Annotated in this window: 102 protein-coding genes and 1 tRNA gene (2 of these 103 only partly in view); 59 read left to right on the top strand and 44 right to left on the bottom strand. The window is 64.1% G+C overall.

The features are described from left to right. Positions 1-335, bottom strand: partial view of a DUF1223 domain-containing protein gene (locus FJW04_RS01940; RefSeq protein ID WP_140712025.1) — the start only. It extends 370 nt beyond the left edge of the window; 335 of the gene's 705 nt are visible here — the first part of the coding sequence; its start codon is at positions 333-335; its stop codon lies beyond the left edge, outside the window. A gap of 181 nt (positions 336-516) precedes the next feature. Further along, positions 517-1,581, bottom strand: coding sequence for a TadE/TadG family type IV pilus assembly protein (locus FJW04_RS01935; protein WP_140661371.1), 1,065 nt, complete (start codon positions 1,579-1,581; stop codon positions 517-519). A gap of 207 nt (positions 1,582-1,788) precedes the next feature. Here FJW04_RS01935 and lepA point away from each other — a divergent pair, with 207 nt between their 5' ends. Further along, complete coding sequence (gene lepA / locus FJW04_RS01930; protein WP_140712023.1) at positions 1,789-3,594, top strand: translation elongation factor 4; 1,806 nt, start codon at positions 1,789-1,791, stop codon at positions 3,592-3,594. Positions 3,595-3,600: 6 nt separating this feature from the next. On the opposite strand, the gene FJW04_RS01925 is transcribed toward lepA, so the two are convergent. After that, on the bottom strand, positions 3,601-6,159 hold the full coding sequence (locus tag FJW04_RS01925) for an NB-ARC domain-containing protein (protein WP_140712021.1): 2,559 nt from the start codon (positions 6,157-6,159) through the stop codon (positions 3,601-3,603). Between the two features lie 172 nt (positions 6,160-6,331). Here FJW04_RS01925 and FJW04_RS29860 point away from each other — a divergent pair, with 172 nt between their 5' ends. Then, positions 6,332-6,850, top strand: coding sequence for a hypothetical protein (locus tag FJW04_RS29860; RefSeq protein ID WP_181172851.1), 519 nt, complete (start codon positions 6,332-6,334; stop codon positions 6,848-6,850). Between the two features lie 954 nt (positions 6,851-7,804). On the opposite strand, the gene FJW04_RS01910 is transcribed toward FJW04_RS29860, so the two are convergent. The 3 genes from FJW04_RS01910 to FJW04_RS01900 all read right to left on the bottom strand — a co-directional run bounded on the left by FJW04_RS01910 (position 7,805) and on the right by FJW04_RS01900 (position 11,303). Then, positions 7,805-9,445, bottom strand: coding sequence for an ABC transporter substrate-binding protein (locus FJW04_RS01910; protein WP_140712019.1), 1,641 nt, complete (start codon positions 9,443-9,445; stop codon positions 7,805-7,807). Between the two features lie 582 nt (positions 9,446-10,027). Continuing rightward, the gene (secB, locus tag FJW04_RS01905; RefSeq protein ID WP_015314738.1) at positions 10,028-10,528 is read right to left on the bottom strand and encodes a protein-export chaperone SecB; all 501 of its coding nucleotides are present in this window, start codon (positions 10,526-10,528) and stop codon (positions 10,028-10,030) included. A gap of 277 nt (positions 10,529-10,805) precedes the next feature. Then, positions 10,806-11,303: an FxsA family protein gene (locus tag FJW04_RS01900; RefSeq protein WP_140712474.1), complete on the bottom strand. Its 498-nt coding sequence runs from the start codon at positions 11,301-11,303 to the stop codon at positions 10,806-10,808. 200 nt (positions 11,304-11,503) lie between these two features. On the opposite strand from FJW04_RS01900, the gene FJW04_RS01895 reads away from it, so the two are divergent. Genes FJW04_RS01895 through FJW04_RS01880 form a run of 4 tightly spaced genes read left to right on the top strand, consistent with a single transcriptional unit; the run spans position 11,504 to position 14,225 of the window. Next, positions 11,504-12,211, top strand: coding sequence for a Tim44/TimA family putative adaptor protein (locus FJW04_RS01895; protein ID WP_015314736.1), 708 nt, complete (start codon positions 11,504-11,506; stop codon positions 12,209-12,211). 21 nt (positions 12,212-12,232) lie between these two features. Further along, on the top strand, positions 12,233-13,333 hold the full coding sequence (locus FJW04_RS01890) for a murein transglycosylase A (RefSeq protein ID WP_140712017.1): 1,101 nt from the start codon (positions 12,233-12,235) through the stop codon (positions 13,331-13,333). After that, positions 13,330-13,860 carry a Smr/MutS family protein gene (locus FJW04_RS01885; RefSeq protein ID WP_140619864.1) on the top strand — a complete coding sequence of 177 codons (531 nt, stop codon included), beginning with the start codon at positions 13,330-13,332 and terminating at the stop codon, positions 13,858-13,860. The genes FJW04_RS01890 and FJW04_RS01885 overlap by 4 nt, the downstream gene beginning before the upstream one ends. Then, positions 13,857-14,225 carry a helix-turn-helix transcriptional regulator gene (locus tag FJW04_RS01880; RefSeq protein ID WP_140712015.1) on the top strand — a complete coding sequence of 123 codons (369 nt, stop codon included), beginning with the start codon at positions 13,857-13,859 and terminating at the stop codon, positions 14,223-14,225. The genes FJW04_RS01885 and FJW04_RS01880 overlap by 4 nt, the downstream gene beginning before the upstream one ends. Positions 14,226-14,271: 46 nt before the next feature. On the opposite strand, the gene FJW04_RS01875 is transcribed toward FJW04_RS01880, so the two are convergent. The 4 genes from FJW04_RS01875 to FJW04_RS01860 all read right to left on the bottom strand — a co-directional run bounded on the left by FJW04_RS01875 (position 14,272) and on the right by FJW04_RS01860 (position 17,510). After that, on the bottom strand, positions 14,272-14,511 hold the full coding sequence (locus tag FJW04_RS01875) for a hypothetical protein (protein ID WP_140619862.1): 240 nt from the start codon (positions 14,509-14,511) through the stop codon (positions 14,272-14,274). Between the two features lie 315 nt (positions 14,512-14,826). Next, positions 14,827-15,441, bottom strand: coding sequence for a transglutaminase-like cysteine peptidase (locus tag FJW04_RS01870; protein WP_015314731.1), 615 nt, complete (start codon positions 15,439-15,441; stop codon positions 14,827-14,829). Between the two features lie 157 nt (positions 15,442-15,598). Continuing rightward, a complete protein-coding gene (locus FJW04_RS01865; protein WP_140712013.1) occupies positions 15,599-16,876 on the bottom strand; it encodes a polyhydroxyalkanoate depolymerase in 1,278 nt (425 codons plus the stop codon). 265 nt (positions 16,877-17,141) lie between these two features. Further along, positions 17,142-17,510 carry a septal ring lytic transglycosylase RlpA family protein gene (locus FJW04_RS01860; RefSeq protein WP_015314729.1) on the bottom strand — a complete coding sequence of 123 codons (369 nt, stop codon included), beginning with the start codon at positions 17,508-17,510 and terminating at the stop codon, positions 17,142-17,144. A 309-nt stretch (positions 17,511-17,819) separates the two neighbouring features. On the opposite strand from FJW04_RS01860, the gene FJW04_RS29855 reads away from it, so the two are divergent. Further along, the gene (locus FJW04_RS29855; RefSeq protein WP_015314728.1) at positions 17,820-18,005 is read left to right on the top strand and encodes a hypothetical protein; all 186 of its coding nucleotides are present in this window, start codon (positions 17,820-17,822) and stop codon (positions 18,003-18,005) included. Positions 18,006-18,083: 78 nt separating this feature from the next. On the opposite strand, the gene FJW04_RS29850 is transcribed toward FJW04_RS29855, so the two are convergent. The 4 genes from FJW04_RS29850 to tauA all read right to left on the bottom strand — a co-directional run bounded on the left by FJW04_RS29850 (position 18,084) and on the right by tauA (position 21,020). Further along, positions 18,084-18,245, bottom strand: coding sequence for a hypothetical protein (locus FJW04_RS29850; RefSeq protein ID WP_181172850.1), 162 nt, complete (start codon positions 18,243-18,245; stop codon positions 18,084-18,086). Positions 18,246-18,264: 19 nt separating this feature from the next. Beyond that, a complete protein-coding gene (locus tag FJW04_RS01850; RefSeq protein ID WP_140712011.1) occupies positions 18,265-19,125 on the bottom strand; it encodes an ABC transporter permease subunit in 861 nt (286 codons plus the stop codon). Then, positions 19,122-19,895 carry a taurine ABC transporter ATP-binding protein gene (locus tag FJW04_RS01845; RefSeq protein ID WP_140619854.1) on the bottom strand — a complete coding sequence of 258 codons (774 nt, stop codon included), beginning with the start codon at positions 19,893-19,895 and terminating at the stop codon, positions 19,122-19,124. Before FJW04_RS01845 ends, FJW04_RS01850 begins: the two co-directional genes overlap by 4 nt. Positions 19,896-20,006: 111 nt before the next feature. After that, complete coding sequence (gene tauA / locus FJW04_RS01840) at positions 20,007-21,020, bottom strand: taurine ABC transporter substrate-binding protein (protein ID WP_015314724.1); 1,014 nt, start codon at positions 21,018-21,020, stop codon at positions 20,007-20,009. A 632-nt stretch (positions 21,021-21,652) separates the two neighbouring features. On the opposite strand from tauA, the gene FJW04_RS01835 reads away from it, so the two are divergent. The 4 genes from FJW04_RS01835 (at position 21,653) to FJW04_RS01820 (ending at position 26,958) form a co-directional block, all read left to right on the top strand. Continuing rightward, the gene (locus FJW04_RS01835; protein ID WP_140619852.1) at positions 21,653-22,141 is read left to right on the top strand and encodes an Rrf2 family transcriptional regulator; all 489 of its coding nucleotides are present in this window, start codon (positions 21,653-21,655) and stop codon (positions 22,139-22,141) included. Positions 22,142-22,172: 31 nt separating this feature from the next. Further along, entirely contained in the window at positions 22,173-23,516 is a 1,344-nt protein-coding gene (locus FJW04_RS01830) for an FAD/NAD(P)-binding protein (RefSeq protein ID WP_140712009.1), read from the top strand. 836 nt (positions 23,517-24,352) lie between these two features. Next, on the top strand, positions 24,353-25,792 hold the full coding sequence (locus tag FJW04_RS01825) for a pyridoxal-phosphate dependent enzyme (protein WP_140712007.1): 1,440 nt from the start codon (positions 24,353-24,355) through the stop codon (positions 25,790-25,792). After that, positions 25,789-26,958, top strand: coding sequence for a PLP-dependent aspartate aminotransferase family protein (locus FJW04_RS01820; protein WP_140712005.1), 1,170 nt, complete (start codon positions 25,789-25,791; stop codon positions 26,956-26,958). The genes FJW04_RS01825 and FJW04_RS01820 overlap by 4 nt, the downstream gene beginning before the upstream one ends. Positions 26,959-27,062: 104 nt before the next feature. On the opposite strand, the gene FJW04_RS01815 is transcribed toward FJW04_RS01820, so the two are convergent. After that, the gene (locus FJW04_RS01815; protein ID WP_015314719.1) at positions 27,063-27,251 is read right to left on the bottom strand and encodes a hypothetical protein; all 189 of its coding nucleotides are present in this window, start codon (positions 27,249-27,251) and stop codon (positions 27,063-27,065) included. Between the two features lie 7 nt (positions 27,252-27,258). Then, positions 27,259-27,444 carry a hypothetical protein gene (locus FJW04_RS01810; protein WP_015314718.1) on the bottom strand — a complete coding sequence of 62 codons (186 nt, stop codon included), beginning with the start codon at positions 27,442-27,444 and terminating at the stop codon, positions 27,259-27,261. Between the two features lie 165 nt (positions 27,445-27,609). Between FJW04_RS01810 and rsmI the strand changes: the two genes are divergently transcribed. Both rsmI and FJW04_RS01800 read left to right on the top strand, forming a co-directional pair. Further along, positions 27,610-28,506 carry a 16S rRNA (cytidine(1402)-2'-O)-methyltransferase gene (gene rsmI, locus FJW04_RS01805; protein WP_140712003.1) on the top strand — a complete coding sequence of 299 codons (897 nt, stop codon included), beginning with the start codon at positions 27,610-27,612 and terminating at the stop codon, positions 28,504-28,506. An 81-nt stretch (positions 28,507-28,587) separates the two neighbouring features. Then, positions 28,588-28,965: a YraN family protein gene (locus FJW04_RS01800; RefSeq protein ID WP_015314716.1), complete on the top strand. Its 378-nt coding sequence runs from the start codon at positions 28,588-28,590 to the stop codon at positions 28,963-28,965. Between the two features lie 119 nt (positions 28,966-29,084). On the opposite strand, the gene FJW04_RS01795 is transcribed toward FJW04_RS01800, so the two are convergent. Next, complete coding sequence (locus FJW04_RS01795) at positions 29,085-29,891, bottom strand: undecaprenyl-diphosphate phosphatase (RefSeq protein ID WP_015314715.1); 807 nt, start codon at positions 29,889-29,891, stop codon at positions 29,085-29,087. A gap of 232 nt (positions 29,892-30,123) precedes the next feature. On the opposite strand from FJW04_RS01795, the gene FJW04_RS01790 reads away from it, so the two are divergent. The 9 genes from FJW04_RS01790 to FJW04_RS01750 all read left to right on the top strand — a co-directional run bounded on the left by FJW04_RS01790 (position 30,124) and on the right by FJW04_RS01750 (position 38,875). Then, positions 30,124-30,816 (top strand): glutathione S-transferase family protein, encoded by a 693-nt coding sequence (locus FJW04_RS01790; RefSeq protein ID WP_015314714.1) that lies wholly within the window; start codon positions 30,124-30,126, stop codon positions 30,814-30,816. Then, positions 30,797-31,951: a tRNA epoxyqueuosine(34) reductase QueG gene (gene queG, locus FJW04_RS01785; RefSeq protein WP_140712001.1), complete on the top strand. Its 1,155-nt coding sequence runs from the start codon at positions 30,797-30,799 to the stop codon at positions 31,949-31,951. Before FJW04_RS01790 ends, queG begins: the two co-directional genes overlap by 20 nt. After that, positions 31,948-32,856 carry an SDR family oxidoreductase gene (locus tag FJW04_RS01780; RefSeq protein WP_140711999.1) on the top strand — a complete coding sequence of 303 codons (909 nt, stop codon included), beginning with the start codon at positions 31,948-31,950 and terminating at the stop codon, positions 32,854-32,856. The genes queG and FJW04_RS01780 overlap by 4 nt, the downstream gene beginning before the upstream one ends. A gap of 64 nt (positions 32,857-32,920) precedes the next feature. After that, positions 32,921-34,006 carry a penicillin-insensitive murein endopeptidase gene (mepA, locus tag FJW04_RS01775; protein WP_140711997.1) on the top strand — a complete coding sequence of 362 codons (1,086 nt, stop codon included), beginning with the start codon at positions 32,921-32,923 and terminating at the stop codon, positions 34,004-34,006. A gap of 183 nt (positions 34,007-34,189) precedes the next feature. Next, the gene (locus tag FJW04_RS01770) at positions 34,190-35,236 is read left to right on the top strand and encodes a glucokinase (RefSeq protein WP_140711995.1); all 1,047 of its coding nucleotides are present in this window, start codon (positions 34,190-34,192) and stop codon (positions 35,234-35,236) included. A 77-nt stretch (positions 35,237-35,313) separates the two neighbouring features. Continuing rightward, positions 35,314-37,173 carry an ABC transporter ATP-binding protein gene (locus FJW04_RS01765; RefSeq protein ID WP_140711993.1) on the top strand — a complete coding sequence of 620 codons (1,860 nt, stop codon included), beginning with the start codon at positions 35,314-35,316 and terminating at the stop codon, positions 37,171-37,173. Next, the gene (gene dapB / locus FJW04_RS01760; RefSeq protein ID WP_140711991.1) at positions 37,170-38,009 is read left to right on the top strand and encodes a 4-hydroxy-tetrahydrodipicolinate reductase; all 840 of its coding nucleotides are present in this window, start codon (positions 37,170-37,172) and stop codon (positions 38,007-38,009) included. Before FJW04_RS01765 ends, dapB begins: the two co-directional genes overlap by 4 nt. Positions 38,010-38,096: 87 nt before the next feature. Continuing rightward, entirely contained in the window at positions 38,097-38,717 is a 621-nt protein-coding gene (locus FJW04_RS01755) for a 2,3-bisphosphoglycerate-dependent phosphoglycerate mutase (RefSeq protein WP_140711989.1), read from the top strand. 73 nt (positions 38,718-38,790) lie between these two features. Next, positions 38,791-38,875: transfer RNA gene (locus FJW04_RS01750), tRNA-Leu, on the top strand. Between the two features lie 152 nt (positions 38,876-39,027). Here FJW04_RS01750 and FJW04_RS01745 read toward each other — a convergent pair. Then, a complete protein-coding gene (locus FJW04_RS01745) occupies positions 39,028-39,972 on the bottom strand; it encodes an HNH endonuclease (RefSeq protein ID WP_140711987.1) in 945 nt (314 codons plus the stop codon). A 170-nt stretch (positions 39,973-40,142) separates the two neighbouring features. Here FJW04_RS01745 and FJW04_RS01740 point away from each other — a divergent pair, with 170 nt between their 5' ends. Genes FJW04_RS01740 through FJW04_RS01730 form a run of 3 tightly spaced genes read left to right on the top strand, consistent with a single transcriptional unit; the run spans position 40,143 to position 42,426 of the window. Next, positions 40,143-41,501, top strand: coding sequence for a hypothetical protein (locus tag FJW04_RS01740; protein ID WP_140711985.1), 1,359 nt, complete (start codon positions 40,143-40,145; stop codon positions 41,499-41,501). Continuing rightward, the gene (locus FJW04_RS01735; RefSeq protein ID WP_140711983.1) at positions 41,498-41,848 is read left to right on the top strand and encodes an antitoxin Xre/MbcA/ParS toxin-binding domain-containing protein; all 351 of its coding nucleotides are present in this window, start codon (positions 41,498-41,500) and stop codon (positions 41,846-41,848) included. Before FJW04_RS01740 ends, FJW04_RS01735 begins: the two co-directional genes overlap by 4 nt. A gap of 2 nt (positions 41,849-41,850) precedes the next feature. After that, positions 41,851-42,426: an RES family NAD+ phosphorylase gene (locus FJW04_RS01730; protein WP_140711981.1), complete on the top strand. Its 576-nt coding sequence runs from the start codon at positions 41,851-41,853 to the stop codon at positions 42,424-42,426. Between the two features lie 102 nt (positions 42,427-42,528). Here FJW04_RS01730 and FJW04_RS01725 read toward each other — a convergent pair whose 3' ends face one another. After that, positions 42,529-43,350 carry a hypothetical protein gene (locus FJW04_RS01725; RefSeq protein WP_140711979.1) on the bottom strand — a complete coding sequence of 274 codons (822 nt, stop codon included), beginning with the start codon at positions 43,348-43,350 and terminating at the stop codon, positions 42,529-42,531. A gap of 158 nt (positions 43,351-43,508) precedes the next feature. Here FJW04_RS01725 and FJW04_RS01720 point away from each other — a divergent pair, with 158 nt between their 5' ends. Next, positions 43,509-45,188, top strand: a complete 1,680-nt coding sequence (locus FJW04_RS01720; RefSeq protein WP_140711977.1) for an FAD-dependent oxidoreductase — start codon at positions 43,509-43,511, stop codon at positions 45,186-45,188. Between the two features lie 69 nt (positions 45,189-45,257). Beyond that, positions 45,258-45,566 (top strand): UBP-type zinc finger domain-containing protein, encoded by a 309-nt coding sequence (locus tag FJW04_RS01715; protein WP_095773379.1) that lies wholly within the window; start codon positions 45,258-45,260, stop codon positions 45,564-45,566. A 38-nt stretch (positions 45,567-45,604) separates the two neighbouring features. Here FJW04_RS01715 and FJW04_RS01710 read toward each other — a convergent pair whose 3' ends face one another. From FJW04_RS01710 to FJW04_RS29845, 3 genes are all read right to left on the bottom strand, one after another. Next, the gene (locus FJW04_RS01710; RefSeq protein WP_023772044.1) at positions 45,605-45,781 is read right to left on the bottom strand and encodes a hypothetical protein; all 177 of its coding nucleotides are present in this window, start codon (positions 45,779-45,781) and stop codon (positions 45,605-45,607) included. 99 nt (positions 45,782-45,880) lie between these two features. Next, entirely contained in the window at positions 45,881-47,884 is a 2,004-nt protein-coding gene (locus tag FJW04_RS01705; protein WP_181172849.1) for a BTAD domain-containing putative transcriptional regulator, read from the bottom strand. Positions 47,885-47,920: 36 nt separating this feature from the next. Continuing rightward, positions 47,921-48,139, bottom strand: a complete 219-nt coding sequence (locus FJW04_RS29845; protein ID WP_181172879.1) for a hypothetical protein — start codon at positions 48,137-48,139, stop codon at positions 47,921-47,923. On the opposite strand from FJW04_RS29845, the gene cysK reads away from it, so the two are divergent. Genes cysK through FJW04_RS01690 form a run of 3 tightly spaced genes read left to right on the top strand, consistent with a single transcriptional unit; the run spans position 48,081 to position 51,075 of the window. Continuing rightward, on the top strand, positions 48,081-49,169 hold the full coding sequence (cysK, locus tag FJW04_RS01700; RefSeq protein ID WP_140711975.1) for a cysteine synthase A: 1,089 nt from the start codon (positions 48,081-48,083) through the stop codon (positions 49,167-49,169). The two genes, FJW04_RS29845 and cysK, sit on opposite strands and share 59 nt — an antisense overlap. A gap of 12 nt (positions 49,170-49,181) precedes the next feature. After that, positions 49,182-50,669: an aspartate aminotransferase family protein gene (locus tag FJW04_RS01695; RefSeq protein WP_140711973.1), complete on the top strand. Its 1,488-nt coding sequence runs from the start codon at positions 49,182-49,184 to the stop codon at positions 50,667-50,669. Positions 50,670-50,718: 49 nt separating this feature from the next. Beyond that, on the top strand, positions 50,719-51,075 hold the full coding sequence (locus tag FJW04_RS01690; protein WP_015314700.1) for a hypothetical protein: 357 nt from the start codon (positions 50,719-50,721) through the stop codon (positions 51,073-51,075). Between the two features lie 32 nt (positions 51,076-51,107). On the opposite strand, the gene FJW04_RS01685 is transcribed toward FJW04_RS01690, so the two are convergent. After that, entirely contained in the window at positions 51,108-52,628 is a 1,521-nt protein-coding gene (locus FJW04_RS01685; protein WP_140711971.1) for a winged helix-turn-helix domain-containing tetratricopeptide repeat protein, read from the bottom strand. 232 nt (positions 52,629-52,860) lie between these two features. Here FJW04_RS01685 and FJW04_RS01680 point away from each other — a divergent pair, with 232 nt between their 5' ends. The 6 genes from FJW04_RS01680 (at position 52,861) to FJW04_RS01655 (ending at position 59,672) form a co-directional block, all read left to right on the top strand. Continuing rightward, entirely contained in the window at positions 52,861-53,097 is a 237-nt protein-coding gene (locus FJW04_RS01680) for a DUF1127 domain-containing protein (RefSeq protein WP_140711969.1), read from the top strand. A 117-nt stretch (positions 53,098-53,214) separates the two neighbouring features. Continuing rightward, the gene (locus tag FJW04_RS01675; RefSeq protein WP_140711967.1) at positions 53,215-53,586 is read left to right on the top strand and encodes a hypothetical protein; all 372 of its coding nucleotides are present in this window, start codon (positions 53,215-53,217) and stop codon (positions 53,584-53,586) included. A 173-nt stretch (positions 53,587-53,759) separates the two neighbouring features. After that, a complete protein-coding gene (locus tag FJW04_RS01670) occupies positions 53,760-54,386 on the top strand; it encodes a CDGSH iron-sulfur domain-containing protein (protein ID WP_015314696.1) in 627 nt (208 codons plus the stop codon). Between the two features lie 124 nt (positions 54,387-54,510). Further along, positions 54,511-56,553 (top strand): hydantoinase/oxoprolinase family protein, encoded by a 2,043-nt coding sequence (locus tag FJW04_RS01665; RefSeq protein ID WP_140711965.1) that lies wholly within the window; start codon positions 54,511-54,513, stop codon positions 56,551-56,553. Positions 56,554-56,689: 136 nt separating this feature from the next. Next, positions 56,690-58,858: a malate synthase G gene (locus FJW04_RS01660; RefSeq protein ID WP_140711963.1), complete on the top strand. Its 2,169-nt coding sequence runs from the start codon at positions 56,690-56,692 to the stop codon at positions 58,856-58,858. 193 nt (positions 58,859-59,051) lie between these two features. Next, positions 59,052-59,672 carry a class I SAM-dependent methyltransferase gene (locus FJW04_RS01655; protein ID WP_140619811.1) on the top strand — a complete coding sequence of 207 codons (621 nt, stop codon included), beginning with the start codon at positions 59,052-59,054 and terminating at the stop codon, positions 59,670-59,672. Positions 59,673-59,697: 25 nt separating this feature from the next. Here the strand turns inward: FJW04_RS01655 and FJW04_RS01650 are convergent, their stop codons facing one another. Then, positions 59,698-61,230, bottom strand: coding sequence for a YifB family Mg chelatase-like AAA ATPase (locus FJW04_RS01650; RefSeq protein WP_140711961.1), 1,533 nt, complete (start codon positions 61,228-61,230; stop codon positions 59,698-59,700). 355 nt (positions 61,231-61,585) lie between these two features. Continuing rightward, positions 61,586-62,527, bottom strand: a complete 942-nt coding sequence (gene gshB, locus FJW04_RS01645; protein ID WP_140711959.1) for a glutathione synthase — start codon at positions 62,525-62,527, stop codon at positions 61,586-61,588. Between the two features lie 219 nt (positions 62,528-62,746). Here gshB and FJW04_RS01640 point away from each other — a divergent pair, with 219 nt between their 5' ends. From FJW04_RS01640 to FJW04_RS01605, 8 genes are all read left to right on the top strand, one after another. After that, the gene (locus tag FJW04_RS01640) at positions 62,747-63,982 is read left to right on the top strand and encodes a glycosyltransferase family 2 protein (RefSeq protein WP_140660291.1); all 1,236 of its coding nucleotides are present in this window, start codon (positions 62,747-62,749) and stop codon (positions 63,980-63,982) included. After that, on the top strand, positions 63,979-66,210 hold the full coding sequence (locus tag FJW04_RS01635; RefSeq protein WP_140711957.1) for a GtrA family protein: 2,232 nt from the start codon (positions 63,979-63,981) through the stop codon (positions 66,208-66,210). Before FJW04_RS01640 ends, FJW04_RS01635 begins: the two co-directional genes overlap by 4 nt. A gap of 207 nt (positions 66,211-66,417) precedes the next feature. Continuing rightward, the gene (locus tag FJW04_RS01630; protein WP_140711955.1) at positions 66,418-67,767 is read left to right on the top strand and encodes an EAL domain-containing protein; all 1,350 of its coding nucleotides are present in this window, start codon (positions 66,418-66,420) and stop codon (positions 67,765-67,767) included. Positions 67,768-67,936: 169 nt separating this feature from the next. Beyond that, positions 67,937-68,704 carry an SDR family oxidoreductase gene (locus FJW04_RS01625; protein ID WP_015314674.1) on the top strand — a complete coding sequence of 256 codons (768 nt, stop codon included), beginning with the start codon at positions 67,937-67,939 and terminating at the stop codon, positions 68,702-68,704. Then, the gene (locus tag FJW04_RS01620) at positions 68,701-69,660 is read left to right on the top strand and encodes a 2-dehydro-3-deoxygalactonokinase (protein WP_140711953.1); all 960 of its coding nucleotides are present in this window, start codon (positions 68,701-68,703) and stop codon (positions 69,658-69,660) included. Before FJW04_RS01625 ends, FJW04_RS01620 begins: the two co-directional genes overlap by 4 nt. Next, positions 69,657-70,295 (top strand): 2-dehydro-3-deoxy-6-phosphogalactonate aldolase, encoded by a 639-nt coding sequence (locus tag FJW04_RS01615; protein ID WP_140711951.1) that lies wholly within the window; start codon positions 69,657-69,659, stop codon positions 70,293-70,295. Before FJW04_RS01620 ends, FJW04_RS01615 begins: the two co-directional genes overlap by 4 nt. Further along, the gene (locus FJW04_RS01610) at positions 70,295-71,176 is read left to right on the top strand and encodes an SMP-30/gluconolactonase/LRE family protein (RefSeq protein ID WP_140619798.1); all 882 of its coding nucleotides are present in this window, start codon (positions 70,295-70,297) and stop codon (positions 71,174-71,176) included. Before FJW04_RS01615 ends, FJW04_RS01610 begins: the two co-directional genes overlap by 1 nt. Before the next feature lie 140 nt (positions 71,177-71,316). After that, positions 71,317-72,381, top strand: a complete 1,065-nt coding sequence (locus FJW04_RS01605; protein WP_140711949.1) for a D-alanine:D-lactate ligase-like protein — start codon at positions 71,317-71,319, stop codon at positions 72,379-72,381. Here the strand turns inward: FJW04_RS01605 and FJW04_RS01600 are convergent. The 6 genes from FJW04_RS01600 to dnaK form a co-directional block, all read right to left on the bottom strand. Next, positions 72,378-72,665: a DUF1330 domain-containing protein gene (locus FJW04_RS01600; RefSeq protein ID WP_140711947.1), complete on the bottom strand. Its 288-nt coding sequence runs from the start codon at positions 72,663-72,665 to the stop codon at positions 72,378-72,380. The genes FJW04_RS01605 and FJW04_RS01600 overlap by 4 nt on opposite strands. Positions 72,666-72,681: 16 nt before the next feature. Then, on the bottom strand, positions 72,682-73,395 hold the full coding sequence (gene pyrF / locus FJW04_RS01595) for an orotidine-5'-phosphate decarboxylase (protein ID WP_181172848.1): 714 nt from the start codon (positions 73,393-73,395) through the stop codon (positions 72,682-72,684). Continuing rightward, positions 73,392-73,988: an NADPH-dependent FMN reductase gene (locus tag FJW04_RS01590; protein ID WP_140711945.1), complete on the bottom strand. Its 597-nt coding sequence runs from the start codon at positions 73,986-73,988 to the stop codon at positions 73,392-73,394. The genes pyrF and FJW04_RS01590 overlap by 4 nt, the downstream gene beginning before the upstream one ends. Positions 73,989-74,161: 173 nt before the next feature. Continuing rightward, entirely contained in the window at positions 74,162-74,767 is a 606-nt protein-coding gene (gene pmtA, locus FJW04_RS01585) for a phospholipid N-methyltransferase PmtA (RefSeq protein ID WP_140619794.1), read from the bottom strand. Positions 74,768-74,871: 104 nt separating this feature from the next. Then, the gene (dnaJ, locus tag FJW04_RS01580; RefSeq protein WP_015314665.1) at positions 74,872-75,999 is read right to left on the bottom strand and encodes a molecular chaperone DnaJ; all 1,128 of its coding nucleotides are present in this window, start codon (positions 75,997-75,999) and stop codon (positions 74,872-74,874) included. Between the two features lie 222 nt (positions 76,000-76,221). Beyond that, on the bottom strand, positions 76,222-78,138 hold the full coding sequence (gene dnaK, locus FJW04_RS01575; RefSeq protein ID WP_140619792.1) for a molecular chaperone DnaK: 1,917 nt from the start codon (positions 78,136-78,138) through the stop codon (positions 76,222-76,224). Between the two features lie 241 nt (positions 78,139-78,379). On the opposite strand from dnaK, the gene FJW04_RS01570 reads away from it, so the two are divergent. From FJW04_RS01570 to FJW04_RS01550, 5 genes are all read left to right on the top strand, one after another. Beyond that, a complete protein-coding gene (locus FJW04_RS01570; protein ID WP_181172847.1) occupies positions 78,380-80,593 on the top strand; it encodes a hypothetical protein in 2,214 nt (737 codons plus the stop codon). A 10-nt stretch (positions 80,594-80,603) separates the two neighbouring features. After that, positions 80,604-84,344: a hypothetical protein gene (locus tag FJW04_RS01565; protein ID WP_140711941.1), complete on the top strand. Its 3,741-nt coding sequence runs from the start codon at positions 80,604-80,606 to the stop codon at positions 84,342-84,344. 221 nt (positions 84,345-84,565) lie between these two features. Then, positions 84,566-85,243 (top strand): ribulose-phosphate 3-epimerase, encoded by a 678-nt coding sequence (gene rpe, locus FJW04_RS01560; RefSeq protein ID WP_015314661.1) that lies wholly within the window; start codon positions 84,566-84,568, stop codon positions 85,241-85,243. Positions 85,244-85,612: 369 nt separating this feature from the next. Continuing rightward, positions 85,613-86,350: a GntR family transcriptional regulator gene (locus tag FJW04_RS01555; RefSeq protein WP_015314660.1), complete on the top strand. Its 738-nt coding sequence runs from the start codon at positions 85,613-85,615 to the stop codon at positions 86,348-86,350. A 155-nt stretch (positions 86,351-86,505) separates the two neighbouring features. After that, complete coding sequence (locus tag FJW04_RS01550; RefSeq protein ID WP_140711939.1) at positions 86,506-88,029, top strand: malonyl-CoA synthase; 1,524 nt, start codon at positions 86,506-86,508, stop codon at positions 88,027-88,029. 33 nt (positions 88,030-88,062) lie between these two features. Here FJW04_RS01550 and FJW04_RS01545 read toward each other — a convergent pair whose 3' ends face one another. The 5 genes from FJW04_RS01545 to FJW04_RS01525 are packed head-to-tail and all read right to left on the bottom strand — an operon-like array spanning position 88,063 to position 93,046. Continuing rightward, positions 88,063-89,175 (bottom strand): NAD(P)/FAD-dependent oxidoreductase, encoded by a 1,113-nt coding sequence (locus FJW04_RS01545; RefSeq protein ID WP_140660279.1) that lies wholly within the window; start codon positions 89,173-89,175, stop codon positions 88,063-88,065. A gap of 10 nt (positions 89,176-89,185) precedes the next feature. Next, entirely contained in the window at positions 89,186-90,358 is a 1,173-nt protein-coding gene (nagA, locus tag FJW04_RS01540) for an N-acetylglucosamine-6-phosphate deacetylase (protein ID WP_140711937.1), read from the bottom strand. Beyond that, entirely contained in the window at positions 90,355-91,389 is a 1,035-nt protein-coding gene (locus tag FJW04_RS01535; RefSeq protein WP_140711935.1) for an SIS domain-containing protein, read from the bottom strand. The genes nagA and FJW04_RS01535 overlap by 4 nt, the downstream gene beginning before the upstream one ends. Then, a complete protein-coding gene (locus tag FJW04_RS01530) occupies positions 91,386-92,168 on the bottom strand; it encodes a GntR family transcriptional regulator (RefSeq protein WP_140619779.1) in 783 nt (260 codons plus the stop codon). Before FJW04_RS01530 ends, FJW04_RS01535 begins: the two co-directional genes overlap by 4 nt. Next, the gene (locus FJW04_RS01525; protein WP_140711933.1) at positions 92,165-93,046 is read right to left on the bottom strand and encodes an N-acetylglucosamine kinase; all 882 of its coding nucleotides are present in this window, start codon (positions 93,044-93,046) and stop codon (positions 92,165-92,167) included. The genes FJW04_RS01530 and FJW04_RS01525 overlap by 4 nt, the downstream gene beginning before the upstream one ends. A gap of 200 nt (positions 93,047-93,246) precedes the next feature. On the opposite strand from FJW04_RS01525, the gene FJW04_RS01520 reads away from it, so the two are divergent. The 6 genes from FJW04_RS01520 (at position 93,247) to FJW04_RS01495 (ending at position 99,711) form a co-directional block, all read left to right on the top strand. After that, positions 93,247-94,155, top strand: coding sequence for an N-acetylmuramic acid 6-phosphate etherase (locus FJW04_RS01520; protein ID WP_140711931.1), 909 nt, complete (start codon positions 93,247-93,249; stop codon positions 94,153-94,155). A 159-nt stretch (positions 94,156-94,314) separates the two neighbouring features. Continuing rightward, positions 94,315-95,574, top strand: a complete 1,260-nt coding sequence (locus FJW04_RS01515) for an ABC transporter substrate-binding protein (protein ID WP_140711929.1) — start codon at positions 94,315-94,317, stop codon at positions 95,572-95,574. A gap of 233 nt (positions 95,575-95,807) precedes the next feature. Beyond that, entirely contained in the window at positions 95,808-96,737 is a 930-nt protein-coding gene (locus FJW04_RS01510; protein WP_140711927.1) for a sugar ABC transporter permease, read from the top strand. A gap of 10 nt (positions 96,738-96,747) precedes the next feature. Continuing rightward, complete coding sequence (locus FJW04_RS01505; protein ID WP_140711925.1) at positions 96,748-97,587, top strand: carbohydrate ABC transporter permease; 840 nt, start codon at positions 96,748-96,750, stop codon at positions 97,585-97,587. Then, on the top strand, positions 97,584-98,645 hold the full coding sequence (locus FJW04_RS01500) for a Gfo/Idh/MocA family oxidoreductase (protein WP_140711923.1): 1,062 nt from the start codon (positions 97,584-97,586) through the stop codon (positions 98,643-98,645). Before FJW04_RS01505 ends, FJW04_RS01500 begins: the two co-directional genes overlap by 4 nt. A gap of 67 nt (positions 98,646-98,712) precedes the next feature. Continuing rightward, positions 98,713-99,711 (top strand): ABC transporter ATP-binding protein, encoded by a 999-nt coding sequence (locus FJW04_RS01495; RefSeq protein WP_140711921.1) that lies wholly within the window; start codon positions 98,713-98,715, stop codon positions 99,709-99,711. 155 nt (positions 99,712-99,866) lie between these two features. On the opposite strand, the gene FJW04_RS01490 is transcribed toward FJW04_RS01495, so the two are convergent. The 5 genes from FJW04_RS01490 to FJW04_RS01470 all read right to left on the bottom strand — a co-directional run bounded on the left by FJW04_RS01490 (position 99,867) and on the right by FJW04_RS01470 (position 106,427). Further along, positions 99,867-100,712, bottom strand: coding sequence for a fumarylacetoacetate hydrolase family protein (locus FJW04_RS01490; RefSeq protein WP_015314647.1), 846 nt, complete (start codon positions 100,710-100,712; stop codon positions 99,867-99,869). 164 nt (positions 100,713-100,876) lie between these two features. Next, positions 100,877-101,608, bottom strand: coding sequence for an SDR family oxidoreductase (locus FJW04_RS01485; protein ID WP_140660271.1), 732 nt, complete (start codon positions 101,606-101,608; stop codon positions 100,877-100,879). Positions 101,609-101,898: 290 nt separating this feature from the next. After that, on the bottom strand, positions 101,899-104,271 hold the full coding sequence (locus tag FJW04_RS01480; RefSeq protein WP_140711919.1) for an aldehyde dehydrogenase family protein: 2,373 nt from the start codon (positions 104,269-104,271) through the stop codon (positions 101,899-101,901). A gap of 68 nt (positions 104,272-104,339) precedes the next feature. Further along, positions 104,340-105,386: a deoxyribose-phosphate aldolase gene (gene deoC / locus FJW04_RS01475; RefSeq protein WP_140711917.1), complete on the bottom strand. Its 1,047-nt coding sequence runs from the start codon at positions 105,384-105,386 to the stop codon at positions 104,340-104,342. Positions 105,387-105,599: 213 nt separating this feature from the next. Beyond that, positions 105,600-106,427, bottom strand: coding sequence for a ferredoxin--NADP reductase (locus FJW04_RS01470; RefSeq protein WP_140711915.1), 828 nt, complete (start codon positions 106,425-106,427; stop codon positions 105,600-105,602). Positions 106,428-106,646: 219 nt separating this feature from the next. Here FJW04_RS01470 and FJW04_RS01465 point away from each other — a divergent pair, with 219 nt between their 5' ends. The 4 genes from FJW04_RS01465 (at position 106,647) to FJW04_RS01450 (ending at position 112,515) form a co-directional block, all read left to right on the top strand. Continuing rightward, the gene (locus tag FJW04_RS01465) at positions 106,647-108,731 is read left to right on the top strand and encodes a hydantoinase/oxoprolinase family protein (protein WP_140711913.1); all 2,085 of its coding nucleotides are present in this window, start codon (positions 106,647-106,649) and stop codon (positions 108,729-108,731) included. A gap of 1 nt (position 108,732) precedes the next feature. Beyond that, entirely contained in the window at positions 108,733-110,442 is a 1,710-nt protein-coding gene (locus FJW04_RS01460) for a hydantoinase B/oxoprolinase family protein (protein WP_140711911.1), read from the top strand. A 111-nt stretch (positions 110,443-110,553) separates the two neighbouring features. Then, positions 110,554-111,330, top strand: a complete 777-nt coding sequence (locus FJW04_RS01455) for an ABC transporter substrate-binding protein (RefSeq protein ID WP_140660265.1) — start codon at positions 110,554-110,556, stop codon at positions 111,328-111,330. 54 nt (positions 111,331-111,384) lie between these two features. After that, complete coding sequence (locus FJW04_RS01450; RefSeq protein ID WP_140711909.1) at positions 111,385-112,515, top strand: aminomethyltransferase family protein; 1,131 nt, start codon at positions 111,385-111,387, stop codon at positions 112,513-112,515. A 103-nt stretch (positions 112,516-112,618) separates the two neighbouring features. Here the strand turns inward: FJW04_RS01450 and FJW04_RS01445 are convergent, their stop codons facing one another. The 3 genes from FJW04_RS01445 to FJW04_RS01435 form a co-directional block, all read right to left on the bottom strand. After that, positions 112,619-113,275, bottom strand: a complete 657-nt coding sequence (locus FJW04_RS01445; RefSeq protein ID WP_140711907.1) for a methionine ABC transporter permease — start codon at positions 113,273-113,275, stop codon at positions 112,619-112,621. Beyond that, on the bottom strand, positions 113,256-114,338 hold the full coding sequence (locus tag FJW04_RS01440; protein ID WP_140711905.1) for a methionine ABC transporter ATP-binding protein: 1,083 nt from the start codon (positions 114,336-114,338) through the stop codon (positions 113,256-113,258). The genes FJW04_RS01445 and FJW04_RS01440 overlap by 20 nt, the downstream gene beginning before the upstream one ends. 82 nt (positions 114,339-114,420) lie before the next feature. After that, on the bottom strand, positions 114,421-114,450 hold the end of the coding sequence (locus tag FJW04_RS01435; RefSeq protein WP_140711903.1) for a MetQ/NlpA family lipoprotein. It continues 825 nt past the right edge of the window; 30 of the gene's 855 nt are visible here — the last part of the coding sequence; its start codon lies beyond the right edge, outside the window; it ends in the stop codon at positions 114,421-114,423.

Below are 114,450 nucleotides of genomic sequence, written 5' to 3'. Positions count from 1 at the left end.
TGGCCGTTGACCACCACTTGCGGCGTGAATGGCCCGTCATGGCCGAGCGGCGGCTCATAGGACACCTGGCGCTGCGTGAATTCCTGCTTGCCGAACGTGTCCTTCCAGCCGAGGTAATCCCAGTAGGTGACGTTGAACGACAGCGCCAGCACGCCGGGCCGGTCCTTGACCTTGATGAGGTTGGCGTTGGCCGGCGGGCAGGACGAGCAGCCCTGGCTGGTGAACAGCTCGACCACGGTGAGCGGCTGGGCGACGGCGCCGGCAAGCGATCCGGCGAGCGCCAGCGCGGCGAGGCCGGACAGTACGAAAAACCTGCTTGGTAGGACTGGCGACATCGGCTTGCTCCGTGGGGACGACGCCACGATGCGCCGCTCATATCCCCACTTCGCCGCCACGGACGGCTTCGTTACAACGCTCACCGGTTTGTGATTGAAGAGCGCTCTGCCCTGCGGGCGTCAGAGATTGGCGAACACGGTCGCCAGCTCCAATCTCACCCACGAGGGGAGATCGGCAGCGTCACTGTGTCAGCGCCGTCTCCGAGGGCCGCTTGTTGTAGTCGCATTTGCCGGTCACGTTGTAGAAGAAGTCGGCGTTGCTGACTGGCGCCGGGACCGAGTTGCCGCCATCTTCCCAAGCTTGGTAGGCTGTCGCGCCGCAAGGCACGACGCTGAAGATGTCGACAGGCTGACCGGTGGCCGTCTCGGTCAGGGTGGTCGCGCTCAAACCGCTATAGAGCCGGTTGGACGTCGTTGGATCGTTTGAGATCAGCTTTTTCGGGTTGCCCGACGGTACGTCCATCTGCAAATAGAGGCCGCCCATCGCGCTGACGTCGATCGCCGCGCCGGCGCTGTTGGCCGGATACATCGTATCGACGCAGTAGTATTTCGTGCCGCTCGCATCGGTCTTGAGGGTCACGCCGCTTGGCGGATTGTTGCCGACGGTGCAGACCTGCTTCTGGACCAGTGTGGTGACGGTCTTGCCGGCTGAATCGGTGGTGAGGACGTTGACATTGGTCGTGCCGTAACCCTTGGGATCCTTGGTGTTCCCATAGGTATAGTCGATCGTCATCAGCGGCTTGGCCACCGTCGCACCGAATTGCGTGCCGTAAAGCGTCATTGTCTTGTTCCAGTAACCCGAAACCCCGGAGACCTTGAAGGTAGCCGCAACCAGCGCGGGCGGCTTGCTGACCGCAGAGGCGACGGCGATCGGTACGGTGTTGATCCTGGCGATGCTCATGAAAACGGTCGGCATGGCGAAGCTCGCCGTGGCCTGCGCCGTGGTGGCGGTGGTGGTGTTGCCGGCCACGAAGTTGGTCAGCGTCGCGGTGCCTTGTCCACCGTTCGCGGCGAAGGAATCCTGCAGCAGCGTCTGGCGCTGCGCCAGCGTCGACGTGATGTCCATGGTCGTGATCGTCAGGATCGCGGCATCCAGCGCCTGTTGCTGGTTGGATTTGGTCTGGACCGCGCTTGTATAGTCGACCGAAAAGCCGATGACCGCGATCAGGGGCATCAGGCTCATCAGGAAGAGCGGCATCATCGACCCGCTGCGGGAGCGGGCAAAGCCGCGCAAAATCCTGAACATTTCAAACCCCCGACAGACATTAGCGAGCGTGCAATTACCACGAGCCGGCGAACCAAGCTCTAATGTGACCCATCAAAGTTTATGCATTCTTTGCCCGTAGGCCGGTTTTTTCGATTTTTTCGCTGATCTCACCGCTTTGTGAGCGGCAAGGCAGCCCTTGGGCGCCAAGCCTTGCCGCCGCTTGCCGCCCCTGCTAAAGCGCGCGGCATGAGCACGCCCCTCGACCACATCCGGAATTTTTCCATCGTCGCCCATATCGACCATGGCAAATCCACGCTTGCCGACCGCCTGATCCAGTCCACCGGCGGGCTGGAGCTGCGCGACATGAAGGAGCAGGTGCTGGACTCGATGGATATCGAGCGCGAGCGCGGCATCACCATCAAGGCGCAGACGGTGCGGCTGAAATACCGCGCCAACAATGGCGAGGACTATATCCTCAACCTCATCGACACGCCCGGCCATGTCGACTTCGCCTATGAAGTGTCGCGCTCGCTCGCCGCCTGCGAGGGTTCGCTGCTGGTGGTCGACGCTTCGCAAGGCGTCGAGGCGCAGACGCTGGCCAATGTCTACCAGGCCATCGACAACAACCACGAGATCGTCGTGGTGCTGAACAAGGTCGACCTGCCGGCCGCCGAGCCCGAGCGCATCCGCGAGCAGGTCGAGGAGGTGATCGGCATCGACGCCTCCAACGCCGTGCTGATCTCGGCCAAGACGGGCCTTGGCATTCCCGACGTGCTGGAAGCCATCGTCCACCAATTGCCGCCGCCGCGCGAGGGCGATGCCACGGCGCCGCTCAAAGCCATGCTGGTCGACAGCTGGTACGACGCCTATCTCGGCGTCATCGTGCTGGTGCGCGTCATCGATGGCGTGCTGAAGAAGGGCCAGACCATCCGCATGATGGGCACCGGCGCCAAGTACCTGGTCGAGCGCACCGGCGTGTTCACGCCCGCCCGCATCAATGTCGACGAGCTCGGCCCCGGCGAGTTCGGGTTCTTCACTGGCTCGATCAAGGAAGTGGCCGACACGCGCGTCGGCGACACCATCACCGAGGACAAGCGCCAGACCGCGCACGCGCTGCCCGGCTTCAAGCCGGCGCAGCCGGTGGTGTTCTGCGGCCTGTTCCCGGTCGACGCCGCCGATTTCGAGGATTTGCGCGCCGCCGTCGGCAAGCTGCGCCTCAACGACGCCTCCTTCTCTTATGAAATGGAAACCTCCGCCGCGCTCGGTTTCGGCTACCGCTGCGGCTTCCTTGGCCTGCTGCATCTCGAAATCATCCAGGAGCGGCTGGAGCGCGAGTTCAACCTCGACCTGATCGCCACCGCGCCCAGCGTCGTCTACCGGCTGCTCCTCAATGACGGCTCGATGAAGGAACTGCACAACCCGGCCGACATGCCCGACGTGGTGAAGATCTCTGCCATCGAGGAGCCGTGGATCCGCGCCACCATATTGACCCCCGACGACTATCTCGGCGGAATTCTAAAGCTCTGCCAGGACCGGCGCGGCATCCAGGCCGACCTCTCCTATGTCGGCAAACGCGCCATGCTGACCTACGACCTGCCGCTCAACGAAGTCGTCTTCGACTTCTACGACCGGCTGAAGTCGATCTCGAAAGGCTACGCCTCGTTCGACTATCACCTGACCGACTACCGCGAGGGCGACCTGGTGAAGATGTCGATCCTGGTCAATGAGGAGCCGGTCGACGCGCTGTCGATGCTGGTGCACCGCACGGCGGCGGAAAAGCGCGGCCGCCAGATGGTCGAGAAGCTCAAGGAGCTGATCCCGCACCACCTCTTCAAGATCCCGATCCAGGCCGCGATCGGCGGCAAGGTCATCGCCCGCGAAACCATCTCGGCGCTGCGCAAGGACGTCACCGCCAAGTGCTACGGCGGCGACGTCTCCCGCAAGCGCAAGCTGCTCGACAAGCAGAAAGAAGGCAAGAAGCGGATGCGCCAATTTGGGAAGGTGGATATCCCGCAGGAGGCGTTTATCCAGGCGCTGAAGATGGGGGATTGAGGACGCTCAACCCATTACGATCTTGGTGACTCGGTCGCACTCCGCCATGAGACGCGTCCGTTGGTAGGGCTGGGCAGCTAAATAACGTTTGATTTGCAGAAGCTCGTCGCTAACTGAATTTCGTTCGTGTTTCGCCCCAGCCTTCTTGGCCCAACTCTCGGCGGCTTTAAGCCCGATGCGCAAAAAGTACGACGGCGCAAACTGGTACTTCAGGCACTTTACCACGAGCCGGAACACATCGAGATCCTTCCGATCGGAGGACTCTTGCATCTGTAACGCGTTGACTGCTCCAGTAGCTGCCTCATGCATAAGACATCGCAAGTTATGGAAATAGCCCATCGCCTGCCTGTCCGTTATATAGCCGTCAGCCAACTGCAAGGCCTGGGTGTAGTACTTAATCGCGTCGTCCACCCCGCTCCCTTTCGAGGCCCTCTCAGTCTCCAAGGTCCGATCAGCAATCTTAACAGCGGCAAAGACATGACAGCAATTAAATATCGGAAAGAACTGCGCGGTATCCTTCTTCCGAACGTGTAGGTTAAATAATCCGCGCCAGTCTTTGTTTATGATCTTAAGCATATACCAGTACTTTAGCAGATCGAAGGCATTGCAACCATATTTGTCAGCTGACTCAAAATCTCTCTCTATTTCACTTGGTTTGCGCCCTCGAACCGACATGCGGGTTCGCCCCCTTAGGCAATAGAGATCGCCCGTTTTATTATACTTCGATATTTCCTTAGAAAGGTATGATTCAGCCACCTCATAATTTTGAGCTTTCCAGTGGCGGACTGTTTGAGAAACTATTAGAGCTATCCGCCTAGCCGGGTCTTCATTATTCTTCCGCGCAGATATGCACGCCCTCTCAATATGCTTCCTTCGCGCCTCCGGAAGTTTGTTCTGGGTGATGTCGTGCATAAGACGAATAGGTTCCGGCACCTCCAAAATAGTTCCCGCCACCGGATCGCCCTTGGTAGCGTACAGATGATAGTTCTTCAGGGTGGCGAGATCCTGCTCAAGCTCCACCGATGTTATTTCACAAATCTCTTTGACTTCATCAGTTCGCGCACGGGAAAGTAACTGCATAGCGAATAGTATTTCTTTCTGTGTAGCAGAAAGCTGGTCAATTTCCTTCTCAAATGCAAACGATCGTATTTGCTCACCATTCTTACCACGCCAATCACTCACCGCCCGACCAAGTTCATGCCCCAATGAGACTAGGCGAATAATCGAAGTTATAAAAATTGGTGATCCTGCAGATGCCGCCAGAAGTTTATCCCGATTAAGCCGTATCTGCTTCGCATGACCTGCGTCCTCAATTAGATAAGCCAGGTTCACTTCAAGATATTCTACGAAGTCCTCCCCCTCAAATCCTGACATCCCGATCCGCTGTTCTCTACCCGTTAACAGCTCTAGCCTCGATGTGAAAAGGACGCGGCTATTGTCGTTCTGCACGTTCGCCGAAATTATTATCTGAGAAATAACGGAATAGAGGTCGTTCTGCTCCTCCTTGGGAAGAGAATCGACGTCATCTATGATCAAAAGAATCGATATCGTGGAAAAAGCTTCTATACATTTTGAGATCTTCTCCTCCCGATCAGACGCTATGCGAACTTCGTCTTCCGTAAAGCCCACCTGAATCAAGAAATTATCAAGGAGGTCGTCGATGTTCTCGAAGTCACAGCGGGTGGTCGGAACGAGCTTGCCTAGCAGTGGGGCAAAGGTAATTTTCTTTCCAGACAGCCATACTATCTTTTCGAGCCCAGCTCCTGGCCGGTCCAGGAGTTGGGTCGCAAACTCGTAGGCCACAGTGGTCTTTCCAAGGCCACCTGCAGCAGTCAGTACCTTCATTGGGCGCCTAGCCTCGGTGATCCAATTCCACAAGGCTTCGAGATAACCCTTTCTGCCAACAAATTGGATGAGACTTGGATCTTTGGGCGGGAGGTTATTTTCCGTCTTTGCCCCGACTTGTAAGGCATTTGAGTTGTCTCTGTCAGAATATAGAAAGTTTAGTAATTCGATATCCTCGTTGGCTGGCTTGCACTCATGCTCATATCGGCAGTATAGCCCACCTTTTGCGAATACAAATTTGGGCTTGTCTGGCGCGCCGTAGTTGAAGCCGTTCTTGATGAACGGTCGCGGCTTCTCATTTATAGGCCGCTTTGGGACGAACGTCAGAATGATGTCGCGTTTGACGCTGTCGACAGCGCCGGCGGTTACAAAAATGCGAACGCCTATATTCTTGCCTATGAAACTTGACAGCCGTTGGTTCAGCTGATCGTTGTTCGATAGAAAGTTATATACCGAAGAATCTGTATGGTTTGTATCAAATAAAGAAATTATGTATCCGCCCATGGAGTTATAAAAGGCAGCGAAGTCTTTTATAAGGGAGTCCATGCGCGCGTCTGCATGCGATCCGCTGTCCTGACCGACAAAAGTCTTGTAGTCGTAGAGAAACGACTCGAAGTCGTGAGGCCGACCGTGAGGTATTAATACGTCGATTATAGATTGATCGAGGACACCCGCGCGATGCAACTCCGCGATCCGTCGATCAACGGATAGATGAAGCATATTTCCCCCCAGTACTCAGTCGCCAGGCGTCACTAGATTACTTCTACGGCTAAGGTGTCAAGCCCTCGACATCCGGGTCTAGGTAGACGGATCGGATAGCGAGATGCAGCCCAGTATCTTCACCATACGCCCGCCTTCGCGTATCCTCTTCCCCAGCTCGGGGACACACCACATGCGCACCACCTCTGACATCATCGCCTCTCTCGGCCTCGCCATCGGCGGCATCTTCGGCCTCGCTGGCACCTTCGTGGCGAGCGCTTCACTGCGCGAAACCCTCTGGGCGATAGACGGTGTGGCGCTGGTGGTGGCGACCGCTCTGCTCACCATGAAATACCAGCGGCTGGGCAATGATTACGTTGCCGCGGGCTTCCTGACCTTCCTCGCCGGCGAAAGCCTGCTTCTGGCCGGCAATGCGGCGGGGCTCGAGGCCAGCGTGCCTTCCTATGTCGGCGGCGTCTCGCTCTGGGCGGCCGCCCTCATCATGGTCAGTGTGCCCTCCACTTTCGCGCTGTGGATGCGGTTCACCGCATTCGTCGCCGCCGCGCTATTCTTCGCCTCTGTGGGCATGGTGCTGTGGGGCACGCCCTTGCTGCCAACCTCCTCGCCGCTGCCGGCGGCAGGCTATCCGTTCCTGGTGCTGACTTTTGTTGGGTGGATCTGGACTTTGCTAAGGGGTTCTCGGCACGTTTAGCGGCTCGGTTCCAGGCGCGGGCGCCGCCCCTCACCTGCCTGCCGGCATCCTCTCCCCGTATAGGGACGGGGAGAGGGGCGCTGTCATTGACACTTTCGCCAATCGCCATCGTTGCAAGAAAAGCACCGGCGTTGCGGCCTGCCCCTCTCGCCCCGTTTACGGGGAGTTGACAAGTGGTCCGCGCAGCGGACGAAAAGCCAATTGCTTGGCTTTTCGAACGACGAACGTCCGGCAGGACAGTGAGGGGCGGCGCCGACCTCGGCAATAGTAACGGTCCCCCCGAACCACGGCCGCCGTATTGACGTCAGCTCCACACATGCGTCATTGGAGGCGGGCAATTGGGGGACTATCCGTGAAAAAGATCTATGCAAAGCCGATGCTGAGCAAGCGCGAGAGGCTTTCGGCCGTGACGGCTGTCGCGTGTCCAGTGTCGGTCTGCCCGCGCTAGAACGTTCCCGGGAAAGGGCAGGCCTGCTGCCGCCCATCGCTCTCCCGCGACAAATCCCACGGCAGGGTTGGTACGAATTCATACCAAGCAGCCACCTCGGTTGATCGCGCGGCGCGGGGCCGGTACACAAATCGGGCGGCGGACCTTTGTAAGGTCGCTAGTGGCCGGCGCGGGGCTCAGGCAATTGTCTCACCGGCATGCGCGCCGGCCATCTTCCCTGAATGATTTGAGTGTGGGCCAAAGGCGCTCCGCCCCGCCCGGCGCGGACCTTCGCAGGTATCTCCCTCCGCCCGCGACGGGAAAGTCAGCGTCGGCGCTGCCCCTCACCTGCCTGCCGGCAGGACAGTGAGGGCGGTGCTGACCTGCGATAGGCGCACGCTGGACTAGCCGCTATCCCCAACCCCGACCCGATTTTGACTTTGCGGACGCCGTCCCCCACTCCGTCGCTGCTTCGCAGCGCCACCTCTCCCCCCTCCGGAGGGAGAGGAACCAAGACCGGCCAAACCTCAACTTTCAATCCAGACCTTCTCGAAGTGCTGCTCCAGCGCCTGGTGCTGTTCGCAGCCTTCGATGCCCTTGCGGTAGGTTCGGTAGACCGAACGCCAGTAGGGCTGGATGATGATGCCTGAATCGCGCAAATTCTGCTCGATCTTGGCCATGACCTCCTTGCGGGCCTTGGGGTCGGGCATGGCGAGCGCCTTGTCGAGCAGCGCGTCGAACTCCTTCGAGGCATAGGCGCTCTCGTTCCAGGCGGCGCCCGATTTATACGCCAGCGCCAGCACCTGGACGCCGAGCGGGCGGCCGAGCCATTCGGTGCAGGAATAGGGGAACTTGCTCCAGTCGTTCCAGAAGGTGGCGGCGGGCAGCACGGTGCGCTTGATCTTGAGGCCCGCCTCGCGCATCTGCGCGGCGATGGCGTCGCCGGTGCTCTTCTGCCATTCGATGTCGACCGAGATGAGGTCGTATTCGTGGTCCGCCTTGCCGCTCTCGGCGAGCAGCTTCTTGGCCGCCTCCACATCGCGCTTGGCGGGGCCGATATCGGCATATTCGGGATGCATGGGGCCGACATGGTGGTTGTCGGCGGGCTTGCCGCGGCCATCGAGGCCGAGCTTCAGCACGGCGGAATTGTCCACCGCGAGCTGGGCGGCGCGTCGTACCTTGACGTCGTCATAGGGCGCGTTGGCGACATTGAAGCGGGCGACGATGGTCGAGCCGGTGGCGATCTCGGAATTCTTCAGCCCCATCTTGTCGGTCTGCGAGACGGCGTCGGAGGCGGTTTCGTGATCGGTGTCGATCTCGCCGGATTCGAACGCCGACAGCATGGCGTTAGGGTCGGAGCCGTAGTCGATCCACTGGATGCCATCCAGGTAAAACTCGCCCTTCCACCAGGGCTTGTCCCTGCGCTTGACCTCCGCGGCCGTCTCGGCGTCCCATTTCACCAGCTCGCACGGTCCGGTGGTGATGGCGAGCGCCTTCATCGGGTCGCCGTCGCCGTCATAGGAGCGGTGCATGATCAACGCCGGATAGTCGGCCATGCCGGCGATCAGCGAAATGTCTGATTTCGGCAGGTTGAGCTTGATGGTGTAGTCGTCGACCTTCTCGATGCCGCCATCGACCACCTTCTTGGTGTCGGCATTGACCAGCGCGCCCATGCGCGCGGCGACCGAATTGCCGGCAACGCCGGCCTCGCACCAGCGGGTGAGGTTGTGGACGACGTCGTCGGCGTTGAAGGCGTCGCCGTTCGACCAGGTGATGCCCTTGCGCACATGCAGCGTCAGCGTCTTGGCGTCGTCGCTCATCTCCCATTTTTCGAGCAGCCAGGGCTCGAAGGTGAAGTCGGTGTTCCAGCGCACCAGATATTCGTTGCAGTGACGCGCGACATTGGACATTTCGACGCCGTCGAAGGTGCGCGGATCCTTGAATCCCTTGACGTTCATGGCGACGCGCAGCACGCCGCCCTTCTTCGGCTCGGCGGCTCGGGCGGGCGTCGGGGCGATGCCGCCCAGCGCAAAGGCGCCGGCGGCGCTGACGCCGAGGCCGGCCATCAGCGCCAGATATTCGCGGCGGCTGATGCCGCCCGTCCTGAAATCGTCGGCGACAGGTTTGGCGCGCGGGTGAAGTTTGCGGTCGGTCAGCATGAATTTCATCGTCGTTCCCTCTTTTGTTGGTGCATGCCCAAAATTGCCCAGCGGTTTTGGGACGACGGCCTGCACGGAAACAGGCTCGCCCCGGCGGACAAGCCGACGCGGCGCGGCTGCGACCGCCGGGGCGCCATTGCCTGAGAGGGAATGATAGGGCTGGGTGACGTGGCGGAATGTTCTGGAATCCGCAGGACTTGTGCGATGCTCCGCAGGGGGTGGACGGACCTGGGCGCTTGGGATGGCTGCCCCGTCGCATTGCTTCACCACCTCTTGTCTGCCAGACATCTTCCCGCAGGGGATCGGTCGGATTGCGAGCAAGAGCGAAGCGTTTGCCTGCGGCTTCGCGTTTCACCAGCGGCTTCCCCCACTCCGTCTCGGCTTCGCCGAGCCACCTCTCCCCCCTCCGGAGGGAGAGGAAGGAACGCGCTTGGCGAGGTCGCGCCTTTCCTCTACCCCGTCGATCGGGGGAGAGGTGTCGAGCGAAGCTCGACGGAGTGGGGGTCGACCCATGGCGCGATCGGTCAATCCACCAGAACAAAAAACCCGGCGCGAGGCCGGGTTTTTCAAGCGATCCCTGTCAGCCGAGGATCAGCTCACCTGGGTCTTGGAGGACGCGGCCTGGTCTTCGGCCAGCTTCTGCTGGAACATCTGCGCGAAGTCGATCGGGTCCAGCATCAGCGGCGGGAAGCCGCCATTGCGCGTCGCCTCGGCGATGATCTGGCGGGCGAAGGGGAACAGCAGGCGCGGGCATTCGATGAACAGGATCGGCAGCATGTGCTCCTGCGGAAAGCCCGAAATGGCGAAGACGCCGCCATAGACCAGCTCGACGTTGAACAGCACTTCCTGGTCGAAGGAGGCCTTGGCGTTCAGCGTCAGATTGACGTCGAACTGCTTGTCGGAGAGCGGGTTGGCGTTGACGTTGACGTTGATGGCGATGCCGGGCGCCTTGTCGCGGCCGCGCAGCGAGTTGGGCGCGCCGGGGCTTTCGAAGGACAGGTCCTTCACATACTGGGCCAGCACGTTGAGCGACGGCTGTGCCGCGTTGCCGTTGCCATTGGCGCCGACCGGCGCGTCATCATTGCTGGCCATGAGCCACTATCCTTTTCCCCTGGGCAGTCTCGCTCACCGAATTGAATCGGGGCTGACCGAATTGAAATCGGGCGTTCGCTACCATGGCCGGCATGACAAGACAAGGTTTGCCGCCGTGTGACCGGAGCGGACCCAGACTGCATCGAGATTCAGGTCAGGCCGAGGCGAAAAGGGTGGTTTCCGAGAACCGGAGCGGAGCGTACTTGAAGTACGTGAGCACCGGAAGCGCAGGAAGCCGCCCTTTGCAGACCGGCATCACCTGAATATCGATGCAGTCTCAATCGTCCTTCAGCCGCCGCCACGGCGAATTGTGGTCCGGGCCGCGCTTGAGGTCGTCCTCGCGCGAATAGTCGCCGTCGCCGAGGTCGATGACCTTGTCGCGCTGCCGGCGGAAGCCGCCGGTGGAGAAATTGCTGGCCACCACGATGCGGCCCTTCAGCCTGCTCCAGGCAAGGTCGCGCACCGGCGGCAGGAACAGCAGAAGGCCGACAATGTCCGTGATGAAACCGGGAATGATCAGCAGGATCGCCGCGACCACGATCATGGCGCCATGGGCGAGCTGGCCGCTGGGGTCGCGGCCGGCGGCCATCTCGGTGCGGATGCGGGTCATGACGCCGAAACCCTGGTGGCGCAGCAAAAGCACGCCGGCGAAGCTCGAGGCCAGCACCAGGCCGACTGTCGCCAGCGCGCCGACCTCACGGCCGACGACGACGAAACCGGCGATTTCCAGCAGCGGAAGCGCGAGGAGGAAGAGGGGAAGCAGCGAAATGCGCAAGTCTTTACCGATCATTCGATTGTTTTGTCCCGCTGGCGGCCAATCGCCGCTGGCACGGAGGCTGTTAGATAGGTATGCCTGCCTTTGATTTGAATGATTGCGCCTTGCGTTCTATATGCTTTGAATGGTGAACGCTATGCGACCGCGGCCTGCTGGGCTGGACGGTCCGGCCTAGAGGCAGGGATTGATTGGCGGAAAATATGGGCTTCTTCGACTTCGGCACGATTTTCTTCCTGATCGCGGCGGTGGTGATCTTCTTCCAGCTGCGCAACGTGCTGGGCCGCCGGACCGGTAGCGAGCGGCCGCCCTTTGACCCCTACACGGCGGCGCGCACCGACAAGGACGCCACGCAGAAGCCCGAGAACGTCGTTTCGCTGCCGCGCAAGCGGGCGCCCGGCGAGCCGGCGCCGGCCGACGCCTATACGGCCATCGACGCCTTCGCCAAGCCCGACACCGATCTCAACAAGGGCCTGCGCGCGATCAAGGACAACGACCCCTCCTTCGATCCCAAGGGGTTCGTCGACGGCGCCAAGATGGCTTACGAAATGATCGTCATGGCCTATGCCGACGGCGACCGCAAAACGCTGAAGAACCTTCTGTCGCGCGAGGTCTATGACGGCTTCGTCGCCGCGATCGGCGAGCGCGAGGCCAAGTCGGAAAAGATCCAGTCCTCCTTCGTCGGCATCGACAAGGCCGACATCGTCTCGGCCGAGATGAAGGGCGGCGAGGCGCATGTGACGCTGCGCATCATCAGCGAGCTGATCTCGGCGACGCGCGACCAGGCCGGTACGGTCATCGACGGCGATCCCGAGACGGTGGCCGAGGTCAAGGATGTCTGGACCTTCGCCCGCGACACACGCTCGCGCGATCCGAACTGGAAGCTCGTCGCCACCGAAGAAGAAGACTGAGTCCGGCAAAGGCAGGCTCCGGTGTCGCTGTCGCCTCTCCTTGTTGAAAGGTCCTTCGGCGACCTGCCCGGCTGGGGCGACGACGACCATCTGCCGGCTTTCGCCGCCTTTGCCCGGTCCGCCTTCCATGTGCCGGTAAAACCCTATCGCAGCGGCGCGCTGGGCGTCGATTTCAGCGGCTTCGCCGAGGCCTATGCGCAAGCACGTAAAGCCCCCGCCGCCAGTTCGTCCGAAGCGCGCGCCTTCTTCGAGCGCCATTTTGTCCCCATGCTGGTGCGGCCCGAAACTGGCGCCGGCCTCGTCACCGGTTTCTACGAACCGCAAGTCGAGGCATCGCCAGTACGGACGGAGCGTTTCCGCGTGCCGCTCTTGTCGCGGCCGGCCGATCTCGTCGATGTCGACGACGCCAACCGGCCCGCCGGGATGGATCCTTACCTCGCCTTCGCGCGCCGGACCGTCGATGGGCTGGCCGAATATCCCGACCGTGGCGCGATCGAGCGCGGCGCGCTCGCCGGCCAGGGGCTGGAGATCGCCTGGCTGGCCGACAAGGTCGATGCCTTCTTCATCCATGTCCAAGGCGCGGCCCGGCTTGTCATGACCGACGGGCGGCTTTGCCGCGTCACCTACGCCGCCAAGTCAGGCCAGCGCTTTACGGGTCCCGGCAAAATCCTGAGCGGGCTCGGCGAAATCCCGCTGGCCGACGTGACCATGCAGTCGATCCGCGCCTGGTTCAAGGCGCATCCTGGGCGGGTCGACGAGATCCTGTGGCAAAACCGCTCCTACATCTTCTTCCGCGAGGCTGCAGTGGATGATGCCGCGCTCGGTCCGATCGCGGCCGCCAAGGTGCCGCTGACGCCGGGCCGCTCGATGGCCGTCGACCGGCTGCTGCACACATTCGGCACGCCTTTTTACATCGACGCGCCGACGCTCACCGCCTTCGACAAAAACCCGTTCCGGCGGCTGATGATCGCGCAGGACACCGGCTCGGCCATAACAGGGCCGGCGCGGGGCGACCTGTTCGCCGGCTCGGGCGATGCCGCCGGCGAGATCGCCGGCGTGGTGCGCGACGCCGCCGATTTCTATGCGCTGGTGCCGCGCGCGCTGGCCGGGGGCGCGAGATGAGCAAGCGCGGGGATAAACTCAGCGACGACGACCGGGTGCTGTGGAACCTGGTGGCGCGCACCGCCAAGCCGCTCAAGGGCCGCGCCGCCGTCGACATTCCGGACATGGCCGTCGATGCCAGGCCGACACCGGCGCAGCCGGTCCAGCCCGCCGCCAATGCGCCGGGCGCGGCAAAACCGAAGGTCCAGCATGTCACGCACCGGCTCGACGAGCCGACGCTGGACAAGCTGCAAAAGGGCCGGCTGCCGATCGAGGGCCGCGTCGACTTGCACGGCATGACGCAGGACGAGGCCTATTCGCTGCTGTTCTCGTTCCTGCACCGGGCGCATGCCGGCGGCGTCCGCTATGTGCTGGTCATCACCGGCAAGGGGTCTTCCTCGGGCGGCGATGGCATCTTGCGTCGCGCCGTGCCGGCCTGGCTGTCGACACCGGCGTTCCGGCCGCTGGTCTCCAGCCACGACCATGCCGCCCGCAACCATGGCGGCTCGGGAGCGCTTTATATCAGGCTGCGGCGGGCGCGCTCGTGACGCCGTTCGGCGAGCGGCTGCGGGCGCTGCGGGCCGAGCGCGGCGTCAGCCAGAAGGACATGGCGGCGGCGATCGGCGTCAGCGCCGCCTATCTCTCGGCGCTCGAGCATGGCCGGCGCGGCGCGCCGACCTGGACGCTGATCCAGAAGATCATCGGTTATTTCAACATCATCTGGGACGATGCCGAGGAACTGGCGCGGCTGGCCGAAACCTCGCATCCGCGGGTGAAACTCGATACGTCAGGCCTGTCCCCCGCCGCCACCGAACTTGCCAATCTTCTGGCCGAGACCATCGAGAAACTCGACGAGGCCGAGCTTCTGCGCATCACCGCGTCGATCCGCACGGCATTGGGCCGGCGATCGTAGAAGACAGTGCCCGCCGGCGAGCAGCCAGCGGGCAGCCGTGGTGCGATCAATTCTTGCCGGCCGTGCTGCCGCCATTGCCGCCGCGACCATGGTCGCCATGGCCCTGGCCGCCATTGCCACCGCCCAGGCAGTCCGACGCGCCGGCCTCGCCGCAACAGCGGCCGGCCCACAAATCGTTGAGGTTGGTGTTGGCGCAGCTTGGAATGGTCTGCCCGGCCAGAGCTGATCCGGTCAGGGCCGAAACGGCGGCCGCGGCGAGAAGCGTGTTGCGCAGAAAAGCAGTCATTTGAAGTCTCCATGATTTGGGTTGGTTCGGTTCACGGCTGTGTGTCGCCGGGCGAACGGAAATGGTTCACGGAGGGATGCGGAAATTTTCTGGAGGGTCCCCAAAGGGAGCCGTGGGTCAAGGCAGTGCGGCAATGGCAGAGGCCCCAGGGATTGCGGAACCTCCACGGTTCATCATCCACGGGCGGAGCGGGAGCGAAGCGGACGCGCAGCCCCGAGGATCCATGCCGCGATCTGCGAGCTTCGCAACGTGCAGAATGTAACGGTATGGCAGCGCCGGGGTGGCGCCGCCTCAGGCAGGTGCCCCGCTATGGCCCTACTGCACCGAGCCGACCAGAACCTGCTGGCCGCCGCGGATCGAGACCCAGCGGCCGGTGTTGTCGATCGCCTGGCGCTTGAGGAAGCGGTAGCCGGTCTGGTCCCAGAACTTGACCTTGTCGGTCAGATTGTCCAGCACATAGTCGCCGCCGTCGGTGCGCACCGTCAGCACGGCGTGGCCTTCACCGTCGGGCTTGCGGACCACGGTTATCAGGAGATCGGCGAGCGACATGCCCATGTGGGACAGCTGGCGCCGCTTCTCCAGCACATAGTCCTCGCAGTCGCCGACGCCCTTGTCCGGATAGGCCCAGACCTCGTCCTTGCCGTAGATGTCCATGTCGCTCATCGGCTTGACGGCGGCATTGACCCTGGCGGTGACGTTGACCATCTTGCGCATCAACCCGTCGGTCAGCACCGCCGGCGCGAGATTGGCCGGGCGGATCGAACATTCGCCCGGACGCTGCTTGCAGAAATCGTAGTGGCCGATCGGCTGCGAGGTGAGGCCCCCGGTCGCCATGGCGCCCGAAGCCCAGGCCGGTGCCATCCAGCCCCCCGTTAACGCCAGCCCTGCTGCCGCGCATACGCGCAGCCTTCGCATGGTTGAGGAATTCATTGTCCCCGCTCGCCCTGTTGTTAACGAAACGTTAAGGGCGATTTACACTCCGTGTCAATTACGACGTCGGCCTGATTTGCAGCATGGTTACCCGCGGGGAGGCAGAGCGGCACTTGTGCAACAAATCGGACCGGCGGCCGGTTCCGTTTCAAACCGTCTACCGCTTGGCGGTGCGCACCAGCTTCGGCTTCACCGCGACGCGGTTCTGGCGGCCATAGCTGGTGATGAAGTCGACGATGCGCGGCACGATCTCGGAGCGGAAGCGCGAGCCGTTGAAGACGCCGTAATGGCCGACTGCCGGCTGCATGTAGTGGGCCTTCTTGTCGGCGGGGATGTTGACGCACAAATCCTGCGCCGCCTTGGTCTGGCCAAGACCCGAAATGTCGTCGTTCTCGCCCTCGACCGTGAACAGGGCAACGTTGCGTATGACGGACGGATCGATCCTGGTGCCGCGATGCGTCATCTCGCCCTTGGGCAGCGCATGGCGCACGAAGACCGTGTCGACCGTCTGCAGATAAAACTCCGCCGTCAGATCCATCACCGCCAGATATTCGTCATAGAAGTCGCGGTGTTTTTCGGCATTGTCGCCATCGTGCTTCACAAGGTTCATGAAGAATTCCTTGTGGGCGATGATGTGGCGGTCGAGGTTCATGCTCATGAAGCCCGAAAGCTGCAGGAAACCGGGATAGACCTCGCGGCCGAAGCCCGGCACTGGCCAGGGCGCGCGCATGACGACGTTGTCGCGGAACCAGTCGATGCCCTTTTCCTCGGCCAGCAGATTGACGGCGGTCGGGTTGCGGCGGGTGTCGATCGGCCCGCCCATCAGGGTCATCGTCGAAGGCACGAAGGGATCGCCCTTCGCCTCCATCAGCGCCACCGCCGCAAGCACCGGCACGGAAGGCTGGCACACGGCCATCACATGCGTGTCCGGACCCAGCGTGTGCAGCATGTCGATGACGTAGTCGATATAGTCGTCGAGATCGAAGCTGCCATCGGCCAGCGGCACCATGCGGGCGTCGACCCAGTCGGTGATATGGACATCGGCATAGGGCAGCATCGCCTCGACCGTGCCGCGCAGCAGCGTGGCATAATGGCCCGACATCGGCGCCACGATCAAAAGCTTCGGGTCGGCCTTGCGCCCGGGGGGAACGGCGCGCTCGAACCGGACGAGATTGCAGAACGGCTTCGACCAGACGGTCTTCTCGGTGACCGCGACGCTCTTCCAGTCGACCACCGTCTTGGCCAGGCCGAATCGCGGCTTGCCGTAGCGGCGCGTGGTGCGCTCGAACAGTTCGGCGCCGGCGGCGATCGAACGGCCCCAGGGCGTATGCGAAACGGGGTTGAGCGGGTTGGAGTAGAACAACCGGACCGCGTCGGCATAGACCCGCGCCGGCTGCAGGGCCGCGTGGTTCATTTCGTAGAGCTGGTAGAACATACGTTACCCCGCGACCGAAGGGACGACGATCAGCGCCGAGCCCTAGATGTCTCGCGGGGAAGTTAACAACTAATTGCTGCGATGCAATACGTCACGTGGCGTGACCAAATGCTTCTTTCGCCGAAAGCCTTGAAAACCCGGTACGGCCGGCCCAGCCGGCTCAATGTGCAGTGCCGAAATGTGTAGGATATGTGTCAGGCTTTCGCGGCGACCTGACCATGATGGTCCTGCGGTCGGAAGGGATCATGGTCAGGAGACGATCAGATCAGACGCGCGCCATGCAGACGGAGGTCTGCCCGGAGCCGATGAAGCCGAGCTGGCCGGCGGCGCCTTTCGACAGGTCGAGCACCCGGCCCTTGATGAAGGGACCGCGATCGTTGATGCGCACGACGACGCTGCGGCCGTTGTTCTTGTTGGTGACCCGCAATTTGGTGCCGAAAGGCAGCGTGCGGTGGGCGGCGGTCATCGCCGAGGGGTTCATACGCTCGCCCGATGCGGTCCTCGAGTGCAGCGCGTACCAGGAAGCGCGGCCACACTGACCGGCGGCGGCGGTTGCCGAAGTGGCGGAGGCGCCGACCATCAGGCCAGCAGCGATCGTTACCGCGACAAGCGCGGTCTGTTTCGTGGTCTTCATATTTGGGGGATGGCTCCGTTTTTGACAGACCCAAGCCGTTAGGTGGGAAATAAGGCAGGAAATGCGGCAGTGATCTGGCGGTTCCATGGCAAGATCACACGTTTGGAGTCAGGGGGTAACAGTTTGTCAGGGATTTTCGGACCAGATTTTATCAGTTATCGATGATGTTCGTGCCGATATCCGAGATCCGTTTGACAAGATCCGGGATTAATCTCCAAGTAGAAACCGCTGGGATCGAGCCACTTCCTTTGGCTCTTTCATCGCGGCTGTGGCGCCGCTCTCGATCGACTGGGAAAGCGAGATCCGACAATGAGACTGACCAAAAATCTGCTGGCGTTGATTGTGCTGGCGATCGGTGCGTTGTGGTCGCTGCAAGGGATCGGCGTGGTCGGCGGCAGCTTCATGACCGGCCAATCGCAATGGCTCTATATCGGCCTCGCCGCCATGCTGGTCGGCCTGGCCGGGCTGGTATGGGCGAACCGTGGGCATGGTTGATTTTCGCGCAAGCACGCCCGCTGCTGAGCGCGCCGGCCGATGCGACTGCGTTCACTGCGACCAGTACTGCCAGGCCCACTAAAAACTCTCGTCGCGCGGTGGCAGGCGATCGCGCCCGGCGCGGAGATGGACCGGCGCCGGCGAGCGCGGGCTGTCGTCTCTTGCCGCGTTCTCGTCGGAAGCAAGGCCGAGCAGCCAGGCGCCGACATGGGCAAACAACACGGCGGTGGAATGGGTCATCGTCATTCTCCTTTTCCGATCATTCCCGCCCCGCCCATGGGACCAGCACGCGCTCGATGCGGCGGATGGTGAATTCGAGCACGAAGGCGATGGCGGCGATCACCAATATGCCCATGATCACCACGTCGGTGACGAGGAACTGGGCCGCCGACTGGATCATGAAGCCAAGCCCGCGCGTTGCCGCCACCAGCTCGGCCGCGACCAGTGTCGACCAGCCGGCGCCGAGCGCGATGCGCAGGCCGGTCAGGATCGAGGGCAGGGCGCTGGGCAGGATCACGTGGCGGACCACTTGGCGTCGAGTCGCACCAAGCGAACGCGCGGCGTTGACGCGCTCCCGCGAGACGCCGCGGACGCCCGAGGCGGTCGACAGCGCGACCGGCGCCAGCATGGCGATGGCGATCACCAGGATTTTCGACGGCTCGCCGATGCCGAACCAGATGATGACCAGCGGCAGGTAGGCCAGCGGCGGGATCGGCCGCAGGAATTCGAGCAGCGGATCGAAGATGCCGCGCCCCACCGTGCTGATGCCTATGGCGAGCCCCACCGGCACGCCGACCAGGATGGCGGCGGCCAGCGCGGCAAAGACGCGGGCCAGACTGGCGACGACATGCTGCGGCAGCGTCGCGTCGACGAAGCCGTCGCTGATAACCACGATGAACTTGTTCCACACGGCAAGCGGCGAGGGCAGGAACACCGGCGACACCAGTTGCAGGCGGGCCGACAGTGTCCAGAGCGCCAGCACCGCCAGGATGGTGGCGGCGCTGACCATGCGGGCCGAAACGCCCGTCCGTTTCGCCCGTGGCCTCGACCAGGGCACCGACAGGCCGTCGGTTTCGTCTGTCCTTGAACCGGGCCGTTCGGTGTAGGAGGAAATCGTCATGCCGCCTCTCCCTCGAAGATCGCGTCGGTCAGTTCGCCGCGCGCCGCCGCGAAGGCCGGATCGGCCTTGATGGCGCGAATGGGCTCGCCCGCCGCGTAACGCCTGGAGAAGCCCGGCTCGAAGGTTCGCACCACGCGGCCCGGGCCGGGCGCCAGCACGACGATGCGGGTGGCGAGCACCAGCGCCTCCTCGATGCCGTGCGTCACCATCAGCACGCCGGCATGGCTTGCCGTCCAAAGGTCGAGCAGCGTCGTCTGCATGCGCTCGCGCGTCAGCGCGTCGAGCGCGCCGAGCGGCTCGTCGAGCAGCAGGAATTCGGGTTCGGCGGCGAGCGCCCGGGCAAGTCCGACACGCTGACGCATGCCGCCGGACAGCTCCCAGATGCGTTTGTCGCCGGCTTCAGCGAGCTTGACCAGCGCCAGCAGTTCATCGGCGCGGCGCGCCCGTTCGGCTGGCCTTACACCGCGCAGCCTGAGCGCGAAGGCGACGTTCTCGCGCGCCGTGAGCCACGGAAACAGCGCATCGTTCTGGAACACCACGGCCCGGTCCGAACCGGGCCCGGTGATCGGCTTGCCATTGACCGTGGCACTGCCGCGCGCCGGTATGACCAGGCCGGCGGCGACGTTGAGCAGCGAGGTCTTGCCGCAGCCGGAGCGGCCGACAAGGACGACGAAATCGTTCTTGGCAACGCCGATCGACACGTGCTCGACGGCGGGTGCCGGCTGGCCGTCATAGTGGATGGAGATCTTGTCGAGCACGAGATGCGGCATGGGCCCTCGCCGATTGGAAGAATATCCGCCGGCCCCAAAACCGCGCCTCGTCTGCGGCTTCGGGACAGGCAACACGCGGCGTCAGGGAAGGAGAGCCGCGTGTGCGAGGCGTCAGTTCGAGGCCAGCGCCTCGGTGACGTATTTCGAAGTGACGTATTTCGAATAGTCCGGCAGCACCGCGTCGACCTTGCCTTGCTCCTTGAGGAAGGCGGATGCCGCCGCGATCGCACTGACCGTACCGCCGCCGAGGAACTTCCCGGATGCCTGCTCTTCCAGGGTGGGGAAGACATAACCCTTGAGCAGCTCCGGCACCTCTTCCAGCTTGGCGCCGGTGAGCTTGGCGATCGCGGCGGCCTGCGGCGACGACACCGACCAGGCGTCGGGCTTGGCGAGATAGTCCGCATAGGCGGTGCCCGTCACCTTGACGAAGTCGCGCACGGCTTCCGGGTTCTTCTCGGCGAAGTCGGTGCGCACGATCCAGGCGTCGAAGGTTGGCGCGCCCCAGGCGGCGACCTGCGAGGAATCCAGCACCACCTTGCCGGATGTCTTGATCTGGCCCAGCGCTGGGTCCCAGACATAGGCGGCGTCGATGTCGCCGCGCGCGAAGGCGGCGGCGATTTCCGGCGGCCGCAGGTTGAGGATCTGGACCGATTTCGGATCGACATTCTCGTGCTTGAGCGCGGCAAGCAGGCTGTAATGCGTCGTCGACACGAACGGCACGGCGACCTTCTTGCCGGCGAGGTCTGCGACCTTCTCGATGCCGGCGCCGTTGCGGGCGACCAGCGCCTCGGATTGCCCGATCAGGCCGACGACGAAAATGGTCTGGATCGGCAGTTCGCGGCTGGCGGCGGCCGCCAGCGGGCTCGAGCCGACATAGCCGATATCGACCGAGCCGGAGGCGACCGCGGCGATGACATCGGCGCCGGAATCGAATTTGCGCCAGTCGATGCTGGCCTTGGTCGCCTTTTCATAGGCGCCATCGGCCTGCGGCACTTTCGAGGGTTCGACCACCGTCTGGTAGCCGATGGTGATCTTCAGGTCTTCGGCGAGCGCCGGGCTGAGGAAGGCGGCGCCGGCGAGGGCGGCCGACGACAGAAGGAGAATGCGTCGCGAAATGGTGGGCATCAAAGGGCTCCATGAAAAGGGAAAACCGGATTGCATGTCCATAGTTCGCTAATTCCATGGTTCTTGTAGAGTTAAATCCTTCCAAGGAAGGAGAGCTTGTTGGAAAAAAGCCACTGGCGGCGGGCCGCCACGGCGGAAGTGACGGTTGCCGTCGTCCAAGAGCGGCGGGCCCACCAACTTTGCCCGAGGGCTCGACCTCGACCGTTGCAGATACAGACAGGTTCAAACGAGAATTCCGGGTTTCCCCTGCCTCCAGCAACTGATGCTTCGAATGGCGCGGAATTTAGAATGAGGTTCCACGTGCCGGCACTTAAGTATAGTAACCTTATGGACATAGATGCGAGGTGCCGATGACAGGCCATCCCAAGCGTATCGTGGAGATCGCTGGCGTCGTCGGTTCCCAGCCGCGGGCCGTCATGCGAGCAAGCCTGGCGTCTGTGTCCTCGAAATCACAAGGCGGGCCTAAAATCGCCGCAACGAGTTGAAAATCCAACAAGATCAATCGCAATTGGCTTGTATATCATGTCACTGGAATTTATGTGTCGTGGAGGCTTCGGCGCGGCGGGGAGGCACGCGAGGCGTTTCGCAACGGATGGTCTAAGGCCATCGCACGACAGAGAAACGTTCGGTTCATGCTCACCAAAAAAGGCAAGTACGGCCTCAAGGCGCTCGTCCATCTCGCGCACATGCCGGCCGGACGGCTCGCCTTCGTCGGCGATATCGCGACCGGCAACAACATCCCGAAGAAATTCCTCGACGCTATACTGGGCGAGCTGCGCAATGCCGGCTTCGTCCAGAGCCGGAAGGGCAAGGAGGGCGGCTATCGCCTGGCCCGGCCCGCCGACGAGATCAAGGTCGGCCACGTCGTGCGCGTCCTCGACGGTCCGCTGGCTCCGATCCCCTGCGCCAGCCGCACACAGTATCAGCGCTGTGAAGACTGCAACGAGGCGACATGCCAAGTCCGACATCTGATGCTGGAAGTCCGGCAGGCGATCGCCGAGGTGCTCGACCAGCGCAGCCTCGCCGAGATGCGCGACATTGCCGACGACCTCCCGGTCGCGAGGGACGACCTGCCGGTGGTGCGGAACGACCTGTCGGTCGCGGTGAAGGTCCAGGCCTGAAGCCGGCACTTCGCATGGGGCTCGCTTGCGCATGACCGGGCGAACCAACCCGACCCGTTCCATCATCATCGTCGGCGGCGGCGCCAGCGGCGTCGTGCTGGCCGCGCATCTGCTCAAATCGCCCAATCCGGACCTGCGCGTCACGCTGATCGAAAAACGCCCGCATTTTGGCCAGGGCATTGCCTATTCGACGCTGCTGTCGGCGCATGTGCTGAATGTCAGCGCCGCAGGCATGAGCGCCTATGCCGACGATCCCGGCAATTTCTGGCGCTGGCTGCTGGAGCGGGGGCTTGCGACACCAGAGCAGGTTCCGGTCTATGCGCCGCGCAGCCTCTACGCGCGTTATCTCAAGGAATTGCTCGACGACCTGGAAACGCGCGAGCGCGAGAGCGGCCGGCTGCGCCTGATCCGTGAGGAGAGCCTGTCGATCACGCCGACGGCGTCCGGGGTCGAGGTGGCGCTGGCCAACGGCACCAGCGTGGTCGCCCATCTTGCCGTGCTCGCCACCGGCCATGACGAACAGCCGGCGCAGGGCCATGCGATCCGGATGGGCTCGGAAGCCGACACCGCGCTCGATCCAGATAGCCGCATCCTGGTGCTGGGCACGGGCTTGAGCATGGTCGATGCATTCCTTTCCCTGGAGCAGCGCGGCCATCGCGGCGACATCATCGCGGTGTCGCGGCGCGGCCTGCTGCCCTCGCCGCACCGCAAGGGCAATCCGATCAAGCTCGACGTCGCCGACATCCCGCTCGGTACCCAGCTCTCCTATTTCGTCGGCTGGTTCCGCGACCTTATCCGTCAGAACCAGAAGGCCGGCGTCGACTGGCGCGACGTGGTGGACGGCCTGCGCCCCTTCAATCAGAAGATCTGGCAGAACTGGCCGGCCTCGGCCAAGCGCCGCTTCGTCGAGCACACCAAGGCCTGGTGGGACATCCATCGCCACCGCATGGCACCCGAGGTCTACGCCAGGGTGACGGAGGCCGTGCAATCGGGCCGCATCCGGCCGCTCGCCGGGCGCGTCGTCGGCGTCATGCCGGGCGACGGCTTCGCGGTGGAGGTCCAGTCGCGCCACACCCAGCGCCTCGAAACATTCGGCGTCGCCCGCATCTATGATTGCTCCGGTATCGTGCGCGACATCTCGACCTCGTCGAACAGCGTGGTGCGCTCGCTGGTCGACCGCGGCCTTGCGCGGCCGGATCCGCTGCGCATCGGCCTCGACGTCTCGCCCAATTGCGAGATCATCGCCGCCGATGGCACCGTTTCGCGAAAAATCCTCGCCGTCGGCCCGCTGACGCGCGGCACCTTCTTCGAGATCGACGCCATTCCCGATATCCGAGTCCAGTGCGCCAGGCTGAGCAAGCGGTTGCTGGGGTAGACAACCCCAGGCGGCGATTGTCTTTGGCAAGCGGTGCCCGCCTTAAGCGGCGAGCGTCTTCCGTGATCGCACCATATTCGGCTGGGCGTAGTCTGGTATTCGTCCTGAGCGGCCCTATGTCGGTCTGAACAACTTCCGTTCTTAACTATAAAACGGCAGGACTAAAGTCTTGCGCGCTAGCAGGCCTTGGTCCGAGGGGTCTTCGAACGTTCCGTGCTTGTCCATTGGACGTTCCATTACTTTAGTCAATCGAGATATACGTGGTTTGATATGGGCCGCGGTAATGGGGGTGCGAAATCGGCCTGCCAAAAGGCGCGATCTTCCTTCCGTCGAGTGCCCCAATGCCTCCCCAGCCCGGTTTCGAGCCAGTGCTTTCCTATGCCCTCGGACCAAAAGAATGGCCGGTGCGGGGATGCTTGGGTTGGAAGCAGGTCGCACCGGCCATCGCGGGTTAGGCTTCGATTGGGATCGTCCCCCGCACGACCAAGCTACATATATATTAGCTGTTGCTCAACTAAGACTGAAGTCCCTCCAGCTACCAGCCGGAGGGATGGCGTTCAGCCCAATGCCTCACATACGGCGCGCGCGGTCTCGGCGCCGGAAAATTCTGCTGGCCGGTGATCAGGTTGCGACGCCTTCGCTGGACCGGATCATGCCGCCGTCCAGTCCCACGGCTTGGCGCTGTCTCGCTGGCGTTTCGGACGGCACCGCCTCGCCTGGATGACGGCCCCATGGAATTTCATTCCCCGTCTGGCCACCGGATTGGCACGATCTATCTTCTTTCCAACTGCGATCGGCTGGAAAAGACGGTAGGGTTGACCCATGGAGGCTCCGACATGAGTGAGCATAGAAAAACCACGGCCGACAGTGGCTCCTCGGATAGGGCGCTCTCGCGCCTCCGGCCGCCCTATGCGTCGTTGCTCGATCTGATCGGGCAGACGCCCATCGTCGAGCTGACCAAGTTCGACACCGGAAAATGCCGGCTGTTCATCAAGCTCGAGAGCCAGAACCCTGGCGGCTCGATCAAGGACCGTATCGCGCTGTCGATGATCGCGGCGGCCGAAAAACAGAGCAAGCTGAAGCCCGGCGGCACCATCGTCGAGGCGACAGCCGGCAATACCGGCCTTGGCCTCGCCCAGGTCGGCATTCCCAAGGGTTACCGCATCATCCTGGTCGTGCCCGACAAGATGTCGCGCGAGAAAATCCAGCATCTGCGCGCGCTCGGCGCGGAAGTGCGCATGACGCGTTCCGATGTCGGCAAGGGCCATGCCGAATATTACCAGGACATGGCGGAAAAAATCGCCGCCGAACTGCCCGGCGCCTTCTACGCCAACCAGTTCGCCAATCCGGCCAACCCGCTGGCGCATCAGACGACCACCGGCCCGGAGATTTTCTCGCAGCTAGACGGGGATGTCGACGCGGTGGTGGTCGGCGTCGGCTCGGGCGGCACGCTGACCGGACTTGGCCGCTACTTCGCCGAGGTGTCGCCGAAGACGGAGATGGTGTTGGCCGATCCGGTCGGCTCGGTGCTGGCGCCGCTGATCAAGACCGGCAAGATGGAAGAGGCGGGAAGCTGGACCGTGGAAGGTATCGGCGAGGATTTCGTGCCGCCCAATGCCGATCTGTCTTTGGTCAAGAAGGCCTATTCCATCACGGACAAGCAGAGCATGCTGGCGGTGCGGGATCTGTTGTCCCGGGAAGGCATCCTGGCCGGTTCTTCCTCCGGGACGCTGCTATCGGCGGCGTTGCGCTATTGCCGCGAGCAGACGGTGCCCAAGCGCGTCGTCACCTTCGTCTGCGACAGCGGCAACAAGTACCTGTCAAAAGTGTTCGACGATTTCTGGCTGGCGGAACAGGGACTGGCCGAACACGAACAGCATGGCGACCTGCGTGACCTCGTGATGCGCACTCACCGCACTGGCGACACCGTCTATGTCGGGCCGGACGAGAGCCTGCTCAACGCCTATGGACGCATGCGCCGCTCCGATGTCTCGCAACTGCCAGTGCTCGACAACGGCAAGCTCGTCGGCATCGTCGACGAGAGCGACATCCTTGCCCATGTCGACGGCCCCTATGACGGGCGCTGGGAGCGCTTCAACGGCCCGGTGCGCACAGCCATGACCTCGAACCTGCACACGCTGCAGGCCAGCCAGACGCTGGACGCGCTGCTGCCGGTGTTCGACCGCAACGAGGTTGCCATCATCTTCGACGGCGACGAGTTCGTCGGCCTGATTACCCGCATCGACCTGATCAACCATCTGAGGCGCGCACGATGACAACATCCGGAAAGAACCGCCTGGCGTTTTCGACGCGCACCATCCATGGCGGCCAGAGCCACGACCCGCTCACCGGTGCGGTGATGGTGCCGATCTACGCCACCTCGACCTATGGCCAGCAGTCGCCCGGCGTGCACAAGGGTTTCGAATATGCCCGCAGCCAGAACCCGACGCGATTCGCCTTCGAGCGCGCCGTGGCCGATCTCGAAAGCGGCTCGGCGGCTTTCGCATTCGCTTCCGGCCTGGCGTCGATCGCCACGGTGCTCGAATTGCTCGATGCCGGCGCGCATATCGTCGCCACCGACGACATTTATGGCGGCTCGTTCCGGCTGATGGAGCGGGTGCGCAAGCGCTCGGCCAATCTGCAAATTTCCTTCGTCGATTTCACCAATCTGGCCGCGGTTGAAGCCGCGATCCGGCCGGAAACAAAAATGCTTTGGGTCGAGACGCCGACCAATCCATTGCTGCGCATCGTCGATCTCGAAGGCGTCGCGGCGTTGGCGAAGCGCAAGGGGATCTTGTCCGTCGCCGACAACACCTTCTGCAGCCCCTACATCCAGCGGCCGCTGGAGCTCGGCATCGACATCGTGGTCCATTCGACGACGAAATATCTGAACGGCCATTCCGACATGGTCGGCGGCGTCGCAGTTGTCGGCGACAAAAAGGATTTGGCCGATCGCCTGAAATTCCTGCAGAACGCCATCGGAGCCATATCCGGCCCGTTTGATAGTTTCTTAGCGCTGCGCGGTTTGAAGACCCTGGCGCTCAGGATGGAGCGTCATTCCGCCAACGGCCTCAAAATCGCGCAATGGCTGGAAGCGCGAAAAGATGTGCGCCGCGTCATCTATCCCGGCCTCGCCAGCCATCCCCAGCACGCCATCGCGGTCCAGCAGATGCATGCCTTCGGCGGCATGATCACGGCTGTGCTCGATCGCGATTTTGCCGGCACCAAACGCTTTCTCGAACGCACGCAGCTGTTCACGCTGGCCGAAAGTCTTGGCGGGGTGGAGAGCCTGATCGAGCACCCGGCGTTGATGACGCATGGCTCCATTCCCGCCGAGAAGCGGGCGGAGATCGGCATATCGGATTCGCTGGTGCGGCTGTCGGCGGGGATCGAGGATGGCGACGATCTGATCGCCGATCTGGATCGGGCGCTGGGAGGCTGAGTGCCTTTCGGCTGACCGAGGCCCGTGTTGCTCGCGGGCATGCGCTGCGTCGCGCCTTGCTCCGCCCACGACGATGAACTGTCGTCTCGCCGATCTGAACCAGATCAGGCGTCGTGTTTGTGGCGATGCTTTCCGCGATCCTTCTCGGCGTGGGACTCTCCGGAGCGCACCGGCTTGGCGTTGTCCTTGTCGCGGCGCCCTCGGTGCTGGTCGCCTATCGGAGATAGCGGCACGCCGTGGCGCGCGGTTTTCGTTTCGAGACGGGTGATGAAAATATCGAAGCGATTGGGCATCGTCCGGTCAGTGCTCCGTCGTGCTGTCGGGTTTGTTGTCGGAAAGCCTGACATCCGTCGGCAAGGCAATCGCGGCCTGCTTGGTCAGGCTGGTGTCGTCCCGGGCCGGCAGCCGCTTGTCCTGGCGTGCGGCAATCCGGCCGCGGCCGGCATAGTAGGGCTCGAAAGCGTCCTGTATCGTCAGGCTGTCCATCCTGTCCTCCCTTGGGAATCAGGGGCTAAATCTACCAAAACCGGTTTCGTTCCCTACTGTGGCGAAGGAATGGCGACTGCCTTACATCGGTGTGAGTTTTGCAAGCCGGCGCCAGCCATGCCAAATGGGTTTGGCAAGCCAACAGGCTGAACGGAGACGGCATCGGTGACTGGCGAAACGGGCAAGCGCAGCTATGTGGTCGGGCAGACCGAGATCGCGGCCCGTCCGCTCGATCCGGCGCTCTATCTGGTGGCGACGCCTATCGGCAACCTCGCCGACATCACGCTGCGCGCGCTGGAGACGCTGGCCGCCGCCGACATTGTCGCCTGCGAGGACACGCGCGTGTCGCGCGTGCTGCTCGACCGCTACGGCATCCGCCGGCGCACCACGGCCTATCATGAACACAATGCGGGCGAGGCCGGGCCGAAGCTGGTCGCGGCGCTCGAAGCCGGCCAGAGCGTGGCGCTGATCTCGGATGCCGGCACGCCGCTGGTCTCCGATCCCGGCTACCGGCTGGTCGGCGAGGCGCTCGACCACGGCATCCGCGTCGTGCCGATCCCCGGCCCCTCGGCGCCGCTTGCCGCGCTGACGGCGTCGGGCCTGCCGTCGGACGCTTTCCTGTTCGCCGGCTTCCTGCCGGTTAAATCGGGACAACGCCTGGCCCGGCTGGAGGCCCTGAGAGCCGTGCCGGCGACGCTGATCTTCTTCGAATCGCCGCGCCGGCTGGCCGAGTCGCTCGGCGCCATGGTCGAGGCGCTCGGCGGCGAGCGCAAGGCCGCCATCGGCCGCGAATTGACCAAGACGTTCGAGGAGATGCGCACCGGCACGCTGCGGGCGCTCGCCGACCACTACGCGGCGGCGGATACCCCCAAGGGCGAGATCGTCGTCTGCGTCGGCTGCGCCGAGGCCAAGGCCGACGAACCTGAAGACATCGATCGCCTGCTTTTGTCGCTCGCCGCTGAAATGCCCGCCTCCAAGGCGGCGGCGGAAGCGGCAAAAATGACCGGCGGCCAGAAGCAGGCGCTATATCGGCGGCTGCTCGAGCTCAAGGACAGACCATGATCGCGAAAAGCGGAAACCGGTTTTCTCGGACAAACGGTTCCGTTTGTCCAAAAGTCATGGCCGAGCAACGAGAAACCAGCGGTGGCTGAGCGCCCGAGCGCCAGCCGCCAAAAGGCCTACCGGCGCGGCCATCGCGGCGAATGGCTGGCGGCGGCCGCGCTGATGTTGAAGGGCTACCGGATTCTCGCGCGCCGCCACCGCACCCGCTTCGGCGAGATCGACCTGATTGCGCGGCGCGGCGACCTCGTCCTGTTCGTCGAGGTCAAGGCGCGCCGCACGCTGATAGAGGCCATGGAGGCGATCGGTCACGAATCGGAGCGCCGCATCGAGGGTGCTGCCGATATCTGGCTGTCCCGCCAGCCCGACTATGGCAGGCTGTCAATGCGCTTCGACATGGTCGCCGTGCTGCCGTGGCGCTGGCCGGTGCATGTCCCGAATGCGTTTTACGGAAGGAGTTGACAGAAATCCGTGCGAGGCAGCCCCCCTCATCCGGCCGCTAGGGGAGAGGTCGGGTTGCCCCGAATTGCCCCTCTCAATTCGGTTGGCAATCCCGGTGAGGGGCCTGCAACAACGCACGTTCAGCCCCAGATCATCAACGCCACCAGCCCGACGATCCCCACCACCAGGCGCCACCAGCCGAACAGCGAGTAGCCGTTGCGCGAGACGTAGTCGAGCAGGTAGCGCACCACGACCAAGGCCGTGACGAAAGCGGCGACGAAGCCGATGGCGATGATCGGCAGATCGGCCGAGGTCAGCACGTTGCGGTTCTTGAACAGGTCGAAGGCGAAGGCGCCGACCATGGTCGGGATGGCGAGGAAGAAGGAAAATTCCGCCGCCGCCCGCTTGTCTACACCCAGAAGCAGCGCGCCGACGATGGTCGAACCCGAACGCGACGTGCCGGGGATCAGCGACAGGCACTGGAACAGGCCGATCTGCAGGTAGAGTCTGGTCGGGAACCGCTCGACGTCGCGATAGACCGGCTTGAGGTTCATGCGGTCGACGACCAGCAGCACGACGCCGCCGATGATCAGCATGATGCAGATCAGTCGGGGTGATTCGAACAGCACCGTCTTGATGAAATCATGCGCCAGCGCGCCGATAATCGCCGCCGGCAGGAAGGCGATGAGGATGCCGATGACGAAATGCCGCGTCAGCCGGTCATGCGGCAGGTCGAGCAGCATCTGCCACAGGCGCCGGAAATAGACGCTGAGGATCGCCAGGATGGCGCCGAGCTGGATCAGGATCTCGAAGGCCTTGCCGGTCGACTGGAACCCGAGGAAATGGCCGGCGAGCAGGATGTGGCCGGTCGAGGACACCGGGATGAATTCGGTCAACCCCTCCAGCAGGCCAAGCAGCAGGGCTTCGACGATGGTCTGGCTTTCCATTTCTACCTCGGCATTGGCGTGACGGCTAACAGAATGGCTTGCTTGTCATGGCGCCGAAGTCCCCCTATAGGTCGCAACACCCCTGACGGCCCGCTAGCCGGGCGGCCAAGACTTACCGGTGCGCCCTGCGATTCGCCAGTGTGGCAATCCGGAATTCGCCATACCTGGAACGAGCGCGATGCGCGAATTCCGGATTCTGAACGACACCAGTGCGCTTTATCATCGCGGAACCATGCTGACGCTTTTCCACCATCCCATGTTCGCCACCTGCCGCTTCGTCCGCCTCGCCTTTGGCGAGTATGGCGAGGAGCTGGCGCTGATCGAGGAAAAGCCGTGGACGCGGCGCAAGGAGTTCTTGGCGCTGAATCCGGCCGGTACACTGCCGATCCTGCTGGCCGAAGGCGACGTGCCGATCATCGGCGCGACGGTGATTTCCGAATATCTCGACGAGACGCGGGGCGTGCTCAAGCGCGACAAGCGGCTGTTCGCCGAGGACCCGATGCAGCGCGCCGAAATCCGCCGGCTGATCGACTGGTATCTCAACAAGGCCGAAAGCGAAGTGACGCGCCATCTGGTGCGCGAACGCGTGCTGAAGCCGGTGATGCCGGAAACGGCGGGCGGCGGCTCGCCCGATTCAGGCGCCATCCGCGCCGCGCGCGCCAACATCCGCCAGCACATGAAATACACTAACTGGCTGGCGGGCACCCGTCATTGGCTGGCCGGCGGCAGGGTCACCTATGCCGATCTGGCGGCCGCCGCGACGCTGTCGGTGCTCGATTATCTCGGCGAGATCGACTGGCGCGAACACCCCGCCGCGCGCGAATGGTACACGCGGGTGAAGTCGCGGCCCTCCTTCCGGCCGCTCCTGACCGACCGCGTGCGCGGCCTGTCGCCGGTATCGCACTATGCGGATCTCGACTTCTGACGCGTCGAAACTGCGCGCGCTGATCGACGCGCAGGCGCGGCGCGCCGGCTTCGACGCGGTTGCCGTCACCACCCCGGATGCCATCCCGCTGGCGCCGGCCCGCCTGGCCGAATTCGTCGCCGACGGCTTTCACGGCTCGATGGACTGGATCGCCGAGACGATTGCGCGCCGCGGCGAGCCATCCACGCTGTGGCCCGACGTGCGCTCGATCATCGTGCTGGCGATGAATTACGGGCCGGACCATGATCCGCGCGACGTGCTGGCCAGGCGCGATCGCGGCGCGATCTCGGTCTACGCGAAAAACCGCGACTATCACGAGGTCATGAAGGGCCGGCTGAAGGAGATCGCCGGCAAGATCGTCGCGCGCGCCGGCGGCGACGTGAAGGTCTTCGTCGACACGGCGCCCGTGATGGAAAAGCCGCTGGCGGAAGCAGCGGGGCTGGGCTGGCAAGGCAAGCACACCAACCTAGTCAGCCGCGAGCACGGCTCCTGGCTGTTCCTCGGCACCATCTTCACCACGGCCGAACTGGAACCGGACAAGCCCGAGATCGACCATTGCGGCTCCTGCCGCGCCTGCCTCGACGCCTGCCCGACCGACGCGTTCCCCGCGCCCTACAGGCTCGATGCGCGGCGCTGCATCTCCTATCTCACGATCGAGAACAAGGGGCCGATCCCGCATGAATTTCGGGAAAAGATCGGCAACCGCATCTATGGCTGCGACGACTGCCTCGCCGCCTGTCCTTGGAACAAATTCGCCCGCGCCGCGTCCGAGGCCAAGCTCGCCGCGCGCGACGATCTGCGCGAGCCGCCGCTCGCCGATCTCTTGGCCCTCGACGATGCCGGCTTCCGCGCCTGCTTCTCCGGTTCGCCGATCAAACGCATCGGCCGCGACCGTTTCGTCCGCAACGTGCTGATCGCCGCCGGCAATTCCGGCGACGGCGCGCTTGCCGGCGTCGTCCGGGGCCTGCTCGGCGATGCTTCTCCTCTGGTGCGGGGCGCGGCAATATGGGCGCTGGCGCGGCTGGTGCCGGAAACCGAATATGCCGAACGGGCCGCGAACGGCTTGAACAGTGAGGACGACGCGGCGGTGCGCGAGGAATGGCGCCTGGCGCGGCCAAACAGGGCACATGCATGAGCGGAAAACAGGTCTTCATTTTCGGTGCCGGTTATTCCGGAAAGGCCTTTGCCCGCGCCAATAGGGGAACCGCCAGCATCTTCGGCACGACACGCTCCGAGGAAAAATTCGAAGCGCTGCGCCAGGCCGGCATCGTCCCACTGCTGTTCGACGGCAAGTTGACGAACGAAATCGGCGCTGCGCTGGAGAAAACCACGCATCTGGTGGTTTCGGTCGGTCCGGAAGAAGCCGGCGATCCGGTGTTGAATGCCGCTCGCCAGGCAATCGCAGGGATGCCGGCGCTGGAATGGATAGGCTATCTCTCGACCGTTGGCGTCTATGGGGATCATGGCGGCGCCTGGGTCGACGAGACGGCCGCCTGCCGGCCGGTGTCGAAGCGCTCGGTCATGCGGGTCGAGGCCGAGCGGGCCTGGCAGAGGCTTGGCGAGGACATCGGGCGCCCAGTGGCGATCCTGCGGCTGTCCGGCATTTACGGTCCCGGCCGCAACGCGCTGGTCAATCTGGAGAACGGCACTGCCAGGCGGCTGGTCAAGCCGGACCAGGTGTTCAACCGCATCCATTGCGACGACATATCAGGCGCGCTGTGGCATCTGATCAGCGGCAATAGAGGCGGCATCTTCAACGTCACCGACGATGAGCCGGCGCCGCCGCAGGATGTCGTCGCCTACGCCGCACATCTGATGAGCGTTGAGCCGCCGCCCGAAATTCCCTTCGACACCGCCCAACTTTCGCCCATGGCGCGGTCCTTCTATGGCGAGAACAAGCGGGTCGCCAATGCGGCGATCAAGGCGGCGGGCTATCGGTTTCGCTTTCCCGACTATCGCGCCGCTTTCGACCATATGTGGGCAAGCGGCGACTGGCGTGACGGTGCGCCGCGCAGCCCGATGAGGGGCGTGAAGGGATAGGATGATCGAAGCGTGGCGCTTGGCGTGGTATGATTCGGCGATTGCAGGCACGGGGGTGCGGTTCATGAAATCATCGATGCGGTCGCTTTGCCCCAGAAATGCGGTATTGGCGGCAGCGCTGGCTCTGGCAGGCCTGGCCGCGCAGCCGGCAGCGGCCGAGGAGCGGGCGAAAGACCTGTTCGGCGCCGAGAAGCTGCCGACGGCCACCGCCCCGCAATCCTTCGGCTTCTATTCCAAGGGCTGTTTTGCCGGCGGCGTCGCCATTCCCATGGATGGTCCGACCTGGCAGGTGATGCGGCCATCGCGCAACCGCCGCTGGGGCCATCCGGCGATGATCGCGCTGATCGAGAGATTGTCGCGCGACGCCGTCGCCGACGGTTGGCCGGGCCTGTTGATCGGCGACATCGCGCAGCCACGCGGCGGCCCGATGCTATCAGGTCATGCCTCGCACCAGATCGGGCTCGACGCCGACATCTGGCTGACGCCGATGCCCGACCGCACCATGACCAGGGCGCAGCGCGAGACCATGAGCGCCACCTTGATGGTCGACGACAAGACGCATCTTGTGAAAGACGCGCTGTGGACGCCGGCGCACACGCGGCTTTTGAAGCGCGCGGCGAGCTATCCGGAGGTCGAGCGCATCCTGGTCAATCCCGGCATCAAGAAAAAGCTCTGCGACACGGTCAAGAGTGACCGCTCGTGGCTACGCAAGATCAGGCCGTTCTGGGGCCACGACTACCATTTCCACATGCGCATCGGCTGCCAGCCTGGCTCGCCCAATTGCAAGGCGCAGGAAGCAACGCCGGAGGATGATGGCTGCGGCAAGCCGCTGGCCTGGTGGTTCACGCAGGAGCCGTGGCGACCGAACAAGAACCCGGATGCGCCCAAGGCACGTGACCTGATGACGATGGCCAACCTGCCCAGGGAATGCCGCGCGGTGCTCGACGCGCCGGGGCCTGCCTCGGCCGAGGCCGCGACCTATCACGGCGTCGCCGTGCCGGTCGCGGTGGCGGTGCCTGAGCCGGAAGCGCCGTCGCTGCCCGCCGTCACGGCAAGCGGCACCGCCGGCCTGCCAAGCGCGGTGAACGCCTTCACCGCGACACCCGAGGTCGGCGTACCGGTGCCGCGGCCACGGCCGCCCGTGAAGTGATTGGCGCGCCACCCGCAGGCTCAATGGTTTAGCCGCCCGTTTTCACGAAACAGTGGCCGTTTTGGCCGCAGAACTTCTCCCTGCGCGCCAAGGGGACCGAAAACCGTTTCCCTTTTCAAACTCATGCGCTAGTCAACGCAGGAACGGCGAATGCCGTCGCGGGCGCCGGGGACGGACGAGAGCATGCCAAGCACGGGCGATGACGAGACTTTGCTGCGGTTTCCGATCCTGATCGGCGATATCGGCGGCACCAATGCGCGGTTTTCGATCGTGCTCGACGCCAATTCCGAGGCCGGCGAGCCGATCATCGTCCAGACCGCCAATTACAACACCATCGACGAGGCGATCCAGGCGGCGGTGCTCGACCGCTCGTCGGTCCGGCCAAATTCGGCGGTGCTGGCCGTGGCCGGCCCGGTCGACGGCGACGAGATCGAGCTCACCAACTGTCCCTGGGTGGTCAAGCCGCGGCAGATGTTCGCCAATCTGGGCCTGAGCGACATCGTCGTGCTCAACGATTTCGAGGCGCAGGCTCTGGCCGTCGTGGCGCTTGGCGAAGAGCATATGGAAAAGATCGGCGGCGGCACGCCGGAACCCAATGCCGGCCGCGTCGTGCTTGGCCCCGGGACCGGGCTGGGCGTCGCCGGGCTGATCCACGCGCTGCATCACTGGATCCCGGTGCCCGGCGAAGGCGGCCATATGGACATCGGGCCGCGCACGCCGCGCGATTTCGAGGTCTTCCCGCATATCGAGAAGCTCGAGGGCCGCATTTCGGGCGAACAGATCCTGTGCGGACGCGGTCTCGTCAACGTCTACCGGGCCGTGGCCAAGGCGGATGGCAAGCCGTCGCCCTTCACCACGCCGGCCGAAGTCACCGGTGCGGCACTGACCAAGACCGATCCGGTGGCGCAGGAAGCGCTCGAGACCTTCGTCACCTGCCTCGGCCGCACCGCCGGCGACCTGGCGCTGGTGTTCATGAGCCGGGGCGGCGTGTTCCTCACCGGCGGCATCGCGCAAAAGATCGTGCCGGCGCTGAAGGAGGGCAATTTCCGCGCCGCCTTCGAAGACAAGGCGCCGCACAGCGCGCTGATGCGCACCATGCCGGTCTACGTCATCACCCATCCGCTGGCCGCCCTTCTCGGCCTTGCCGCCTATGCCAGGAACCCCACGCTGTTCGGCGTCCAGACATCGGGCCGGCGCTGGCGCGACGAAGTTAGTCACCCCAAGGCATAGGCAAGCCGGCGGCTTGGCGTTAATAGGGGTGCCGAATTGCCCGGCCACGGGAAGCGAAACCGACAAAGCCCTCTGATTTGACACTTCAAACTCCAAACAAGCTGAAAGCCCGGCCCGGCGAGGTCACAGCGGTGCTGCGCCGCATTCTCGCTGAGAACAGCCACGACTATCGCTGGACTTATGTGATGGTCATCACCTGCTCGCTGATCGTTTCGGGCACGACCGCCTTCACGGCCTGGATCATGGCCCCGATGGTCAACCAGATCTTCTACGAACGGCGTGGCGACGCGATCGTGTGGATATGCGCAGGCTTCATGGCGGCCTTCCTGCTGCGCGGCTTTGCCGGCTATGGCCAGGCGGTGGCGCTGGCCAAGATCGGCAACAATCTGGTGGCGCGCTACCAGAAGCGCATTTTCGATCACCTGATGAAGCTCGGCGTCGGCTTCTTCAATGATACACGCTCCGGCCGGCTGGCGGCGCAGGTCAACGAAAACGTCGGCGGCATCCGCGACCTCCTGTCGTTGACGCTGACCTCGATCACCCGCGACGCGGTGACGCTGATCGGCCTGCTCGGCGTCATGGTCTACCAGGATCCGGTCCTGTCGCTCAGTTCGCTGCTGATCGGACCGCCGCTGATCTGGGCCGTCGTCTACCTCACCCGTCGCGTGCGGCGCATTACCCGCGAATCCGTGCTGATCAATTCGCGCCTGATCGGCGCCGTGCAGGAAGCCACGCAAGGCATCGCCATCGTCAAGGCCTTCACCATGGAGGACGAACTGTCCAGCCGCATCGGCAAGCTCGCCAGCGACGCCGAACAGCGCTCGAACAAGATTGCCCGCGTCTCCGAACGGCTGTCGCCGATTTCCGACATGCTGGCCGGCTTCGCCGTCACCTCCGTCATCGCCTATTCCGGTTACCGGGCTCTGGTTCTCGGGCAGCCGCCTGGCGCGGTCTTCTCCTTCATCACGGCGCTGATCCTGGCCTATGATCCGGCGCGCCGCCTGGCACGCATGCAGGTCGGCATGGAACGGGCTCTGGTCAATGCACGCATGATCTACGAGCTGCTCGACCTCGAGCCGAAGCAGGGCGACGCGCCTGGCGCCACCAAAGCAAACTTCACCACGGGCGAAGTGCGCTTCAACAACGTGTCCTTCCGCTATGTCGAGGAGACGCCTGTCCTTCAGGACCTCAGCTTTGTCGCCGCCGCCGGCAAGATGACCGCCGTCATCGGCGCCTCCGGTGCCGGCAAGACCACACTGGTGGCGCTGCTGCAGCGCTTCTACGACGTCGAGAGCGGTACGATCGAGATCGATGGCCAGGACATTTCCAAGGTCACCAAACAGTCGCTGCGCGGCTCGATAGCCTATGTCTCGCAGGCGCCCTATCTGTTCGAGGGCACCATCCGCGACAACATCCGCTATGGCCGCCCCTCGGCCACCGATGCCGAGATCGAACAGGCCGCGCGACTGGCCGCGGCCGACGAGTTCATCCGCCAGCAGCCGCAAGGGTATGACACGCCGGTCGGCGAGAATGGCGCCACGCTTTCCGGCGGCCAGCGCCAGCGCGTGTCGATTGCCCGCGCCATTGTGCGCCAGGCGCCGATCCTGCTGCTCGACGAGGCGACGTCGGCGCTCGACAACGAGGCCGAAGCGCGCGTCCAGCAGGCGCTCACCAAGGTCATGGAAGGGCGCACCACCATCGTCATCGCGCACCGCCTGTCCACCGTGGTCAATGCCGACCACATCATCGTGCTGGAACAGGGCCATCTGGTCGAAGAGGGCACGCATGCCTCGCTGATGGCCGACCCGCACAGCGTCTATGCCCGTTTCCACCGGATACAGGGCGTCAAGGGCCTGGGGCTTGTCGACGACAGCGCCCCGGCCGAAACTTCGGTTCAGGAACTAGAGACCCAGGACATCGCCGGGAGCACGCCATGAGCGAGACCACATCAGGCGAGCCGGCCGGCGATATGGGCCTTGTGGTGGTCGGCGCGGCCGGCCGCATGGGCCAGACGCTGATCCGCGCCATCCACGCCATTCCGGGCGCCCGCGTCATCGGCGCGGTCGAGCGCCCGGATTCGCCTCACCTGGGCAAGGATGCGGGGGAACTCGCCGGCGTCGGCCGCATCGACGTGGCGATCGGCAGCGATCCGTTGCCGGTCTTCGCCAGGGCCGACGGCGTGCTCGATTTCACCACCCCGGCCTCGACGGTCGAGTTCGCCGGTTACGCGGCGCAGGCGCGCATCGTCCATGTCATCGGCACGACAGGCTGTTCGGCCGACGACAACGCGAAAATCGCTGCCGCCGCCCGCCACGCGACCATCGTCAAGTCTGGCAATATGAGCCTCGGCGTCAATCTGCTGGCGGTGCTGGTCGAACAGGCGGCACGCGCGCTCGACGCCGACGATTTCGACATCGAGATCCTCGAAATGCACCACAGGCACAAGGTCGACGCGCCTTCGGGCACGGCGCTTCTGCTCGGCGAAGCGGCCGCCGCCGGGCGCGGCATCGCGCTGGCCGGCAATGATGTGCGTTCGCGCGACGGCCATACGGGTGTGCGACAAACCGGCACGATCGGTTTTGCCACACTGCGCGGCGGCTCGGTGGTCGGCGACCACAGCGTAATCCTGGCCGGCACCGGCGAGCGCATCACGCTGTCGCACCATGCCGAGGACCGCGCCATCTTCGCCCGCGGTGCCGTCAAGGCCGCACTCTGGGCGCATGGCCAGAAGCCGGGACTGTATTCGATGCGGGACGTGCTTGGGCTTGCCTGAAACGACCCTGAACCATCTTCGTTCTTACGCAGGACGGAAAACCACTACACACTTTTCCTGGAATGCTCAGACCCCAGAGGAGCAAAAATGTCGAGAACCCTCGTGCTCGTGCGCCACGGCCAGAGCGAATGGAACCTGAAGAACCTGTTCACCGGCTGGCGCGACGTCGATCTGACGGAGCAGGGCCATGCCGAGGCCAAGGCTGCTGGCCAAAAACTCAAGGCGCGCGGCCTGAAGTTCGATATCGCCTTCACCTCGGCGCTGATCCGGGCACAAAAAACCTGCCAGCACATTCTCGACGCGGTCGGCCAGAGCGACTTGCAGACCGTTCGCGACCAGGCGCTGAACGAGCGCGACTATGGCGACCTCTCCGGCCTCAACAAGGACGACGCGCGCCAGAAATGGGGCGAGGAGCAGGTGCATGTCTGGCGCCGCTCCTATCATGTGCCGCCGCCCGCCGGCGAAAGCCTGAAGGACACCGGCGCCCGCGTCTGGCCCTATTACCTGCACGATCTGCAGCCGCATGTGCTGCGCGGCGGCACGGTGCTGGTCGCCGCCCACGGCAATTCGCTGCGCGCGCTGATCATGGCGCTGGACGGCAAGTCAGGCGAGGAGATCGTCAAGCTGGAACTCGGCACCGGCGTGCCGGTGATCTACCAGCTCAACGCCGATTCGACCGTGGCTTCGAAGGAAGTGCTGGAAGGCTAAGCCGGCAAGCGAGCAGCGGGTTTAAAAAAGCGCGTTGACAGCAATCGCTTGCCCGCTTATTGAGCCCGCACCAGCCCAGATGGCGGAATTGGTAGACGCGCACGGTTCAGGTCCGTGTTCCGCAAGGAGTGGAGGTTCGAGTCCTCTTCTGGGCACCATTTTTCAGCCGCTAAGACGCAGAATTGCGCCTTAGCGGCGGCAAGACCTGCCCCGACACCTGCACTTCTACCTGCACAGCCCGAGCTGCGCACGCATGCAGCTCGATCGCAGGGACAGGTCTCGTTAGCCGGTCAATTCATATCGATTGACATTAGTCGTCAGTAGCCGTCGGGTTGACCCTTGCCAGCCTCATAGCCTCAGCAAGTTCATGCACAGGTATAGGCGACAACTTGTCCTCCGCCTTTGCATGAGACCATCGATGACAAGTTGGGCATAGCACGGCCAGATCGTCCAGTCGGGTCTCTCGGGGGCCGATTGAAAGGGGGCTACGATGATGGGCATCAAACATCATGCTAAGCGAATCTGAGTAGCCGCACGCCTCGCAGATTATAACGCCGCCATTTCTCGCGCGGTTCGCTGCCTTGGTCGCTCGAGCTAGGGCAGCATCACGTTCCATCTCCCTCTGAAGTTTCCACACTCTTTTGCCTTCGCTGGAGGTGCTGTCCAAGCGTGGGTACATCGAGCCAAACATCTGCACGCGACTCGAATCTCGAAAACCAGACGGGAGCTGTATCTCCCATCGCCTCTCAATCTCCAGGTCCTTTAGGACCTCCCATAGCAGACGGATCTGGGCGTCATCTCGCTTAACGCGGTCGAAGGCATTGGTAAGAATACGATGATCTGGCTGGCCGAGATCTTGGACAAGACGGGGCTCACTCACAACTGAGTATACTTCGGAGATGATAACCGCCACTGGCCATTGGGCAAGGCGGGCCTTCAACTCGTCGTCGCGAACAAACGCGGTAGTCTCGCCGTAGACCCCGGTTGATCTGACAAGTTCCAACACGCGGCCCCGCAAGTCGTCAGGGACTTGATCGCCCCCTCCAATTGTGAGGAAATATGGCTGATCAATTGACCGTTCCGCTGTAGTTCTGGCGAGAGAGAAATGAGCCCTGTCTTTAAGTGCTGCGTTGCCATGGGACCCAAAGCACATAACCGGCTCGCTTGAGCGACCCCATACAGCTTTTACGCCCATCAATACATCGGGGGTTGGGGCAACCTCTATGAGCTTTACCACTGCCAGCTTTCCTTCCAATCAGTCCCGCCCATTGCGACGATGGCATAACATGATTGGCCGGAGCTCAGAACAGGGCTGCGGAATTCGGGCTCAACCACACCGCGTGGCGCAGCACAAGGGGTATGCCTTGACTGTTCCGTATTGGTTTCATATACTGAAATCGTGAAACCAATACGGAACAAGCGACCATGAGCGCCGACATCGTTCAGTTTCCGCAGAAGTCACCGCCGGTGGAGCCGCTCGCGCAATTCGTCCGGCTTGGGGAGGTGTCTCACAAGCGAACGGCAAGCCTTTTCGCTGAAGGGCACCTTGCCGCGAAACGAGTTGTCGTTGATGCATCCCGCCTACGATACCTGAGGAGCGAGATTAAGCAGTTCAAAGAAGCCGGTAGAGAGATCGTGCTCGACACCAAAGCCGCCGAATTAGCGGCGCTCAGCAAGTTTGGCGGGAGCGCAAAAGACGCGCCATGGTCGCAGGTGGCCGGGGGTCAATTGGTGACCGCGCCTTGCTTTCTGCGGGGCCATCCCGGCGACATCTTTGGCCAAATTGCGCGCTGCGCAGTTGAATATGATGTCGATGCTGTATTGTCCCCCGGCCACTTCCTTCACCCGGAAAATGGGCTCAATTGGCTGGACATTGATCGCGGTTCTTGTTCTGAATTGCGTAGGGCGCTTGACCATGAAGGCGCCAAGCATAATGCGATAGATTACTTATTGATCCTACCGCATCTCATGCTGAACGATCCCGAGATGCGATTGAAGATCATGCAGGCTCTATCTGATCTGCCTTTCGACAATCTGTGGATTCGTGCTTCCGGCTTTGGCAACGATTCCGCTGCTCAGCCTCTAGTGGCCCTCATTTCTTCGCTTGTGCAATTTCATAACCTCGGAAAGCCCATCATTAACGACTACCTGGGTGGTCTCGTCGGTGAGGCGGTGATGGCACTCGGAGCATCGTCCGGCTTCGCTCATGGTATCGCGGAATGCGAACGTTTTGATGCTCGACCATGGGACAAGCCTGCCAAGAAGCGCGACCCAGATAAACCGGGCGGGCGGGCGGCGAGAATAAATCTCTCGTTGATCAACAAGTCTCTGACGCTGAATGAGTACGAAACATTGCTGTCTGCTAAGAGCGCCAAGCGTCTCTTGTCTCCAAGTGTTGCCTTGCCGGGCGTTCGAACGCCAAGCGACGTTACCAATGATCCTAAGATACTCGCTTCCAAAGAGGCTGTGACCAATTTCGAAGCTTTGGCAAACGTGCCGAATTTGCACAGGCCAAAGGATTTCGTTGAACGACGAGTCGAGCCGGCCGTTGAGCGCATGCAACAAATCAAGAACTTAATCCCCAATCCGGAGATTGCGAAATCCAATGACGTGGATGTGGACAAACTAATGAAACGGATGGGAGATCATCACAAGCAGTTGAGTCGCCAATCCAATTCTCTGACAGAGCTGTCTGAGCGTATGGTTGAACTAGGTCCCGTAGCGCGCCCAGTCCAGCGGCTATCGCGCCTTGAAGAACATGAGATACGTGGACAGAGGCCATGAGCAGCTCAACTGCCAATTCTATCGCACGTAGCTTGGAGGAGATCGAGCAGGCTGGAGGCTTGCGAGGAACGGACATCGCTAACTTGACGCAAGTATCGAAAGCCACCGTTTCCCGCTGGCGTACAGGCTTAGCCAGACCTCAGCCGCGTAATGAGATGGTGCTCTCTGATCTTGTTTACGTTGTCAGGCGGTTGCAGGATTACTATACTGAGGAAGAAATCCGTACTTGGCTGTATTCGCGACACCCTCAGCTAGGGGATGAACGTGCGGTTGATCTCATCCATAGTGGCCGTACCATTGATGTGTTAAATGTATTGAATCGACTCGATTCTGATGGATATCTCTAACCTTGAACCGATTCCCTCCGCGCGACAGTCGACTAATCGACTCGATGGAAGAGTTACCTGTTGCATCGTATCAGGGACGTGTTTGGCGCGTCGTTCGCGAGGGACGGGATCCCTGCCAAGGTTCCTCCGCCGGAAATCGCTGGGACACCGGGCAATTCGAAGTTCTCTACACATCGCTGGAGCGTAGGGGTGCGATTGCTGAGATGTACTTTCACCTCAAAGCGGGGCAACCAGTTTTCCCCTCCAAGCTACGCTACACGCTCCATGAAATTGAGGTCTCCCTCAACGGAATTTACGACCTCTCCGATCGTCATTTATTGGCCCGTCTCGGGGTCGACATCGCAAATTTTGGACGTCTGGACTACCTTTACCGGAAGGCTGAATATCCAACTTGTCAGCAGGTCGGCGAGGCAGCCCACTTTCTAGGATCAATGGAGGCGAATGATCCGTCCGGGATTCTTGTCCCAAGTGCTCGCTACGTTTGCAGTAACCTTGTCATATTTTGTCAGCACACAGTGCCCGACCAGATCGAGCCGGTCAAAGACCACGGGCTGGTGGATTGGACGGAGCTGAAATAGTTTAATTCGGGCAGCATACATTCTTACCATGAATCTGCCGACACTCTGCGCGTTACTGCCTCCTGTTGGTCCTGAGAGCCGGGGAGGACCCACCGAACAGTCTCATTCGGGAAGACGGCCGGCCTTGCGAAGCTTTTGCTTCAGCACGGCAAGGGCAGCGTCCGTTGCTGCTTCCATGTCATGGTAACGTCGCTTGGCCCATGTTGGGTCGGTGTCACCGGCCAGTTGGTATAGTCCGCTCCACTTCCCGTCACCTTGACGGAAGATCTGGACGCGGTCGTTGTACGAGGTCGTGAAGCGCCGTCCCTTCGATGTTTCCCACCAGACGGGACGTTCCAGTTCCAAGGCGAGCTGCCCAGCCCGCGCCCGAGCCAAAAGCGTCTTGAGCCGGTCCTTGGCCCTGCTGATGGCAAGCTCCACCTCGGCCAGAAAGTCGGAATGCTCTATGTGCTCTACAATGTAGTAATGATCGCGCGCATCCTTCTCGGCTTCGCGAACGCGACGAGCGACAACTTTGCGCAGCCGCTCCAGCTTCGTGATCACCAACAATGACATGTCGTCGTGGCTCTCTGTTCCACCATCGATCTCGCTGAGTTGGATCCGAGCTTTGACCAGGGCTTTCTCACGGCTTGTCACACGCTCGGCCGCTCGCTTGCGGTCGTCGTCGCGCGCCCTTGCGACTGCGAGATTGTTTTCCATATGGCCGGCGCAGATACAGCCGGCCTCAAGCTCAAGACCAGTTGGGTGCCGCATGACATGAACAAAGCGGATATGAATAGCCTCGCACATTTCGCAGATTTTGTGCCGATCTTTGCCAGGCCCCAGGTCGCGCAGGTGCTCGTAGGACCAGCCGCCTTTGGGCACGTCCGGGTCTGACCACTTACCGCAGCCGCGGGCGACGAGTTCCTGTTCGCCTTCGATCATATGCTCTCCTAGGGTCTTTTATACCACAGATGAACCAAGTCGGGCGCGATAGATCTTCCCAACATCGATCCCGGCGGCAATCAGCCAAACCTGCCCTCCTGGCCAGTCCCCGAACAAACCGCTTCAAACCGCGCGTCCCCTTCGCTACGCTCGCAATCATGTCTCAATCCAGCACCGCGATCTTCGGCGCCCGCCGCGACCAGGCTTTTCCCGTCCTAGCCGAGGCGGACATCGAGCGCATGCGCCGGTTCGGCGAGGCCAGCGCCTATGCCGCCGGCGAGCACATTTTCGAGGCCGGCGATGTGTCCCCGGGACTGATCGTGGTGCTGGCGGGCAAGGTCGATATCACCCAGGACGGCAAATTTGGCCGGCGCGAGACGATCGTCACGCATGGCCCGGGCAGCTTCGCCGGCGAGCTGGCGCAGCTTTCGGCCCGTCCCTCGCTGGTCAATGCGCAGGCGGCCGAGCCGGTCGAGGCGTTCGTCATCCCGTCGCAGCGACTGCGCGACCTGATGGTGCAGGAGGCCAATCTCGGCGAGCGCATCATGCGGGCGCTGATCCTGCGCCGCGTCGGGCTGCTCGAGAGCGGCACGATCGGTCCCATCATCGTCGGACCTGCCGACAATGGCGACGTCCTTCGCCTGCAAGGCTTTCTCGCCCGCAGCGGCCAGCCCCACCGCGTGCTCGATTCCAAAACCGATCCTTGCGCGAAGACGCTGTTCGAGCACTTCCAGGTCGATCCCCACCACCTGCCGGTCGTGCTGTGCCCGAATGGCAGGCTGCTGCTCAATCCGGCGGAGAAAGACCTCGCCCGCTGCATCGGCCTGCTGCGGCCGGTCGACGCCAGCAAGGTCTATGACGTCGCCATAGTCGGCGCCGGACCGGCCGGTCTGGCGGCGGCGGTCTACGCGGCCTCGGAAGGGCTGTCGACCATCGTGCTCGATTGCCGTGCCTTCGGCGGCCAGGCCGGCGCCTCAGCGCGCATCGAGAACTATCTCGGCTTCCCCACCGGCATTACCGGCATGGCGCTGATGGCGCGCGCCTACAACCAGGCGCAGAAATTCGGCGTCGAGATGGTCATCCCCGACGAAGTGAAGCTGCTCGGTGCCGCCACCGACGGTGCGCGCTACCAGCTCGCGGTCGGCGACGGCGAGACGGTGCGCACGCGCTCGGTGGTCATCGCCAGCGGCGCGCGCTATCGCCGCCTCGATGTCGCCAACCTCGCCGCGTTCGAGGGCACATCAGTGCATTATTGGGCCTCGCCCATCGAAGCGCGGCTTTGCGGCGGCCAGGAAGTGGCGCTGGTCGGCGCCGGCAATTCGGCCGGCCAGGCGGCCGCCTACCTGGCCAGCCAGGTCAGGAAAGTGGTGCTGCTGGCGCGTGGCGGCAGCCTCGAGGCCTCGATGTCGCGTTACCTCGTCGAGCGCATCAGGGCGCAGCCGAACATCGAGGTGCTGACCGGCGCCGAAATCGAGGCGCTGGACGGCGAGGCAGGCAATCTCGCCACGGTACGCTGGCGCGACCGCTCGAGCGGCGCCTCGACGACGCGGCCGATCCGCCATCTCTTCCTGTTCATCGGCGCCGACCCGAACACCGATTGGCTCGCCCAATCCGACGTGGCGCTGGATGCCAGGGGTTTCATCCGCACCGGATCGGACATAGCATCGGCGCATGGCGTGATGGAGACCAGCCGCAACGGCGTGTTCGCCATCGGCGACGTGCGCTCCGGCTCGGTCAAACGCGTCGCGGCGGCTGTCGGCGAGGGCGCTCAGGTGGTGGCGGCGTTGCATGCATTTCTTGCGCGGGACGGCAGCCAGGCCGACGCGCCTCAAGTATGATCCCGAAAGGTGGGAACCGGTTTTCGGAAAAGATCATGCTTCAATTGAGAGATAGATCGGGAGAGTGTGATGGCGGATGAATGCAGACACGCCGCCGGGATCAAGGACGTGACGCCGAGCGCGCTCGGCTGCGAGGAGTGCCTGAAGAGCGGCTCCTGGTGGGTGCATCTGCGGCTCTGCCGCACCTGCGGCCATGTCGGCTGCTGCGACGACTCCCCCAACCGCCACGCCACCAAGCATTTTCACGCCACCAGCCATCCTGTCATCGAGGGCTACGACCCACCGGAAGGCTGGGGCTGGTGCTATGTCGACGAGGTTTTTCTGGACCTCGGCGACCGCACGACCCCGCAGAACGGCCCGATCCCGCGCTTCTATTGAGTGCTTCGAAGAGCCGTGGAAAAGCGGGTTCGGCCTGCTTATCGCACCGATCCGGTAACCGTGCGGTCGACGTCGGGAACGGATTTGCGATCGTTGCCGGCAAGGGCGGCGATGAGCAGCAGGCTGGCCACGACCGGAACGAACAGCACGGCGATGCGGGCCTGTACATGAAGGATGGCGCGCCATTCGCTGCGCTTGTCGGGGCTGTCGCTCATCATACTCACTTTGCCATGGACCCCCCGCGAGGTCACATAGCCGCCAACGGTTAAGCAACTCCTTCCGACTTCGTTAACGCAGGTGTTCAAGCACGAAATTCAGCCGAGCCCGATCCGCCTGGCGCCTTGCCGAAACAACGCCTCGGCATCGGGCTCGAAGCGGAAAGTGGCGATGAAATCGTCAGCGCGGTAGTCCGGCAACGTCTTGCGGATGGCGGCGGCAAAGCCGCGCGCCTCTTCGAGCCGCCCCGCCAGTGCCAGGCAATGTGCCGCGATCGCCAGGATGATGGCGTGCGCGTTCGGCCGGGCGGCTGCCTTCAGCGCCCATCCGGCCGCCTCCTCGAACTGGCCGAGCCGGACGTGCGCCATGGCCCGCGCCCCCAGCATGCCGAACAGCAGCGGATCGAAAGGGCTGAGATGGCGCGAATGGTCGGAGGAGCCGATCGCCGCCCGCGGGTCGCCCGACTGCGAATGGACGAAGGACAGCGCATAATGGCCGAGCGCGAAATTGGGGCTGAGTTTGACCGCCTGTTCCAGTTCGCCGAGCGCGCCGTCCTGTTCGCCGCGCAGCCACAGCGCCCGCCCCATCGCCCAGTGCGCGGCCGGATTGTGGTCATCGACCAGCAAGCTCTGCCCGGCACTCTCGAAGGCCAGCGCGCTTTCGCGATCGCGGTCGCCCCAGCGCTGGAAGGCGTTCTGCCAATGGGTGAAGGACAGGCCGGCATAGGCGCGGGCGAAGGTCGGATCAAGCCGCAGGGCGCTGGCAAAGAAGTGCCGTGCCGTTTCGTTCTCGGCCTGCGTGAAACGGTACATGTGCCAGAGGCCACGGTGGTAGGCCTCCCAGGCATTGAGCGAGTTGGGAGCCTTGAGCAGGGCGCGGTTGCGTTCGACCGTCTCGATCTCGGCCGAGATCGACGACACGATGCTGTCGCCAATGTCGTCGAGCACGGCGAAGATGTCGTCCGGACGGCGCTCGAAGGTCTCGGCCCAGACGATCCTGGCCGTGCGCACCTCGACGAGTTCGACGCTGACGATCAGGCGGCCGGCCATGCTGCGCACCGTTCCCGTGGCGACATAGTCGACCTTCAGCCGGCGGCCCGCCTCCTCGGGCGCAATACCTTTGTCGGCCAGCGCGAACACCGATCCGCGCGCGATCACGAAGAAATCCCGCAGCTTGGCGAGACGGGTGATGATGTCGTGGGTGAGGCCGTCGGCGAGCCCGCCGCGCGCCTCTCCGGCAAACGGCATCACCGCCAGCGAAGCGTGGCTCGGCTCGGCGGTCTCGGCCACGGTCGGCCCGGCCACCGGCTGCGATACCATGGACAAGCCGGCCGGCCGCCGCTCGCGGATCGTTTGCCAGGCCGCGCGCAGCGGCGCGAAATCCAGCTCTTCCGACCCGAACAGCTGCTCGGCCGCCGCCAGATGTTGCTCAGCCGCGCCGACGGCGCCACGCCGCGCCAGACCGGCCAGCAGCGCCCGGTGCGCGCGCTCCTCGAACGGCGACAGTTCCAGCCATCTGTCGAGATGAGCGACCGCTTCGTCGCAATCCGCCGGCAGGGTTTCGACGAGTCTTTCCAGCACGGCCACGTGCCAAGCACCGAAGCGACGGCGTTGTGCCGTCAGCCAGCTGTTGAAAAGCGGGCTTCGCTCGAGCTCCAGGCCGTCAAGGAACTCGCCGGCGAACAATTTCGCCAGCGCCCGCAGGCGCTCGACACCAAGCGTTGCGATGCCTTCGAAGCAGGCGCGGCTGACCTCCAGCGCATCGACAGGGCAATCCTCGAGATCGAGCGCCACCGTATCGCCTTGTGTGACGACCCGACCCCGTTCCGGCCCGTCCAGAGCGGTGCGCAACTTACTCAGGCACCAGCGCAGCTCGCCACGCGGATCGTTGGGCACATCCCACAAAAGCTCGCACAGGCGGGAGCGGCCGACGGGGTGCGGCGCCAGCGCCAGATAACCCAACAGCGCCCGCAGCTTGCGCGAGCCCGGCAGGGTGGCTGGCACTTGGTCGCGTGTGATCGCCAGCGGTCCGAGCAGGCGCACGGACGGGGCCGTTGCCCTGCCGTCCCGCCTCGCCTGTGCGGTTTCCACGTCGGTTTCCACGCCTGTTCCCACGTTGGCCTGTCGGCCCTTACTCTATCACAGACCCGACACGGCGCATCCGGTGGCGATGCTTTCGCGCCCGATGTCACCTTTGCCGTATGAGCGGCACGTCATATCGCGGCAAGGTGTCGAAACCTCGCCGCCCAGGCCGCCGGTTTGTAACCGGCCCGTGAGAACACGATCGAGGAGATCGACGATGTTGAACAAACAACAAATCAGAACCACCGCGGGGCGCGGCCGATTGTTCGACAGCATCCTGGACACCGTCGGCGACACGCCGGTGGTGCGCATCAACAATCTCGCGCCGGCCCATGCGACCATCTACGTCAAGGCCGAGTTCTTCAACCCGGGCGCCTCGGTGAAGGATCGGCTGGCGCTCAACATCGTCGAAGAGGGCGAACGCAGCGGCGCGCTGAAGCCCGGCCAGACCGTGGTCGAGGCGACCAGCGGCAATACCGGCATCGGGCTTGCCATGGTTTGCGCGCAGAAAGGCTATCCGTTGGTCGTTACCATGGCCGACAGCTTTTCCGTCGAGCGCCGCAAGCTGATGCGCATGCTGGGCGCCAAGGTGGTGCTGACGCCACGCGCCGAAAAAGGTTTTGGCATGTACAAGAAGGCGGTCGAACTGGCCGAGGCCAATGGCTGGTTCCTTGCCCGCCAGTTCGAGACGGCCGCCAATGCCGCCATCCACGAGTCGACGACCGCGCGCGAAATCATAAACGATTTCGCCGGCTCGCGGCTCGACTGCTTCGTCACCGGCTATGGCACCGGCGGCACGGTCGTCGGCGTGGCGCGGGTCTTGCGCCGCGAACGGCCCGACACCCGCATCGTGCTCTCGGAACCGGCCAACGCGCAACTGATCGGCAGCGGCAAGGCGCAGCAGCGCGGTGCCGATGGCGCGCCAGCCGCCAGCCACCCGGCCTTCGAGCCGCATCCCGTCCAGGGCTGGACGCCGGACTTCATCCCCAACGTGCTGCAGGAGGCGATCGACGCCAGCCTCTATGACGAGGTGATGCCGATCGCCGGTCCGGAGGGCATCAAATGGGCGCGGGCGCTGGCCCAGAAGGAAGGCATCTTCACCGGCATTTCCGGCGGCGCCACCTTCGCCGTGGCGCGCCAGGTCGCCGAGAAGGCGGCGGCCGGATCGGTGATCTTGTGCATGCTGCCCGACACGGGCGAGCGCTACATGTCGACGCCGCTGTTCGACGGCGTCGAGGCTGAAATGGATGCCGATGAGCTGGCGCTCTCGCGCTCGACGCCCGGCTGCCAGTTTCCGGCGGCTTGACGGGAGGCTGTCATGGACATCGCGCAGGAAAGCCTCGGCATGGCGGCCGAGGAAACGCTTGACCCCGCCGACTGGGCCGATGTGCAGGCCTTCTCGCATCGAATCATCGACGATGCGGTAGACTACCTGCGTGAGGTGCGCGAGCGCCCCGTCTGGCGGGAGATGCCCGGCGAGGTGCGGGATCTTTTCACCGCACCCCTGCCGCGCTCGCCGGCACCGCTTGCCGTCGTCTATGGCGAGGTCTCCCGCACCGTGATGTCCTATCCGATGGGCAACATCCATCCACGGTTCTGGTCGTGGTATATGGGGTCCAGCAACTTCACCGGCGCGCTCGGCGATTTCCTCGCGGCGATACAGGGCTCCAACCTCGGTGGCGGCAACCATGCCGCCGGACTGATGGACGGCCAGGTGGTGAACTGGTGCAAGCAGATGCTGGGCTTTCCAGACTCGGCCTCCGGCACGCTGGTCAGCGGCGGCTCGATGGCCAACATCATCGGGCTGACGGTGGCGCGCAACGTCAAGGCCGGCGTCGACGTGCGCGAGCACGGCGTTTCAGCCATCGAGAAGCCGCTGCGCTTCTATGGCTCGGACCAGATCCATTCCTGCCACCGCAAGGCGATGGAAGCGCTGGGCCTCGGCAATCGGGCGCTGCGCCGCATCCCGACAGATGCCGGGCTGCGGATCAATATCGACGCGTTGCGCGCGGCGATCGTCGAGGACCGGGCAGCCGGCTTCAAACCGGCCTGCGTCGTCGGCAATGCCGGCACGGTCAACACTGGGGCGATCGACGACCTGCGGGCGCTTGCCAAACTCGCTCACGAGGAAGGCCTCTGGTTCCATGTCGATGGCTGCATCGGCGCGCTGATCGCCATCGCCCCGCAAAACGCCCACCGCGTCGCCGGCATCGAATGGGCCGATTCGGTCGCGCTCGATCCCCACAAATGGCTGCATTCGCCCTTCGAGGTCGGCTGTGCCCTGGTCAGGGACGCCGCCGCGCACCGCCGGACCTTCGCGGTGACGCCGGAATATCTGGAATCGACGCCGCGCGGCCTCGCTTCCGGCGAATGGTTGCACGATTATGGTCTGCAGACGTCGCGCGGCTTTCGTGCCTTGAAAGTGTGGATGGCACTGAAGGAACATGGCGTCGAAAAATTCGGCCGCCTGATCGACCAGAACATCGCGCAGGTCTCCTATCTGGCCGGGCTGATCGAGGCCGAGCCTTCGCTGGAGCTTGCGGCGGCGCCGACCATCAACATCGTCTGCTTCCGCTATCAGCCCGGTTTGGCGGGCGAAGCGCTGAAGGCGCTCAACACCGAGATCATGTTGCGGCTGCAGGAGCAAGGCATCGCTGCACTCTCCGACACCACCGTGCATGGCGGGCACTGGTTGCGTGTGGCGATCACCAACCATCGCACCCGACGCGACGATCTCGATCTGCTGGTGCGTGAAGTGGTGAGGCTGGGACGTGAGATCACCGCGCAGGGCCACGTGTCTTCCTAGTTCCGGGCCGCCGTGCGAACCTGCCCGCGGTGATTCGGGGAGGTCGGCGGTGACGCTGTTTCGCATGCTTGCGCTGGCGGCACTGGTCCTGGCCAATTCGGCCGAGGCCGCCGACATGGCCTTTTTCGTCAAGAACCTGCGCAAGGAGGGGGTCGCGGTCGAGCTGTTCAGCCGCGATCGCGAGACCGTCTGGCCGGGCAACGACAAGGTGTTCCTTGTCGATCCGGGCTCGCAGAAATCAGTGCCGATCTCCTGCAATCAGGGCGAACGCATCTGCTATGGCGCCTGGGTCGATGGCAACGACAAGATTTCCGCCGGAGTCGGTCCAGACAACGACCAGCCTTGCGATACCTGCTGCTTCATCTGCGTGGAGCACACAACCGAAACCATCGACCTGGTGCCGTAGCGGCGCTTCGGTGCAGGAGCCACCCCGGCGCGTCAGTCGGGAAGGCCGGCCTTGCCAAAGCCATCGAGGAAGTGCTCGCGCGTCGCGTCGTCGCGGAAGGGCTCCGTCCAGACCCAATGGCGGGTCGTGAAATGCGGGTTGCCGACGAGGAACAGTTCCACCTCCGTGCGTGCCTCCTCGAGCCGGCCAAGTTGCGCAAGGCTTGCCGCCAGGAAGCGGCGTGAACTGGTGCGGTAGGTCTCGTCCCGGCGCAGCGTCTCGACGGCGCCTGCGTAGTCGCGCGCCGCATATTGCGCCTGGCCGAGCGTCAGATAGTACCAGCTCGGTGGAAACGGGTTCAGCCGGAACGCCTTGCGGATTTGCTCCAGGGCCTCCTCGACCCGCCCAGCCAGGGTCGTTATGTCGGACAATGTCGCCCAGGCATCGGCCTCGTTCGGGTCGAGTTCGAACGCCCTGGCGAATTCGGCCTCCGACTCGGCGAACTCATGCTCATAGGCAAGCAAATTGCCGAGCACCCAGTGGCACCCGGCATCGTTGGGATCGATCGCGACCGCCTTGCGCGCCAGCTCCAGGGCAATGCGGCGGTTAGGGTCGATCGGCTCGCCCCAATGCACCCATCCCATCCAGTGGTTCATGGCAAGCCAGCGATAGGCCTCGGCGTAGTGGGGATCGAGCGCAACCGCGCGCGTCAGCATCAGATGCGCTTCCCGTGCGGTCTGCGGCGAATCATCGATCAGCTTGCGCGCCCGCACGCACAGGTCGTAGGCGTCGAGATTGGTGGGCCGGTTGCGTGGCGGCGGTGCGCGCAGCCGGCCGAGCAATGCCTCCACGATCTTGGCGGTCACTTCGTCCTGGACGGCAAAGATATCGTCCAGGCCGCGGTCGAAGCGTTCCGCCCATAGATGGTCGCCGCTCGCCGCGTCGACCAGCTGCGCGTTGATGCGCACCCGCCCCGCATCGCGCCGCGCGCTGCCCTCCAGCAGATAACGAACGCCGAGTTCCCTGGCGATCTCGCGCACGTCCATTGCCTTTCCCTTGTAGGCAAAAGTCGAATTGCGCGCGATGACGAACAGGCCGGAGATCCTGGACAGGTCGGTGATCAGGTCTTCGGTCAAGCCGTCGCAGAAAGAGTCCTGCCCGGCATCGTTGCCGAAATTGACGAAGGGCAGCACCGCTATCGAAGGCTTGTCCGGCAGCGGCAAGGGTTTCGGCTTGGCGCCGGCGAGCTGTTCGACGGCCCCCGTGAAACGATAGCCGACGCGCGGAACGGTCGTGATCCATTCCCCGCCCCCTTCACCCACAATGCCGGGCGGGCCGAGCAGCTTGCGCAGCTGCGCGATCTGGACGGTGAGGTTGCCTTCCTCGACGGCCGTGCCCGGCCACGCCGCGTCCATCAGTTCGGCTTTTCCCAGGATTTCGCCGGGTTTTGCGACGAGCGCCGCAAGCAGCTTTAGCCCCCGATAGCCAACGGCAACGGGATCGTCGTTCCGAAGCAGCGTTCCCGCACCCGGATCAAGCACGAACGGACCAAAGGCGAAGCGCTCTCCCTGCATTGGCGCATCTATAGACAATTCCGGGAAAAGTGCGAAGCGGTTTCGCCAGGAAACGCGGGGCTAGCCCTCCCGAGAGTGGCGTCAAAACAAACAGTTAGCGCAAGTTTGGAACTTTTGAGAACTATTTGGGAGGGCTTAATTACGGCGCCGCTCGTATCCTGCAGAATTCAATCTCTTTCCGGGTGAGGTGGTTCCCAACGGTGTGGGACCCTCAAACCCAATGGAGGTTGCCATGAACAATACAATCGCATCGGTCCAGCATCGGGCAGTGCGGCCGGGTGTGCCCGTCCAACGATCGTCGCATCCGCACTCCCTGCTAAGCATGGTGGCAAGCTGGCGCGAGCGGACACGCTTTCGCTGGGACCTCAAACGAATGTCCGAGGTCAGTCCGCATCTGATCGACGATATTGGCCTGACGCAATTGCAGGCCAAGGCTGAGATCGCCAAGCTGCCATTCTGGCAGCGCTAAGGCGAAATGCCGCGACGATCTGGAAACAATCGCCGGCATCATCCCTTTAGCGGCGGGCCGTGTCGTGCCATGATCCCCTATCGGCCGTGGGGGCCGATTCTACATCGGGGGTTTTCCATGTCGTTCACATCCGTGCGCCGGCTCGCCGCCGCGTTTTCGCTTGCTGTCCTGTTTGTGCCAGCCGCCCAGGCCGGCGACGTCACCTTCGCTGTCAAGAACAGCCATCCCAATGCCATGCGTCTGGAACTCTATAGTCAGGACCGCGACTATGTCTGGCCGGGCGATGGCAAGGATTTCTATCTCGACGACGGCGAGACCAAGCAGCTGCCGATTTCCTGCAACGAAGGCGAATCGATCTGCTACGGGGCCTGGGTCGATGGCGACGAGGGTACATATTGGGGCGTCGGCCCCGGCAACAAGGAAAAATGCGAGGATTGCTGCTACACCTGCAGCGGCGGCGAGACCGAGGAGATCGACCTGGTCCCCTGACCGGTTTGCCAGCTTGACGGTTTTCCTGTTCGAGCCATAGCTTGGCCATGCATGCCGCCCAAAACCGGCTTCCGGTTTTGGCGCGACGACATGCGTCGAAACAAGACCATACCAAGGGCACGCCGCGCCTGTGCATTCAGGAGCGGCGTACTCCAGGCAACAGGAGCACCGCGATGGCCGGCACGGTCGAGGGCGAAAAAATCGACGTCGGGTTTTCCGGCAAGCGCTGCATCCATTCGCGCAATTGCGTGCTCGGCGACCCGCATGTCTTCGTGCCCAACGCGCCGGGCCAGTGGATCCATCCCGAGGCGGCCAGCGTCGAGAAGATCGTCGCACTGGCCGAGAACTGCCCCTCGGGCGCGATCACCTATGCGCGCAAGGATGGCGGCCCGCCGGAAAAGCCGCCCGTGGTCAACACCGTGCGGCTGCGCGAAAACGGCCCGCTGGCGGTGCATGCCGAGATCGTGCTTGGCGCCGAGACGTTTTTCCGCGCCACGCTTTGCCGCTGCGGCGCCTCCCAGAACAAGCCGTTCTGCGACAACAGCCATATCAAGGCGGGCTTTGCCGCCACCGGAGAACCGGCGCTGAAGGACACGCCGGCGCTGGAGGTCCGCGACGGACCGCTGCAGGCGACGCCGACCACGAACGGCCCGCTCAAGCTCGAAGGCAATGTCGAGATCGTCACCGGCACCGGCCACACGATCGACCGCACCACAAAGGTCTTCCTGTGCCGCTGCGGCCACTCGGCCAACAAGCCGTTCTGCGATGGCAGCCACAAGAAGGTTGGGTTTGTGGGATAGATGGGTAGCCGATCTCCCCCACGAGGGGGGAGATCGCTTGTGGCCTATCTCTCCCGGCTTTATCCGCAAGCCGGTATCGGCTAAGGGCAGGCAACCAAACAATCTGCCCGGACTTTCGCCCAAAATGACCGCCAAGACCAAGTCTGCCCCTCTCTTCCTCGGCATCGACACCGGCGGCACCTACACCGATGCCGTGTTGTGGTCCGAGACCGAGGGTCCGCGGGAGGGGCCGAACAAGGGCAAGGTGCTGGCCAAGGCCAAGGCGCTGACCACGCGGCATGATCTGGCCGTCGGCATTTCGGGCGCCGTCGATGCTGTGCTGGAAAAGGCGGGCACCAATCCGGCCGATATCAAACTGGTCTCGATGTCGACGACGCTCGCCACCAATGCGCTGGTCGAGGGCCAGGGCGGCCGCGTGGCGCTGGTCATGATCGGCTTTTCCGAGGCCGATCTTGCTCGCGATGGTTTGAAGACGGCACTCGGCACCGACCCGGTGGTGTTTTGCGCGGGCGGCCATGATGTGCATGGCAATGCCGCCAAGCTCGACCTGTCCGGGCTGGAGGCGATGCTGCCGGAACTCGGCGTGTCGGTGTCCGGCTTTGCCGTCTGTGCCTATTTTGCCACCCGCAATCCGGCGCACGAGATCGCCGCCCGCGAGCTGATCCGCGACAGGACCGGCCTCCCGGTTACGGCGAGCCATGAGCTGTCGGCCAAGCTCGGCGGTCCGCGCCGGGCGCTCACCACGCTGCTCAATGCAAGGCTGATCTCGATGATCGACCGGCTGGTGGCGGCGACCGAGGGGTTCCTTCAGGCCCGCAACATCGCCGCTCCGTTGATGGTGGTGCGCGGCGATGGCGCGCTGGTTTCGGCGGCGTTTGCCCGCCAGCGGCCGATCGAGACGATCCTCTCCGGCCCCGCCGCCAGCCTGGTCGGCGCCCGCCACATGACCGGGCTCGACAACGCGGTGGTCTCCGACATTGGCGGCACCACCACCGACGTTGCCGTGCTCGATGGCGGCCGGCCGCGGCTCGATCCGGAAGGCGCCACCGTCGGCGGTTTCCGCACCATGGTCGAGGCGGTCGCGATGCGCACTTTCGGCCTCGGCGGCGATTCCGAAGTGATGCTGGAGGATGGCGCGCTCAATCCGAAAATCCTGCTCGGGCCGCGCCGCCTGGTGCCGCTGGCGCTGTCCGGCATGGCGCATGGCGAGGCGGTGACCGCAGAACTCGAACGCCAGTTGCGCGCGCCCAACACAGGCCGCATGGATGGCCGCTTCGCGGTCCGCACCGGCGTGCCCGACAGGCTTGCCGCAGGGCTGACCGCCCCCGAGGCAAAGCTCCACGAAGCGATCGGCGCGACGCCGCTTGCCCTCGACAGGCTGCTGACCTCGAATGCCCAGAATGCCACGCTGAACCGGCTGGTCTCGCGCGGGCTGGTGCATATCTCGGGCTTCACCCCGTCGGACGCCGCGCACGTGCTTGGCAAACAGGCGAACTGGGATGCCGCCGCCGCCCGCCTTGGCGCCGAACTGTTCGCCCGCAGGCGCGACGGCCGTGGCCAGGCGATCGCGGCCTCGCCGGAAGTGATCTCTGAACGGGTGCTCTTGACCCTGACGCGCTGGTCGGCCGAATACATCCTGGAAACCGCTTTTGCCGAGGACGGGCTCGACGGCGCGGCGACGGTGGCGCACGCGCTGGTGCAGCGCGCCGTCGACGCTCACCCCGGCATCGCCCGCCTCAGCGTCGCGCTCGACCGGCCGGTCATCGGGCTCGGCGCTTCGGCGCCGCTGCACTATGCCGGCCTGGCGCCCTTGGTCGGCAATGACTGCGTCGTGCCCCGGGATACCGACGTCGCCAACGCGCTCGGCGCCGTCGTCGGCCAGGTCAGGGTTTCGGCGGAGGCCCGCGTCAGCCAGCCCAAGGAAGGCCTGTTCCGGCTTGCCTCGGGTGAGATGGTGCGCGATTTCCTCGACGAGGCTGCGGCGATCGCGGCCGCCGAGGCCGATGTGCGCGCCATTGTCGCCCAGCGGGCTCTTGATGCCGGCACCGACAGCGCCGAGATCGATGTGGCGACGGAGTTCCGGGTCTCGACTGTCGAAGCGCAGCGCATGTTCATCGAAGCGCATATCGTGGCGGTGGCCTCGGGCAGGCCGAGGATCGCGGTTTGAGGAAGAAGAGCCATCTCCGCCCTCCTCGGGGAGATTGGCCAACCGCCCAAAATGCCCCACCTACACCCTAAGCTGAATTGACCCTGCACCCCTGACATGCCAAACGCCCGCAAAGCCTTTCATCTGGAGTAGCCTGATGACCGATCGCATCGAGATCGCCGGATTGCGCATTGCCCGCGAGCTGCATGACTTCGTCGTCGACCAAGCTTTGCCCGGCCTCGACATCGAAGCGGCGCGTTTCTGGGACGGGTTCTCGGTCATCGTCCATGATCTGGCGCCCAGGAACCGGGCGCTGCTGGCAAAACGCGATGCCATGCAGGAAAAGCTCGATGGCTGGTATCGCGACAATGGCGCGCCCATCGACATGAACGCTTACAAGGCGTTCCTGAAGGAGATCGGTTATCTCGTGCCGGAAGGGCCGGCCTTCAGCGTCTCGACCGACAATGTCGACCCGGAAATCGCGGTCGTGGCCGGACCGCAGCTGGTGGTGCCGGTGATGAACGCGCGCTATGCGCTCAACGCCGCCAATGCACGCTGGGGCTCGCTCTATGACGCGCTCTATGGCACGGACGCCATCCCCGAAACGGATGGCGCTGAGAAGGGCAAGGGCTTCAACCCGGCGCGCGGCGCCAAGGTCATCGCCTGGGCCAAGGACTTTCTCGACCAGTCGGTGCCGCTCACCTCGGGCAAATGGGCAGGGGTCAACGGCCTGTCGATTGCCAACGCCGCCCTGAAGCTCAGCGCCGGCGCCGGCTCGACGACGCTGGCCGATCCCAGGCAATTCATCGGCTATCGCGGCGACGCCGCCAATCCGCAAGCCGTGCTCCTGGTGAAAAACGGGCTGCATGTCGAGATCGTCATCGACCGCGACAACCAGATCGGCCGCACCGATCCGGCTGGCATTGCCGACGTCATCCTGGAATCGGCGCTGACCACCATCCAGGACTGCGAGGATTCGGTCGCGGCCGTGGATGCCGAGGACAAGGTCGTCGTCTACCGCAATTGGCTCGGCCTGATGAAGGGCGACCTCACCGAAGAAATCAGCAAGGGCGGCAAGAGTTTCGTCCGCAAGCTCAGCCCCGACCGCGCCTACATCGCCCCCGCCGGCGGCACGGTGACCGTGCCTGGCCGCTCGTTGATGCTGGTGCGCAATGTCGGCCACCTGATGACCAATCCGGCAATCCTGGACCGCGACGGCAACGAGGTGCCGGAAGGCATCATGGACGCGGCGATGACGGCCCTGATCGCGCTGCACGATGTCGGGCCGAAGGGACGGCGGATGAACTCTCGCGCCGGCTCGATGTATGTCGTGAAACCCAAGATGCATGGCCCCGAGGAAGTCGCCTTCGCCGTCGAGATGTTCGACCGTGTCGAAGCCCTGCTCGGCATGGCCCGGAACACCATCAAGATGGGCATCATGGACGAGGAGCGGCGCACCACAATCAACCTCAAGGAGGCGATCCGCGCCGCGAGGGAGCGCGTGGTGTTCATCAACACCGGCTTCCTCGACCGCACCGGCGACGAGATCCACACCTCGATGGAAGCCGGCCCGATGATCCGCAAGGGTGACATGAAGCAGGCCGCCTGGATTTCCGCCTATGAGGCCTGGAACGTCGACACGGGCTTGGAATGCGGGCTCGCCGGCCACGCCCAGATCGGCAAGGGCATGTGGGCGATGCCCGACTTGATGGCCGCGATGCTGGCCGAGAAGATCGCCCACCCCAAGGCCGGCGCCAACACCGCCTGGGTGCCATCGCCAACGGCGGCGACGCTGCACGCCACGCACTATCACAAGGTCGATGTCCATGCGGTCCAGGCGGCGCTGAAGAGCCGGCCCAAGGCCAAGCTCGACGACATATTGTCCGTGCCGGTGGCCGTGCGGCCGAACTGGACGCCCGACGAGATCCAGCGCGAACTCGACAACAATGCCCAAGGCATTCTGGGCTATGTCGTGCGCTGGATCGACCAGGGCGTCGGCTGCTCCAAGGTTCCCGACATCAACGATGTCGGCCTGATGGAAGACCGCGCCACGCTGCGCATTTCCTCGCAGCACATCGCCAACTGGCTGCGCCACAAGGTCTGCTCGGAAATCCAGGTAATGGATTCCTTGCGGCGCATGGCGGCAATTGTCGATCTGCAGAATGTCGGCGACCCGCTCTACCGGCCGATGGCCGCCGACTTCGACGCTTCCATCGCCTTCCAGGCCGCCTGCGACCTGGTGTTCAAGGGAACAAGCCAGCCCAACGGCTACACCGAGCCTGTGCTGCACAAGCGCAGGCTGGAGTTGAAGGCCCGTCAAGGGTAGGGCGATGCCACGTTGAAAGGGTTTGGAGCGCCGACTGGATGTCGCCTGTCCGCGTAGTCGGCCATCGAGCGGCGAAGACGGCGGCGTCAGCCCCAGCGGCAATGTCGTGCCGAAGGCGGCAGGCTCTTATGGCTGGATACGGTTCCTTTGCTTTTTTCAGTTAGTGCTGGCTGGAAGGCTCGGGAGCATTGGCATGGCCAACACGATGGCGATCGAAAAGAAACTGTTGAATTCCGTCCATGACCGGGCGGTTTTCCAGCGCCGTGTGCGCATCCTGTCCGACCGGCTGGCCGACGAACTGGGCCCGGCCGGCACCGTTCTTGATCTTGGCTGCGGCGACGGCTCCATCGCCAAGGCGATCATGGAAAAAAAGCCGGGGCTGACGTTTCGCGGCATCGACGTGCTGATCAGGCCGCAAACCCATATCCCGGTAGAACTGTTCGATGGCAGCACCATTCCCGCCGCGAATGGCTCCTATGACTGGGTGACGATTGTCGATGTGCTGCATCATGCCGACCACCCGGGCCATCTCGTGCGCGAGGCGGCCCGCGTGGCGCGCAAGGGCGTTGTCATCAAGGATCACCTGCGCGAAGGCTTCGCGGCCTACCAGACGCTTCGTTTCATGGATTGGGTGGGCAACAAGGGGCACAATGTGCGCCTGCCTTACAACTATCTCTCCAAGGCCGAGTGGGACGCCATTTTTGCCGCCGCGGGTATCACACCCCGCACCTGGCGTGAGAAGCTGTCGCTCTATCCGTTCCCGGCTAGCGTGTTTTTCGACCGTCGCCTGCATTTCATCGGGACCTTGCGATAGGTAACCGGAGCTGCGCGGAACGCGGCTACGCCGCCTGCGCCATGCGCTCCGAACTCATGCGATAGGAAATCGCTTCGGCCAGATGGATGCGGCCGACACATTCGCTGGCGTCGAGGTCGGCGAGCGTGCGCGCCACTTTGAGCACCCGGTGGTAGGCCCGCGCCGAAAAGGCGAGTTTTTCGCTGGCATCCTTGAGCAGCGACAGGCCTGCGGCGTCGGGCATGGCGATCGTCTCGATGACGGCTGGAGAACAATGCGCGTTGGTGGTGGCGCTGTTGACGCCGAGCCGCTCGAAACGCTCGCGCTGGATGGTGCGGGCACGCGCCACCCGCAATGCCACGTCGGCGCTCTTTTCCGCCCGGTCGGGCCGGATTAGGTCGCTGGCAGAGACCGCCGGCACTTCGATCCTGAGATCGATGCGGTCGAGCAGCGGACCTGAGATACGCGCCTGGTAATCGGTGCGGCAACGGTCGCCGCGCAGGCAGCGATAACCCGGTTCGCCGGCCATGCCGCAGCGGCACGGGTTCATTGCCGCCACCAGCTGGATGCGGGCCGGATAGGTGACGCGATGGTTGGCCCGTGCGATCATGCAGTCGCCGGTTTCAAGCGGCTGGCGCAGCGCATCGAGCGTCTGCGGCGTGAATTCGGGGAACTCGTCGAGGAACAGCACGCCGTGATGGGCGAGCGAGACTTCGCCTGGCCGCGCGCGCAGGCCGCCACCCACCATCGCCGCCATCGAGGCCGAATGGTGCGGGGCGCGGAACGGCCGCCGGTCGGTCAGCTTGCCTTCGCCGAGCTCGCCGGCCACCGAGGCGATCATCGAGACTTCGAGCAGTTCCTTTGGCGCCAGCGGCGGCAGGATCGACGGCAGGCGCTGCGCCAGCATCGATTTGCCTGAGCCTGGCGGACCGATCATCAGCAGATTGTGTCCGCCGGCGGCCGCCACTTCCAGCGCCCGCTTCGCCGTCTCCTGGCCCTTGATGTCGGCAAGGTCGGGCAGGTCGCGCGGTGCGGCGCGGATGCCGGCCTCCGGGCGCGACAGCACCTGCGTGCCGCGGAAATGATTGGCGATCGCAATCAGGCTGCGCGGCGCGAGAATGTCGAATTCCCGCCCCGCCCAGGCCGCTTCCGGCCCGCAGGCGAAGGGACAGATCAGCCCTTTGCCTTCGGCATTGGCGCCGATCGCCGCCGGCAAGGCACCGGCAACGGCGGTGATCGTACCGTCGAGCGACAGCTCGCCCAGCACGACATAGCCAGCCAGCATGTCGCCCGGAATGGCACCAAGGGCTGCCATCAAGCCAAGCGCGATCGGCAGATCGTAGTGGCTGCCTTCCTTCGGCAGATCGGCGGGCGCCAGGTTGACGGTCACCTTCTTCGACGGCATCGACAGGCCCGACGCATGCAATGCCGCCTGCACCCGCTCGCGGCTTTCCGCCACCGCCTTGTCTGGCAGGCCGACGATATGCATGTTGACCTTGCCGGGCGCGATCATCACCTGCACGTCGACCGGCACTGCCTCGATGCCCTGGAAAGCGACCGTACGAACCCGCGCCACCATTGTCTGCCCCCGATGCCGGCTCGCCCTTGCCCCTTAACGGGCCGCGAGCGACGTCAACGCAAGACAACCACAGATTTCAGCCCAGGGCAAGAACATTACAGGAACAAGTGAGGTGAGCGCATGGAGCGACTACTGGCTGGTGCATTCCGAAAGCCGCCGCAACACGCCTAAGATCAAGCTGTTCCGAGATTGGGTCCCAGACGGCTGACGTCAGGGAGAGCGCGAACAGCGCCGGCTCTGAGGCGCCACTCTTGATCAAATCGGGAACATTGGCGCAACCGGTAGCCGCACAGGTTGCGCGCCGGTTGTGCCCGGCTGCAAAAGCGGAACATGGTTAACACAAACTGAAAACAAATTATGTCCGCTTCCCCTCCACCACGTCCCAGAACAGGCTGGCGATGTCGGCGCCGCCGAAGCGCTTGACCTCGCGCACGCCGGTCGGCGAGGTGACGTTGATCTCGGTCATGTAGTCGCCGATGACGTCGATGCCGACCAGGATGAAGCCGCGCTCTTTCAGCGACGGCCCGATGCGGGCACAGATTTCGCGCTCGCGTGTCGTCAACTCGGTCTTCTCGGCGCGGCCGCCGACATGCATGTTGGAGCGGGAGTCGTGCTCGGCCGGCACCCGGTTGATGGCGCCGACCGGCTCGCCGTCGATCAGAATGATGCGTTTGTCGCCCTTGCGCACATCCTTCAGGTAACGCTGCACGATATAGGGCTCGCGAAACATCTGGCCGAACATTTCGAGCAGCGAGGCGAGATTGCGGTCGGCTTCAAGCATGTGGAAGATGCCGGCGCCGCCATTGCCGTAGAGCGGCTTGACGATGATGTCGCCGAATTCCTTGCGGAAGGCGGCGACTTCGAGCGGATCCTTGGTGATCAGCGTGTCCGGCATCAGGTCCGGGAACTCGGTGACGAAAATCTTTTCCGGGCTGTTGCGCACCCAGGCCGGGTCGTTGACGACCAGCGTCTTTGGATGGATGCGCTCGAGGATGTGGGTCGTGGTGATGTAGTTCATGTCGAAGGGCGGGTCCTGGCGCAGCAGGACGACGTCCATTTCGGACAAGTCGGTGCGCACCTTTTCGCCCAGCGAATAGTGGCTGCCCTTTTCGTCGCGCACCGTCATCTCCTCGACGCGGGCAAACACCTTGCCGTCGCGCATCGACAGCCGGTCGGGCGTGTAGTGGAACAGCTGGTGACCGCGCCGCTGCGCCTCCAGCGACAGGGCGAACGAGGTGTCGCCGGCGATCGACACGGTGGAGACATGGTCCATCTGGACGGCGATTTTCAACTTCATGGCAGGTCCCCAGCATAGTCGACGCAAGCGATATAAGCGTCGCGGCGCGTTCTGCCAATCGCGACGTTTTGAACATTGGGATCAGCAAGGCGCGTCTGCCGGTTGCAGACAAGACGAGGACTGACATCATCGCTTTCTTAAGCCTTGCCGTGCGACGGTAAGCTTCGAATGCAGCCGGCCGACCTGACGCAGCGCCGGGCACCCGATGGAACGACGATCATGAACGCGCTCACTGCCGTCCGCGCAGCCTCGACCCAGCAGCTCGAACTCACCATCCTGATGCCATGCCTCAACGAGGCCGAGACGCTCGCCGTCTGCATCGGCAAGGCCAAGGCCTTTCTCGACCAATCCGGCATAGCGGGCGAGGTGCTGATCGCAGACAATGGCAGCACCGACGGCTCGCGGGAGATCGCAGCGCAAGGCGGTGCTCGTGTCGTCCCGGTGGCGCAGAAGGGCTATGGCGCGGCCCTTCTGGGCGGCATCGCTGCCGCCAGGGGACGCTTCATCATCATGGGCGATGCCGATGACAGCTATGATTTCGGTGCACTGGAGGCATTCGTGGCGCGGCTGCGCGGCGGCGCCGACCTGGTCATGGGCAACCGCTTCCACGGCGGCATAGAGGCTGGCGCCATGCCGGCTCTGCATCGCTATCTCGGCAATCCGGTGCTGAGCTTCGTCGGCCGCCTGTTCTTCCGCATCAAGACCGGCGACTTCCACTGCGGCCTGCGCGGCTTCAACGCCGGCAGCATCAGGAAGCTCGATCTGCAGACCACCGGGATGGAATTCGCCAGCGAAATGGTGGTGCGCAGCGCGCTTGCCGGGCTGCGCATCGAGGAAGTGCCGACCACGCTCAAGCCCGACGGCCGCAGCAGGCCGCCGCATCTCAGGACCTGGCGCGACGGCTGGCGGCATCTCAAATTCCTGCTGGTCTACAATCCGCGCTGGATGTTCTTCATTCCAGGGGCGGTGCTTTCCGGCCTCGGCACGCTGTTCGCGGCGCTGCTGGTGTTCGGCCCCTTGCGGGTGGTCGACAATCTTTCGCTCGATCTCAACACCTTCGTCGCCGCCTGTTTCATGATCGTCACCGGCATCCAGCTCATCACCTTCGGTGCCATTTCGCGATACTATGCCGAAATTACCGGCATCCTGCCGCCAAGCCGCGGGTCGGACTGGCTGACCAGGACCATCAGCACCGACCGTCTCGCCGCCAATGCCGGCATCTGCTTTGCCGCCGGCTTCCTGTTCTGCCTCTATGCCGTGGCGCGCTGGGCCCATCTCGGCTTCGGTCCGCTGAACGATTCCGAAATTCCGCGCATCGTCGTGCTGGGCTTGAGCCTGATCGTCATTTCGTTCCAGGTCTTCTTTTCGGCATTCCTGCTCGGTGTGCTGGAGATACCTGTCAAGCGGCTGAAGGCCGGGCTGTCGCGGGAAACGACGGCACGCGAGCAACAATGACCGACGTGCTGCCGGCGCTTGTCCAGGCGCGCCCGTTCCGCTTCGTGGTGGTGGGCATCGGTGCGGCGGGATTGTTTTTCACGCTCTCCTGGCTGCTGGTTTCGCTGGGCGTTCCGCCGTTCGCCGGTAGTGCCATGGCTTATGCGACGGCGTTCGTCATTGCCTATCGGGCGCAGCGGGGCTGGACGTTCGGTGCGGAACACGATCACAAGGTCGCATTCCCGCGCTATCTTACCCTGCAAGCCGGATGCGCCGCTTTTGCCGGCCTCGTCTCGCAGGTGGCGGTAACGCATTTCGGCCTGTCGCCCGTCGCGATGTCGGCGCTGACGATGGTCGTGACAAGCACCATCAGTTATCTGGTCTCGAGGCTTTGGGTGTTTCCGGCGCGCGGCCACAGCTATCCCGGGAAAATGACCGCTGGCCATGCCGCGATGCCTTCCAAGGAAACCGCCCGTCCCTCCTGGCGGGCGGACATGCTGGCGGCGCTGCTCGCGGCCCTGGTGCCGCTCACGGTCTATGCCGTGACCGGATTTCCGCAACTGGCCAACCCGGCGGGCGACAATGACAGCCTGCTGCAACTGGTCGAGGTCCGCGATCTTCTGGCCGGCCAGGGCTGGTTCGACCTGCACCAGTACAGGATGGGACTGGACGGCGGCTTCGTCATGCATTGGTCGCGGCTGCTCGACGCGCCACTGGCCCTTGGCGTCCTTGCCGTATCGGCCCTGACGGGCAACGTCGCCCTGGCTGAACAGGTCGTGCAGGTGGCCTGGCCTGCCCTGCTGTTCTGGCTGGCGGTCTTCTTCATTATCCGCGCCGCGCGCGCTTTCGCCGGCGGCCACGCTGTCCTGCCCGCCGCCGTCGTCGGTGGCGCCGCGCTCTATTACCTCGGCATTTTCTCCCCAGGTTCGCTGGATCATCACAATGTGCAGCTGATGCTGATCCTGGCGAGCCTTGCCTTGCTGCTCGAGGCTCCCTTGCTGCGGCCGGCCGCCTTGCTTTCGGGCATCTGCGCCACGCTGAGCGTGGCCATCGGCATGGAAAGCGCTCCCTACGCCGGAACCCTTGGCGCCGCTGTCGCGCTGCTGTTCCTTGGCAATGGTGCTCGGGAAAGGCTGACCGCGAGGGACTTTGGCCTGGGCGTCGCCGCTGTTTCGGCTCTCGTCTTCGTCGCCACCGTCCCGGCATCCGCATGGATCCAGGCACAGTGCGACACATTTTCGATTGTGCAGTTCGCCGTCGCCGGACTTGCCGGCGCGGGGCTGGCGGCCATCGCCTCGTGGAAGGCCGCCAGTGCCACCGTCGCCGGCCGCCTGGCCTCGCTCGGCCTGCTTGGGCTAGCCCTTGCGGCTGTGGTTGTATTCCTGTTCCCGCAATGCCTGGCCTCGCCCTATGCCAACCTCGATCCGCGCCTGAAGGAGATGTGGCTCAGCCATATCGACGAGGCGCAGCCGCTGTTCCAGATCGTCACCAATGATCCGGCCAGAGCGGTGGCACGGTTTGCCACGCCGTTGGTGGCCATCATCCTGATGGCGCTCCGCGTCGGCCATGGCTGGCGTCGGCAGGACAGCCTTGTCGGCTCGCTGCTGGTTATGGCGTTCCTGGTCAGCGCCTGGGAAGTTCGCGGCTCGACCTTCTCCATCGCCTTCGCGGTGATCCCGCTTGCGGCATGGATCGCCTGCTGGCGGCAGCGTGCGCAAACCAGTCCGTCCAACAGCGCCGCACTCAGGATGGCCGCGGCCTGGCTGATATCGGTAAATGCAATCTGGGCAGGCGCTGCCGGGGCGGCGTCGAGTGCTTTCCAAACCGACGCGGCTGCCACCGGTGCCAAGGCCGCAGACACGGCTTGCCTCGGCAAGGCATCGTTCGCGGCGCTCGGCCGGATGCCGGCTACAACCGTGCTTTCGCTCTCGAATCTTGGCTCGCCGATACTGGCCTTTACCGGTCACCGCGTGCTGGCCGGACTCTACCACCGCAACGTCGCCGGAAATCTGGTCGCGCTCGATGCCTTGCTGGGCTCGGATGCCGATGCCAGAACCGTTGTCGAAAGGCATCATGTCGGCCTTGTCGCACTCTGCCGTGGCAATGCGGAAAGCCGCCTGCTCATGGCCAGGGCACCGGACGGTTTCCTGGCCAGGTTGATGAGCGGGGACGTGCCGGACTGGCTGGAGCCGGTGGCGGAGACCAAGGGAAGACCCCTGGAACTGTATCGCGTCAAGTCAAACGATTGAAAATCCAAGCGCTTGACGGATCCTATAGCCGGCTTCACGAAGCTATCCGGCTTCCTGTTTGGGCACGGCTCACGGCGAAAGCCGGACCCCTTTTCGGGATCATGCTCCGGCCACAAAAATCGGTCAGTGGGATACGTTTCCTAAAGGGTTTGCTGCCAGTCTGAAAATAAATTCCGACGACAAAAGCAGGGACGAACAGGGACACCGATGCAAACTTCGTTTGGCACCGGTCAGGCAAACAGGGAAAGCACGGATCTGGCGTTCACCGATCCGTTGACCGGGCTTGGCAATCATCGCCGCTTCTTCGACAAGGTCGATCGCCTGATCAGCGACCGTTCCGACGATCCCGCGCCCTTCACCGTCGGCATTCTCGACCTCGATGGTTTCAAGCCGATCAACGACCTGTTCGGCCACAAGGCCGGCGACGACATCCTGATCCAGGTGGCGATGCGGCTGCGCGCCTCGATGGATGGCCATTCGACGGTCTGCCGCATCGGCGCCGACGAATTCGCCTTCCTCTACCCGCTGGTGTTCTCAGAGGAGGCGGCGGCGGAAAAATCCCGCATGCTGATCGAGATCCTGTCGGCGCCCTACGATGTCGGCGAACGCACCGCCAGGCTCTCGGCCTCGGTCGGCTGCTCGCTTTTCTATTCCGGCGACGAGACCACCGAGATACTCATCAACAAGGCCGAAACGGCGCTCTACCATGCCAAGCGCTCCGGCCGCGGCCGCGTCGTCGTCTACACCCGCGAGATGGAGGAGGCCGCCAAGCGCGTCACCCGCATCGAACAGGCGCTGCGCCGCGCCGTCTCGGCCGGCGAGGTGGAGCCGCATTTCCAGCCGATCGTCGATCTCACCACGCGCCGCACCATCGGCTTCGAGACGCTGGCGCGCTGGACAGACCGCGACCTCGGCTCGGTGCCGCCGACCGTCTTCATCCCCATCGCCGAGGAGCGCGGCATTATCGGCCCGTTGTCGCAGCTTGTGCTGCGTAAGGCCACGGAGGCCGCCAGGAGCTGGCCGAAAGACCTGTTCCTGTCCTTCAACCTGTCGCCCTCGCAGCTCGTCGACCAGAACACCGGCCTGCACATACTGGCGATCCTCGACCGTACCGGCTTCGACCCGCGCCGGCTGGAGATCGAGATCACCGAGACCGGCCTGATGAACGACCCGGCCTCGGCCGCGCAGATCGTCGAGGATCTGCGCCGCGTCGGCATTCGTGTCTCGCTCGACGATTTCGGCACCGGCCAGTCCTCGCTCGGCCGCCTGCGCGAATTCCATTTCGATAAGCTCAAGATCGACCGCGCCTTCGTCTCCTCCATTCTCGACGACCGGCCGTCCGAACACATCATCCGCGCCATCCTCGCCATGTGCGAAGGGCTTGGCATGGACGTGGTCGCCGAAGGCATCGAAGAGGAGGCGCAGGCCGATCGCCTGGTCCAGTTCGGTTGCGCCGGCGGGCAGGGCTATCTGTTCGGCAAGCCGGCCGATGCCGACGCGACATTGGGCTACCTCCGTGATTCCTTCCGTGGCGCCTTGCGCGCCAAGGCGATCTGAGCGGCAGGTTTCGGCCCTGCCCGCGATGCGGCGATGCCGCCTGGCGGGGTCGAGCGCGGGCGCGATCGCCTTTTTGTCAGACATAAGCCCCGAAATCGGTCTTTTCGCCCTTGCCCGCCGGACGTGTCTGGCTAGGATGCGCGCCGGTTGACCCGGGAGACGAAAAATCATGATGCCATCGGCGCGTTTTGCCGACCTCGAAGGCGCTTCGGTGCTGATCACCGGCGGCGGCTCCGGCATCGGCGCGGCATTGACCGAAGGGTTCATGCGCCAGGGCGCCAAGGTCGCCTTCATCGACATCGCCGACAAGCCCAGCATCGCACTCGCCGACCGTATCGAGGAAGAGCTCGGCCGTCGGCCGCTCTATCTCAGGACCGATCTGCGCGATATCGAAGCACTGCGGGCGTCCGCCGCGAAGGCGGCCGAAGCGCATGGCGACGTCACCGTGCTGGTCAACAACGCCGCCTGGGACGAACGCCACGCCGTCGAAGACGTGACGGTGGAGTTCTGGGACAACAACCAGGCGATCAACCTGCGGCCGCATTTCTTCACCGCGCAGGCGGTGGCGCCGGGCATGAAGCGCGCCGGCGGCGGCTCAATCATCAATTTCACCTCGACGTCCTATCTGATCAATCATCCTGACCTGCCGGCCTACACCGCCGCCAAGGCCGGCATCCTCGGCCTCACCAAGGGGTTGGCCGGCAAGCTCGGGCCCGACCGCATCCGCGTCAATGCCATCGCGCCCGGCTGGGTGATCACCGAGCGGCAGAAGCAGCTCTGGGTCACTGAACAGGCGCTTGCCGCCCATGTCGCCAAGCAGTGCATCAGGGACGTCATGCGGCCGGACGACATGGTCGGCACGGTGCTGTTCCTGGCCTCGGATGCCTCGCGCATGCTGACCGCGCAGATGCTGATCGTCGATGGAGGTTTCCTGTGAGCCCGGGGTTTGCCAGCAGCGTGCCGGCAGTCGCGGCGCTCGATTGGGGCACGACCCGGCTTCGGGCCTGGCTGATCGACGGCGGCGGCAAGGTGCTTGCCGAGCGGCGCGGCGACGATGGCCTGATCACCGCGCGCGAAAAGGGCTTCGCCAACGTTCTGGAGGGCCATCTGGCAGCGATGGGCGCGCCGGAGGAATTGCCAGTCATCATCTGCGGCATGGCCGGCTCCCGCCAGGGCTGGCTGGAGGCGTCCTATGTCGGCGTTCCGTCGCCGCTCGGTGCCATTCTCGGCGGTGCCGCTAGGGTGCCCGGGCAGAAGCGCGACATCCGAATCATTCCCGGCCTTGCCCAGCGCCTGGCCGACGCGCCCGATGTCATGCGCGGCGAGGAGACGCAGCTTGCCGGCGCCGGCCTGCCGGCCAAGGGCCGCGAACTGGTCTGCATGCCCGGCACGCATTCGAAATGGGTGCTGGTCGAGGACGGCGCCGTCGCCGGCTTCGGTACCTGGCCGACGGGCGAGCTGTTTTCCGTGCTTGCCGCGCACTCGATCCTGCGCCATTCGCTGGGTGAACATCCAAGCCCGGTTGCTCCAGACAATCCGTTCTTCCGCCGCTGGTGCGAAACAGCGCTAGGCGATGGCGGCGATGTCACCTCTCGGCTGTTTGCCATCCGCGCCGCCGGCCTGCTCCAGGACCTCCAAGCCGATGATGCCGCCGCCTGCCTGTCCGGCTTGCTGATCGGCGGCGAGATCGCGTCTGCCCGGCGCCGGCATGGCGCCGGCGCGACATCGGTCGTGCTGATTGCCTCGGGCGCGCTGGCCGGGCTCTACCAGGCCGCCCTCGGCCTTGCCGGGCTTGGTGTGCGGACAGTCGACGCGGACGAGGCTGTACGCGCCGGTCTCATCGAGGCCGCGCGGGAGAATGGCATGATTGCCAGAAGTGGAGCCGCCATATGACCGAGACCGCACCCTTTCCAAAACTTAAGCGCGGTCTGGTCGCCATCCTGCGCGGCCTCAAGGCAAGCGAGGCGATCGCCATCGGCCAGGCGTTGTTCGATGCCGGCATCGAGGCTATCGAGGTGCCGCTCAATTCGCCCCAGCCGTTTTCGTCGATCGCCAGGCTTGTTCAAGTGCTGCCGAAGACAGCTTTGGTCGGCGCCGGCACGGTGCTGACGGCGGCCGACGTCGATAGTCTTCACGCGGCCGGCGGACGACTGCTGGTCAGCCCCAACATCGATGCCGAGGTGATGGGCCGCGCCGCGCATTACGGCATGGTCACCATGCCTGGCGTGTTCACTCCCACCGAGGCCTTCCAGGCGATCCGGCTCGGTGCCTCGGCGCTGAAATTCTTCCCCGCCAGCGTGCTCGGCGCATCGGGCATTTCCGCGATCCGGGCGGTGCTGCCGGCGCAGACGCTGGTCGGCGCGGTCGGTGGCGTTTCGGAAAAGGACTTTGCCGGCTACAAGGCGGTTGGCGTGACGGTCTTCGGGCTCGGCTCCAGCCTGTTCAAGCCAGGCATGAGCGTCGATGATGTGGCGGCGCGCGCCCACGCAGCCGTCACTGCCTGGGATGCGGTATTCGGAGAAGCATGATGAGTGAACCGATCGTTTCCGTCTTTTCCGATCATGTCTGCCAGCTCGGCGAAGGGCCAAGTTACGATCCCGGCACGGATGCGCTGTTCTGGTTCGACATCGTCAACAGCCAGCTCCTGGAAAAGCCCTTGGCCGGCGGCGCGCTGAAAATCCACGAGCTTGGCCAGATGGCAAGCGCGATCGCCATCATCGATGACAAGCGACAGCTGATCGCCACCGAAACCGGGCTTTTTGTCCGCGACGTCGCCACCGGCGGAATGACGCTGCACACCGCCATCGAGGCCGACAACCCGGTCACCCGTTCCAACGATTCCCGCGTCCATCCCTGCGGTGCCTTGTGGGTCGGTACCATGGGCAAGGGCGAGGAGAAGGGCGCGGGCTCGATCTACTGGTTTTTCAAAGGCGAACTGCGCCGCCTGTTTTCGGATATCACCGTCTCGAACTCGATCTGCTTTTCATCAGACGGCACGCTTGCTTACTACACCGACACCTCGACCGGATTGCTGATGCGCGTTGCCTGCGATCCGGCGACCGGCCTGCCCGTCGGCGAGCCGAAGATCTTCGTCGATCACCGCTCGGCCAAGGGCTATATCGACGGTTCGGTGCTCGACCGCGACGGCATCCTGTGGAACGCCGTCTGGGGTGGCAGCGTCATCGAGGCCTATGGGCCGGACGGCGAGCTCGTCCGCACGGTCGCCATGCCGGTGACGCAGCCATCCTGCCCGGCCTTCGTCGGCAGGAATGCCGATCGGCTGGCCGTGACCTCGGCCTGGTCGGGCAAGAATGAAAAGCAGCGTCTGCTCGACCTGCAGGGCGGCATGACCTTCCTGCTGGACATTCCTGTCAATGGCCGCCTGGAACCCCGCGTCCTGATCGCCTGACATTGCCGGACGCGAGCCCCGAGGCCTTGGTCTCAATCCTGGCGCTGTCACGCAGGCGTCCGGCGCGCGTCGATTTCGCGAAAGCCGATTGTGCGGGCCGTGCGATGGTAGGTCATCGCACCGTCGGGAACCGCCACATCATGCCAACGCACAAGCCGAAACTGGTCCTTGTCCACGAGCCTGAAAAGGCTTGTTTCGACCGCTTGCTCGCCGACGGTCATGCATCGCGGCGTGCCGCCGAAATCTCGTCCTATCTGGCGCAGTCGACCGATCTCGCTCTCGAATTCGATGCGCTGGCCGCCGCCTGCGAGGCGCGCGGCCTGTCCTTTGCGCCGGTGGTGCTCGACGATGCCGCCAAGGTGCTCAACGGTGAGGATCCGCGGACCACACTGGTCTGGACGCTGACCGACGGCGTCGCCTATTTCCGTGGCGGCGCGGCACCCGCTTTGGCAAGACTGAGCGGTTTCAACACCATCGGCGCCGACGATTCGCTGTTCGCGCTCTGCCAGGACAAGTTCCGCTCCGGCGCCGTGCTTGGCGCGCTCGGCCTTCCGGTGCCGCAGGCCGGTCTCGCGCGGGATGGCGAATGGCTGGTCGAGGCGCCGGCCTCCGCCGCCGGCTGGTTCGTCAAGCCCAACCGCCTCGGCGCCAAGATCGGCATCTGGCCGGATTCGCGCGTAACCGATCTCGCTCACGCGCTGGAGCTTAGCCGGCGTGTTTTCGCCTGTTATCGGGACGATGTCGTGGTCCAGCCCTATGTCTCCGGCCGCAACGTCCGCGCCAGCTTCCTTGGGCTGATGCCGGATACCGGGGTCGAAGCGCTCGGCGTCGCCTTTGTCGAGTCGGGAGGTGATTTCCAGACCATGGAAGACAGTTTGGCGCTCTATGGCGAGACCGGCGAGGCGGCGAAGGCTGCCGGGCAATACGCCGAACCCGAACTCGCTGCGGTCGCGGACAGCCAGCCGGTGGCCGATGCGAGGATCAGGGGGATCGCCGAACGGCTCATCACCGGGCTCGGCCTGCGCGACGTGTTTTCCATCGATCTCAGGGTGGAGGCCGACGACACGGCTCACCTCATCGAGTTCGAGGTCTGTCCTGGCCTGCCTTGCTTCGATTTTCGCGACTATTGCCGCCGGCAATGGGGGCTGAGCCTTGCCGACGCCATGGCCGAGACGGCAGCTAATCGGCTTTCCGCGCGGATCTAAATCCCTTCGACCAGCACGATCTCGCCGTCGGCGACCTTCTGGCGGATGGCCACCGCCCGCTGATATTCCGGCGAGTGGTAGCAGTCATGCGCAATCGCAAGCGATTCGAATTCGATGATCACGTTGCGGGCGCGGCCAGCCCCTTCGGCCAGTTCATGGGCTCCGCCGCGCGCCAGGAATTTCGCGCCAAAACGGTCGAAGGCGAGCTTCGAAGCGGCGATATACGCCTTGTAGCCTTCGGCATCGTGCACATCGACGCGGGCGATCCAGTATCCCTTCGGCATTGTTCTCTCCCTTATTTTACGCGGAGCGCATTTCGTCGAGGATCGCCTGCGCTGCCGCGCGGCGGTCGTTTGCCGCGACGATCGGGCGGCCCACCACAAGATGGCTGGCGCCGTTGCGGACCGCTTGCGCCGGCGTCACCACGCGTTTCTGGTCGCCATGGTCGCTTCCCGTCGGTCGGATGCCCGGCGTCACCACTGCCATGTCCGGGCCGACGATGCGGCGCACCGCTTCGGCTTCCGCGGCCGAGCAGACGATGCCGCCCATGCCGGCATGGAGCGCCTGTTCGGACCGCCGCAGCACCAGCGTGTGCGGGTCATATTCATAGCCAACGTCGATCATGTCCTGCTCGTCCATCGAGGTCAGCACGCTGACGGCGAGCAGGCAAAGCTCGCTGCCGCGCGCCGCCTCCACCGCCGCCTGCATCGCCTTGGGATAGGCGTGGATGGTCAGCATGGTCATGCCCATCCTGACGATGTTCTCGACGCCATTGGCCACCGTGTGGTCGATGTCGAGCAGCTTCATGTCGAGGAAGATTTTCTTCCCACCGCTGGCCAGCTCCCTGGCGAAGTCGAGGCCGCCGGCAAAAGCCAGCTGATAGCCGATCTTGTAGAAGGAGACGATGCCGTCGAGCTCGCGCACCGCCTGCTCGGCCTCCTCCACGGTCGGCACGTCGAGGCCGACGATCAATCGCTCCTGCATGGAATGAGGCTGCAGGGTTGCGGCGGTCACGCCTCGACCCTGGTCGACAGCATGCGCGAGGTTTCGATCAGCGTGCGGCATAGGTGCTCCATCGATTTGTGCAGTCTTTCGTCACGGAAATGGCCGTCCCCGTCGAAGGCGTCGCCACCCTCCGGCACCGAGCATTCCGGTGTCACCACTTCCATCTGGCAGCGCACCAGCACGGCACGCAAATGGTTGATGCAGCGGATGCCGGCGAAGTGCCCGTTGGAGGACGAGCAGAGGCCGGCGACCTTGCCGGCAAGCGGCCTGACCGACCGGCCGCCATCCCGTCGCACCCGGCTCACCCAGTCGATCGTGTTCTTGAGCAGCGGCGGGATCGAACCGTTATATTCAGGCGTCGCGATCAGCAGCCCGTCATGGGCTGATATCAGCCGCGCCAGCCTTTGGGCGTTTTCCGGAACGCCGTTTTCCTTCTCCAGGTCCTCGTCGAGGATCGGCAAGGGGTAATCGGCAAGCGAAATACGGGTCACCTCGGCACCTTGCACCGCAAGTTCCTTCTGCGCCACATCGGCGGTCCTGCCGCTATAGGCGCCGCTGCGCACCGAGCCGGCGAAGACGAGGATTTTCGGGATCACTGCCATTGGCCACCCTTGTTCTGGGACAGGTACAGCCAAGGTTCGATCAAATCAACGGCTGGATGGGGGAAAGGCAGTAGGGCAGTAGGGCAGTAGGGCAGTAGGGCAGTAGGGCAGTAGGAACGTTTCCCTGGCCGATCTTTTCCCCCTACTCCCTTACTGCCCTACTGCCTTCTCTTCTAATGCGCCTCGCGCCGGTAGATCCACAGCTGCGTCGGCGGGATGTTGCGGAAGATGAAGTCGAAATGCTTCACCGTGTAGTCGCCGCGGCCGGCCGGGATCGGCGACATCGGACCATAGGTCAGCTGCACGATCGGCCGTCCGACCGGAATGCGGTCGAGCAGGCTCTCGATATAGGCGATGCGCTGGGCGACCGGGAAATTGAGCAGCGGCACGCCGGAAACGACGCTGTCGAAGATCATCCCGCTCCTCTCGCCAAGCGTGGCGTTGAGGTTGAAGGCATCGCCCTCGATGACGTTGACGCCGGGGTAGAGCTGGCGCAGGTGGCGCACGAAATCGGTGGAATATTCGATCGCGTAGAGGTTTTCGGGCCGCACGCCCTGGGCGAGGATGGCGCGGGTGATGACACCGGTGCCGGGGCCGACCTCGAGCACCGGCAGGCCGGACTTGGGATTGACGATCGAGGCCATCTTGCGCGCGGTGATCGAGCTGGTCGGAACGATCGAGCCGACCGTCTTCGGCTTGTCGATCCAGCCCTTGAAGAATTTGAGTTCATCGTCGAACTTCTCGGCAAACGCCTTCCGCAGTCCGTGACCACGTGCCATGCAAGCTCTCCTCAGCGCGCCCCTTGAAACTACTTAACATCTGGATGACGCAAGGCAAGGCGCGGCCTTGCCAATGGCGTGGATAAGATAGTTTTCGTCGCGTCTCAACGCTCGCCGAAAGACTCGAAAAAGTCCTTCATGCGGGCGAAAAAGCCGCTCGATTGGGGCGAATTGTCCTGCGAGGAGAGCTGTTCGAACTCTTCCAGCAATTCGCGCTGGCGGCGCGACAGGTTCTGCGGCGTCTCGACCGCGGTCTGGATGTAGAGGTCGCCGACATTGGGCTGGCGCAGCACCGGCATGCCCTTGCCCTTGAGCCTGAACTGGCGTCCGTTCTGCGTACCTTCGGTCACCTTCACCTTGGTCTGCGTGCCGTCGAGCGTCGTCACCTCGAAGGAGCCGCCAAGTGCGGCGGTGGTCATCGAGATCGGCACCTTGCAATAAAGATCGGCGCCGTCGCGCTGGAAGAATTCGTGCGGCTTGACCGCCAGAAAGATATAGAGGTCGCCCGATGGCCCGCCGCGCAGCCCGGCCTCACCCTCATTGGCCAAGCGGATGCGGGTACCGTCCTCGATGCCGGCCGGGATGTTGACCGACAGCGAACGCTCCTCGGTGACACGGCCCTGGCCGGCGCATTTCGGGCAGGGATCCTTGATTGTCTGGCCACGGCCCTGGCATTGCGGGCAGGTCCGCTCGATCGAGAAAAACCCTTGCGTGGCGCGCACCTTGCCGTGGCCGTTGCACATCGAGCAGGTGACCGGCTGGGTGCCCGGCTTGGCGCCGCTGCCGGAGCATTCGGTGCAGGAGATCGAAGCCGGCACGCGGATTTGCGCGGTCTTTCCCGCGAAGGCTTCCTCCAGCGAGATTTCCATGTTGTAGCGCAGGTCGGCGCCGCGCTCGCGGCCACCGGAAGAGCGGCGCTGGCGGCCGCCCATCATGTCGCCGAAAATGTCCTCGAAGATGTCGGCGAAGCCGCCGGCGCCAAAGCCCTGCGCGCCATTCATCCCACCCTGCTCGAAGGCGGCATGGCCGAAACGGTCATAGGCCGCGCGCTTCTGCGGGTCCTTCAGCGTCTCGTAGGCTTCGTTGATTTCCTTGAACTTGTGCTCGCAGGAATGATCGCCGGGGTTGCGGTCGGGATGGAATTGCATGGCCAGCTTGCGAAAAGCGCTCTTGAGCTCCTTCTCGTCGGCGCCCTTCTGCACGCCCAGCGTTTCGTAGAAATCAGCTTTCATTTTTTCCCGCAGTCCGGATATTCAACGTCTTGATGCAATGTTGCGTCGGTTGCCGGCACGTTGTTTCGATTTAGGAGCGGTGCTGCCCGTATGCTAGGGCCGGCGCGAACTTGTCCGTGGTTTTCAGTGATTTTTTCGGCGGTGCTCGCACTTTTTCAGCGAGGGTTGCAAAAAAGCCCGGCCTTGCGCCGGGCTTTTCGCATTATCTTGCCGTCAAGCCGCTCAGGCCGACTTCTTCTTGTCGTCGTCTTCGTCGATTTCTTCGAAATCGGCGTCGACCACGTCAGAGTCCTTGGCGGCATCCGCCTTGGCGTCGGCTTCCGCCGCTTCCTTCTGCGAGGCCTCGTACATGGCCTGGCCAAGCTTCATGGAAGCTTCGGCAAGCACCTGGCTCTTGGCCTCGATGTCGGCCGGATCGTCGCCCTCGGCAGCGGCCTTCAGCGCCGCGATCGCGTCCGAAATCGCCGTGCGCTCGGTCTCCGAGACCTTGTCGCCATATTCCTTCAGCGACTTCTCCGACGAATGCACCAGGGCTTCGGCCTGATTGCGGGCCTCGACCACGGCGCGACGCTTCTTGTCGGTATCGGCATTGGCCTCGGCATCCTTGACCATCTTCTCGATGTCGGCGTCGGAAAGTCCGCCCGAAGCCTGGATGCGGATCTGGTGCTCCTTGCCGGTGCCTTTATCCTTGGCCGAGACGTTGACGATGCCGTTGGCGTCGATATCGAACGTGACCTCGATCTGCGGCACGCCGCGCGGCGCCGGCGGAATGCCGACCAGGTCGAACTGGCCGAGCGCCTTGTTGTCGGCGGCCATTTCGCGCTCGCCCTGGAAGACGCGGATGGTCACGGCGGACTGGCTGTCTTCGGCCGTCGAGAACACCTGGCTCTTCTTGGTCGGAATCGTCGTGTTGCGCTCGATCAGCCGGGTGAAAACGCCGCCCAGCGTCTCGATGCCGAGCGACAGCGGCGTCACGTCGAGCAACAGCACGTCCTTGACGTCGCCCTGCAGCACGCCGGCCTGGATGGCGGCACCGAGTGCGACGACCTCATCCGGGTTGACGCCCTTGTGCGGCTCCTTGCCGAAGAACTGCTTCACGATCTCCTGGATCTTGGGCATGCGGGTCATGCCGCCGACCAGGACCACTTCGTCGATCTCGCCAGCCTTCAGGCCGGCATCCTTGAGCGCCGCCTTGCAGGGCTCGATGGTGCGCTGGACGAGGTCTTCGACCAGGCTTTCGAACTTGGCGCGCGTCAGCTTCAGCGTCAGGTGCTTCGGTCCGGTCGCGTCGGCGGTGATGAAGGGCAGGTTGATTTCGGTCTGCGTCGTCGACGACAGCTCGATCTTGGCCTTTTCAGCCGCCTCCTTGAGGCGCTGCAGGGCGAGCTTGTCGTTCTTCAGGTCGATGCCCTGTTCCTTCTTGAACTCGGCCGCCAGATATTCGACCAGGCGCATGTCGAAGTCCTCGCCGCCGAGGAACGTGTCGCCATTGGTCGACTTCACCTCGAACACGCCGTCGCCGATTTCGAGCACCGAAATGTCGAAGGTGCCGCCGCCAAGGTCGTAGACGGCAATGGTCTTGCCTTCCTTCTTGTCGAGGCCATAGGCGAGCGCTGCCGCTGTCGGCTCGTTGATGATGCGCAGCACTTCCAGGCCGGCGATCTTGCCGGCGTCCTTGGTGGCCTGGCGCTGGGCGTCGTTGAAATAGGCCGGAACGGTGATGACCGCCTTCTCGACCTTCTCGCCGAGATAGGCTTCCGCCGTTTCCTTCATCTTCTGCAGGATCATGGCCGAGATCTGCGAGGGCGACTGCTTCTTGCCGCCGGCCTCGACCCAGGCATCGCCATTGTCGCCCTTGACGATCTTGTAGGGGACAAGCTTCTTGTCCTTCTCCGTCACCGGATCGTCATAGCGGCGGCCGATCAGGCGCTTGACCGCGAAGATGGTGTTTTCAGGATTGGTGACCGCCTGGCGCTTGGCCGGCTGGCCAACGAGACGTTCGCCGTCGCCCGAGATGGCGACGATGGAAGGCGTCGTGCGCGCGCCTTCCGCATTCTCGATTACCTTCGGCTCCTTGCCATCCATGATGGCGATGCACGAGTTGGTGGTGCCGAGATCGATACCGATTACTTTTGCCATTTTTCTAGTCTCTCCGCTAAGCAGGCTCTCAGGACCCGGTAAGGCGTTCCGACGAAAGCCCCTGTTCACAAGAAATACCGTCCACCCACCGGTTCTCCGGCGCCGCACGGCTTGGCGCGTATATAAGAACAGGCGGCATCGCGCGCAAGCATTCTGCGCAACGCTTCCATGAACCTTTCCGCGCCGGCCCGCGACTGATGTCCAGGTGCCGCATGGTGCGGCCCCGGAAAGGAAGCCCCCCATGACCAGCAACCCAGAGACTCCATGGTCTCCGGGACCAACAGGAGCTCGGCGCGACCACCGCCTTCGGGACGGGGTCGATGCGCTGGGCTTCCCGCTGATTCCGTTGACCCTGCGCAGGAGCAGGCGTATCGTCACTATGAGGAAAGCAGACAATTCGATCAGGGAAGAACGAGCCGGACCACCGCGCCTTGCCCTGATTTGCGCGGCAAGTCCGGACGTCTCTCCCCTGGACTACGGGGGTAGTGTCATGTCTCGCATCCGCGGCGCGTTCGTGCCTTTTCTTGAGTTCGACAACCGCTTGCGCGGTGCCTTGCAGGCCGGCGGCCTGCTGGCTCTGGCGCTTGCCGCCAGCCTGTGGCTGGGCGCCACCGCCCAAGCGCAGGAAGCCCAGATCATCTATCCAGGCTCGATGGCGGTCACCGGCTTTCCCGGCACCATCATCCCCAATGTCGACGAGGGGTTGCCGCCCGGCGTCGATCCGGTCGACGAGACCTTCATCGACACCTCGCGCGCCACCTTGCGCGTCTTCGACGTTTCACACCTGGGTGGTCCGGCTTCGGGCCAGCTCGTCTTCACGCCGCCGCCTTTCGAGGTGACAGCAGGCCAGATCGGCGAGGTGTTCGGCCTCACCTATGATGACGGCGTGCGCGACGGTGTGCCCTCTGGCGTTCCCAACCTCTATGCCGCCGCCACCTCGCTGCATGGCATTGAGATCGTCACGCCGGACGCAGACAAGGACGGCAGGCCGGAGCGGCAGCGCCGCGGCACGGCGGGCGCCACCTTCATGGAGGGCCAGTTCGGCACCGAAAACGGCGGCGGACCGGGCACCATCTGGAAGATCGACGGCATCACCGGCCAGGTCGCCAAATTCGCCGACATCGACACCAACAGCGGACCTGGCATCGGCAATATCACCTTCGATCTCGCCCACCGCCAGTTCTTTGCCTCCGATCTCGACACCGGCCTGATCCATCGCATCGACGCCGACGGCAGACTGGTCGACACGTTCGACCATGGCGGCGCCGGCCGGCCGGCGCATGGGCTGGCCCCGGTCGCCGACGATGGCGCGGTGATGGACGTACAGGGCGCGGCCTTCGATACCGAGGACCCCGACAGCTGGGGCTACACCCAGGACGAGCGCCGCGTCTGGGCCGTCTCCTATCATGGTGGCCGGCTCTATTATTCGGTTGGCGAAAAGTCGGAAATCTGGTCGGTGGGCATTGCCCGCGACGGCACCTTCGCCGGCGATCCCCGCTGGGAACTGACTGTGAAGGCCGACAAGGACTACGCCGTCACCGACATCGCCTTCGACAACAGCGGCTTCATGTATCTCGCCCAGCGCGGCCCGATCGAAAACCGCTATGATTACAGCCGCTTCGCCGATTCCGGCAAAGGCGAGGTCATCCGCTACTTCAGGGAAAATCCCGACGATCCCTCGACGGAATCGGTCTGGGTGGAAGCGCCGCAGGAATATGCGGTCGGCTTCCCGCAAGGCAACAGGCAGTCGGCCGGCGGCCTCGATCTGCAATATGGCTACGATGCCGACGGCAATCTCGACACCTCGGTCTGCACCCAGACCTTGGTCAGCACAGGCGACAAATTGCGCGACAACCCCGAGTTCGCCGAAAAGCTCGCCGCGGGCGGGCCGCTTGCCGTGCACGGCGTGCAGATCACGCCCAAGGAGCTGGTCAAGCCGGCCAACGTGCCGCCCTTCGGCTCCTGGTTCGTCGATTTCGACGGCTATTTCGAGGATCCCGAAGTGGAAGGTCATGTCGGCGACGTCGCCGTCTGGCATCCCTGCGAGGGCCGGGCCGGCTATTATGAGGACATACCGGGCGGCTATGAGCCCCCCTTTTACCCGCCGGATTTTCCACCGCCGGGCAATCTGCCTCCGTGTCTCGATGTCGAGGACGTGCAGTATTACTGCACGCCGCGCGGTCTCGAGGCCGATCTCTATCTCCATGACCATGCCGGCTTCGGCGGCGATTCGATCAAGGCCCAATCCAGGACGCCAGGCGTCGCGGTGACCTCACCTATGTCGCATGCACCGGGCAAGCCTTACACGATCGACATCACCGGCCACTATCCGGGCGACAGAGTGGATGTTGGGCTTTGCTTCTACAGGAAGTCCGACAAGGACAAGGGTGGCTACTACCCTTGCTGCAAGATGACCTTGCCGCTCCGGACCCCAGCCGTCAGCTGCGAACGTTGAGGAGGCAAAGATGAACAGTCTTGCCCCATCCCCGCTCGCGGCCAAATCCCCAAAAACCGTCATGGAGACGATCATGAAACCCCTGTCACTCGCCAGGCGCGGCGCGCGCTGGCTGATGGCGGCCGGGATCGCGGTCGCCCTTGCGCCCGCACTGCCGGCATCCGCCGCCCAGACCGTCCAGGCTGTCACCAGCCAGGATGTGCAGCCGCTGCAGCTCGACAATCCGCGCATCATCAACCCGGAACCCGGACGTGTCGTGCCGTTCTTCACCAAGACCGGTGGCCAGCGCAGTTGCGACTATGTCTTCTATACCTTGACCTTCGGACTGCGCGGCAATCCGCAAGGCTTTGCCAATCCTGCCCTCGAGGCGGCGCTGAAGAAAGCCAAGCTCGACTTCAAGGACCAGCTTCCGCACGGTCTTTCGATCGTCAATGTGACGGTCTCCGGCGACGGCACCGATGCATCGGGTGGGGCCTTGCCGGGTGCTGTCATCAGCAATTCGGCCGGCCCCAACGACACGGCAACGGTTTCCGATTTCCGGATTTCCGCCAGCGATCTCGATGGCTCGGGCGCACTGAACGAACGCGTCATCACCTTCCGCATCACCGCCAAGATCGACCACGCCGCGTTTCCAGCGCCGGTCAACGTCGAAAACCAGGGCATGATCAAGGTTACCGGCGGCACCGGCACTGGCACCATCATCCCGTCGCAGGATCCGGGCAAGCCGGACGACGGCAACATCGCGACCGGGGAAAAGACCTCGATCCGGATCGACCTCACCAAATGCGACAAGCAACCTCCACCTCCAACCGACCATGAGTGTTTCAAGGTCGAACGCGGCACGGTCGACTGCGTGCCCGGCGGTGGCGCCTTCATCTACCACATGCCTGTCGGCCCCGAGATGAGCGGCAAATGGGTGCAGGTGTCGACGACCTCACCAGGCATCAGCATCATCCCCGACACCCAGAAGGTGCCGGCGGGCGGCGGGGTGCTCAACTGGAAGATCGTCGGCGCGTCTCCCGGCGATGTCATCCACCTCATCGTCACCGGCATCGAGACCTATGCGGGACCGAAGGAGGGCTGGGGCCTGTGCTGCACGCAAACCATCGACATCGTCATCCCGCGTGACCAGAGGTGCCCACCCAGGGATAAGGAACCGGACCTCAAGGTCGAAAAGCATGCCGACGTCACACGCTGCACGATGGGCGGCGGTTGCGACTTCACCATCCGGGTCACCAATGTCGGCACAGCGCCTTACAACGGTAAGATCGTGCTCGACGAGGTGACGCTGCCGGCCGGCTCGACGCTGAGTTCGGGGCCTAATCCGCCCTGGGTCTGCGCGCCGGGAACCACCCCGATGACGTGCACTTACCCGGTGGCCACGCTCGCTCCGGGAGCCTTTGTCGACCTCAAGCTCGGCTTCAAGCCAGACGGAGGCTGGCAAGGCAGCGTGCTGCGCAACTGCGCCACCTACAATTACGGCGCCAGCGGCAAGCCGCTGTTCGGCAGCCAGGCCAATGACCGGGGCTGCGCGTCGATCCCGATCTGCCGCCGCGGCGACCGCAATCCGGATTGCCAGCCGCCGGTCGAGAAGAAGGTCGACCTGATCCTCAAGAAGCGTGCCCGCACCGAAGTCTGCACCGCCGATGGCGTCTGCACCTTCATCATCGACATCATCAACAACGGCACATCGACCTACAATGGGCCGCTGACGGTGATCGACAACTACCCCGGCGGCGCGCCAGCATCCTCGACCTTCGGGCCGAGCCCGCCCTGGACATGCGGCCCCAACGGCCCCGGCCAGTTCCGCTGCGACAATGCCGGCATCTCGCTGCCCGCGGGCGCCTCGACACCGATCTTCGTCAAGGCGGTCATGCCGGCCGGCTACCGGTCCGACACGGTCGAGAACTGCGCCGAGGTGAAGGCCATCCCCGGTGAGGTCGATCTCACCAACAACAAGGCCTGCGCCAAGGAACGCATCCGCCGTCCCAACAGCGGCCAGCCGGCCTTGCGCATCACCAAGGTGTGCAACGGTTCGCTGGCCGGCGCGGCGCTGGTGTCCTGCCGCATCACCGTCGCCAATGTCGGCACGGCTGCCCCCATCGGTCCGGTGCGGGTTAACGATGCCGCCACGCTGGTGTCGGGCGGAGCGCCTGTCCAGATCCAGACCGTAACCCCTGACGGCGCGGAATGGGCATGCGGACCGGTTCCGGCCAATGCGTTGTCGTGCCAGATACCGGGCGCCGTCATGACGCCCGGAACCTCCAGGCACTTCGACGTGACGGTTTCGGCCAATGGCGAATTCGAGAACTGCGCGCGGGGCTCCTATGGGCCGGCGCAGGGCGACGACGTCGTCTATCCGATCGGCCAGGCCTGCGCCAAGGGCGGCGGCTCCTCGACCATCCGTGTCGAGAAGACCGGCGACCGCGAATGCAGACTGGGCCAGCCCTGCTCGTTCGACATTACCATCACCAATGACGGAACGAGCCCCTTCTCGGGCCCGGTCCGCATCGGCGACGCGATCGGCGTCGATGGGCTTGGCCGGCTGGAAGGCGTCGCGATCACTTCGATCGAGCCGCCCTTCGGCTGTTCGCCGGAACCGACGACCTTGCCGGCCTCCTGCATCGCCAACCTGACGCTCGGCGCCGGCGAAAGCCGCTCGCACCGTGTGACAGTGGTCATCCCCGACGATGGGCGTCTTGCCAACCTGCAGGGCAACGTCAACGGCCGGAACTGCGTTGGCGTGCTCTCTCCCGACACACGGGTGCAGGGCGGCGGCGACGTGCTGTCCAACGACGCGACCAACGTGCAGGGCGATCGCGGCAAGGCCTATGCGTGCCATCCCTTCATCATCACGCATGAGGTGAAGAACCAGTGCTCGCCGGGCTTCGTCATGAACGACGCCGGCAGATGCGTCTGCCCGGAAGGCACCACCTTCCGCAACGGGCAATGCACCAACCTTCTGCCGCTGCCACCTCCGCCGCGCTGCGTGCTGCTCGAAGGCCAGATCCGCACCGAGGACGGACGTTGCGTCTGCCCGCGCGGCACGGAGCTGGAGAACGGAAAATGCGTCGGGACCGACAAGCCCGAGCAGTGCACCATCCGTGGTCAGATCCACAATGCGGACGGGGACTGTGTCTGCCCGCAAGGCACCGAGGTGCGAGACCGGGCCTGCCGCCAGATCCGGCCAAAGCCGCAGCAGTGCCGCATTTCTGGCCAGGTCCGCAATGCCGATGGCGATTGCGTCTGCCCGCAAGGCACCGAGATGCGCAATGGCGCCTGCCGTCCGGTCCGGCCGAAGCCCGAGCAGTGCACCATCCGTGGCCAGGTCCATGACTCCGACGGTAATTGCGTTTGTCCGAGGGGTACCGAGGTGCAAGGCAATGCCTGCCGGCGCAAGCAGCCGCAGTTGGAGCAGTGCGACATACGCGGCCAGGTCCACAACAAGCGCGGCGAATGCGTCTGCCCGCGTGGGACCGAGGTGGTCGACGGCGCATGCCGCAAGCCCAGGCAAGAGAGCGAATGCGCGCCGGGCTCGCAGATGGTCAACGGCCAGTGCCAGCCGATCTTCAGGCGACACTGTCCGGAAGGCATGGTCGGGCGGTATCCGAACTGCCGGCCGTTGCGCGGGCAGCCATCGCTGGAAATCGATCCGGGCCAGTTGCTGCAATTGCTGCCGCGGCGCAGGCAGCCGATCGACCAGCAGCAGGACCCGGTGCCAAACAGGGTGCTGAAGCTTCAGCAGCAATAGGCACCCGCGCGACGCCAAACGAAGACCCGCTGGAGCAATCCGGCGGGTCTTTCTTCATGATCCCAGGCAGGCGGAGGTTGGCGGCGACAGGATAGGGAACGCCGCGACGTTACCCCTGCCTGTGGAACCGCTGTACTGGCGCCCTCGACAAGTCCGCGGGAGCGCTTTAGGCAGTCGGTACGCAGCGATCGTATCAAAAGGGCGCCCGGAAAGGCCGCGAGATGAGCAAAAAAACCTTGATCGCACCGTCGGTGCTGGCATCGGATTTCTCGAAGCTCGGTGACGAGGTCGAGGCGGTGGCGGCGGCCGGTGCTGACTGGATCCATCTCGACGTGATGGATGGGCATTTCGTGCCAAACATCACCTTCGGCCCGCCTGTCATCAAGGCGATCCGCAATCGCACCAAGGCCTTTTTCGACTGCCACCTGATGATCGCGCCAGCCGATCCCTACCTCGCCGCCTTTGCCGAAGCCGGCTGCGACGGCATGACGGTGCATGCCGAGGCCGGGCCGCATCTCGACCGCTCGTTGCAGACAATCAGGAACCTCGGCAAGAAGGCGGGCGTGTCGCTCAATCCGGCGACGCCGGAAACGGCGATCGAATATGTGCTCGACCGGCTCGACCTGATCCTGATCATGACCGTCAATCCGGGTTTCGGCGGGCAAGCCTTCATCCCGGCGATGGTCGACAAGGTGAGAAGGATCAAGGCGCTGATCGGTGACCGGCCGATCCGCATCGAGATCGACGGAGGCGTCTCGCCGGAAACCGCCCCCTTGGTCACCGCTGCCGGCGCCGACGTGCTGGTGGCCGGTGCTGCCATCTTCAGGGGTGGCAGTGTCGAGGCCTACCGCGCCAATATCGAAGCGATCAGGGCGGCGGCCGACAAGGCCGCCGGCTGACACAGCGCGGTCATTCCGGCACCAATTGCTACGGATCGGCGTCGTTGTACATCCGAATCAGGTTGCGCGACGATCTGATTCGGGCAGTCGTCCGCTGTCTTTGCGCGCGACAGAAAAGATGCTCGCATGGGAGCACAAGAAACAGATGATCCTGCGTGCATACAAAACACGTTAAACTTCTGCTGGTTGTAGAAATATTCGAATTCTCGCGATCGGCCCCGCGGATTGGGTATATTCCATTGTCCTAAAGTACAATAGCGCGATCTTCTGCTTGAGTGCCGGAAGCGTCACGCTATATGGTACGCGTACGGAGAGAGAATCTCGGACTCGAATTGCCCAAGACGACAGTAAGGGGACAAGGAGTCGCTTTTGACATACGGAGCTGCCAATCTGAACGACGACGGCACAGGAGCCAAGAGCACGCTTGCCAGCACGGTCTATCACCAATTGCGTGATGATCTTCTCAGCGGCGCTCTTGAAACCGAAAGCAAGCTGCGCGTCGAGTGGGTCGTTTCCAAGTATGGCGCCGGTGCCTCTCCGGTTCGTGAAGCCCTCAATCGCCTTGCCTCCGAAGGTCTCCTTGGCCGCCATGACCAGCGTGGCTTTTTCATCATGCCGGTCAGCGCGACGGAACTCGAGGAACTGACGCGCACGCGCTGCTGGCTCGAGGAGCGGGCGCTGCGCGAATCCATTGCCCACCGCACCGCCGAATGGGAAGAACAATTGGTGCTGGCGCTGCATCGCCTGGGGCGGGCCTCACGGCTTTCACCGCAAAGTAGCTCGTCGCTCAATCCGGAGTGGGAGAAAGTGCATCGCACTTTCCATCGGGTGCTGATCTCGGCGTGCCGGTCGCACTGGCTGGTTGGTTTCTGCGACCAGCTTTCCGATCACGCCTACCGCTACAGGCAAATGGCCAATGACGGGGAGAGCATCCAGCGCGACGATTTCGCCGAACACCGGCTGATTGCTGAAAATGCGCTGGACGGCAATGCGGATGGTGCCGTCCAGGCCCTGATCGATCACTACCAGCTGACCGCCGCCATGTGCATGGAACGCTTCAGGCAAGGCGAGGCACCCGCCGGTCCGGGTAAGCGCGCCCAGCGTTGACGGCTGTTTGGTCGGCGCTCTCTGCCGTCCCATCCCTCGAATCTTTTCAGTGGACGCCGGGCAGCCGGCTGCGGCCTTGACGGCAGGGCTGGGAAACGCGAACTCTTCGTCGCGTGCCGCCCAAGATCGCGGCCGGCGTCACCTGGGAAGATTTCATGAGCAATCATCTGTTCGATGCGTTCCGGTCCCGGATGCCGGCGCCTGGGCGCCTGTTGATGGAAACCGATGATGGACGCTCGCTCACCTATGGCGACATGCTGGCACGGTCGGCGCAGCTTGCGCATGCGCTCCTGCAAATGGATGTCGCGCCCGGCGACCGGGTTGCCGTGCAGGTCGAGAAGAGCCCGGAGATGGTTTTGCTCTATCTCGCCTGCTTGCGCGCCGGCGCCGTCTTCCTGCCGCTCAACACCGCCTATACGCTGGCCGAGCTCGGCTATTTCTTTGGGGATGCCGCACCTCGGGTGATCGTCTGCGATCCGGCACGGTCGGCGGACATCCGTGGGATGGTCGAGCCGTTCGGTGCCGTCGTGGTCACGCTCGACCGCGGTGGCCAGGGATCCCTCGCGGACCAGGCATCGCGTCAGTCTTCCGAGTTCCACGATGTGGAGCGCGGCGCGGACGACCTTGCGGCGATCCTCTACACGTCGGGAACGACCGGCCGTTCGAAAGGCGCCATGCTCAGCCATGAGAATCTCGCCTCGAACGCGCGGGTGCTGGTCGAGCAATGGCGTTTCACCAGGGATGACGTGCTGATCCACGCGCTGCCGATTTTCCACACCCACGGCCTGTTCGTCGCCACCAACGTCACCCTGATGGCCGGCGCCTCGATGCTGTTCGAGCAGAAATTCGACGCGAGCCGCATCGTCTCGCTGCTGCCGCGCGCCACCGCGCTGATGGGCGTGCCGACCTTCTATACCAGGCTGCTGCAGCAGGACGGGCTGGATCGCGAGGCGAAAAACATCCGGCTGTTCGTGTCTGGTTCGGCGCCGCTGCTGGCCGAAACGCACAACGCCTGGCGCGAGCGCACCGGTCACGCCATCCTCGAGCGCTATGGCATGACCGAGACCAACATGAACACCTCCAACCCCTATGAGGGCGAGCGGCGCGCCGGCACGGTCGGCTTTCCCTTGCCCGGCGTGTCGCTGCGCATCGCCGATCCCGATTCCGGCAAGCCGCTCGCCCAGGGCGAGGTCGGCATGATCGAGGTCAAGGGTCCGAACGTGTTCGGCGGCTACTGGCGCATGCCGGAAAAAACCAAGGCGGAATTCCGCGCCGACGGCTTCTTCATCACCGGCGACCTCGGCATGATCGACGCCGACGGCTATGTCCACATTGTCGGTCGCGGCAAGGACCTGATCATCTCAGGCGGCTACAACGTCTATCCGAAGGAGCTCGAAAGCGAGATCGACGCGCTCGACGGCGTCCTGGAAAGCGCCGTCATCGGCCTTGCCCATCCGGACTTCGGCGAAGGCGTCACCGCGGTCGTCGTACGCTCGCCCGCGTCGCGGATCAGCGCGGCCGAGATTCTCGACGCCATCACCGGCCGCATGGCGAAGTACAAGCATCCCAAACGGGTGATCTTCGTCGACGACCTGCCGCGCAACACGATGGGCAAGGTGCAGAAGAACCTTTTGCGCGACAGCTACAAGGATCTCTACGTCTCAAATAAAGCCGGCTAAGCAGATGTCGCGCTCCGGCGCGCGAACGCTGGCTCAGGTCGGGTACAACAGTTCGGCGACATGGTCGGCGATCGCCAGGCTCGCCGTCAGACCGGGGCTCTCGATGCCGAACAGATTGACGATCCGGCCCACGCCGTGATCGGCCGGTCCCTGAATCACGAAGTCCGCCGCTGGCTGTCCGGGGCCCGAGAGCTTCGGCCGGATGCCGGCATAGGCCGGCTGCAGGGCGCCATCCGCGAGATCGGGCCAATAGCGGCGGATCGCCTCGTAGAAGACGGCGCTTCGGCTGGGATCGACAGTGTAATCCACGCTGTCGATCCATTCGACATCGGGGCCAAAGCGCGCATTGCCGGCGAGGTCGAGCGTCAGGTGGACGCCGAGGCCCCCTTCGACCGGAACCGGATAGATCAGCCGCGAAAACGGCGACCGCCCGGGAAGCGCGAAATAATTGCCACGCGCCAGCCACTGCCGGGGGATGAGATCCCTTGGGAAACCCTCGATCCGACTGGCCACCGCCTGCGCATCGAGGCCGGCTGTATTGACGAAAGCGCCTGCCTCCACGGCGAAGGTCTCGCCATTGGCGTCACGCGTGTCGATCCGGATCCCATCGGCTTCGATCGCCGCCCCGGCAACGCAGGTGAGGAAAGCGAAGGACGCGCCTGCGGCTTCAGCGTCACCGCGCAGCGACAGCATCAGCGCGTGGCTGTCGACAATGCCCGTCGATGGCGACAGCAGCGCGCCGGCGCATCTCAGCGCCGGCTCCAGGCTTTCGGCCTCGGCGCGTGTCAAAAGCTGGAGATTGTCGACCCCGCAGCGTTTCGCATTGACCTCGATCGCCCGCAGCCCGTGCGTCTGGCCGGGTTCGCTGGCGACGATCAGCTTGCCGGCGCGGCGATGGCCGACAGTGTGTTCGGCGCAGTATGCATAGAGCTGCCGGCGCCCTTCGACGCACAGCCGGGCCTTCAGGCTGCCGGGCGCATAATAGAGCCCGGCATGGATGACTTCGGAATTGCGCGAGCTGGTGACGGTGCCGATCGCGTCGGCCTTTTCGATCACCACCACCTCGCGGCCCGACAAGGCAAGTGCCCTGGCGACGGCAAGCCCGACGACGCCTGCTCCGGCGACGACACAATCGATTGTCTGCATGGCCTCGCTCTCAGCGCGGAGCGGCAGCCTCGAACACCTTGTCGCCGCCGATCCAGACGCTTCCTATGTCAAGATTGTCCGACAGCGCAACGATGTCCGCCGCCGTGCCATTGGCGAAGCGGCCAAGCCGGTGCGACTGGCCGATCGCCTGGGCCGGGTAGAGCGAGGCCATGCGCAAGACTTCGGACAGCTCGAGCCCGACAGTGCGGTGCATGAACCGGATGGCCGAGATCATGTCGAGGTCGGCACCGGCCAGCGTCCCGTCGGCAAGCCTGAGGCTGCCATCCCTGCGGTAGATGGTGCGGCCGTTGAGCGTGAACGAACTCATCTCGGTGCCGATCGTCGCCATCGCGTCGGTGACCAGCACGATCCTGCCCGGTCCCTGCTTGGCGTCGAGCGCGATCCGGATCGTGGCGGGGTGGACATGGATGCCGTCGGCGATCAGCCCCGCCGACAAGGCGCCGATGTCGATGGCGGCGCCCGCCAGCCCGGGCTCGCGGTTGCCGATCTGGCTCATCGCGTTGAACAGGTGCGTGACGACGCTGGCGCCGGCCTCGGCAAAGGCTTTAGCCGTGGCATGGCCAGTGTCGGAATGGCCGAGGCTGACGATGATCCCGGCCTTGGCCAAGGCCTTGACGCGGGCAGGATCGACGGATTCCGGCGCGATCGTGGTGAGCAGCACCGGCAGCTTCTGGCGCGCCGCGATCAGCATGGCCTGGTCGGCGTCCGTCATCGGCCGGATCAGCGCCGGATCATGCGCACCCTTGCGGGCAATCGACAGATGCGGACCTTCCAGATGCAGGCCGAGGAAACCCGGCACTTTTTGCAGCGCTGCCGCTTCGCCGGCGGCAATCGCGGCGGCCGTGATTGCGGGCGTGTCGGTGATCAGCGTCGGCAGCAGCGCCGTCGTGCCGAACGGCGCGTGCGCGCGGCAGATGGTCTCGATCGAGGCGACATCGGGATGATCGTTGAGCATCACACCGCCGCCGCCATTGACCTGGACGTCGACGAAGCCCGGCACCAGCATGCCGCCGCCGGTGTCGACGGCACGGATATCCCCGGGCAGCGCGCCTTGCGGCAGCATGGCTTCGACGAGGCCGTCGCGCACGACAAGGGCCGCGCCTTCGTGCCAGTCGTCGCCGTCGAAGATGCGGGCGCCGGTCAGGGCAAAACGGTCGCTCATACGGTCTCCGTCACCTTGCGAAGGTTGCGCGGCGCGTCCGGATCGAGGCCGCGATGGCGGGCAAAGGCCTCGACGAACATGTAGAAGGAGACGATCAGCGTCAGCGGATCGGTCAGCGGGTGACCGGTGGCGACATGCGGCAGGCGCGTGGCGCGATTGGCGAGCGCCGAGGTGACGAAAACCGGCGCGCCCTTGGCCGCCAGGCTGTCGGCGGCGTCGGCGACCGAGGGCTCGGACGCGTCGCGAGCGGCCAGCGCCAGCACCGGAAAGTCGGGGCCGATCAGCGCCAGCGGGCCATGCATGACTTCGGCCGCGCTATAAGCCTCGGCATGAATGCCGCAAGTCTCCTTGAACTTCAGCGCCGCCTCGTTTGCCATCGCCGCCGACGGACCGCGGCCGAGAATGAACAGCGACTTCTGCTTCTCGATCGTCTCGGCCAGCACGCTCATCCAGTCGCAGGCGATCGCCTTGCCGAAATGCTCGGGCAGGCGGGCCAGGGCCGCGAGAAGCGCGTCGTCGCCGGTCGAATGCGCCATCAGGGCAAGACCGGCAACGGCGGAATTGATGAAGGTCTTGGTTGCCGCGACGCTGCGCTCCGGCCCGGCGAGTATGTCTATCGCATAGTCCGAGGCGCGCGCGAGCGGCGAATCGGCGGTGTTGGTGACGGCAATGGTCAGCGCGCCGCCGGCTCGTGCGGTTTCGGCCATCGCGACAATGTCGGGGCTCTTGCCCGACTGCGAGATCGCCAGGCAGGCCGAGCCGTCAAGCCGGAGCTTGCGGCCATAGATCGAGGCGATCGACGGTCCGACCGAGGCGACGGCAAGGCCCGCGGTCAATTCGACGGCATATTTCATGAAGGTGGCGGCATGATCGGACGAGCCTCGCGCCACGGTGACGACGAAATGCGGGTCGCGCTCCTTAATGCCGCGCCCTGCTTCGGCCAGCACGGCACCGGAGCCGTCGAGCAGGCGGGCGACGGCTTGCGGGATCTCCTCGATCTCGCGCTGCATATGCGTGGTGTTGGCAATCATGATCGGCCCTCTTCGCTCGGCCCTGTCAGCCGCAGTTCGGCGACGAAATCATAGGCGTCGCCCCGGTAGATGGAGCGGGTGAACTCGATCACCTTGCCGCTCGCCAGGTAGGAAATACGCTCGATGTGCAGGCCGGCAATGCCGGGCGGCACTTCGAGCAGGCGCGCATCGCCCTCGCCGAGATTGGCGGCGGAGATGCGCTGCACCGCGCGCACCGGCCTGTTGCCGGTCAATTCCAGCGCCGCGTAGAGCGAGGAGCCAATTCCAGCCGGGTCCGGCAGCACGCTGGCCGACAGCGAAGCGCGTTCGATCGCCAGCGGCGTGTCGTTGGCGATGCGCAGGCGCGCCACACGCGCCACCAGTTCGCTCGACGACAGGCCAAGTACCATCATCTCGTCGGGCGAGGGCGCGTAGAGGCCGCGGTCGAGCCAGGCCGAGCGCACCGCCATGCCGCGCCGCGCCATGTCTTCGGTGAAGGAAGTCAGCCGCGACAGCGACTGCTCCACGCGCTCCATGCGCGGCGCTACGAAGGTGCCCGAGCCATGGCGCTGCACCAATATGCCGCCCTTGACCAGGTCTTGCACCGCCTTGCGCACGGTGACGCGCGAAATGTCGGCCTTGGTGGCGATGTCGCGCTCGGAAGGCAGCGCGTCGCCCGGGCCGATCAGGCCGCGATTGACGGCGTCCTCGATGCTTTTCCTGAGCTGCAGGTAAAGCGGCGCGCCGCTTTGCGAGGATTGTTTGAGCGTGGCGAAGATCTGGTCGGCGGCATCGCTCATCGCGCAGCCTCCGCGCGCCCAGCGAAAAGGCGTGCCGCCATCTGCACGGCACCGCCTAGCGCATCGTCGAGCGGTTCCTTCAGCAGGGCGCGGTAGCGCGCCGACAGGCGCGGCGCATAGAGCGGCGCCAGCCCGCCGAGCAGGCAGAGCGGTGCTCCGGCGGCGAGGTCGAGCGCGCCGAGCGAGGCCTCGACATCGGCGACCGCCTTGTCGAGGATCCAGTTGGCGACAATGTCGCCTTTTTGCGCGTGCTCGAACACTTTCGGCGCGAAGCCGCCGAAATCGCCGGGCTTGGCGTTGGTGGTGAACTCGACGACGTCCTCGGGATTGTTGCGGAAAACGGCCATCATGCTGTCGGTCAGCGGCGAGGCCTGGCGCACGCCATCGTGCGCGAGCAGGGTCTGCTCCAGCAGGTCGCGGCCGATGCGGGCGCCGCTGCCCTGGTCGCCGACCTGGAATCCCCAGCCGCCGATGGCGCGCGATTTACCATCCCTGCGCGCCATATAGGCGGTGCCGGTGCCCAGGATCGCCATCGCGCCGTCACCGGAACCGACCGCGCCTTCGAGCGCGATCTCCGCATCGGTCTCCACGCGGCTGGTGCTGAACGGCAGGATCGCCTCGAGCTGCTGCCGGTAAGTGCCGACATTGGCGCCGGCAAGGCCGAGGATGGCGGGTGTTTGCGGGATCAGGTCCGGATCTTGCCCGGCGGCGATGAAAGCCTGCCGCGCCGCATCGACGATGTTCGAGCGGGCGCCGGTGAGGTCGGTGCGGATGTTGGCGGCGCCGCTTTTGGCGCGGCCGACAACAGCGCCGTCCGCCGTTGCCAGTGCGGCCCTGCAGCTGGTGCCGCCGCCATCGATACCGAGCACGAATTTCACGCGATTTTCTCCTCCGGCAGGATAATACCAATAAAATACCAATAGCCAAGAGTTAATTTCCGTTTCAAAAAGATTAAGCCGTATTTTATTGAAAAGCTTCCGCAATTCGTCGGCTTAGCGATTTCCTGACCGCGAATTCGTTAATGCATGTGGACAAGTGGTATTTTTTTGGTATTGTTTTGTGGATAGGAGGAACTGGGATGGCCGAAACGCGCACCGAAGCGCTGCATGGGAATGCCGAGGGGCTGGATATCCAGGCTCCCGAAGTCATCCTTGCTTCGCTGGCCGATGCGCAGGTCGAGGCCGCCAAAGCGGTCCGCAATGCCATTCCCTCCATCGCCAGGGCAGCCGAGATCATTGCCGGCCGCCTGAGCGGCGGCGGCAGGCTTGCCTATGCCGCGGCCGGCAGCTCCGGCCTGATGGCGCTGGCCGATGCGCTGGAATTGCCGGGCACGTTCGGCATCCAGCGCGACCGCATCGCCATCCTGATCGCCGGCGGCGACGACGCCTTGAGGACACTGGCCGGCGGACCCGAGGACGACACCGAGGAGGCCACGACGGCGGTTGCCAATGCGGGTGTCGGCGTGGGCGATTGCCTGATCGCCCTCTCCGCCAGCGGCACGACGCCCTATGCGGTGGGCGCCATCGAGGAGGCGCGGCGCCGGGGAGCCGCCACCATCGGCATCGCCAACAACAGGGGTTCGGCTCTGCTCCAGCAGGCCGACACCGCCATCCTGCTCGAGACACCCCCGGAAGTCATCGCCGGCTCGACCCGCATGGGCGCCGGAACGGCGCAGAAGATCGCGCTCAACATGCTGTCGACGCTGACCGCCGTTCATCTTGGCCATGTCCATGACGGCTACATGGTCAACCTCATGGCCGATAACATGAAGCTGCGCGACCGGGCGGCGCGCATCGTCGCCGCCGTCAGCGGCCGCGGCCAGGAAGAGGCCGCCAGCCTGCTCGAAAAGAGCGGCGGCGCGGTCAAGACAGCCATTCTGCTCGCCGCCGGCGCCGACAGCGCCGATGCGGCGCGCAAGATACTGGAACGGACAGGCCAGAAGCTGCGGCCAGCCCTTTCCGTGCTGGGGCATGATCCCGAGAAGTGAAAACCGCTTTTCGGAAAAGATCATGCTCGAACAAAGAAATAGGCCAGTTTCATTCCCGATTCCCATCGGGGTGAAACGGGCTTGCGAGGGGAACAAGGGCTCCAAAGCCCAGGTTCTCATCAAAACCGAACCTGAAAAAGGTCAACAGGGAGACTGAGCATGACAACGAAACTACTGACGGCACTGCTTCTGGGCACCAGCATTCTCGGCTCGGCCGGATTGGCTCACGCCGAGGACGTAACGCTCAACATCGAAAGCTGGCGCGGCGACGACCTTGCCATCTGGAAGGACAAGCTGATCCCGGCCTTCGAAGCCAAGAACCCCGGCATCAAGGTGGTGTTCGCCCCCTCGGCCCCGACCGAATATGACGCCGCCCTTGGCGCCAAGCTCGCCGCCGGTTCGGCGGGCGACCTGATCACCTGCCGCCCGTTCGACAAGTCGCTCGAACTGTTCAAGAAGGGCAACCTTGCCGACCTGTCGGCGCTGCCCGGCATGGAAAACTTCTCGCCGGTCGCAAAGTCCGCCTGGCAGACCGATGACGGCAAGGCGAGCTTCTGCGTGCCGATGGCATCCGTCATCCATGGCTTCATCTACAACAAGGACGCCTTCGACAAGCTTGGCATCAAGGTGCCTCAGACCCGAGACGAATTCTTCGCCGCGCTCGACAAGATCAAGGCCGACGGCACCTATATCCCGATGGCGATGGGCACCAAGGACCTCTGGGAAGCCGCGACCATGGGCTACCAGAACATCGGCCCCAACTACTGGAAGGGCGAGGACGGCCGCAAGGCGCTGATCAAGGGCGATCAGAAGCTGACCGACAAGGACTGGGTCGCGCCGTATGAGGAACTGGCCAAGTGGAAGCCTTACCTGGGCGACGGCTTCGAGGCCCAGACCTATCCGGACAGCCAGAACCTGTTCACGCTCGGCCGCGCCGCCATTTACCCGGCCGGCTCGTGGGAAATCGGCCTGTTCAACACCCAGGCACAGTTCAAGATGGGCGCCTTCCCGCCGCCGGTCGAGAAGGCCGGCGACACCTGCTACATCTCCGACCATACCGATATCGGCATGGGCCTGAACGCAGCCTCCCAGCACGCGGACGCGGCCAAGACCTTCCTGTCCTGGGTGGCCTCGCCTGATTTCGCCACCATCTACGCCAACGCGCTGCCGGGCTTCTTCAGCCTGAACTCCTCGCCGGTGAAGATGGAAGACCCGCTGGCGCAGGAATTCGTCTCCTGGCGCGGCAAGTGCAAGTCGACGATCCGCTCGACCTACCAGATCCTGTCGCGCGGCACGCCGAACCTCGAAAACGAGACCTGGGTTGAATCGGCCAACGTCATCAACGGCACCGATACGCCCGAAGCCGCGGCCAAGAAGCTGCAGACCGGTCTCGACAGCTGGTATAAGCCGGCCAAGTAAGAGCTCAGGCAACGGAGCCGGCTGGGCGCATGCCCGGCCGGTTCCGGATTATCCTGTTTTCATATCGCGATTGTCGGCTCTGCCTCACGGCCTTACCCTTGCTATTGTTGGGGAAGGCTGGCTGATCAGTCGCAGGCCTTTGTCTTGCCGCGCCGGGCAAGGTTTGGGCCATGCATCGAGGCATCATCTAGCATCACATCGTCTGGAACCGAGAGACGGCGGGGACCGAACTCATGGCCGCACAAACACGACCCAAAAGACCATTCCGCTGGCATATCGCCGTCTTCCTGGCGCCGGCGGTGCTCGTCTATACGGCGATCATGATCCTGCCGCTCGCCGGCACGCTGCAGCTCTCGCTGTTCCGCAATGTCGACCAGTCCCAGATCTTCGTCGGCCTGGACAATTTCCGCACCTTGTTCGGCGATCCCAACTGGTCGGTCAATTTCTGGAATGCGCTGCGCAACAATGTCTGGTTCTTCATCATCCACATGCTGGTGCAGAACCCGGTCGGCGTGCTGTTGGCGGCAATTCTCTCCAGCCCCAGGCTGCGGTTCGCCGCCTTCTACCGCACCGCGATCTTCGTGCCGACCATCCTGTCCTTCGTCATCGTCGGCTTTGCCTGGAAGCTGATCCTGTCGCCGCTATGGGGCGTGGCGCCGCATCTGCTCGACTTCGTCGGCCTGAAAAGCCTGTTCACGCCCTGGCTCGGCAAGGAGCAGTACGCGCTGACCGCGCTCAGCCTGATCTCGGTGTGGCAGTTCATCGGCATTCCGATGATGCTGATCTATGCCGCGCTGCTGTCGATCCCCGAAGAGGTGATCGAGGCGGCCGAATGCGATGGCATCACCGGCCTGTCGCAGTTCTGGAAGATCAAGCTGCCGCTGATCCTGCCGTCGATCGGCATCATCTCGATCCTCACCTTCGTCGGCAATTTCAACGCCTTCGACCTGATCTACACCGCGCAAGGCGCGCTCGCCGGGCCGAACTATTCGACCGATATTCTCGGCACCTTCCTCTATCGCGCCTTCTTCGGCTTCCAGCTGCAGGTCGGCGATCCTAACATGGGCGCGACCATTGCCACGATCATGTTCCTGATCATCCTGGGCGGTGTCTGCGTCTACCTCTTCCTCATCCAGATGCGCCTGCGTCGCTACCAGTTCTGAGGGGACGGAGATGAGCATCGCCACCCGTTCACTGCCCCGCACCATCGGCGCCCACGCGATCCTGCTGACCTACACGGCGATCGCGCTGTTTCCGGTGATCCTGGTCATCATGAATTCGTTCAAGTCCCGCGTCGGCATCTTCGGCGCGCCGCTGACGCCGCCGACGCCAAAGACTTTCGACCTGATCGGCTACACCACGGTGATCGGCCAGGGCGACTTCATCCACTATTTCCAGAACAGTCTCGTCGTCACCGTCGGCTCGCTGTTCTTCGTGCTTCTGTTCGGCGCCATGGCTGCGTTCGCGCTGTCGGAATATCGCTTTCGCGGCAACACGATGATGGGGCTTTATTTGGCGCTCGGGATCATGATCCCGATCCGCCTCGCCACCGTCGCCATCCTGCAATTGATGGTGGCGAGCGGGCTGGTCAACACGCTGACGGCGCTGATCCTGGTCTACACCGCGCAAGGCCTGCCGCTGGCGGTCTTCATCCTGTCCGAATTCATGAAACAGGTGTCCGACGATTTGAAGAATGCCGGCCGCATCGATGGGCTGTCGGAATACACCATCTTCTTCCGTCTGGTCGTGCCGCTGGTGCGGCCGTCGATGGCAACCGTCGCCGTCTTCACCATGATCCCGATCTGGAACGATCTGTGGTTCCCGCTGATCCTGGCGCCGTCGGAAGAGACCAAGACGGTGACGCTCGGCGCCCAGCTTTTCCTCGGCCAGTTCGTCACTAACTGGAACGCCATTCTGGCAGCACTGTCGCTGGCGATCCTGCCGGTGCTGATCCTCTACGTCATCTTCTCGCGGCAACTGATCCGCGGCATCACGTCGGGAGCCGTCAAGTGAGTTCGCAAAAACCCCTTCGCGTCGTCGTCGCCGGCCTAGGCAATATGGGCCGCAGCCATGCGCTGGCCTATCACACCAATCCAGGTTTTCAGATCGCCGCGCTGGTCAACCGCTCCGACGTGCCTTTGCCTGGGGGGCTGTCCGGCTATGGCATCAGGCGTTCGTTCGATGACGCCTTGCGCGACGAAAAGCCCGACGTCGCCTGCGTCGCCACCTATTCCGACAGCCATGCCGACTATGCGGTGAAAGCGTTCGAGGCCGGCTGCCATGTCTTCGTCGAAAAGCCGCTGGCAACGACGGTGGCCGATGCCAGGCGCGTCGTCGCGGCAGCCAAGGCCAACGGCCGAAAGCTGGTGATCGGCTATATCCTGCGCCACCACCCGTCCTGGATCCGGTTGATCGCCGAAGCGCGCGAGCTCGGCGGTCCCTACGTGTTCCGCATGAACCTCAACCAGCAATCCTCGGGCCATACCTGGGAGACGCACAAGCAGTTGATGCAGACGACCTCGCCGATCGTCGATTGCGGCGTGCATTATCTCGACGTCATGCTGCAGATCACCGACGCGAAGCCGGTCGAGGTGCGCGGCATGGGCGTGCGGCTGACCGAGGAAGTCGCGCCTTCCATGTACAATTACGGCCATCTGCAGGTGCTGTTCGATGACGGTTCGGTCGGCTGGTACGAGGCCGGCTGGGGCCCGATGATTTCGGAAACCGCCTTCTTCGTGAAGGACGTGATTTCGCCCAAGGGCTGTGTGTCGATCGTCATGAAGGAGGGCGTTAAGTCCGACGACATCGACACCCACACCAAGACCTCGACCATCCGCCTGCACAGCGCCGCGACCGGCACGGACGGCAAGTTCCTAAAGGCGGACGAGATGCTGTCGATGGAAGGCGAACCCGGCCATCAGGATCTCTGCGATCTCGAACAGGCATTTGTCCTCAAGGCGATCCGCGAGGATATCGATCTCACCAGACATATGGACGACGCGGTGCGGTCGCTTGCCGTCTGCCTTGCCGCCGACGAGAGCGTGCGCGGCGGGAAGGCGGTGCGACTGTGATCAGGCTGTCGTCGTCCGCGCCCTACGGCGCCCGCTTGGCGCCCACTCATCAATTTGGAGGACTGCCGTGGGCTCGCTGAAAATCGAGAACGTGAAAAAGGCCTTTGGGCCGGTCGAGGTGCTGAAGGGCATCGACCTCGAAGTGACGGATGGCGAGTTCGTCGTCTTTGTCGGCCCTTCGGGTTGCGGCAAGTCGACATTGCTCCGGGTCATCGCCGGTCTGGAGGATTCGACCTCGGGCCGGGTGCTGATCGATGGCGAGGATGTCTCGGTCACCCCGCCGGCGAAACGCGGCATTGCCATGGTGTTCCAGACCTATGCGCTCTATCCGCATCTGACGGTGAAGAACAATATGGGGCTCGGGCTGAAGCAGGCGAACACGCCGGCAGCGGAAATCGACCGCCGCATCGGCATCGCCTCGTCCATGCTGTCGCTCGAGCCCTATCTCGAAAGACGACCTGCGGAACTTTCCGGCGGCCAGCGCCAGCGCGTCGCCATCGGCCGCGCCGTGGTGCGCGAGCCGAAACTGTTCCTGTTCGACGAACCGCTGTCGAACCTCGACGCGGCGCTGCGCGTCAACACGCGGCTGGAGATCGCGCAGCTGCATCGCCGGCTGAAGGCGACGATGATCTACGTCACCCACGACCAGGTCGAGGCGATGACGCTGGCCGACAAGATCGTGGTGCTCAATGCCGGAAAGATCGAGCAGATCGGCGGCCCGATGGAGCTCTACAATTCGCCGGCAAACGAGTTCGTCGCCGGCTTCATCGGCTCGCCGAAGATGAATTTCGTCGACGGCGCCCGGCTCGGTGAGACAGCCAAGACCATCGGCGTGCGGCCGGAGCACCTGACCGTCGATCCGAAATCCGGCGCCTGGAAGGGCACGGTCGTCCACGCCGAACATCTCGGCGCCGACACCAATCTCTACCTGGATTGCGAGAAGGCCGGTCTGATCACCGTGCGGATCTTCGGCGTGTATGACGCGGAGCCGGGAACGACGCTTTACGTAACGCCGGATCCGGCCAAGACGTATCGATTTGGGCCGGATGGGAAGACGATAAAGTAATAGCTGGAGAGGGGCCGGCGCTGCCCCTCATCCGCCTGCCGGCACCTTCTCCCCGTATGGTGACGGGGAGAAGGAATGGCCGCAACGCTGGCGCTCCCTCTCCCCGTTCTGCACGGGGAGAGGGTAGGGGTGAGGGGCGGCGCTAACCTATCGATCTACACGTCCGCCCTGAACGTCTGCTTCTGCTGGCCGAGCCCTTCGATCCCCAGCTCCACGACATCGCCGGCCTTCAAGAACACCGGCGGCTTCATGCCGAGGCCGACGCCGGGCGGGGTGCCGGTCGAAATAATGTCGCCGGGGTGCAGCGACATGAACTGGCTGAGGTAGGAAACGAGATAGGCAACGCCATAGACCATGGTCTTGGTCGAGCCGTTCTGCATCGTCTTGCCGTTGACCGTCAGCCACATCTTCAGGTTCTGCGGGTCTGAAACTTCGTCCTTGGTCACCAGCCACGGTCCGGTCGGGCCGAACGTGTCGCAGCTCTTGCCCTTGGTCCACTGGCCCTGGCGCTCGGCCTGGAAGGCGCGCTCGGACACGTCATGGGAGACGCAATAGCCGGCGACATGGTCGAGCGCGTCGGCTTCGCTGACATATTTGGCGGTTTTGCCGATAACCACGCCGAGCTCGACTTCCCAGTCGGTCTTCTCGGAGCCGCGCGGGATCAGCACGTCGTCGTCCGGGCCGACGATGGCCGAGCTTGCCTTCATGAAGATGATCGGCTCCGGCGGCACGGTGGCCCCGGTCTCGGCGGCATGGTCGGAATAGTTGAGGCCGATGCAAATGAACTTGCCGGTGCCGGCGACGCAGGCGCCGAGGCGCGGCTTGCCGGAAACCGCCGGCAGCGACTTCGCATCGAGCTTCGAAAGCATGTCCAGCGAGGCCGGATGAAGTGTCGTGCCGGCAATATCGGCAACATGGGCGGAGAGATCGCGGATCGTTCCATCCGCATCGAGCAGGCCGGGCCGTTCGCTTCCCACCTCGCCATAGCGCAGCAGTTTCATGCATCTTCTCCTGATTGCGGCCTCGTGGCCGTTCTACAAACTCTCCGCCGGGGCGGCCGTCTCTGGAACCGGGCGGACCCTAGCCATCGGCCTGCTTCACGACAAGCGCGAACAGCCTGTATTGGCGGCCGGCGATCCGATGTCCGGTTGTCTCAAGGCAGCGCTCAGATCGACCAGCCGCCGTCGATATTATAGGCCTGCCCGGACGTGTAGGTGGCGCCGGCCAGGTAGACGGCGAGATCGGCGATCTCCTCCGGCGTGCCGAGCCGGCCCATCGGCTGGCGGGCGATGAAGGCGGCGCGGGCGGCGTCATAATCGCCCTGGGCGTGCATGCGGTCCTGCAGCGACGGGCTCTCGACCGTGCCGGGGCAGATGGCGTTGCAGCGTATGCCCTTGCCGACATAGTCGGCCGCGACCGCCTTGGTCAGCCCGATGACGGCGGCCTTGGTGACGCCATAGGCGAAGCGGTTCGGCACGCCCTTGGTCGAACTGGCCAGCGAAGCCATGTTGATGATCGACCCGTCGCCACGCTCCAGCATGCCGGGCAGCACCGCCCGGATGGTTCGGATCATGGCGCGCACGTTGAGATTGAAAGCGAAATCGAGATCACTGTCCTTCATCTCCAGGATCGAGCCCGAATGGACGAAACCGGCGCAATTGAACAGCACGTCGACGGCGCCGATCTCTGCAAAGGCGGCATTGACCGCGTCGTCGTTGAGAACGTCGACCTTGCGGGTCTTGATCCCTGATGTCTTGGCGAGTTCCGCCAGCAGCGTCTCGTTGATGTCGGTGGCATGGACGGTAGCGCCTGCCTTGGCGAAGGCCAGCGCGCTCGCCTTGCCGATGCCTTGCGCCGCTGCCGTTATGACAACGACCTTGCCCGCCAGTTCCGCCATGCTTTGTTCCTCGCCTGCTTGGGTCAAAAAGCTTTTATCGGCGGCTGGCGAAAGCGTCATGTGCCAGTCAGGCGCGATTGTGCGGCCTGTGCCAGTTCACAGATAAAGATGTTTTTTCTCGTTAAAGAACATATGGCCAGGCGTCAAGCCCGATCGCGATCCCTGTGTGACATGCCCTAGAGCCGGATGATTTTAGGTCGAGTCGACCTGAAAGCTGAATCCGTCTCTAAATCAAAGGGATAGAGCATGATGTCGTCCGAAAACCGCTTCACACTTTTCGGCATCATGCTCTAGTCGCCGTAAGGCACCCAGACATTCTTCACCTCGATGGCACGGCGCAGAAAAACGTCGCCGGCGGCTTCTTCCGAGGCCCAGTCGAGGCTGCGGCCGTTGCCGCTCCAGACGCGTTTGAGGTTGCCGATGGACTCGGCTTCCGCCTTGGCGCAGGTATCCGCGTCGGTGAACAGCCACAGTCCGTCGACGTCGTCATGCTTGGCCAGCACGCCGGCAAGCTCCGCGCTGCGTCCGGTGACGATGTTGACGGCGCCGGCCGGCACATCGGAATATTCGATGACCTGATAGAGATCGGTGGCGAGCAACGGATACCGTTCCGACGGCACGGCGACCACCGTGTTGCCCATGGCCAGCGCCGGCGCGACCAGCGAGATGAAGCCGAGCAGGGGCTGATTGTCCGGCGCGACGATGCCGACGACGCCGACCGGCTCGTGCAGCGCCAGCGTCACGGCACGCGCCGGCGGCTGGTGCACGCGCCCCTCGAACTTGTCGGCGAGGCCGGCATAGAGGAACAGCCGCTCGATCGAGAGCTCCACCTCGTCCCGTGCGGCCTTGGCGTTGGCGCCGGTCAGTTCGGTGAGCCGGGCGGCAAATTCTTCCGCGCGGCCGGAAAGGTTCTCGGCCAGGTAATAAAGCACCTGCGACCTGTTATAAGCGGTCGCCTCCGGCCAGCTTTTGCAGGCGCGGGCAGCCGAAACCGCATCACGGATATCCTTGCGGCTGCCGAGCCCGACTTCGCCGGCGAGCTTGCCCTTGGCGGTGGCGACGGCAAGCGAGTAATTGCCGTCCGGCCGCACCTGCTTGCCGCCGATGAACAGCTTCGCCGTGCGGTCGATAGCGACGCCGTCCGCCTGTTCCACGGGCTGCACCGAAGATGTCGCCTGCTTGATGACCGGGCCGAGCGGCAGTTTCGCCGCCAGATATTCGAACATGCCCTCGCGCCCGCCCTCGCGGCCGAAACCGCTCTCGCGATAGCCGCCGAAGCCGCAGGCGGCGTCGAACATGTTGGTGCCGTTGACCCAGACCACGCCAGCCTTCAATTGCGGCGCGACATGGAGCGCCAGGTTGACGTTCTCGCTCCACACCGAGGCTGCGAGGCCATAGCGCGTGTTGTTGGCGAGTTCGATCGCTTCCTCGGTGTTGCGGAAGGTCATGGTGGCGAGCACCGGCCCGAACACCTCTTCCTGCGCTAGAATATTAGCCGGCGAAACACCGGTGGCGAGCGTCGGCAGGTGATAGTAGCCGGAAGACGGCAGCGTTGCGTCCGGCTGCCAGCAGACGGCGCCCTGCCGGGCACCTTCGGCGATCAGTCCCTTGACCCGGTCGAGCTGGGTCAGGTCGACCAGCGGACCGATATCGGTGTTCTTGTCGAGCGGGCTGCCGACACGCAGCCGGCTCACCCGTGTCTTGACCTTGGCGATCAAGGCATCGGCGATGCCTTCCTGCACCAAAAGCCGCGAACCGGCGCAGCAGACCTGGCCCTGGTTGAACCAGATGCCGTCGACCAGGCCCTCGACAGCGCTGTCGAGATCGGCGTCCTCGAAGACGATGAAGGCCGACTTGCCGCCAAGTTCCAGCGACAGCTTTTTCCCTGAGCCCGCAGTGGCCTTGCGGATGATCTTGCCGACTTCCGAGGAGCCGGTGAAGGCGATTTTCTGGATGCCGGGGTGGTTGACGATCGCCGCGCCCGCTTCCGGACCGCCCTGCACGATGTTGACGACGCCTTTCGGCACGCCGGCGCGCTCGCAGATCTCGGCGAACAGAATGGCGGTGAGCGGCGTGAACTCGGCCGGCTTCAGCACCACGGTACAGCCCGCCGCAAGCGCCGGCGCGATTTTCCAGGCCAGCATCAACAGGGGAAAATTCCACGGGATGATCTGGCCGACGACGCCGACACCCTTTTGGCCGGGAAAATCCCTGTCCAGCGCCTGCGCCCAGCCGGCGTGGTGAATGAAATGGCGGATCGCCAGCGGCACGTCGATGTCGCGGCTTTCGCGGATCGGCTTGCCGTTGTCGATCGTCTCAAGCACCGCGAACAGCCGCTGGTGGCGCTGCATGGCGCGGCCGATGGCGTAGAGCACTTTCGCGCGCTGGTATCCGGAACTGGCGCTCCATTTCGGCAACGCCTTTGCGGCGGCCGCAACCGCCGCGTCGATGTCGGCGGCATTGGCATCGGACACCTTGGCCAACAGCTTGCCGGAAGACGGCTCGCTGGTGTCGAAAGTCTTGCCGCCGCCGGCCGCTTTCCAGGCGCCGTCGATGAACAGCGCCTTGGAGAAATCGCGCCCGGCCAGCCATGCATCGGCCTCGTTGCGAGCCTCCGGCGCCGGGCCGTATTCCATGGCGTGATAGCGTTCAAGGATGTTCATCAGGTTCCTCCTTCACCCTCCCCCTTGTGGGGAGGGTCGATCGGCAAAGCCGATCGGGGTGGGGGTGCTCAAGCCATCGCGTGGCGGTGATTGGCCGAATAATGCCCGGTCAGATGATGCTCGAGCTGACGTTCGATATCGGTCAGCAGGCTCGATGCGCCAAAGCGGAACAGCTCCGGCTCCAGCCATGGACGGCCGAGTTCTTCCTTCATCAGCACCAGCCAGTCGAGCGAGACTTTCGCGGTCGAAATGCCGCCCGCCGGCTTGAAGCCGATGAGATAGCCTGTCTCCTCGAAATAGGCCCTGATGGCGCGCACCATGGCGAGGCCGACGGGCAGTGTGGCATTGACGCTTTCCTTGCCGGTCGACGTCTTGATGAAATCGGCGCCCGCCATCATCGCCACCATCGAGGCCAGCATGACGTTGCGCAGCGTTGCGAGGTCGCCGGTGCCCAAAATGACCTTGAGATGCGCGTCGCCGCAGGCGGCCCGCATCGAGACGATTTCATTATAAAGCTCGCGCCACTTGGCGCCGAACACCAGGCCGCGCGGGATGACGACATCGATCTCGTCGGCGCCGTCCTTCACCGAGGCCTCGATCTCCTGCAACCGGGTCGACAGCGGCGCCAGCCCATGCGGAAAGGCGGTGGAGACCGCGGCGACATGGATGCCGGTGCCGCGCACCGCGTCCACGGCCGTGGCGACGAAGGGATGGTAGACGCAGACGGCGGCGGGCCGGATGGTCTCGCCCGCAATGCCGAGGCCTTCCATGATGTCGCGGCGCAGCGGGTTGATCGCCTTGGCGCAGAGCCGGCGCACGCGCTCCTCGGTGTCGTTGGAGTTGAGCGTCGTCAGGTCCATGCAGGCGATCGCCCGCAGCAGCCAGGCTGCCTGGTTGTCGGCCTTGATCGAGCGCCGCTTGGTCAGGCTGGCGACGCGGCGTTCCAGCGCGGAGCGGTTGACGCTGCGTACCGATTCGAGAAAACCGAGGTCGAGTTTCAGGCCGGGATTGCGCGCGATGTGATGGTCCAGCGGCACCGGCGTGTTGGCGGCGGCGCGCGCGGGCAGCGGCGTCACCTTGGGGCCAAGATCGGCTTCGCGGATTGTGCTGCTCATCTCCTGCCCTTTCCTTCAGCGGCGTGCGCTTGATATCTCACGCGCGCATCCTTCTCCCAAAGCCGTCGACAGTTTTGGGCGACACGCACGAAGATAGCCCGCGAAGTCGCGCTTCACGAGTCCTCAAGCGAGGGATAGCTGAAAAAGGCCGCGAAAGCAGCTGGTTTTTGACCGAAAGGTCAAAAACCAGCTTTTCTGGGAGACGCGCTGGCCTCAGCCGACGAAGGCGCGTTCGACGACGAAGCTCGAGGGATGGCTAAGCGAACCTTCCTGGAAGCCGAGGCTTTCGGCCAGCTCCTTGACGTCCTTCAGCATGTGCATCGAGCCGCAGATCATGATGCGGTCGGTTTCGGGATTGAGCTTTTCGATGCCGAGGTCGCTGTAGAACTTGCCGGAGCCGATCAGCGCGGTGATGCGGCCCATGCGCGCCGACTCTTCGCGGGTGGTCGAATTGTACAGCGTCACGCGCCCAGTGGTCAGCTCGCCGATCAGCGGGTCGCTTTCGAGCGCCGCCACCAGCTCCTGGCCGTAGATCAGCTCGGCATTGTCGCGGCAGGTGTGGGTCAGGATCAGCTGGTCGAACTTCTCGTAAGTGTCGGGATCGCGCAGCAGGCTGGCAAAGGGCGCGATGCCGGTGCCGGTCGAGATCATGAACAGGCGCTTCGCGGGGGTCAGCGCGTCGACGACCAGCGTGCCGGTCGATTTCTGGCGCATGATGACGGTGTCGCCGGCCTGGATCTTCTGCAGTTCCGAGGTCAGCGGGCCATCCGGCACCTTGATCGAGAAGAATTCCAGCTCTTCGTCCCAGGCCGGGCTGGCGACGGAGTAGGCGCGATACACCGGCTTCTCGGCATTGGGCAGGCCGATCATGACGAATTCGCCCGAGCGGAAGCGCAGCGACTGGGGCCGGGTGATGCGGAACGAGAACAGCCGGTCGGTATAGTGTTTCACCGAGACGACGGTCTCGGCATAGACGTTGGCCGGAATCGGAAACTGTAGCGGTCGGGCTTCAGCGGTGTTGAACGCGGGCGTGGTGTTCATCGATTCCAACCTTCTCGCCCAATGAGAGACGCGGGCGCCAAACTTTCCCGTGCGCGCCCGAACCATTCAGGTTCCGGCATGCCATGCACGCTACCGAAGCGGTAAGCTCTTGTGTCCGGAATTTATTAGTATACAAACGATATTTGCGTCAAGATGCCGCCGTAAAACACCTTTCCAAACTGCGGCATATCCGTAGTCCCAGCATTTCGGGTTTCGACAATGAAAGAGAATTTTTCGGTGCAGCCGCCGGATTCCCTGGGCAGCGTCGTCGCCGGCATCGATGTCGGCGGAACCTTCACCGACCTGCTCCTGATCGACGGCAAGGACGGTGGCAAGGTGTATCTGGCCAAGACCCCGACCACTGTCGACAACCAGGCCTTTGGCGTGGTTTCGGCGCTTGGCGTCACCGGCTTTCCGATCGAGGGAATCGACCTCATCGTGCATGGCACGACCACCACCACCAATGCGGTGCTGGAGCGCCGGCTGGCCAAGACCGGCATGGTCACCACGCGCGGTTTTCGCGACGTGATCGAACTCGGCCGGCGGACGCGGCCGCAACCCTATGGCATGACCGGAACCTTCGTCCCCATCATTCCGCGCAACCTGCGCCTCGAAGTGTCGGAGCGCGTCGAGGCGTCGGGTGCGGTGCGCACGCCGCTCGATGAAGCCGAGATGCGCGAGGCGGTACAGGCGCTGATCGCGGCCGGCTGCGAATCCCTCGTCATCCATTTCCTCCACTCCTATGCCAACCCTGCGCATGAGCGGCGCGCGGCCGAGATCGCCGCCGAATCCTGGCCGAACGGCTACATCACGTCAGGCCATGCGCTGCTGTCGGAGGCGCGCGAATTCGAGCGCGGGGTGACGGCCTCGGTCAACGCCTCGGTGCAGCCGATCCTGGAGCGCTATGTCGAGCGGCTGCGCAAGGAATTGGCCGACAAGGGCTATGCCCGCGACTTCCTGATCATGAACGGCAATGGCGGCATGATCTCGGCCCGCTTCGTCACACGTGAATCGGCCAAGACGGTCATGTCGGGCCCCGCCTCCGGCGTTATCGCCGCCGCCTATACGGGCAAGCGCGCAGGCTTCGAAAACCTCGTCACCTACGACATGGGCGGCACCTCGACCGATGTGGCGCTGATCCGCAACGCCGAACCGGCGGTCTCGAACGAGATCGAGATCGAATATGCCATGCCCATCCATGTGCCGATGGTGGCGGTGCACACGGTGGGCGCGGGCGGCGGCTCGATCGCCCGCGTCGATGCGGCCGGCCTGATCCAGATCGGCCCGGAAAGTGCCGGCGCCAATCCCGGCCCGATCTGCTATGGGCGCGGCGGCACCGAGCCGACGATCACCGACGCCAACCTCGTGCTCGGCCGGCTGGCGCCGAAGAAGCTGCTCGCCGTCGAAAACCCGGTCACATCGGAGCGCGTCACCAGGATTTTCGAGGACAGGATCGGCAAGGCAACCGGCCTGTCGGGTGTCGAGGCGGCGGGCGCTGTGCTCAGGCTCGGCAACATGAAGATGGCCGGCGCCATCCGCATGGTGTCGGTGTCGCGCGGCCATGATCCCCGCGATTTCGCGCTGTTCGCCTTCGGCGGCGCCGGGCCGCTGCATGCGACGGCGCTCGCCCGCGAACTCGGCTTGCCCAAAGTGCTGGTGCCGGCGCGGCCCGGCATCACCAACGCGCTCGGGTGCGTCGTCGCCGATCTGCGCCATGACTTCGTCAACACCATCAACCAGCCCGTGGCCGTGCTGGACGAAAGCCAGCTCCACCAAGTACTGGAACGGCACCGGAACGAAGGCGAGGAGCTGATCGCCAAGGAAGCGGTGAAGCCGGAAACGATCCGCGTCACCCACTCCGCCGACATGCAGTTCGTCGGCCAGACCCACATCATCAACGTGCCGCTGCCGTCCGCGTCGGTGACCCGGAGCCAATTGCAGGCGTTGTTCGAGAAAGCCTATTTCGCCCGCTTCAAGGTGGAGCTGCCGGAAATCCGCGCCAACCTCGTCAACCTCAACACCTCGGTCACCGGCGTGCGACCGGCGATCGACCTGTCGCGGCTGATCGACCCGGCCGGGCGGGCAAGGACGCTCGACGGGGCGCGGCGCGAGATCCGACCGGTCTGGTACGCCGGGCGCTGGCACGACACGTCGGTTTACAGCAGGGAAAAGCTGCCACTCGATGCGGTCATCGAAGGGCCGGCGATCCTCGAACAGATGGATGCGACCACCGTGCTCGAACCCGGCGACTGCGCGCGCTCGGATGCCGACGGCAACATCATCATCGACATTGGCGAGGCCTGACATGTCAGTGGATAGCGCAAAGCTCGACGCCATCACGCTTTCGGTGCTCCAGGCCGCTTTGCAGCAGGTCTGCGACGAGATGGACCTGACCTTTTCCCGCGCCGCCTTCTCGCCCGTGATCGCCGAGGCCAATGACCGCTCGGACGGCATCTATTCCGCCATCGACGGTTCGCTGGTCGCGCAGGGCAGTCAGGGCCTGCCGGTGTTTGTCGGCGTCATGCAATATTCGACCAGGACGGTGATCGAGATGATCGCCGACGGCCGCTGCCTGGCCCCGGAGCCGGGCGACATCTACATCGTCAACGATCCCTATCTCGGCGGCACGCATCTGATGGATGTGCGCTTCGCCATGCCGGTCTACCGCGGCGGAAAGATCTTCTGCTGGCTGTCGAACACCGGCCATTGGCCCGACATTGGCGGCTCCGTGCCCGGCGGCTTCTCCGCATCCGCGACCGCTGTCGAGCAGGAGGGTCTGCGGCTGCCGCCGGTAAAACTGTTCAAGAAGGGCGTGCTCGACCCTGAAATCTACGCCATCATCTGCTCCAACATCAGGGTCGCCGACCAGCGCATCGGCGACATCCGGGCGCAGGCCGCCGCGCTGTTGATCGGCCAGGACAGGCTCAAAGGCATCCTGGATCGTTACGGAGACGAAACCGTCGTCGAGGCGATCGCCGAGCTACGCCGCCGCGCCGCCGAGCAGATGCGCGCCAATATAGCGGCCATTCCCGATGGCACCTACCGCTCCAAGGCTTTTGTCGATTCCGACGGGGTGGTCAACGAACCGCTGACCATAGCGCTCGCAGTCGACAAGAAGGGCGACACGCTGACCTTCGATTTTTCAGGTTCGTCAAAGCCTTGTGCGGGACCAATGAACAGTGTGCTGGCGACGACCCTGTCCTCGGTCTATCTCGCCATGCGCCACATCTTTCCGGACGTGCCGATCAGCGCTGGTGCCTTCGAGCCGCTCGAGGTCAAGCGGCCGGAAGGCACTTTCCTCGACGCCAAATATCCCCGCCCCGTGTCCGGCTGTGCGGCGGAAGTGTCGCAGCGCATCGCCGAGGCGGTGTTCGCGGCTATGGTGCAGGCGCTGCCCGACAAGGTGACGGCGGCCCCAGCCGGCTCCAGCGGCAATTTCGCGCTCGGCGGCAATGATCCGGCGCGCGGCCGCGACTACGTCATGTACCAGATATCCGGTGGCGGCTATGGCGGCAATTCGGGGCATGACGGGCTGACCAATGGCTGCTCGACCATCGGCATTTCGAAGTCGCCCCCGGTCGAGATCATGGAGCAGGCCTTTCCGGTGCTCTATCGCCACTATGCCTTGCGCGAAGGCTCGGGCGGCGCCGGCAAGCATCGTGGTGGTTTTGGCCTCGCCTATGAGGTCGAGATCCTGCGTGGCGAGGCGCGCGCCTCCTTTGTCATGGACCATGGCCGTTTCGGTCCGCAGGGCGCCCTTGGCGGTCGGGATGGCGAGCCCAACAGCGTGACCGTGTTCCGCAACGGCGAGGAGCATGTGCCGCCGCACCTCTCCAAGGAGCAGGACATCCCGCTGAAGGCCGGCGACCGCGTGCGCGTCGGCACGCCGGGTGGCGGCGGCTATGGCGATCCGCGTGAGCGCGATCCGGAACTGGTCGCGCGGGACGTCCAGCTTGGTTATTACACGACGGAGCAAGCCAGGGCTCTGTTCGGGGCCGAGGCACAAGGAACCTGACCGGACGCGGAGCAACCGCACCGCGCCGCGATCGCCGCGGCACATGTCGTTTCCGTCTCCGCCGGGAGCATGAAAGCCCGTAGACTTCGCCGGTCAACGGAGATCTGGACCATGCGTCTTTTCGGTCGTTTCGTGCTTGCCGCTTCCGTAGCTTTTGCGCTCGCAACCGGTGCTGCTTCCGCCCAGGAGAAAAAGCTGAGGCTCGGTACCGAGGGTGCCTACCCGCCCTTCAACCACGCCAATGCCGACGGCACGCTGGGCGGTTTCGACATCGATCTCGGCAAGGCGCTGTGCGCGCAGATGAAAGTTGAATGCGAGTTCACCGTACAGGATTTCGACGGCTCCATTCCGGCGCTGCAGGCCGGCAAGTTCGATGCCATCATCAACATCACCATCACGCCCGAGCGGGCTGAAAAGGTCGAGTTCACCCACAAATACTACCAGACGCCGCCGGCGATCGCGGTGCCGAAGGACTCGACCATCGCGGGCACCTCGCCGGACGATCTGAAAGGCAAGGTGCTGGGCGTGCAGAGCGCCACCATCCACCAGAATTTCGCCGAGCAGAAATATTCGGGCTCGACCGTCAAGGCCTACCCGACCGGCGACGACGCCCGCACCGACATGGCCAATGGCCGCCTCGACGCGATGATGGACGGCTCGATCATCCTCACCGAATGGCTGAAGAAGCCCGACGGCGCCTGCTGCAAGCTGCTCGGCACGCTGACGGCCGATCCGGCCATTCACGGCCCGGGGGTCGGCATTGCGCTGCAGAAGGGCAACAAGGAACTGGCCGACAAGTTCAACGCGGCAATCGACGCGCTGCGCGCCAACGGAAAGTACAAGGAAATCAACGACAAGTATTTTTCATTCGACGTCTACGGGAGTTGATCCCGGTACCAATCGAGCTCGGCGGCGCCACCCGGCGCTGCCGATTTTTTATGAATGATGGAGATTTTCGTGGCTGAGCGGCGCTCCCCTTTCTACAGCAGCATCGTCGGGCTGGGTGCGGCCATGGGTCGGGTCGGCGGCGATTTCATCTCGGCCAAATATTACTCCGGCATCGCCGACGAACATTTGAATACGCGTAAAAATGCCGGCGTGCAGGACCTCAGCACCATGGGCAAGATGGACATCAAGGGTGCCGACGCCGAGGCGCTGGTCAACCATGTCATTGTCAATGACGCCGCGGCGATGAAGCCGGGCCAAGTACGCTATTCCACCGTCTGTCGGGAGGACGGCGGCATCATGGACGACCTCACCGTGTTCCGGCTGGGCGCGGAGCATTTCATGCTGGTCACCGGTTCGGTCAACCGCCTCAAGATGCTGCCCTGGCTCCAGCATCATGCGCAAGGGCGCAGGGCCTATGTCACCGACATCACGGCCGCCGTCGCCTTCCCGACCATCCAGGGCCCACGCTCGCGCGATCTCTTGAAGGCGATGATTTCGGACGCTGATCTCGACGGATTGAAGCGCTGGGCCTTCACATCAGGCCATATCAACGGAACGCGGGTCCTGATCTCCCGTACAGGCGTGACCGGCGAACTCGGCTTCGAGCTGTTCGTGCCGGCCGACGAGGCGACCTCGGTTTGGGACGCGCTGATGCGCACTGGCCAAGCTTTCGGCTTGAAACCCTATGGCGTGCTGGCCATGTTCACGCTCGGCCTGGAAAAGGCCTATCCCGCGCACGGCATCGACATGGACGAGACGCGCACGCCGTTCCATGTCGGCCTCGACCGCTGGATCAAGTTCGATAAGAGCGATTTCATCGGCCGGGACGCGCTGCTCAAGGTGCGCGACAAGGGCCTCGACGAGCGCTGGACCGGGCTGGTCCTCGACGGCGACAAGCCGGCCGCGACGGATGCACGGGTGATGGCCGACGGCGAGGACGCCGGCGTGGTCACCTACAGCGACCACGGCTATTCCCTGGGCAAGGTGCTGGCGACAGCGCATTTGCGATTGCCCTTCAAGGCCATAGGCACGGAACTTAGCATCGATATTGACGGCAAACCGACCCGCGCGGTGGTGGTGCCGATGCCGTTCTTCGACCCGGAAGGGGCGAGGCTGAGGGGCTAGCGCGGCTTGGCTGGAAATCGTTGTGGTTCTCAAATTACTTATGGTGACCATCGCCGACGCTCCATGAGAAGCTCATGGTCGGCCCTGAATACCAGCCGGCTCACTATCCCCGCCGATCCAGCCTCGCCACCAGCCGGTCACCCACCCACTGGATGCCGCAGACCAGGATGATCAGCACGATCACCACGGCGACCATCACCGACGTCTCGAAGCGCTGGTAGCCGTAACGGATGGCAAGGTCGCCGAGGCCGCCGGCACCGATGGCTCCTGCCATCGCCGAGGCGCCGACCAGCGTCACCAGCGTCACGGTGAAGCCGGCAACGATGCCGGGGAGCGCCTCGGGCACCAGCACTTCGCGGATGATCGTCCAGCGATTGCCGCCCATGGCGCGCGCCGCCTCGATCAGTCCGTGGTCGACTTCGCGCAATGACACTTCGCCGATCCGCGCATAGTAGGGCGTGGCGGCGATCGACAGCGGCACGATGGCCGCCCATGTGCCAATCGAGGTGCCGACGATCAGCCGCGTCACCGGGATCAGCGCCACCAGAAGGATGATGAACGGCACCGAGCGGAAGCCGTTGATCACGGCGCCGAGCACGCGGTTCACCCAAGGGTTTTCGGCGATGCCGCCGCGTTCGGTGGCAATCAGGGCCAGCCCGAGCGGCAGGCCGAACACCAGCGAGATCAGGCCGGAGGCGGCCGTCATCAGCACCGTCTCCCAGATCGATCGCAACAGAAGCTCAAACAGGACCGGCGACATGGCCAAGCACCTCCACCCGCGCCTGGCGGGATTTCAGGAATGTGATGATTTCTGCGAGATGGTTCGCATCGCTGCCGAGAACGGAAATGAACAGCGTTCCGACCGGCTGCTGCTGGATGTGGTCGATGCCGCCATGGACGAGGCGGAAGGGACCGGGCACGGCGGCCGCAAGGTCGGACAGCAGCGGCTCGCGCGCCGCCTCGCCCGCCACGTCGACGCGCAAGACCGTTTCGGTGCCGGCTCCCGGCAGCAGCCGCGCCGCCAGCTCCGGCGGAAGTTGCGGCCGGATGGTCCCGAGCAGGCGTCTTGTAATGTCCGATTGCGGATCGGCAAACACCGACCAGACCGGCCCTTCCTCGACGATGCGCCCGGCGTCGATCACCGCCACGCGGTCGGCGATCGAGCGGATCACCTCCATCTCGTGGGTGATCAAAAGGATGGTCAGGCCAAGCTGGCGGTTGATATCCTTCAGCAGGGCGAGAATGGAGCGCGTCGTCTCCGGGTCGAGTGCCGAGGTCGCCTCGTCCGACAGAAGCAGCGCTGGCCGCGCGGCAAGCGCTCGGGCAATGCCGACGCGCTGTTTCTGGCCGCCGGACAGCGAAGCCGGATAGGCTTTTGCCTTCTCCGACAGGCCGACGAGATCGAGCAGCTCCGCCGCCCGCTTCAGCCGCTCCGCCTTCGGCCGGCCCTCGATCTTGAGCGGCAACGCCACATTGTCCTCGACGGTCTTGGCCGACAGCAGGTTGAAATGCTGGAAGATCATGCCGATGCGCCGTCGCAGCGGCTGCAACTCGCGCTCGCCAAGTCGGCTGATCTCGCGACCTTCGATGAACACCTCGCCGGTGTCAGGCCGCTCCAGTCCGTTCAGGCAGCGGATCAGGGTGGACTTGCCTGCACCGCTGCGGCCGATGATGCCGAGAACCTCGCCCTTGCGCACCGTCAAGGAAATGCCGTCGAGCGCCGCCGTCTGGCCGAAGCGGCGCTTCAGGTCGACAAGGCGCACCACGTCCTGCGTGGCGGCCTGATCCGCGGCCTCGGTGGTTGCGATAAAATGCTGGTTCATGGGCAGGTCCCGAAACGCGATCGCGGCCCGCGCATCGCGCGGACCGCTTAAGCTGTCAAAGGCACGTCGGTGCCCGCATAACTCAATAGGCGCTGAGGCCGGTGCCCTTATA

This window comes from Mesorhizobium sp. B2-7-3 (genome assembly GCF_006440715.1).
GTDB classification, from domain to species: Bacteria; Pseudomonadota; Alphaproteobacteria; order Rhizobiales; family Rhizobiaceae; genus Mesorhizobium; species Mesorhizobium australicum.
This window is presented reverse-complemented; position numbering and strand designations above follow the sequence as displayed.

What these genes read in the sequence shown, in the direction of transcription:
- FJW04_RS01670 (WP_015314696.1), top strand. Translation starts at nt 53,760, where the DNA reads ATGGCCGGCACGGTCGAGGGCGAAAAAATCGACGTCGGGTTTTCCGGC.
- FJW04_RS01935 (WP_140661371.1), bottom strand. Translation starts at nt 1,581, where the DNA reads ATGTTCAGGATTTTGCGCGGCTTTGCCCGCTCCCGCAGCGGGTCGATG.
- FJW04_RS01610 (WP_140619798.1), top strand. Translation starts at nt 70,295, where the DNA reads ATGAGTGAACCGATCGTTTCCGTCTTTTCCGATCATGTCTGCCAGCTC.
- FJW04_RS01790 (WP_015314714.1), top strand. Translation starts at nt 30,124, where the DNA reads ATGCTGACGCTTTTCCACCATCCCATGTTCGCCACCTGCCGCTTCGTC.
- FJW04_RS01680 (WP_140711969.1), top strand. Translation starts at nt 52,861, where the DNA reads ATGAACAATACAATCGCATCGGTCCAGCATCGGGCAGTGCGGCCGGGT.
- FJW04_RS01660 (WP_140711963.1), top strand. Translation starts at nt 56,690, where the DNA reads ATGACCGATCGCATCGAGATCGCCGGATTGCGCATTGCCCGCGAGCTG.
- FJW04_RS01895 (WP_015314736.1), top strand. Translation starts at nt 11,504, where the DNA reads ATGGGCTTCTTCGACTTCGGCACGATTTTCTTCCTGATCGCGGCGGTG.
- tauA (WP_015314724.1), bottom strand. Translation starts at nt 21,020, where the DNA reads ATGCCCACCATTTCGCGACGCATTCTCCTTCTGTCGTCGGCCGCCCTC.
- mepA (WP_140711997.1), top strand. Translation starts at nt 32,921, where the DNA reads ATGAAATCATCGATGCGGTCGCTTTGCCCCAGAAATGCGGTATTGGCG.
- nagA (WP_140711937.1), bottom strand. Translation starts at nt 90,358, where the DNA reads ATGAGCGACCGTTTTGCCCTGACCGGCGCCCGCATCTTCGACGGCGAC.
- FJW04_RS01885 (WP_140619864.1), top strand. Translation starts at nt 13,330, where the DNA reads ATGAGCAAGCGCGGGGATAAACTCAGCGACGACGACCGGGTGCTGTGG.
- FJW04_RS01600 (WP_140711947.1), bottom strand. Translation starts at nt 72,665, where the DNA reads ATGCCGAAGGGATACTGGATCGCCCGCGTCGATGTGCACGATGCCGAA.
- FJW04_RS01640 (WP_140660291.1), top strand. Translation starts at nt 62,747, where the DNA reads ATGAACGCGCTCACTGCCGTCCGCGCAGCCTCGACCCAGCAGCTCGAA.
- FJW04_RS01460 (WP_140711911.1), top strand. Translation starts at nt 108,733, where the DNA reads ATGTCAGTGGATAGCGCAAAGCTCGACGCCATCACGCTTTCGGTGCTC.
- FJW04_RS01630 (WP_140711955.1), top strand. Translation starts at nt 66,418, where the DNA reads ATGCAAACTTCGTTTGGCACCGGTCAGGCAAACAGGGAAAGCACGGAT.
- FJW04_RS01870 (WP_015314731.1), bottom strand. Translation starts at nt 15,441, where the DNA reads ATGAATTCCTCAACCATGCGAAGGCTGCGCGTATGCGCGGCAGCAGGG.
- FJW04_RS01480 (WP_140711919.1), bottom strand. Translation starts at nt 104,271, where the DNA reads ATGAACATCCTTGAACGCTATCACGCCATGGAATACGGCCCGGCGCCG.
- lepA (WP_140712023.1), top strand. Translation starts at nt 1,789, where the DNA reads ATGAGCACGCCCCTCGACCACATCCGGAATTTTTCCATCGTCGCCCAT.
- FJW04_RS01875 (WP_140619862.1), bottom strand. Translation starts at nt 14,511, where the DNA reads ATGACTGCTTTTCTGCGCAACACGCTTCTCGCCGCGGCCGCCGTTTCG.
- FJW04_RS01860 (WP_015314729.1), bottom strand. Translation starts at nt 17,510, where the DNA reads ATGAAGACCACGAAACAGACCGCGCTTGTCGCGGTAACGATCGCTGCT.
- rpe (WP_015314661.1), top strand. Translation starts at nt 84,566, where the DNA reads ATGAGCAAAAAAACCTTGATCGCACCGTCGGTGCTGGCATCGGATTTC.
- FJW04_RS01635 (WP_140711957.1), top strand. Translation starts at nt 63,979, where the DNA reads ATGACCGACGTGCTGCCGGCGCTTGTCCAGGCGCGCCCGTTCCGCTTC.
- FJW04_RS01565 (WP_140711941.1), top strand. Translation starts at nt 80,604, where the DNA reads ATGAACAGTCTTGCCCCATCCCCGCTCGCGGCCAAATCCCCAAAAACC.
- FJW04_RS01735 (WP_140711983.1), top strand. Translation starts at nt 41,498, where the DNA reads ATGAGCAGCTCAACTGCCAATTCTATCGCACGTAGCTTGGAGGAGATC.
- FJW04_RS01825 (WP_140712007.1), top strand. Translation starts at nt 24,353, where the DNA reads ATGAGTGAGCATAGAAAAACCACGGCCGACAGTGGCTCCTCGGATAGG.
- FJW04_RS01865 (WP_140712013.1), bottom strand. Translation starts at nt 16,876, where the DNA reads ATGTTCTACCAGCTCTACGAAATGAACCACGCGGCCCTGCAGCCGGCG.
- FJW04_RS01740 (WP_140711985.1), top strand. Translation starts at nt 40,143, where the DNA reads ATGAGCGCCGACATCGTTCAGTTTCCGCAGAAGTCACCGCCGGTGGAG.
- FJW04_RS01665 (WP_140711965.1), top strand. Translation starts at nt 54,511, where the DNA reads ATGACCGCCAAGACCAAGTCTGCCCCTCTCTTCCTCGGCATCGACACC.
- FJW04_RS01650 (WP_140711961.1), bottom strand. Translation starts at nt 61,230, where the DNA reads ATGGTGGCGCGGGTTCGTACGGTCGCTTTCCAGGGCATCGAGGCAGTG.
- FJW04_RS01530 (WP_140619779.1), bottom strand. Translation starts at nt 92,168, where the DNA reads ATGAGCGATGCCGCCGACCAGATCTTCGCCACGCTCAAACAATCCTCG.
- FJW04_RS01725 (WP_140711979.1), bottom strand. Translation starts at nt 43,350, where the DNA reads ATGATCGAAGGCGAACAGGAACTCGTCGCCCGCGGCTGCGGTAAGTGG.
- FJW04_RS29845 (WP_181172879.1), bottom strand. Translation starts at nt 48,139, where the DNA reads ATGCTGTCGAACAATCGGCCGCGCCCCGCGGTGGTTCTGATTTGTTGT.
- FJW04_RS01815 (WP_015314719.1), bottom strand. Translation starts at nt 27,251, where the DNA reads ATGCCCAATCGCTTCGATATTTTCATCACCCGTCTCGAAACGAAAACC.
- FJW04_RS01835 (WP_140619852.1), top strand. Translation starts at nt 21,653, where the DNA reads ATGCTCACCAAAAAAGGCAAGTACGGCCTCAAGGCGCTCGTCCATCTC.
- FJW04_RS01520 (WP_140711931.1), top strand. Translation starts at nt 93,247, where the DNA reads ATGGCCGAAACGCGCACCGAAGCGCTGCATGGGAATGCCGAGGGGCTG.
- FJW04_RS01925 (WP_140712021.1), bottom strand. Translation starts at nt 6,159, where the DNA reads ATGCTTCATCTATCCGTTGATCGACGGATCGCGGAGTTGCATCGCGCG.
- cysK (WP_140711975.1), top strand. Translation starts at nt 48,081, where the DNA reads ATGTTGAACAAACAACAAATCAGAACCACCGCGGGGCGCGGCCGATTG.
- FJW04_RS01770 (WP_140711995.1), top strand. Translation starts at nt 34,190, where the DNA reads ATGCCAAGCACGGGCGATGACGAGACTTTGCTGCGGTTTCCGATCCTG.
- FJW04_RS01550 (WP_140711939.1), top strand. Translation starts at nt 86,506, where the DNA reads ATGAGCAATCATCTGTTCGATGCGTTCCGGTCCCGGATGCCGGCGCCT.
- FJW04_RS29860 (WP_181172851.1), top strand. Translation starts at nt 6,332, where the DNA reads ATGCGCACCACCTCTGACATCATCGCCTCTCTCGGCCTCGCCATCGGC.
- FJW04_RS01755 (WP_140711989.1), top strand. Translation starts at nt 38,097, where the DNA reads ATGTCGAGAACCCTCGTGCTCGTGCGCCACGGCCAGAGCGAATGGAAC.
- FJW04_RS01465 (WP_140711913.1), top strand. Translation starts at nt 106,647, where the DNA reads ATGAAAGAGAATTTTTCGGTGCAGCCGCCGGATTCCCTGGGCAGCGTC.
- FJW04_RS01910 (WP_140712019.1), bottom strand. Translation starts at nt 9,445, where the DNA reads ATGAAATTCATGCTGACCGACCGCAAACTTCACCCGCGCGCCAAACCT.
- FJW04_RS01535 (WP_140711935.1), bottom strand. Translation starts at nt 91,389, where the DNA reads ATGATTGCCAACACCACGCATATGCAGCGCGAGATCGAGGAGATCCCG.
- pmtA (WP_140619794.1), bottom strand. Translation starts at nt 74,767, where the DNA reads ATGGCACGTGGTCACGGACTGCGGAAGGCGTTTGCCGAGAAGTTCGAC.
- FJW04_RS01515 (WP_140711929.1), top strand. Translation starts at nt 94,315, where the DNA reads ATGACAACGAAACTACTGACGGCACTGCTTCTGGGCACCAGCATTCTC.
- FJW04_RS01625 (WP_015314674.1), top strand. Translation starts at nt 67,937, where the DNA reads ATGATGCCATCGGCGCGTTTTGCCGACCTCGAAGGCGCTTCGGTGCTG.
- FJW04_RS01590 (WP_140711945.1), bottom strand. Translation starts at nt 73,988, where the DNA reads ATGGCAGTGATCCCGAAAATCCTCGTCTTCGCCGGCTCGGTGCGCAGC.
- FJW04_RS01615 (WP_140711951.1), top strand. Translation starts at nt 69,657, where the DNA reads ATGACCGAGACCGCACCCTTTCCAAAACTTAAGCGCGGTCTGGTCGCC.
- dnaJ (WP_015314665.1), bottom strand. Translation starts at nt 75,999, where the DNA reads ATGAAAGCTGATTTCTACGAAACGCTGGGCGTGCAGAAGGGCGCCGAC.
- FJW04_RS01545 (WP_140660279.1), bottom strand. Translation starts at nt 89,175, where the DNA reads ATGCAGACAATCGATTGTGTCGTCGCCGGAGCAGGCGTCGTCGGGCTT.
- dnaK (WP_140619792.1), bottom strand. Translation starts at nt 78,138, where the DNA reads ATGGCAAAAGTAATCGGTATCGATCTCGGCACCACCAACTCGTGCATC.
- FJW04_RS01685 (WP_140711971.1), bottom strand. Translation starts at nt 52,628, where the DNA reads ATGCAGGGAGAGCGCTTCGCCTTTGGTCCGTTCGTGCTTGATCCGGGT.
- FJW04_RS01445 (WP_140711907.1), bottom strand. Translation starts at nt 113,275, where the DNA reads ATGTCGCCGGTCCTGTTTGAGCTTCTGTTGCGATCGATCTGGGAGACG.
- FJW04_RS01850 (WP_140712011.1), bottom strand. Translation starts at nt 19,125, where the DNA reads ATGACGATTTCCTCCTACACCGAACGGCCCGGTTCAAGGACAGACGAA.
- FJW04_RS01455 (WP_140660265.1), top strand. Translation starts at nt 110,554, where the DNA reads ATGCGTCTTTTCGGTCGTTTCGTGCTTGCCGCTTCCGTAGCTTTTGCG.
- FJW04_RS01720 (WP_140711977.1), top strand. Translation starts at nt 43,509, where the DNA reads ATGTCTCAATCCAGCACCGCGATCTTCGGCGCCCGCCGCGACCAGGCT.
- FJW04_RS01510 (WP_140711927.1), top strand. Translation starts at nt 95,808, where the DNA reads ATGGCCGCACAAACACGACCCAAAAGACCATTCCGCTGGCATATCGCC.
- FJW04_RS01675 (WP_140711967.1), top strand. Translation starts at nt 53,215, where the DNA reads ATGTCGTTCACATCCGTGCGCCGGCTCGCCGCCGCGTTTTCGCTTGCT.
- FJW04_RS01715 (WP_095773379.1), top strand. Translation starts at nt 45,258, where the DNA reads ATGGCGGATGAATGCAGACACGCCGCCGGGATCAAGGACGTGACGCCG.
- FJW04_RS29855 (WP_015314728.1), top strand. Translation starts at nt 17,820, where the DNA reads ATGAGACTGACCAAAAATCTGCTGGCGTTGATTGTGCTGGCGATCGGT.
- FJW04_RS01570 (WP_181172847.1), top strand. Translation starts at nt 78,380, where the DNA reads ATGACCAGCAACCCAGAGACTCCATGGTCTCCGGGACCAACAGGAGCT.
- FJW04_RS01505 (WP_140711925.1), top strand. Translation starts at nt 96,748, where the DNA reads ATGAGCATCGCCACCCGTTCACTGCCCCGCACCATCGGCGCCCACGCG.
- FJW04_RS29850 (WP_181172850.1), bottom strand. Translation starts at nt 18,245, where the DNA reads ATGACCCATTCCACCGCCGTGTTGTTTGCCCATGTCGGCGCCTGGCTG.
- dapB (WP_140711991.1), top strand. Translation starts at nt 37,170, where the DNA reads ATGAGCGAGACCACATCAGGCGAGCCGGCCGGCGATATGGGCCTTGTG.
- FJW04_RS01810 (WP_015314718.1), bottom strand. Translation starts at nt 27,444, where the DNA reads ATGGACAGCCTGACGATACAGGACGCTTTCGAGCCCTACTATGCCGGC.
- FJW04_RS01490 (WP_015314647.1), bottom strand. Translation starts at nt 100,712, where the DNA reads ATGAAACTGCTGCGCTATGGCGAGGTGGGAAGCGAACGGCCCGGCCTG.
- FJW04_RS01830 (WP_140712009.1), top strand. Translation starts at nt 22,173, where the DNA reads ATGACCGGGCGAACCAACCCGACCCGTTCCATCATCATCGTCGGCGGC.
- FJW04_RS01845 (WP_140619854.1), bottom strand. Translation starts at nt 19,895, where the DNA reads ATGCCGCATCTCGTGCTCGACAAGATCTCCATCCACTATGACGGCCAG.
- FJW04_RS01820 (WP_140712005.1), top strand. Translation starts at nt 25,789, where the DNA reads ATGACAACATCCGGAAAGAACCGCCTGGCGTTTTCGACGCGCACCATC.
- FJW04_RS01450 (WP_140711909.1), top strand. Translation starts at nt 111,385, where the DNA reads ATGATGGAGATTTTCGTGGCTGAGCGGCGCTCCCCTTTCTACAGCAGC.
- secB (WP_015314738.1), bottom strand. Translation starts at nt 10,528, where the DNA reads ATGGCCAGCAATGATGACGCGCCGGTCGGCGCCAATGGCAACGGCAAC.
- FJW04_RS01485 (WP_140660271.1), bottom strand. Translation starts at nt 101,608, where the DNA reads ATGGCGGAACTGGCGGGCAAGGTCGTTGTCATAACGGCAGCGGCGCAA.
- FJW04_RS01440 (WP_140711905.1), bottom strand. Translation starts at nt 114,338, where the DNA reads ATGAACCAGCATTTTATCGCAACCACCGAGGCCGCGGATCAGGCCGCC.
- FJW04_RS01695 (WP_140711973.1), top strand. Translation starts at nt 49,182, where the DNA reads ATGGACATCGCGCAGGAAAGCCTCGGCATGGCGGCCGAGGAAACGCTT.
- FJW04_RS01710 (WP_023772044.1), bottom strand. Translation starts at nt 45,781, where the DNA reads ATGAGCGACAGCCCCGACAAGCGCAGCGAATGGCGCGCCATCCTTCAT.
- deoC (WP_140711917.1), bottom strand. Translation starts at nt 105,386, where the DNA reads ATGAGCAGCACAATCCGCGAAGCCGATCTTGGCCCCAAGGTGACGCCG.
- FJW04_RS01470 (WP_140711915.1), bottom strand. Translation starts at nt 106,427, where the DNA reads ATGAACACCACGCCCGCGTTCAACACCGCTGAAGCCCGACCGCTACAG.
- FJW04_RS01780 (WP_140711999.1), top strand. Translation starts at nt 31,948, where the DNA reads ATGAGCGGAAAACAGGTCTTCATTTTCGGTGCCGGTTATTCCGGAAAG.
- FJW04_RS01655 (WP_140619811.1), top strand. Translation starts at nt 59,052, where the DNA reads ATGGCCAACACGATGGCGATCGAAAAGAAACTGTTGAATTCCGTCCAT.
- queG (WP_140712001.1), top strand. Translation starts at nt 30,797, where the DNA reads ATGCGGATCTCGACTTCTGACGCGTCGAAACTGCGCGCGCTGATCGAC.
- FJW04_RS01605 (WP_140711949.1), top strand. Translation starts at nt 71,317, where the DNA reads ATGCCAACGCACAAGCCGAAACTGGTCCTTGTCCACGAGCCTGAAAAG.
- gshB (WP_140711959.1), bottom strand. Translation starts at nt 62,527, where the DNA reads ATGAAGTTGAAAATCGCCGTCCAGATGGACCATGTCTCCACCGTGTCG.
- FJW04_RS01795 (WP_015314715.1), bottom strand. Translation starts at nt 29,891, where the DNA reads ATGGAAAGCCAGACCATCGTCGAAGCCCTGCTGCTTGGCCTGCTGGAG.